The organism is Bradyrhizobium sp. cir1 (genome assembly GCF_014198245.1).
Classification (GTDB): Bacteria; Pseudomonadota; Alphaproteobacteria; order Rhizobiales; family Xanthobacteraceae; genus Bradyrhizobium.
On the sequence record NZ_JACIHE010000002.1, the window covers coordinates 554,820 to 664,999 of the forward strand.

At 65.0% G+C, this 110,180-nt stretch carries 112 protein-coding genes, 2 tRNA genes and 3 pseudogenes (2 of these 117 cut by a window edge); 62 read left to right on the plus strand and 55 right to left on the minus strand.

Features of this window, described 5'->3' with window-relative positions:
* Positions 1-1,344, minus strand: the 5' portion of a protein-coding gene (purB, locus tag GGD63_RS07115) for an adenylosuccinate lyase (protein ID WP_183240318.1). It extends 99 nt beyond the left edge of the window; only the first 1,344 of its 1,443 coding nucleotides appear in the window; the start codon lies at positions 1,342-1,344; its stop codon lies off the left edge, out of view.
* Between the two features lie 131 nt (positions 1,345-1,475).
* On the minus strand, positions 1,476-2,288 hold the full coding sequence (locus GGD63_RS07120) for an oxaloacetate decarboxylase (protein WP_183240320.1): 813 nt from the start codon (positions 2,286-2,288) through the stop codon (positions 1,476-1,478).
* 108 nt (positions 2,289-2,396) lie between these two features.
* Between GGD63_RS07120 and GGD63_RS07125 the strand changes: the two genes are divergently transcribed.
* A complete protein-coding gene (locus GGD63_RS07125; RefSeq protein WP_183240322.1) occupies positions 2,397-3,371 on the plus strand; it encodes a LysR family transcriptional regulator in 975 nt (324 codons plus the stop codon).
* A gap of 5 nt (positions 3,372-3,376) precedes the next feature.
* Here the strand turns inward: GGD63_RS07125 and GGD63_RS07130 are convergent, their stop codons facing one another.
* Positions 3,377-3,700, minus strand: coding sequence for a DUF1476 domain-containing protein (locus tag GGD63_RS07130; protein ID WP_183240324.1), 324 nt, complete (start codon positions 3,698-3,700; stop codon positions 3,377-3,379).
* A 331-nt stretch (positions 3,701-4,031) separates the two neighbouring features.
* On the opposite strand from GGD63_RS07130, the gene purC reads away from it, so the two are divergent.
* Both purC and purS read left to right on the plus strand, forming a co-directional pair.
* Positions 4,032-4,799, plus strand: a complete 768-nt coding sequence (purC, locus tag GGD63_RS07135; RefSeq protein ID WP_008974302.1) for a phosphoribosylaminoimidazolesuccinocarboxamide synthase — start codon at positions 4,032-4,034, stop codon at positions 4,797-4,799.
* A gap of 14 nt (positions 4,800-4,813) precedes the next feature.
* On the plus strand, positions 4,814-5,056 hold the full coding sequence (purS, locus tag GGD63_RS07140; RefSeq protein WP_063682443.1) for a phosphoribosylformylglycinamidine synthase subunit PurS: 243 nt from the start codon (positions 4,814-4,816) through the stop codon (positions 5,054-5,056).
* A gap of 10 nt (positions 5,057-5,066) precedes the next feature.
* Here the strand turns inward: purS and GGD63_RS07145 are convergent, their stop codons facing one another.
* On the minus strand, positions 5,067-6,083 hold the full coding sequence (locus GGD63_RS07145; protein WP_183240326.1) for a magnesium and cobalt transport protein CorA: 1,017 nt from the start codon (positions 6,081-6,083) through the stop codon (positions 5,067-5,069).
* A gap of 167 nt (positions 6,084-6,250) precedes the next feature.
* On the opposite strand from GGD63_RS07145, the gene purQ reads away from it, so the two are divergent.
* From purQ to GGD63_RS07160, 3 genes are all read left to right on the plus strand, one after another.
* Positions 6,251-6,952 carry a phosphoribosylformylglycinamidine synthase subunit PurQ gene (gene purQ, locus GGD63_RS07150; RefSeq protein WP_183240328.1) on the plus strand — a complete coding sequence of 234 codons (702 nt, stop codon included), beginning with the start codon at positions 6,251-6,253 and terminating at the stop codon, positions 6,950-6,952.
* Positions 6,949-7,938, plus strand: coding sequence for a tripartite tricarboxylate transporter substrate binding protein BugD (locus GGD63_RS07155; RefSeq protein ID WP_183240329.1), 990 nt, complete (start codon positions 6,949-6,951; stop codon positions 7,936-7,938). The genes purQ and GGD63_RS07155 overlap by 4 nt, the downstream gene beginning before the upstream one ends.
* A 180-nt stretch (positions 7,939-8,118) precedes the next feature.
* Positions 8,119-8,856 (plus strand): tetratricopeptide repeat protein, encoded by a 738-nt coding sequence (locus GGD63_RS07160; RefSeq protein WP_183240331.1) that lies wholly within the window; start codon positions 8,119-8,121, stop codon positions 8,854-8,856.
* Between the two features lies 1 nt (position 8,857).
* Here the strand turns inward: GGD63_RS07160 and GGD63_RS07165 are convergent, their stop codons facing one another.
* Positions 8,858-9,823, minus strand: a complete 966-nt coding sequence (locus GGD63_RS07165) for a DMT family transporter (RefSeq protein ID WP_183240333.1) — start codon at positions 9,821-9,823, stop codon at positions 8,858-8,860.
* Between the two features lie 75 nt (positions 9,824-9,898).
* Positions 9,899-10,378 carry a PaaI family thioesterase gene (locus GGD63_RS07170; RefSeq protein WP_183240335.1) on the minus strand — a complete coding sequence of 160 codons (480 nt, stop codon included), beginning with the start codon at positions 10,376-10,378 and terminating at the stop codon, positions 9,899-9,901.
* Between the two features lie 183 nt (positions 10,379-10,561).
* Between GGD63_RS07170 and purL the strand changes: the two genes are divergently transcribed.
* Entirely contained in the window at positions 10,562-12,772 is a 2,211-nt protein-coding gene (gene purL / locus GGD63_RS07175; protein WP_183240336.1) for a phosphoribosylformylglycinamidine synthase subunit PurL, read from the plus strand.
* Between the two features lie 56 nt (positions 12,773-12,828).
* On the opposite strand, the gene GGD63_RS07180 is transcribed toward purL, so the two are convergent.
* The gene (locus tag GGD63_RS07180; RefSeq protein ID WP_183240338.1) at positions 12,829-14,019 is read right to left on the minus strand and encodes an acyltransferase; all 1,191 of its coding nucleotides are present in this window, start codon (positions 14,017-14,019) and stop codon (positions 12,829-12,831) included.
* A gap of 183 nt (positions 14,020-14,202) precedes the next feature.
* Here GGD63_RS07180 and GGD63_RS07185 point away from each other — a divergent pair, with 183 nt between their 5' ends.
* Positions 14,203-14,376: a DUF1328 domain-containing protein gene (locus tag GGD63_RS07185; RefSeq protein WP_183240340.1), complete on the plus strand. Its 174-nt coding sequence runs from the start codon at positions 14,203-14,205 to the stop codon at positions 14,374-14,376.
* A 31-nt stretch (positions 14,377-14,407) separates the two neighbouring features.
* Here the strand turns inward: GGD63_RS07185 and GGD63_RS07190 are convergent, their stop codons facing one another.
* Together GGD63_RS07190 and GGD63_RS07195 are read right to left on the minus strand one after the other, a co-directional pair.
* On the minus strand, positions 14,408-15,508 hold the full coding sequence (locus GGD63_RS07190) for an alpha/beta fold hydrolase (protein WP_183240341.1): 1,101 nt from the start codon (positions 15,506-15,508) through the stop codon (positions 14,408-14,410).
* A 63-nt stretch (positions 15,509-15,571) separates the two neighbouring features.
* Positions 15,572-15,931, minus strand: a complete 360-nt coding sequence (locus GGD63_RS07195) for a DUF427 domain-containing protein (protein ID WP_183240343.1) — start codon at positions 15,929-15,931, stop codon at positions 15,572-15,574.
* Positions 15,932-16,128: 197 nt separating this feature from the next.
* Here GGD63_RS07195 and GGD63_RS07200 point away from each other — a divergent pair, with 197 nt between their 5' ends.
* Both GGD63_RS07200 and GGD63_RS07205 read left to right on the plus strand, forming a co-directional pair.
* On the plus strand, positions 16,129-16,365 hold the full coding sequence (locus tag GGD63_RS07200) for a BolA family protein (protein ID WP_011088461.1): 237 nt from the start codon (positions 16,129-16,131) through the stop codon (positions 16,363-16,365).
* A 39-nt stretch (positions 16,366-16,404) separates the two neighbouring features.
* A complete protein-coding gene (locus GGD63_RS07205) occupies positions 16,405-17,589 on the plus strand; it encodes a low temperature requirement protein A (RefSeq protein ID WP_183240344.1) in 1,185 nt (394 codons plus the stop codon).
* Positions 17,590-17,792: 203 nt separating this feature from the next.
* On the opposite strand, the gene egtD is transcribed toward GGD63_RS07205, so the two are convergent.
* Positions 17,793-18,764 carry an L-histidine N(alpha)-methyltransferase gene (gene egtD / locus GGD63_RS07210; protein ID WP_183240346.1) on the minus strand — a complete coding sequence of 324 codons (972 nt, stop codon included), beginning with the start codon at positions 18,762-18,764 and terminating at the stop codon, positions 17,793-17,795.
* A gap of 51 nt (positions 18,765-18,815) precedes the next feature.
* On the minus strand, positions 18,816-20,114 hold the full coding sequence (gene egtB, locus GGD63_RS07215; protein WP_183240769.1) for an ergothioneine biosynthesis protein EgtB: 1,299 nt from the start codon (positions 20,112-20,114) through the stop codon (positions 18,816-18,818).
* Between the two features lie 250 nt (positions 20,115-20,364).
* Between egtB and grxD the strand changes: the two genes are divergently transcribed.
* Genes grxD through GGD63_RS07235 form a run of 4 tightly spaced genes read left to right on the plus strand, consistent with a single transcriptional unit; the run spans position 20,365 to position 23,844 of the window.
* A complete protein-coding gene (gene grxD, locus GGD63_RS07220; protein WP_018647423.1) occupies positions 20,365-20,691 on the plus strand; it encodes a Grx4 family monothiol glutaredoxin in 327 nt (108 codons plus the stop codon).
* A 4-nt stretch (positions 20,692-20,695) separates the two neighbouring features.
* Positions 20,696-21,247: an O-acetyl-ADP-ribose deacetylase gene (locus GGD63_RS07225; protein ID WP_183240348.1), complete on the plus strand. Its 552-nt coding sequence runs from the start codon at positions 20,696-20,698 to the stop codon at positions 21,245-21,247.
* 46 nt (positions 21,248-21,293) lie between these two features.
* Positions 21,294-22,580: a serine hydrolase gene (locus tag GGD63_RS07230; RefSeq protein ID WP_183240350.1), complete on the plus strand. Its 1,287-nt coding sequence runs from the start codon at positions 21,294-21,296 to the stop codon at positions 22,578-22,580.
* 1 nt (position 22,581) lies between these two features.
* Positions 22,582-23,844, plus strand: a complete 1,263-nt coding sequence (locus tag GGD63_RS07235) for a serine hydrolase (RefSeq protein ID WP_183240351.1) — start codon at positions 22,582-22,584, stop codon at positions 23,842-23,844.
* A 104-nt stretch (positions 23,845-23,948) separates the two neighbouring features.
* Here the strand turns inward: GGD63_RS07235 and GGD63_RS07240 are convergent, their stop codons facing one another.
* The 5 genes from GGD63_RS07240 to murI form a co-directional block, all read right to left on the minus strand.
* A complete protein-coding gene (locus GGD63_RS07240; RefSeq protein ID WP_183240353.1) occupies positions 23,949-25,016 on the minus strand; it encodes a low specificity L-threonine aldolase in 1,068 nt (355 codons plus the stop codon).
* Positions 25,017-25,104: 88 nt separating this feature from the next.
* Positions 25,105-25,722 (minus strand): 30S ribosomal protein S4, encoded by a 618-nt coding sequence (gene rpsD / locus GGD63_RS07245; protein WP_080140385.1) that lies wholly within the window; start codon positions 25,720-25,722, stop codon positions 25,105-25,107.
* Between the two features lie 200 nt (positions 25,723-25,922).
* Positions 25,923-26,690: an acyltransferase gene (locus GGD63_RS07250; protein WP_183240355.1), complete on the minus strand. Its 768-nt coding sequence runs from the start codon at positions 26,688-26,690 to the stop codon at positions 25,923-25,925.
* Positions 26,691-26,899: 209 nt separating this feature from the next.
* Positions 26,900-27,673 (minus strand): HpcH/HpaI aldolase/citrate lyase family protein, encoded by a 774-nt coding sequence (locus GGD63_RS07255; protein WP_183240356.1) that lies wholly within the window; start codon positions 27,671-27,673, stop codon positions 26,900-26,902.
* A gap of 61 nt (positions 27,674-27,734) precedes the next feature.
* Entirely contained in the window at positions 27,735-28,526 is a 792-nt protein-coding gene (gene murI / locus GGD63_RS07260; protein WP_183240358.1) for a glutamate racemase, read from the minus strand.
* A 173-nt stretch (positions 28,527-28,699) separates the two neighbouring features.
* Between murI and GGD63_RS07265 the strand changes: the two genes are divergently transcribed.
* The gene (locus GGD63_RS07265; protein ID WP_183240360.1) at positions 28,700-29,341 is read left to right on the plus strand and encodes a glutathione S-transferase family protein; all 642 of its coding nucleotides are present in this window, start codon (positions 28,700-28,702) and stop codon (positions 29,339-29,341) included.
* 7 nt (positions 29,342-29,348) lie between these two features.
* Here GGD63_RS07265 and GGD63_RS07270 read toward each other — a convergent pair whose 3' ends face one another.
* Together GGD63_RS07270 and GGD63_RS07275 are read right to left on the minus strand one after the other, a co-directional pair.
* The gene (locus GGD63_RS07270; RefSeq protein WP_183240361.1) at positions 29,349-30,155 is read right to left on the minus strand and encodes a Crp/Fnr family transcriptional regulator; all 807 of its coding nucleotides are present in this window, start codon (positions 30,153-30,155) and stop codon (positions 29,349-29,351) included.
* A gap of 242 nt (positions 30,156-30,397) precedes the next feature.
* Positions 30,398-31,495 carry a SecDF P1 head subdomain-containing protein gene (locus GGD63_RS07275; protein ID WP_183240363.1) on the minus strand — a complete coding sequence of 366 codons (1,098 nt, stop codon included), beginning with the start codon at positions 31,493-31,495 and terminating at the stop codon, positions 30,398-30,400.
* Between the two features lie 199 nt (positions 31,496-31,694).
* Here GGD63_RS07275 and GGD63_RS07280 point away from each other — a divergent pair, with 199 nt between their 5' ends.
* The 3 genes from GGD63_RS07280 to GGD63_RS07290 all read left to right on the plus strand — a co-directional run bounded on the left by GGD63_RS07280 (position 31,695) and on the right by GGD63_RS07290 (position 34,406).
* Positions 31,695-32,039, plus strand: a complete 345-nt coding sequence (locus tag GGD63_RS07280) for a hypothetical protein (RefSeq protein WP_246785379.1) — start codon at positions 31,695-31,697, stop codon at positions 32,037-32,039.
* Between the two features lie 119 nt (positions 32,040-32,158).
* On the plus strand, positions 32,159-32,335 hold the full coding sequence (locus tag GGD63_RS07285; RefSeq protein ID WP_183240365.1) for a hypothetical protein: 177 nt from the start codon (positions 32,159-32,161) through the stop codon (positions 32,333-32,335).
* Between the two features lie 163 nt (positions 32,336-32,498).
* A complete protein-coding gene (locus GGD63_RS07290; RefSeq protein ID WP_183240367.1) occupies positions 32,499-34,406 on the plus strand; it encodes an acyl-CoA synthetase in 1,908 nt (635 codons plus the stop codon).
* A gap of 156 nt (positions 34,407-34,562) precedes the next feature.
* Here GGD63_RS07290 and GGD63_RS07295 read toward each other — a convergent pair whose 3' ends face one another.
* Positions 34,563-35,930 carry an ABC transporter substrate-binding protein gene (locus GGD63_RS07295; protein WP_183240368.1) on the minus strand — a complete coding sequence of 456 codons (1,368 nt, stop codon included), beginning with the start codon at positions 35,928-35,930 and terminating at the stop codon, positions 34,563-34,565.
* 211 nt (positions 35,931-36,141) lie between these two features.
* Here GGD63_RS07295 and GGD63_RS40075 point away from each other — a divergent pair.
* Positions 36,142-36,651, plus strand: a pseudogene (locus tag GGD63_RS40075) (CHASE3 domain-containing protein); the annotation flags it as partial.
* A gap of 48 nt (positions 36,652-36,699) precedes the next feature.
* Positions 36,700-37,995 (plus strand): annotated as a pseudogene (locus GGD63_RS07300) (sensor histidine kinase); the annotation flags it as partial.
* A gap of 55 nt (positions 37,996-38,050) precedes the next feature.
* Here GGD63_RS07300 and GGD63_RS07305 read toward each other — a convergent pair.
* On the minus strand, positions 38,051-39,220 hold the full coding sequence (locus GGD63_RS07305; protein WP_183240372.1) for a M20 aminoacylase family protein: 1,170 nt from the start codon (positions 39,218-39,220) through the stop codon (positions 38,051-38,053).
* A gap of 148 nt (positions 39,221-39,368) precedes the next feature.
* Complete coding sequence (gene purB / locus GGD63_RS07310; RefSeq protein ID WP_183240373.1) at positions 39,369-40,676, minus strand: adenylosuccinate lyase; 1,308 nt, start codon at positions 40,674-40,676, stop codon at positions 39,369-39,371.
* A gap of 562 nt (positions 40,677-41,238) precedes the next feature.
* Here purB (GGD63_RS07310) and GGD63_RS07315 point away from each other — a divergent pair.
* Complete coding sequence (locus tag GGD63_RS07315; RefSeq protein WP_183240375.1) at positions 41,239-41,826, plus strand: TetR family transcriptional regulator; 588 nt, start codon at positions 41,239-41,241, stop codon at positions 41,824-41,826.
* A 15-nt stretch (positions 41,827-41,841) separates the two neighbouring features.
* Here GGD63_RS07315 and GGD63_RS07320 read toward each other — a convergent pair whose 3' ends face one another.
* The 3 genes from GGD63_RS07320 to GGD63_RS07330 form a co-directional block, all read right to left on the minus strand.
* On the minus strand, positions 41,842-42,144 hold the full coding sequence (locus GGD63_RS07320; protein ID WP_183240377.1) for a hypothetical protein: 303 nt from the start codon (positions 42,142-42,144) through the stop codon (positions 41,842-41,844).
* 111 nt (positions 42,145-42,255) lie between these two features.
* Positions 42,256-42,909: a response regulator transcription factor gene (locus GGD63_RS07325; RefSeq protein WP_183240378.1), complete on the minus strand. Its 654-nt coding sequence runs from the start codon at positions 42,907-42,909 to the stop codon at positions 42,256-42,258.
* A gap of 7 nt (positions 42,910-42,916) precedes the next feature.
* Complete coding sequence (locus GGD63_RS07330; RefSeq protein WP_183240380.1) at positions 42,917-44,287, minus strand: sensor histidine kinase; 1,371 nt, start codon at positions 44,285-44,287, stop codon at positions 42,917-42,919.
* A gap of 197 nt (positions 44,288-44,484) precedes the next feature.
* Here GGD63_RS07330 and GGD63_RS07335 point away from each other — a divergent pair, with 197 nt between their 5' ends.
* The 5 genes from GGD63_RS07335 (at position 44,485) to GGD63_RS07355 (ending at position 48,831) form a co-directional block, all read left to right on the plus strand.
* The gene (locus GGD63_RS07335; RefSeq protein ID WP_183240382.1) at positions 44,485-45,270 is read left to right on the plus strand and encodes a MotA/TolQ/ExbB proton channel family protein; all 786 of its coding nucleotides are present in this window, start codon (positions 44,485-44,487) and stop codon (positions 45,268-45,270) included.
* Entirely contained in the window at positions 45,267-45,938 is a 672-nt protein-coding gene (locus tag GGD63_RS07340; protein ID WP_183240384.1) for a hypothetical protein, read from the plus strand. Before GGD63_RS07335 ends, GGD63_RS07340 begins: the two co-directional genes overlap by 4 nt.
* Entirely contained in the window at positions 45,931-46,536 is a 606-nt protein-coding gene (locus GGD63_RS07345) for a hypothetical protein (RefSeq protein WP_183240385.1), read from the plus strand. The genes GGD63_RS07340 and GGD63_RS07345 overlap by 8 nt, the downstream gene beginning before the upstream one ends.
* Before the next feature lie 117 nt (positions 46,537-46,653).
* Positions 46,654-47,394: a metallophosphoesterase gene (locus GGD63_RS07350; protein ID WP_183240387.1), complete on the plus strand. Its 741-nt coding sequence runs from the start codon at positions 46,654-46,656 to the stop codon at positions 47,392-47,394.
* Between the two features lie 6 nt (positions 47,395-47,400).
* A complete protein-coding gene (locus GGD63_RS07355; RefSeq protein WP_183240389.1) occupies positions 47,401-48,831 on the plus strand; it encodes a bifunctional serine/threonine-protein kinase/universal stress protein in 1,431 nt (476 codons plus the stop codon).
* 27 nt (positions 48,832-48,858) lie between these two features.
* Here the strand turns inward: GGD63_RS07355 and GGD63_RS40080 are convergent, their stop codons facing one another.
* The 3 genes from GGD63_RS40080 to rpe form a co-directional block, all read right to left on the minus strand.
* Positions 48,859-49,242, minus strand: coding sequence for a hypothetical protein (locus GGD63_RS40080; RefSeq protein ID WP_246785380.1), 384 nt, complete (start codon positions 49,240-49,242; stop codon positions 48,859-48,861).
* A 5-nt stretch (positions 49,243-49,247) separates the two neighbouring features.
* A complete protein-coding gene (locus tag GGD63_RS07365) occupies positions 49,248-49,388 on the minus strand; it encodes a hypothetical protein (RefSeq protein ID WP_183240390.1) in 141 nt (46 codons plus the stop codon).
* A gap of 151 nt (positions 49,389-49,539) precedes the next feature.
* Positions 49,540-50,241: a ribulose-phosphate 3-epimerase gene (rpe, locus tag GGD63_RS07370; protein ID WP_183240392.1), complete on the minus strand. Its 702-nt coding sequence runs from the start codon at positions 50,239-50,241 to the stop codon at positions 49,540-49,542.
* Positions 50,242-50,495: 254 nt separating this feature from the next.
* On the opposite strand from rpe, the gene GGD63_RS07375 reads away from it, so the two are divergent.
* Positions 50,496-51,275, plus strand: a complete 780-nt coding sequence (locus GGD63_RS07375) for an EF-hand domain-containing protein (RefSeq protein WP_183240394.1) — start codon at positions 50,496-50,498, stop codon at positions 51,273-51,275.
* A 50-nt stretch (positions 51,276-51,325) separates the two neighbouring features.
* Here the strand turns inward: GGD63_RS07375 and GGD63_RS07380 are convergent, their stop codons facing one another.
* Together GGD63_RS07380 and GGD63_RS07385 are read right to left on the minus strand one after the other, a co-directional pair.
* Positions 51,326-52,324, minus strand: coding sequence for a P1 family peptidase (locus tag GGD63_RS07380; RefSeq protein ID WP_183240396.1), 999 nt, complete (start codon positions 52,322-52,324; stop codon positions 51,326-51,328).
* 57 nt (positions 52,325-52,381) lie between these two features.
* Positions 52,382-55,207, minus strand: coding sequence for a PAS domain S-box protein (locus GGD63_RS07385; RefSeq protein WP_183240397.1), 2,826 nt, complete (start codon positions 55,205-55,207; stop codon positions 52,382-52,384).
* Between the two features lie 225 nt (positions 55,208-55,432).
* Between GGD63_RS07385 and GGD63_RS07390 the strand changes: the two genes are divergently transcribed.
* Positions 55,433-55,819 carry a response regulator gene (locus GGD63_RS07390; RefSeq protein ID WP_183240399.1) on the plus strand — a complete coding sequence of 129 codons (387 nt, stop codon included), beginning with the start codon at positions 55,433-55,435 and terminating at the stop codon, positions 55,817-55,819.
* Positions 55,820-55,899: 80 nt separating this feature from the next.
* Here the strand turns inward: GGD63_RS07390 and GGD63_RS07395 are convergent, their stop codons facing one another.
* The 5 genes from GGD63_RS07395 to GGD63_RS07415 form a co-directional block, all read right to left on the minus strand.
* Positions 55,900-57,018, minus strand: coding sequence for a branched-chain amino acid ABC transporter substrate-binding protein (locus GGD63_RS07395; protein WP_183240401.1), 1,119 nt, complete (start codon positions 57,016-57,018; stop codon positions 55,900-55,902).
* Between the two features lie 150 nt (positions 57,019-57,168).
* Positions 57,169-57,912: an ABC transporter ATP-binding protein gene (locus GGD63_RS07400; RefSeq protein WP_183240402.1), complete on the minus strand. Its 744-nt coding sequence runs from the start codon at positions 57,910-57,912 to the stop codon at positions 57,169-57,171.
* On the minus strand, positions 57,909-58,754 hold the full coding sequence (locus tag GGD63_RS07405) for an ABC transporter ATP-binding protein (RefSeq protein ID WP_183240404.1): 846 nt from the start codon (positions 58,752-58,754) through the stop codon (positions 57,909-57,911). The genes GGD63_RS07400 and GGD63_RS07405 overlap by 4 nt, the downstream gene beginning before the upstream one ends.
* Entirely contained in the window at positions 58,751-60,070 is a 1,320-nt protein-coding gene (livM, locus tag GGD63_RS07410) for a high-affinity branched-chain amino acid ABC transporter permease LivM (protein WP_312013103.1), read from the minus strand. Before livM ends, GGD63_RS07405 begins: the two co-directional genes overlap by 4 nt.
* A gap of 11 nt (positions 60,071-60,081) precedes the next feature.
* Positions 60,082-60,999 (minus strand): ABC transporter permease subunit, encoded by a 918-nt coding sequence (locus tag GGD63_RS07415; protein ID WP_183240405.1) that lies wholly within the window; start codon positions 60,997-60,999, stop codon positions 60,082-60,084.
* 280 nt (positions 61,000-61,279) lie between these two features.
* Between GGD63_RS07415 and GGD63_RS07420 the strand changes: the two genes are divergently transcribed.
* Entirely contained in the window at positions 61,280-61,450 is a 171-nt protein-coding gene (locus tag GGD63_RS07420; RefSeq protein WP_183240407.1) for a hypothetical protein, read from the plus strand.
* Between the two features lie 300 nt (positions 61,451-61,750).
* Complete coding sequence (locus GGD63_RS07425) at positions 61,751-62,305, plus strand: hypothetical protein (protein ID WP_183240408.1); 555 nt, start codon at positions 61,751-61,753, stop codon at positions 62,303-62,305.
* Here the strand turns inward: GGD63_RS07425 and GGD63_RS07430 are convergent.
* From GGD63_RS07430 to GGD63_RS07440, 3 genes are all read right to left on the minus strand, one after another.
* Positions 62,267-62,659: a carboxymuconolactone decarboxylase family protein gene (locus tag GGD63_RS07430; protein ID WP_024340834.1), complete on the minus strand. Its 393-nt coding sequence runs from the start codon at positions 62,657-62,659 to the stop codon at positions 62,267-62,269. The two genes, GGD63_RS07425 and GGD63_RS07430, sit on opposite strands and share 39 nt — an antisense overlap.
* A gap of 125 nt (positions 62,660-62,784) precedes the next feature.
* A complete protein-coding gene (gene pcaD, locus GGD63_RS07435) occupies positions 62,785-63,567 on the minus strand; it encodes a 3-oxoadipate enol-lactonase (RefSeq protein ID WP_183240410.1) in 783 nt (260 codons plus the stop codon).
* A 14-nt stretch (positions 63,568-63,581) separates the two neighbouring features.
* On the minus strand, positions 63,582-64,937 hold the full coding sequence (locus GGD63_RS07440; protein ID WP_183240411.1) for a 3-carboxy-cis,cis-muconate cycloisomerase: 1,356 nt from the start codon (positions 64,935-64,937) through the stop codon (positions 63,582-63,584).
* A 184-nt stretch (positions 64,938-65,121) separates the two neighbouring features.
* Between GGD63_RS07440 and GGD63_RS07445 the strand changes: the two genes are divergently transcribed.
* The 8 genes from GGD63_RS07445 to GGD63_RS07480 all read left to right on the plus strand — a co-directional run bounded on the left by GGD63_RS07445 (position 65,122) and on the right by GGD63_RS07480 (position 72,013).
* A complete protein-coding gene (locus GGD63_RS07445) occupies positions 65,122-65,568 on the plus strand; it encodes a carbon monoxide dehydrogenase subunit G (protein ID WP_183240413.1) in 447 nt (148 codons plus the stop codon).
* A gap of 149 nt (positions 65,569-65,717) precedes the next feature.
* Positions 65,718-66,203 (plus strand): (2Fe-2S)-binding protein, encoded by a 486-nt coding sequence (locus GGD63_RS07450; protein ID WP_183240415.1) that lies wholly within the window; start codon positions 65,718-65,720, stop codon positions 66,201-66,203.
* Between the two features lie 27 nt (positions 66,204-66,230).
* Positions 66,231-67,037 (plus strand): xanthine dehydrogenase family protein subunit M, encoded by an 807-nt coding sequence (locus GGD63_RS07455; RefSeq protein ID WP_183240417.1) that lies wholly within the window; start codon positions 66,231-66,233, stop codon positions 67,035-67,037.
* 61 nt (positions 67,038-67,098) lie between these two features.
* On the plus strand, positions 67,099-68,037 hold the full coding sequence (locus GGD63_RS07460) for a MoxR family ATPase (protein WP_183240418.1): 939 nt from the start codon (positions 67,099-67,101) through the stop codon (positions 68,035-68,037).
* Positions 68,038-68,172: 135 nt separating this feature from the next.
* The gene (locus tag GGD63_RS07465; protein WP_183240420.1) at positions 68,173-69,375 is read left to right on the plus strand and encodes a VWA domain-containing protein; all 1,203 of its coding nucleotides are present in this window, start codon (positions 68,173-68,175) and stop codon (positions 69,373-69,375) included.
* Positions 69,376-69,384: 9 nt separating this feature from the next.
* Entirely contained in the window at positions 69,385-69,708 is a 324-nt protein-coding gene (locus tag GGD63_RS07470) for an XdhC family protein (RefSeq protein WP_008564652.1), read from the plus strand.
* Between the two features lie 2 nt (positions 69,709-69,710).
* Positions 69,711-70,412 carry an XdhC family protein gene (locus GGD63_RS07475; protein WP_183240421.1) on the plus strand — a complete coding sequence of 234 codons (702 nt, stop codon included), beginning with the start codon at positions 69,711-69,713 and terminating at the stop codon, positions 70,410-70,412.
* Entirely contained in the window at positions 70,409-72,013 is a 1,605-nt protein-coding gene (locus GGD63_RS07480) for an NTP transferase domain-containing protein (protein ID WP_183240423.1), read from the plus strand. The genes GGD63_RS07475 and GGD63_RS07480 overlap by 4 nt, the downstream gene beginning before the upstream one ends.
* Positions 72,014-72,050: 37 nt before the next feature.
* On the opposite strand, the gene GGD63_RS07485 is transcribed toward GGD63_RS07480, so the two are convergent.
* From GGD63_RS07485 to GGD63_RS07505, 5 genes are all read right to left on the minus strand, one after another.
* Positions 72,051-72,746 carry an ABC transporter ATP-binding protein gene (locus tag GGD63_RS07485; protein WP_183240777.1) on the minus strand — a complete coding sequence of 232 codons (696 nt, stop codon included), beginning with the start codon at positions 72,744-72,746 and terminating at the stop codon, positions 72,051-72,053.
* Positions 72,747-72,751: 5 nt separating this feature from the next.
* Positions 72,752-73,504, minus strand: a complete 753-nt coding sequence (locus tag GGD63_RS07490) for an ABC transporter ATP-binding protein (RefSeq protein WP_183240424.1) — start codon at positions 73,502-73,504, stop codon at positions 72,752-72,754.
* Complete coding sequence (locus tag GGD63_RS07495) at positions 73,501-74,760, minus strand: branched-chain amino acid ABC transporter permease (RefSeq protein WP_183240426.1); 1,260 nt, start codon at positions 74,758-74,760, stop codon at positions 73,501-73,503. Before GGD63_RS07495 ends, GGD63_RS07490 begins: the two co-directional genes overlap by 4 nt.
* Positions 74,757-75,692, minus strand: coding sequence for a branched-chain amino acid ABC transporter permease (locus tag GGD63_RS07500; protein WP_183240428.1), 936 nt, complete (start codon positions 75,690-75,692; stop codon positions 74,757-74,759). Before GGD63_RS07500 ends, GGD63_RS07495 begins: the two co-directional genes overlap by 4 nt.
* A 123-nt stretch (positions 75,693-75,815) precedes the next feature.
* Entirely contained in the window at positions 75,816-77,048 is a 1,233-nt protein-coding gene (locus GGD63_RS07505) for a branched-chain amino acid ABC transporter substrate-binding protein (RefSeq protein ID WP_183240429.1), read from the minus strand.
* 310 nt (positions 77,049-77,358) lie between these two features.
* Between GGD63_RS07505 and GGD63_RS07510 the strand changes: the two genes are divergently transcribed.
* The 3 genes from GGD63_RS07510 (at position 77,359) to adhP (ending at position 79,457) form a co-directional block, all read left to right on the plus strand.
* Positions 77,359-77,748 (plus strand): DUF4189 domain-containing protein, encoded by a 390-nt coding sequence (locus tag GGD63_RS07510; protein WP_183240779.1) that lies wholly within the window; start codon positions 77,359-77,361, stop codon positions 77,746-77,748.
* A 128-nt stretch (positions 77,749-77,876) separates the two neighbouring features.
* Complete coding sequence (locus GGD63_RS07515; protein ID WP_183240431.1) at positions 77,877-78,287, plus strand: DUF2000 family protein; 411 nt, start codon at positions 77,877-77,879, stop codon at positions 78,285-78,287.
* Positions 78,288-78,431: 144 nt separating this feature from the next.
* Complete coding sequence (gene adhP / locus GGD63_RS07520; RefSeq protein WP_183240433.1) at positions 78,432-79,457, plus strand: alcohol dehydrogenase AdhP; 1,026 nt, start codon at positions 78,432-78,434, stop codon at positions 79,455-79,457.
* Between the two features lie 61 nt (positions 79,458-79,518).
* Here adhP and GGD63_RS07525 read toward each other — a convergent pair whose 3' ends face one another.
* The 3 genes from GGD63_RS07525 to GGD63_RS07535 are packed head-to-tail and all read right to left on the minus strand — an operon-like array spanning position 79,519 to position 80,738.
* Positions 79,519-79,932 carry a GFA family protein gene (locus tag GGD63_RS07525; protein ID WP_183240434.1) on the minus strand — a complete coding sequence of 138 codons (414 nt, stop codon included), beginning with the start codon at positions 79,930-79,932 and terminating at the stop codon, positions 79,519-79,521.
* A gap of 12 nt (positions 79,933-79,944) precedes the next feature.
* Complete coding sequence (locus tag GGD63_RS07530; RefSeq protein WP_183240436.1) at positions 79,945-80,406, minus strand: SRPBCC domain-containing protein; 462 nt, start codon at positions 80,404-80,406, stop codon at positions 79,945-79,947.
* Positions 80,403-80,738, minus strand: coding sequence for a helix-turn-helix transcriptional regulator (locus GGD63_RS07535; protein WP_183240781.1), 336 nt, complete (start codon positions 80,736-80,738; stop codon positions 80,403-80,405). The genes GGD63_RS07530 and GGD63_RS07535 overlap by 4 nt, the downstream gene beginning before the upstream one ends.
* 98 nt (positions 80,739-80,836) lie before the next feature.
* On the opposite strand from GGD63_RS07535, the gene GGD63_RS07540 reads away from it, so the two are divergent.
* From GGD63_RS07540 to GGD63_RS07580, 9 genes are all read left to right on the plus strand, one after another.
* The gene (locus GGD63_RS07540; protein WP_183240438.1) at positions 80,837-81,532 is read left to right on the plus strand and encodes a TetR/AcrR family transcriptional regulator; all 696 of its coding nucleotides are present in this window, start codon (positions 80,837-80,839) and stop codon (positions 81,530-81,532) included.
* On the plus strand, positions 81,529-82,317 hold the full coding sequence (locus GGD63_RS07545) for an HlyD family secretion protein (protein WP_183240439.1): 789 nt from the start codon (positions 81,529-81,531) through the stop codon (positions 82,315-82,317). The genes GGD63_RS07540 and GGD63_RS07545 overlap by 4 nt, the downstream gene beginning before the upstream one ends.
* Positions 82,314-83,243, plus strand: a complete 930-nt coding sequence (locus tag GGD63_RS07550) for an ABC transporter ATP-binding protein (RefSeq protein ID WP_183240441.1) — start codon at positions 82,314-82,316, stop codon at positions 83,241-83,243. Before GGD63_RS07545 ends, GGD63_RS07550 begins: the two co-directional genes overlap by 4 nt.
* Positions 83,240-84,403: an ABC transporter permease gene (locus GGD63_RS07555; protein ID WP_183240443.1), complete on the plus strand. Its 1,164-nt coding sequence runs from the start codon at positions 83,240-83,242 to the stop codon at positions 84,401-84,403. Before GGD63_RS07550 ends, GGD63_RS07555 begins: the two co-directional genes overlap by 4 nt.
* A gap of 109 nt (positions 84,404-84,512) precedes the next feature.
* Positions 84,513-85,820: an adenylate/guanylate cyclase domain-containing protein gene (locus GGD63_RS07560; RefSeq protein ID WP_183240782.1), complete on the plus strand. Its 1,308-nt coding sequence runs from the start codon at positions 84,513-84,515 to the stop codon at positions 85,818-85,820.
* A 143-nt stretch (positions 85,821-85,963) separates the two neighbouring features.
* Positions 85,964-86,695, plus strand: coding sequence for a GntR family transcriptional regulator (locus GGD63_RS07565; protein WP_183240444.1), 732 nt, complete (start codon positions 85,964-85,966; stop codon positions 86,693-86,695).
* 49 nt (positions 86,696-86,744) lie between these two features.
* Positions 86,745-87,986: an MFS transporter gene (locus GGD63_RS07570; protein ID WP_183240446.1), complete on the plus strand. Its 1,242-nt coding sequence runs from the start codon at positions 86,745-86,747 to the stop codon at positions 87,984-87,986.
* A 22-nt stretch (positions 87,987-88,008) separates the two neighbouring features.
* On the plus strand, positions 88,009-88,902 hold the full coding sequence (locus GGD63_RS07575; RefSeq protein WP_183240447.1) for an amidohydrolase: 894 nt from the start codon (positions 88,009-88,011) through the stop codon (positions 88,900-88,902).
* A 122-nt stretch (positions 88,903-89,024) separates the two neighbouring features.
* On the plus strand, positions 89,025-89,939 hold the full coding sequence (locus tag GGD63_RS07580) for a PhzF family phenazine biosynthesis protein (RefSeq protein WP_183240449.1): 915 nt from the start codon (positions 89,025-89,027) through the stop codon (positions 89,937-89,939).
* Between the two features lie 124 nt (positions 89,940-90,063).
* On the opposite strand, the gene GGD63_RS07585 is transcribed toward GGD63_RS07580, so the two are convergent.
* Positions 90,064-90,525 (minus strand): DUF488 family protein, encoded by a 462-nt coding sequence (locus GGD63_RS07585; RefSeq protein ID WP_183240451.1) that lies wholly within the window; start codon positions 90,523-90,525, stop codon positions 90,064-90,066.
* Positions 90,526-90,534: 9 nt separating this feature from the next.
* The gene (locus tag GGD63_RS07590) at positions 90,535-91,371 is read right to left on the minus strand and encodes a DUF72 domain-containing protein (protein ID WP_183240452.1); all 837 of its coding nucleotides are present in this window, start codon (positions 91,369-91,371) and stop codon (positions 90,535-90,537) included.
* Between the two features lie 104 nt (positions 91,372-91,475).
* On the opposite strand from GGD63_RS07590, the gene GGD63_RS07595 reads away from it, so the two are divergent.
* The 4 genes from GGD63_RS07595 (at position 91,476) to GGD63_RS07610 (ending at position 95,047) form a co-directional block, all read left to right on the plus strand.
* On the plus strand, positions 91,476-91,871 hold the full coding sequence (locus GGD63_RS07595; RefSeq protein ID WP_183240454.1) for a hypothetical protein: 396 nt from the start codon (positions 91,476-91,478) through the stop codon (positions 91,869-91,871).
* A 90-nt stretch (positions 91,872-91,961) separates the two neighbouring features.
* Entirely contained in the window at positions 91,962-92,165 is a 204-nt protein-coding gene (locus tag GGD63_RS07600; protein ID WP_183240456.1) for a hypothetical protein, read from the plus strand.
* A gap of 239 nt (positions 92,166-92,404) precedes the next feature.
* Positions 92,405-93,538 carry a glycosyltransferase family 2 protein gene (locus GGD63_RS07605; protein WP_183240457.1) on the plus strand — a complete coding sequence of 378 codons (1,134 nt, stop codon included), beginning with the start codon at positions 92,405-92,407 and terminating at the stop codon, positions 93,536-93,538.
* 6 nt (positions 93,539-93,544) lie between these two features.
* Complete coding sequence (locus tag GGD63_RS07610; RefSeq protein WP_183240459.1) at positions 93,545-95,047, plus strand: glycosyltransferase family 39 protein; 1,503 nt, start codon at positions 93,545-93,547, stop codon at positions 95,045-95,047.
* A 77-nt stretch (positions 95,048-95,124) separates the two neighbouring features.
* Here the strand turns inward: GGD63_RS07610 and GGD63_RS07615 are convergent, their stop codons facing one another.
* Together GGD63_RS07615 and GGD63_RS07620 are read right to left on the minus strand one after the other, a co-directional pair.
* A complete protein-coding gene (locus GGD63_RS07615) occupies positions 95,125-97,011 on the minus strand; it encodes a CHASE2 domain-containing protein (protein ID WP_183240460.1) in 1,887 nt (628 codons plus the stop codon).
* 74 nt (positions 97,012-97,085) lie between these two features.
* Complete coding sequence (locus GGD63_RS07620; protein ID WP_183240462.1) at positions 97,086-97,607, minus strand: FecR domain-containing protein; 522 nt, start codon at positions 97,605-97,607, stop codon at positions 97,086-97,088.
* A 654-nt stretch (positions 97,608-98,261) separates the two neighbouring features.
* Here GGD63_RS07620 and GGD63_RS07625 point away from each other — a divergent pair.
* Positions 98,262-99,350, plus strand: a complete 1,089-nt coding sequence (locus tag GGD63_RS07625) for a DUF2778 domain-containing protein (protein WP_183240464.1) — start codon at positions 98,262-98,264, stop codon at positions 99,348-99,350.
* A 7-nt stretch (positions 99,351-99,357) separates the two neighbouring features.
* On the opposite strand, the gene GGD63_RS07630 is transcribed toward GGD63_RS07625, so the two are convergent.
* Both GGD63_RS07630 and GGD63_RS07635 read right to left on the minus strand, forming a co-directional pair.
* A complete protein-coding gene (locus tag GGD63_RS07630) occupies positions 99,358-99,987 on the minus strand; it encodes a glutathione binding-like protein (RefSeq protein ID WP_183240465.1) in 630 nt (209 codons plus the stop codon).
* A 12-nt stretch (positions 99,988-99,999) separates the two neighbouring features.
* A complete protein-coding gene (locus GGD63_RS07635) occupies positions 100,000-100,596 on the minus strand; it encodes a cysteine hydrolase family protein (RefSeq protein ID WP_246785381.1) in 597 nt (198 codons plus the stop codon).
* Between the two features lie 128 nt (positions 100,597-100,724).
* Here GGD63_RS07635 and GGD63_RS07640 point away from each other — a divergent pair, with 128 nt between their 5' ends.
* The 5 genes from GGD63_RS07640 to lepB all read left to right on the plus strand — a co-directional run bounded on the left by GGD63_RS07640 (position 100,725) and on the right by lepB (position 104,287).
* Positions 100,725-101,558: a LysR family transcriptional regulator gene (locus tag GGD63_RS07640; protein WP_183240469.1), complete on the plus strand. Its 834-nt coding sequence runs from the start codon at positions 100,725-100,727 to the stop codon at positions 101,556-101,558.
* A 188-nt stretch (positions 101,559-101,746) separates the two neighbouring features.
* Positions 101,747-101,819: transfer RNA gene (locus GGD63_RS07645), tRNA-Phe, on the plus strand.
* 4 nt (positions 101,820-101,823) lie between these two features.
* Positions 101,824-101,887: transfer RNA gene (locus GGD63_RS07650), tRNA-Ile, on the plus strand.
* A 337-nt stretch (positions 101,888-102,224) separates the two neighbouring features.
* On the plus strand, positions 102,225-103,388 hold the full coding sequence (locus GGD63_RS07655; RefSeq protein ID WP_183240471.1) for a slipin family protein: 1,164 nt from the start codon (positions 102,225-102,227) through the stop codon (positions 103,386-103,388).
* 152 nt (positions 103,389-103,540) lie between these two features.
* Positions 103,541-104,287, plus strand: a complete 747-nt coding sequence (lepB, locus tag GGD63_RS07660; protein WP_183240472.1) for a signal peptidase I — start codon at positions 103,541-103,543, stop codon at positions 104,285-104,287.
* Positions 104,288-104,349: 62 nt separating this feature from the next.
* Here the strand turns inward: lepB and GGD63_RS07665 are convergent.
* The 3 genes and pseudogenes from GGD63_RS07665 to GGD63_RS07675 form a co-directional block, all read right to left on the minus strand.
* Positions 104,350-104,633 (minus strand): annotated as a pseudogene (locus GGD63_RS07665) (GIY-YIG nuclease family protein).
* A 149-nt stretch (positions 104,634-104,782) separates the two neighbouring features.
* Positions 104,783-106,423 (minus strand): chaperonin GroEL, encoded by a 1,641-nt coding sequence (gene groL / locus GGD63_RS07670; protein WP_183240474.1) that lies wholly within the window; start codon positions 106,421-106,423, stop codon positions 104,783-104,785.
* A gap of 46 nt (positions 106,424-106,469) precedes the next feature.
* The gene (locus GGD63_RS07675) at positions 106,470-106,784 is read right to left on the minus strand and encodes a co-chaperone GroES (RefSeq protein WP_014494241.1); all 315 of its coding nucleotides are present in this window, start codon (positions 106,782-106,784) and stop codon (positions 106,470-106,472) included.
* 400 nt (positions 106,785-107,184) lie between these two features.
* Here GGD63_RS07675 and GGD63_RS07680 point away from each other — a divergent pair, with 400 nt between their 5' ends.
* Complete coding sequence (locus GGD63_RS07680; RefSeq protein ID WP_063682543.1) at positions 107,185-107,472, plus strand: usg protein; 288 nt, start codon at positions 107,185-107,187, stop codon at positions 107,470-107,472.
* A 122-nt stretch (positions 107,473-107,594) separates the two neighbouring features.
* On the opposite strand, the gene GGD63_RS07685 is transcribed toward GGD63_RS07680, so the two are convergent.
* Positions 107,595-109,721 (minus strand): tetratricopeptide repeat protein, encoded by a 2,127-nt coding sequence (locus GGD63_RS07685; protein WP_183240476.1) that lies wholly within the window; start codon positions 109,719-109,721, stop codon positions 107,595-107,597.
* A 212-nt stretch (positions 109,722-109,933) separates the two neighbouring features.
* On the opposite strand from GGD63_RS07685, the gene GGD63_RS07690 reads away from it, so the two are divergent.
* Positions 109,934-110,180: the beginning of a cupin domain-containing protein gene (locus GGD63_RS07690; protein ID WP_183240478.1), read on the plus strand. The gene runs 281 nt beyond the window's last position; 247 of the gene's 528 nt are visible here — the first part of the coding sequence; it begins with the start codon at positions 109,934-109,936; its stop codon lies beyond the right edge, outside the window.

Consider the following 110,180-nt stretch of genomic DNA (forward strand, 5'->3'; position numbering starts at 1 on the left):
GCCGGAATTGGCGCGACCATGATCGAGCACGCGCTGCAGTTCGGCCTCGCTCATGGCGAGACGCTGGTCGGCGGCGAGCCGCTGTAACAGGTCGTTCTGCACGATCTTGCCGGTGCGGAGGTCGCGAATGGCCGCGACCGCATGTTCCTTGATCGCCTCATGCGCGCCTTCACGGCCGGCGCCTTTCTTCACCGCTTCCATCATCACCGTGGTGGTCAGCAGGAAGGGCAGATAGCGGTTGAGCTCGGTCGCAACGACGGCGTCGAAAATTTCCATCTGGTCGAGCACCGAGAGCAGCGTCTCGAGCAGGCCGTCCATGGCGAGGAAGGTGTCGGGCAGCATCACGCGGCGGACCACGGAGCAGGAGACGTCGCCTTCGTTCCACTGATCGCCGGCAAGACCCGCGGCCATCGCGAGATAGCCCTTCAGCACCACATGAAAGCCGTTGATGCGCTCGCAGGAGCGGCTGTTCATCTTGTGCGGCATCGCGGACGAGCCGACCTGGCCCTTGGCAAAACCTTCACTGGCGAGCTCATGGCCCGCCATCAGGCGCAACGTCTTGGCGAAGCTGCCCGGACCGCTGGCGAGATCGACGAGCACGCTGACGGCGCGGAAGTCGAGGCTGCGCGGATAGACCTGGCCGACGGCATCGAAACTTCTGGGCAGGCCGAGATGGACGAGGATACGTTGTTCGAGCGCGCGGGCCGTGCCGGCATCGCCGTTGAACAGGGTGATCTGGTCGAGCCGCGTGCCGACCGCGCCCTTCAGGCCGCGCGCGGGATAGGTGTTCAGCACATTGACGAGGCTCTGATGCGCCAGCAGCATCTCCTCGCCGAACATGGCGATGCGCTTGCCGAGCGTCGTGACCTGCGCGGCCACGTTGTGCGTGCGCGCCGTGAACGGCATGTCGCGCAGCTGCTTTGCGTGTTTCGCAAAACGCATCAGCGCGGCGATGCTCTTGGTCTCGATCAGCTGCAGGCCGCGGTAGACCTGGAGCTGCTCCACGTTCTCGGTGAGGTCGCGGCTGGTCATGCCCTTGTGCAGGTGCTCGTGACCGGCAAGATCGCAGAACTCCTCGATACGCGCCTTCACGTCGTGGCGCGTAATGCGCTCGCGGCGCATGATGGACTCGAGGTTAACCCGGTCCTTCACCCGCTCGTAAGCCTCGATCACGCCATCCGGCACGGGAATGCCGAGATCGCGCTGACCTTTCAGCACGGCGATCCAATAGTCGCGTTCGAGGCGAACCTTGCCTTCGCCGCTCCAGATGGCGCGCATGGCGGGCGAGGCATAGCGTTCGGCAAGGACGTTCGAGATATGATCTTGGGTCTTATCCTGGGACATGCCGCTCATTTGGCATTGCCGGAGGCCGACTACAAGTCGCGAGCCGGCCCCGGGGCGCCAGCATGGCACATCCGTCCACATTCCCTGCCGGACCTAGGCGGCGCGGCTGTTCCGCGCCGGCCGGGGGGCGATCAGCCAAACGCTGCCCGCACCTCCTTGATCGGCGCCATTTCGCGGACATAGGTAAACGCGCCCCGATCCTTCATCTCACGCGCGCTCTTCAGGAAGGCGGCCAGCGCATAGCGCGACATGGCGCCGCCGACGCTGATGCGCTTGACGCCGGCCGCCGACAATTGCGCGAGCGTCAGCGTCGGATCGGCAAAACCCATCACGAGATTGAACGGCTTTCCGATCGAGGCGACGATCGTCCTGATGGTCTCGATGTCGTGGACCCCCGGCGAATACAGCACGTCGGCGCCGGCGGCCTCGAAGGCCTGCAGCCGCCGGATCGTATCGTCGAGATCGTTGGTGCCCTTCAGCAGGTTCTCGGCGCGGGCCGTCAGCGTGAATGGGAAGGGGAGCGCACGTGCCGCCTCGACGGCGGCCTGCACGCGTTCGACCGCGAGCTGGAAATCGTAGATCGGCTTGCGCGGATCGCCGGTAAAATCCTCGATCGAGCCGCCGACGCAGCCGGCCTCCGCCGCGCGCGTGATGGCCCTCGCCGCGGTCTTCGGATCGTCGGCGCCACAGTTCTCGAGGTCGGCATTGACGGGAAGATCGGTCGCCCCGGCGATGATCCGGCAGTTTTCAAGGATGGCATCGAGGCTGACGGTCGTGCTGCCGAGGGTGTTGGCAAGGCCAAGGCTCGTCGTCGCCAGCGCTTCGAACCCCATCGACGCCAGCAGTTTTGCGGTGCCGGCATCCCAGGGATTCGGGATGATGAAGGCGCCGGGGCGCTGATGCAGTTCGCGAAATCGTGCTGCCTTGTCGGCCTGGGTGCGCATGGGGGCTCCTGTCGGTCTCTTGTCGCGCAGCAGCGATAGGATGGTTTCGCCCATCAGACAAATTTGTTATTTCTTTCAATATCATCAGCTTTTTGCATGAGGTCCGGCATGGACAGCGACGCGCTGAACACGTTCCTGGTGGTGCACCGGCGCGGCGGCATCTCGAATGCCGCGAAATTCCTGCATCGCTCGCAGCCGGCGATTTCGCGCCGCATTGCCCTGCTGGAGCAGGAGCTCGGCGTGACTCTGTTCGAGAGGATCGCGGGCCGCACGCGGCTCAGCGATGCCGGGCGCGTGCTGATCCCCTATGCCGAGCGCGCTGTCGCGGCTGCGCAGGACGCCGAACAGGCGATACGCGCGCTGACCAAGCAGAATTCGGGGCCGGTTTCGCTGGCCGTGACCGGCACGCTCGCCGACGGCCGCCTGTCGGGCATCATGAAGCGATTTGCCGCGGAAAATCCCGCCGTCGCGCTCGCCTTGCGGACCGCGACCAGCGCGGAGGTCTCTGATCTCATCCGGCGCGGCGAGGCCACGATCGGCCTGCGTTACAACACCGACCGCGCCGGCGATCTCGCCTGCGAGCTGGTGCTGAGCGAAGCGTTGCAGGTGGTCTGCGCGTCCGATCATCCGCTTGCCGGCAAGCGCGTGAAGCGGCTTGCCGAGCTTCGCGGCGAGCGCTGGATCGCGTTCCCTGAGACGCGCGGTCGCCGCGAGATCGCGGCGGCTCACGTGTTCGCGCTGTTCCTGGCGCAAGGCCTCGCGGACGTGGAGTGGACGGCGGTGGACAGCCTCACCGCACAGAAGCGGCTCGTGGAGGCGGGCTTTGGCCTTGCGCTATTGGCGCAGAGCCACGTGGCGGAGGAGCTGCATGCGGGAGCGATCTCGACGATCACCGTCGGAGATCTCGCCGCGGAGCAGCACATCGTCCTTGTGACTCGTCGCGGCGGCTTCCTGAGTGCTGCCGCTCAGCGCCTGCTGGAGACCATTCGCCGCGACTACGCCACGGCCGACGTCTCAAAGATCCGGGGTAGCCGAAAAAGTTCGCTGGCGCGCAGCGACCTTGCGCGCCGGCGTCGGGCCTGAACGTACTATTTCCCAGCCTTCACCTCGGCGGCCGCGACCGCGAGCAGCTCGCTCATCTTGGCGCGAATCGCCTGTTCGGTAACGGCGACGCTCTTGGCGGCGAAATCGGTCGTGATCTTGCGCAGGACGTCGGCATCGCCGGCCTCCTCGAAATCGGCCGCGACGACCTCCTTGGCGTAGGCGGTGGCGGCTTCGCCTGATATGCCGAGCTTTTCGGCCGCCCACAGCCCGAGCAGCCGGTTGCGGCGGGCCACCGCCTTGAATTTCTGTTCCTCGTCGAGGGCGAATTTCTTCTCGAAGCCTTCCTCGCGCTTGTTAATCTCGCTCATGCCTTTTCCAATTCCCTGCTGACTGGACCCGGCGGCCCTCGTTGCGGGAGCCCCGGCGCATGCCTAGATAAGGAGCACGAATCGGCAAGACAACGAGCCGTTAAGCCGCAGGCAAGACGGTATAAGTTGGTGCCGGACGGCCGGATCGATTGTGCTCGGACAGCCAATCGGATAGGTTGCCTAAAGGTTTGGTTCCCGTTCTGTTTCCATGGTGTTTCCTTGGGTTATGGATGGGTTCCGAGCCGTTCACGGCAGCTCCGCTGTGGGTCGTAATCCTAGTCAACCGGAGCACACCAAATTCATGGATTTCAACAAAACACGGTACATCCCAATGAGCCGTCGGCGTCGCATTTATGAAGGCAAGGCAAAGGTTCTCTACGAAGGCCCGGAGCCCGGTACCCTGATCCAGCACTTCAAGGACGACGCCACCGCGTTCAATGCGAAAAAGCATCAGGTGATCGAGGGCAAGGGTGTCCTCAACAACCGGATCTCGGAGTACCTGTTTCAGCACCTCAACGACATCGGGGTGCCGACCCATTTCATCCGCCGCCTCAACATGCGCGAGCAGTTGATTCGCGAGGTCGAGATCGTGCCGCTGGAAGTGGTGGTGCGGAACGTCGCCGCCGGCTCGCTGTCCCAGCGCCTCGGCATCGAGGAGGGCACTCAGCTGCCGCGCTCGATCATCGAATTCTATTACAAGAACGACCAGCTCAACGACCCCATGGTGTCGGAAGAGCACATCACCGCCTTCGGCTGGGCAACGCCCCAGGAGATCGACGACATCATGGCGCTCGCCATTCGCGTCAACGACTTCCTCACCGGCCTCTTCCTCGGCATCGGCATCCGTCTCGTCGATTTCAAGATGGAATGCGGCCGCCTGTTCGAGAACGAGATGATGCGGATCATCGTCGCCGACGAGATCTCGCCGGACAGCTGCCGTCTGTGGGACATCAAGTCGAACGAGAAGCTCGACAAGGACCGCTTCCGCAGGGATCTCGGCGGCCTGCTCGAGGCCTATACCGAAGTTGCAAAGCGCCTCGGCATCCTCATGGAGAACGAGCGTCCGGCGGGCTCCGGCCCGGTGCTGGTGAAGAGCTGAGAGGGATTATCGACGTGAAGGCACGTGTCACCGTTACCCTGAAGACGGGCATCCTCGATCCCCAGGGCAAGGCCATCGAAGGCGCGCTGAAGTCGCTCGGCGTCGACGGCGTCGCCAGCGTCCGCCAGGGCAAGGTGTTCGATATCGAACTCGCCGGTGCAGACAAGGCCAAGGCGGAAGCCGCGCTGAAGGAAGCCGCCGACAAGCTGCTGGCGAACACCGTGATCGAGAACTATCGGGTCGAGCTGATCGGGTGAGCAGGATGGCTCACAGCCATCCCACCCGCCGAAAGCGCCAATAGAGCGCGCCGCATGCCGCCAGCATCACGCCGAGCAGCATGTAGTAGCCGTATTCCCACTCCAGCTCCGGCATGTGCTTGAAGTTCATGCCGTAGATGCCCGCGAGCGCAGTGGGGATGGCGATGATCGCCAGCCATGAGGCGAGCTTCTTGGAGACCGCCGTCTCCTGCGCCTGGCCGACCAGCAGACTTGCCTCGAAGGCGAAGGCCAGCACCTCGCGCATGGAGTCGATGCGCTCCTGGATGTTTCTGACGTGGTCGGTGACGTCGCGGAACAGCGGCTGCATGGCCTGCCGCACCATCGACAGCTCATCATGCTCCAGACGGCGGCACACCTCCACCAGCGGGCCGATCGCGTTGCGGAGCCGCAGCAGATCACGGCGTAGCGTGTAGAGACGCTCGATCTGCGTCCTGGTGATCGCGTGCGCGAGCACGTAGTCTTCGATGCCCTCGACCTCCTCGTGGATGCTCTCGAGCACGGGCGAGTAATTGTCGACGATGAAATCGAGGATCGCGTAGAGGATATAGTCCTCGCCGCGGGCAAGCGCCCGCGGGCAGCTCTCGCAGCGCTCGCGCACCGCCGTGTAGGAGGTCGATGCGCCGTGGCGGACGGTCACGAGATAGCCGTCGCCGACGAAGATATGCGTCTCGCCGAAAGCGATCCGCCCCTCGATCAATTGTGCGGTGCGCGCCACGATGAACAGGGCCTCGCCATATTGCTCGATCTTGGGCCGCTGATGGGCGTGGTTGGCGTCCTCGATCGCGAGGTCGTGCAGGTCAAACTGCTTCTGCACCGCGCCGAGCAGCGCCATGTCCGGCTCGTGCAGCCCGATCCAGACCACGTGGCCGGGCTTGGCTCGCCAGCTCGAGGCTTCGCTGATGGCGATGTTGGCGACGCGCCTTCCGTCGACATAGGCGCCGGCAGCGACGACGCCCTCGGCGGACACCGGCTCGGAGGGGGATACGGGACGCGACGGGACGTTCATGGCTTCAATCCCGGGCAAGGTCGTCGGGCGAAAGTGCCGTGGCTATGGCCTGTGTACAAGGCCGCCCGGCGAGGCTAGCACTGGTAAATTCCCCGTCAAATGGCTATGTCTCCTGACGAATTGGCCCTTCGGCCAGCCCGATTCCCGTCACCGTCGGAACCTCTGCCATGAAAGCCGCCATCCTCGTCTTTCCCGGAATCAACCGTGAGCGCGACATGGCGCGCGCATTGAGGCTGATCTCCGGCAGCGAGCCGGCGATGGTCTGGCACGCCGAGACCTCGCTGCCATCAGGCACCGATCTCGTGGTCGTGCCCGGCGGTTTCTCCTATGGCGATTACCTGCGCTGCGGCGCAATTGCCGCGCGTGCGCCGGTGATGGATGCGGTGCGCGATTATGCGGGCAAGGGCGGGCTCGTGCTCGGCGTCTGCAACGGCTTCCAGATCCTCTGCGAATCCGGCCTCCTGCCGGGCGTGTTGATGCGCAATGCGCGGCTGAAATTCATCTGCCGCGACGTGCATCTGCGCGTCGAGCGCTCCGACACCCCGTTCACCCGCGGTTACAATGCCGGCCAGGTGATCCGCGTGCCGGTCGCCCATGGCGAGGGCAACTACGAGGCGGACGAGGAAACCATCAAGCGGCTCGAAGGCGAGGGGCGGGTGCTCTATCGCTACTGCTCCGCCGACGGCGTGGTCGACGAAGCCGCCAACATCAACGGCGCTGCGCATTCGATCGCCGGCATCGTCAACGACAAAGGCAACGTGCTCGGCATGATGCCGCATCCCGAAAATCATGTCGAAGACATCATGGGCTGCACCGACGGTCGCGGCCTGTTCGCCGGCCTCGCCCAGCATCTGGAAAAGGCCGCGTGATCCCGTTCGTGGTGAAGCGCGCTCTCGCCGCGATCGCGGCGCTGGCGTTCGCAACATTTTCGCTTGCGACTGCCGCATTCGCGCAGGATTATCCCAAGCGTCCGATCACCATGATCGTGCCGTTCGCGGCGGGCGGCACCTCGGATGTGATCGCGCGCACCGTCGCCGAGCAGATGGGTATCGCGCTCGGCCAGACCATCGTGATCGAGAACGTTGCGGGCGCCGGCGGCTCGACCGCGCTGGCGCGCGCCTCCCGCGCCGAGCCTGACGGCTACACGATTGCGATCGGCAATGCCGGCACCAATGCGGCGACCTACACGATCTATCCAAAACTGCCGTTCACGCCTGATTCCTTCGTGCCGATCGCGATGGTGGCGAAGACGTTCGGCATCATCGCCGTGCGCAAGGATTTTCCGGCGAAGGACCTGAAAGAGTTCATCGCCTATGCCAAGGCCAATCCGGGCAAGATCAATCTCGGCCATGCCGGCGTCGGCTCATCGAACTATCTGATCTGCAAGAGCTTCGTCACCGCCGCCGGGATCGATGCGACGCTGGTCGGCTATCGCGGCGCAGCGCCCGCGCTGACGGACGCCGTCGGCAGCCAGATCGACGGCGTCTGCGATGCGGCGGCTTCCGTCTCGCAGTCGATCAACGAGAAGCTGGTGAGGGGGATCGTGGTCGGCTCGACCGTGCGGCTTGCGACGCTGCCCGAGCTGCCGACATCGACCGAAGCCGGCCTGCCTGAGTTCGAGGCGCAGGGCTGGAACGGCCTGTTCGCGCCGAAAGGCACGCCGCCGGCCGTCATCGCCAAGCTGAATGCGGCGGCGCGCACCGCGGTCGAGACCGACGCGGTGAAGAAGCGTCTTGCCGACCTCTCCACCGTCGCCCCCGACGACAACGAGCACACGCCGGAGCTGCTGCAGCAGCTCGTGACGCGCGACGTCGAGAAGTACCGGAAGATGCTGGCGGACGACGCCAAGCAGTAGCCGCTTCTGGCTGCGATCTCGTGAACCTGCGTTGCGTTCGAGACGACTGACTCCTCGTCGCCATCTGCGCGTGCGCTCTGTGCCGCTGATTTCTGCGAAGACTGGCAACTCCAGGTTGTTCAGTCGCGCCAGTTGCGATATCAGGAAGCGTGCGCTGTCGTTGTGCCGCGTGGATGTCACATGCCCGTTGCCCTGGTCGTTCTGCTGCTCGATCTCACGCTGATCTACCACGCCTCGCGGACCGGGCGGCTGCGGCCCTGGGCCTTCATCATCCTGCTGGTGCCGATGATGGGCGCGCTCGCCTATATCGCGGTCGAGCTCATTCCCGAATGGTTTTCCAGCCCCGGTGCCCGGCAGGCGCGCCAGCGGGTCGCCAACCGGCTCGATCCGGAGAAGCGCTATCGCGAGCTGTCGGACCGGCTGGCTGACGCCGACACCATCGCCAACCGCGCGGCGCTGGCGGAAGAGTGTGCGAATATCGGCCGGTTCGGCGAAGCGGAAGCGCACTATGATCACATCCTGAAGCTGCCGATGGGCCACGATCCGGCCTATGCGTTTCGCAAGGCGCAGGCCGAGTTTTCCGCCAAGCGTCCGTCCGACGCACTGGCGACACTGGACGATCTCCAGAAGCAATGGCCGGATTTCGATTCCGCCGATGCGCATCTCTTGTATGCCCGCGCGCTCGCCGAGGTCGGCCGGCTCGACGAGGCCCTGGAGGAATATCACGCTCTCGCCGGCTATTTCCCCGGCGCCGAGGCGCGGGTGCGCTACGGCATGCTGCTGCAGACGGTCGGCCGCACCGCCGAGGCGCGCATGGTCTTCAACGAACTGCTGATCCAGATGCGCCGCGCGCCGAAATATCTGCGCAAGGCGCAGGCCGAATGGCTCTCGATCGCGGAGAAGCAGCTGTCGACCTGAGCTAGCGCAGCTTCAGCCGCTCCGCCGGCACCGTCATCGCGGCGACGCCCGCCATCACCAGCAGCAGGCCCAGCGCCAGATTCGACGGCACGCTCTCGCCGAGCAGCACCACCGAAAGACCGACGCCGATCGGGATGCGCAGATAGCCTTGCGCGTTGGTGGTCAGCGTGCCGAGCCGGCCGAGGCAGACGTAGAACAGCATCAGGCCCAATGCGCTGGAGACGATGCCCATGACGATGGTGGCGACGATCGCCGTCGGCGTCGGATGCAGTGTCCAGGGCTGGTCGATGACCAGCGAAGGCGGAAGCAGCACGAGACCACCGAACAAGAGCGAGCCGGCCGCCACCACCATCGGGTCGTACTCGGAGAGCCGCAAGCCGAAGATCGTCGCGCAGGCGAAGGAGATGGTGGCGAGCAGGATCGCGATTTCCGCAACAATCTGGCCGCCGAAGCTATGGAGAGCATCAAGCCCCACGATGGCGACGGTGCCGGCAAGTCCGAGGATCGCGCCTGCGAGCTTCAGCAGCGTCGCCGGCTCGTGCCGTGTGATCAGCGAGGTGATCAGGAAGGCGAAGATCGGCGTGGTCGAAGCCAGCACCACCGTGTTCGAGGCCGGCACGTATTGCTGCGACCAGGTGATGATCAGGAATGGGAAGGTCGAATTGATCAATTGCTGGGTCGCGAACAGCTTCCAGGCCTTCGCGTCGGTGGGAATCCTGGTGCCGCGCATCCACAGGATCGCGAACAGGAAGGCAGCCGCGATCAGCGAGCGTGCCGAGATGAAGGTGATGGGCGGGATGGTGTCCAGCGCCAGCTTGGCCAGCGGATAGGTCGAGCTCCAGCAGCAGGCCAGCGCGAGCAACAGCGCGTAGTCGCGCCAGTTGCGTGCGCCGGTGGCGGCCATGGATGGCAGCGGCGATGATGCGGAGGCCACTGCGCGGCCCCTCGGCGATGTGCTCTGCGGCACCTTGTTTCTGCTCCCCGGCGCGAACGCGCTTGCCGCAACTCTGGGCGAGGGGACGGCAAAAGGGAAGGCGCCGAGCTATGCGTTTGGCTGAGGGAGCGATTTCCACTTCGCCCGCTTGATCGTGCCGGAGAAGGTGAACAGAAGGCGCTCGCCGGCCATCATCTCGCCCCGCAGGAAGATCAGCGAGCCGCCGGCGCGGGTGACCTCGCCGGTGCACTCGATCAGCTCGCCCTCACGTCCCGCGTCGAGGAATTCGCAGCCGAAATTGACGGTCACGCCGCGGCCGTTCAGGGCGTGGCGGCCGATCGCGAACAGGCTGTAATCGGCGAAGGCCATGAAGCAGCCGCCATGGACGTTCCCCGAGCCGTTCAGGTGCTTCTTTTCGACCCGGAAGGCGCAGCGGACGCTGCCGTCGGCCTCCAGGCGGTGCCAGAAGGGGCCGATATGGTTCTCGAAGCTGTCGCGGATCCAGGTCTGCCAGCCCGCAAATTCGCCCTCGGTCGCGACATGCAGCTCGGGACGGGGCGAAGCGGCCGTTTTGGTCAATTCGTGCAAGGAAATGGGCCTTCAATTACGGGTGTTTTGCCCTTAAATCCGATCCGTCCGCGCCGTGCAATTCCTGTTCCCGCTGACCCTGCCTGCAAAACGTGGGACAGCGGGAAAATGCGCCATAAAGGGCTTTTCCAAGGCCCCCGATGTTCCTAAGAACGGCCAAACGCCGCCGAAAGCCCCGAATCCATGAAGAACGAACCCAAGATCACCCCCGAACTGGTTGCCGCCCACGGGCTCAAGCCCGACGAGTATGAGCGCATCCTGAAGCTGATCGGGCGGGAGCCGACCTTCACCGAGCTCGGCATCTTCTCGGCGATGTGGAACGAGCACTGCTCGTACAAGTCCTCGCGCATCCATCTGCGCGGACTGCCGACCAAGGCCCCCTGGGTGATCCAGGGCCCCGGCGAGAATGCCGGCGTGATCGACATCGGCGACGGCCAGGCCGTGGTCTTCAAGATGGAGAGCCACAACCATCCGAGCTACATCGAGCCCTACCAGGGCGCGACCACCGGCGTCGGCGGCATTTTGCGCGACGTCTTCACCATGGGCGCGCGGCCGATTGCCTGCCTCAATGCGTTGAGCTTCGGCGCGCCCGAGCATGCCAAGACCCGGCATCTCGTCTCCGGCGTCGTCGCCGGCGTCGGCGGCTACGGCAATTCCTTCGGCGTGCCGACGGTCGGCGGCCAGGTGCGCTTCCACACCCGCTACGACGGCAACATCCTCGTCAACGCGATGGCGGTGGGCCTCGCCGATGCCGACAAGATTTTCTATGCGGCCGCCTCCGGCGTGAACATGCCGATCGTCTATCTCGGCTCCAAGACGGGGCGCGACGGCATCCACGGCGCCTCGATGGCCTCGGCCGAGTTCGACGACAAGTCCGAGGAGAAGCGCCCGACCGTGCAGGTCGGCGATCCCTTCGCCGAGAAGCTGCTGCTGGAAGCCTGCCTCGAGATCATGGAGAAGGGCTGCGTCATCGCGATCCAGGACATGGGCGCGGCTGGCCTGACCTGCTCGGCGGTCGAGATGGGCGCCAAGGGCGACCTCGGTGTCGACCTCGATCTCGACGTGGTGCCGACCCGCGAGACTGGCATGAGCGCCTATGAGATGATGCTCTCGGAGAGCCAGGAGCGCATGCTCATGGTGCTCAAGCCCGAGAAGGAACAGGAAGCCGAGGCGATCTTCAGGAAATGGGGCCTCGACTTCGCCGTGGTCGGCTACACCACGCCGAGCAAGCGCTTCGTGGTCAAGCATGGCGGCGACGTCATGGCCGACCTTCCGATCAAGGAGCTCGGCGACGAGGCGCCGGTCTATGACCGCCCGCATGTTGCTTCCGCCACGCTGCCGGTCGTGCACGCGCGCGACGTGGTCGCGCCGATGGGCCTCGGCGCCGCGCTGGAGAAGCTGATCGGCACGCCCGATATGTGCAGCAAGCGCTGGGTCTGGGAGCAGTACGACCACGTCATCCTCGGCAACACCATGCAGCGCCCCGGCGGCGATGCCGCCGTGGTGCGCGTGCAGGATGGACCCAAGGGCCTTGCGCTGACCGTCGACGTCACGCCGCGCTATTGCGAGGCCGATCCGTTCGAGGGCGGCAAGCAGGCGGTGGCGGAAGCCTGGCGCAACATCACCGCGGTCGGCGGCAAGCCGCTCGCGATCACCGACAATCTCAATTTCGGCAACCCCGAGCGTCCCGAGATCATGGGCCAGTTCGTCGGCTGCTTGCAGGGCATCTCGGAAGCCTGCCGCACGCTCGATTTCCCGGTCGTTTCCGGCAACGTCTCGCTCTACAACGAGACCAACGGCCGCGCCATTTTGCCGACGCCCTCGATCGGCGGTGTCGGCCTGCTCGACGATTTCACCAAGTCTGCGTCATTGGCTTTCAAGGCCGAGGGCGAAGCGATCCTGCTGGTCGGCGAGACCCATGGCTGGCTCGGCCAGTCCGTTTACCTGCGCGACATCTGCGGTCGCGAGGAGGGCGCACCGCCGCCGGTCGATCTCGCCGCCGAGAAGCGCAACGGCGACTGCGTGCGCGGCATGATCCATGCGGGCACCGCGACCGCCGTGCACGACCTCTCGGATGGCGGTCTCCTGATTGCGCTCGCCGAGATGGCGATCGCGAGCGGCATCGGCGCAAAACTGCTGGCGGCGCCGACCGCGCTGGTGCCGCACGCCTACTGGTTCGGTGAGGACCAGGCGCGCTATCTCGTCACCGTGCCGGAAACCGAAGCCGGCCGCGTGCTCGCCAAGATGCGCGGCTGCGAGGTGCCTTGCGTGCGGATCGGCACCACCGGTGGCGATGCGATCGCGATCGCCGGCGAGGCGCCTGTTACGATCGAGAGCTTGCGCAAGTCGTTCGAGCACTGGCTGCCGGAGTATATGGGCGGCAAGGCGGCGTAAGGCGCCGCCGCAAACTCCGCGCCCCGGATGTCGCTTTGTTCATCCGGGCTGCTGGGTCACAGCACCTTCGTTGCCCCGGGGATCTGGCGCAAGGCGCGCGTTAGCGCCCAACTGAACGCGACTGTCAGCACGAACCCGATCGTGGCCTTGACGATCGCTGGCAGGTCATAGTCGAACAGCCAGTATTGCAGCCAAAGCGCGATCGGGTAGTGCACCAAAAACATGCCGTAGGCGTCCGCCTGCATCGGATCGAGTAGCTTGGCTGAGCCTGATTGTTTGAACCTCTGGAAGAAGGCCAGGATCAGGAACATGATGGCCACGCTGAAGACAGCGAAGCAGAGGGCATAGAGCCCCTCATACCAGTTCGGCAGCGGCGACGGATTTCCCAGTATTTCGCGCTTGATGAAGATCAGAACCCAGAGCAGGCAATACGGAACGATCGCCAAGACCATCCAGTCCCAGCTGACCTTCGCCATCCGGCCGTCTGCCGCGAGCAGGCCGCGATCCATATTCGCGACGCCAATGCCGGCACCGAAAAAGAAGTAGCTCGCATAGAGCATCACACGTCCGTGCTGCACCGAGAACGGCCCGAATTCGAACCAGTTGCTTGGTCCATAATACATCAGCCCGGGAACATAGAACGCCGCGGTGACGGCAAGCATGATAGCGAAGAACACTTCGGGCCGACGGCAGCCGTACAGCGAAAGGCGGTTGATCGGATCGAGCAGGGTGGGCGACAGCCGGTGCAATATGCAGGCTATCACGTCGAATCCGAACAGGACCCAGAGGAACCAGATCGGCCCGCTCGGCCACGGGCCCTTCGTGATCATATTCAACCAGTAGTCCGAAAAGCCGATCTCGGGATGGTGCCTGAGCGAGATGGCGTAATAGGCGAGCGGAATGATCGTGAATGCGCAGATCACGAATGGCAGGCCAAGCCGAAGCAGGCGATCTGCCAAATAGCTCCGCGCTCCCTTCCGGGCGATGCCAGACCAGGCGAACAGTCCCGACAGGAAGAAGAACATCGCCATGAAGAAACTGTCGGTGGCGAGCACGATCATGTCGAAGCCGAAGAAGTACTTCGGATCGGTATGACCGAAATAAGTGTAGGGGATCACCGCGTGGTGCAGCAGCACTACCAGGGTGAGGAAGGTGCGGGCGCGATCAAGCGACAGGTTGCGCGCCTTGGCTTTCGGCGCGGCGTGCGCCTCTGGGCCGATCGTCGCTGTATGTGACATCGTCGTCATGGTCGCCCCGATTGCGCTCCTGTCCCGGGGACGGACTGTGCCGCCCGGAACCGGATTCAGCAAGGGTTGTGTGGGCCGCACACGGGTCCTGAGACGATTAGGAACCAGTTCCGCGCAGCAAAGTTAGCGTTCGCGCAAAAGGGCTTGAGGGCCGCGTGCGCGGCACCAATTTCGGAGCTGGTGATGACGATCCTGAAATGGGCACTGATCTTCTTACTGGTCTCGATCGTGGCCGGCGTGTTCGGTTTTACCGGCATCTCGGCCGCCTCAGCCGATATCGCCCGCTTCCTGTTCTACGTCTTCGTCGTGATCTTCCTGGCGCTGCTGATACTGGGGCTGACCATCTTCAGGGCGTAGCGGGGAAGCCGCTCCTCCCAGGCGCAGGTCCTCAATTGCGAGCGAACGCCCTTACGCGGGCCAGCAACTCCGCCAGAAACTCATCGGGACGGTTGAACGGGAGAAAATGATCGCCGCCGCGAATCCAAACAAATTCCTTATGCGGTGCGGTGATCTGGCTGAAATATTGCTCGGCAGGTCCGCCGGGCGTCACACCATCCGCATCGCCGTCAATGAAGAACATGGGGATTGAAAATTCGAGCCCTATTGAGGCCGTGTCGTGCTGAACCATCGGACCATCCCGTCCGGTCAGATATTTGGTGGAGAAGGCGACGCCCTTGCGCCAATTGTACCAATCGAGCAGCGAGAAATCCGGCATGAATCGGGGCGGGATAGGGCCGGCCAGCTGGATGCGATCGACGGGAAGGGCCAAGGCGCGGCTCCACTTTTCGGCGATCAGGCGATTTTCCTCGCTCATGTTCGGCCGCGCAGCGATCGGCGCCAACTCCGCCAGCGCCTCGTTGTTGCTGGTCGACGCCGCCAGCGTTTGCAAGCGCGCAATCTTGAGCTCGAATGCCTTCTCGAAGGTCGTCCTGCCAACGACCTGGCCCGTGCCGACATAGGCCCAGAACAGATCGGGGCGTTGCTTCGCCATGTGAATTCCCAGGAATGAGCCCCAGGAGTGCCCGACCAGGACAATCCTGTCCTTGTGCAAATGCGCGCGCAGATATTCGGCCAGCTCGACGCCGTCCTGCGTCATTCGCTCCCACGTCATGGTTGGAGCGAGCGTGTCTCCAGCGGCACCATAAGTGCGGCCGGTACCGCGCTGGTCCCACTGCACAACAGTGAAATGCTTTTCCCAGGAGCGCCAGCCCGACGAGATGGGCAAGGTGGTGCCTCCGGGCCCGCCATGGACGAACAGAAGAACCGGGTTATCCCGATCCTCGCCGCGGATTTGAATCCATTGCTTGATGCCGCCGATATCGACGAACCCTCCCTCCTGCACCCCCTTGGGGGAGCGGATGGCGAGAGTTTCCGCAGCAAGATGTTGGCGATAGGCGCGAAACCCGAGCCCGACAGCGGTCACCGCAATGACGACGCCGGCTGCCCCGAGCAACGCGATTCCAATCAGTCTTCCGGCCTTGCGCGGCATTGATAGCAGCATCGACTGAGACGAAGTGATCCATGATCGCCCCGGCGTCGGAGCGCCGTGAACCTACCCCACTTCCTCGATCTTCACCTTGTCCGGATAGAAGGCGAGATGGCCGGTAATCTCGGTCATGGCGGGGAAGGGCGTCTCGTAGGTCCAGATCGCGTTGTCGAGCGTCCTGCCGTCAGCCTTGACGCTGTAATAGCTCGCGTCCCCCTTGTAGGGGCAATGGGTGACGCGGTCGGTGCGCTCCAGCAGCGCCATGTTGGCATCCTCCCGCGGCACATATTGCACCGCCGGATATTTCGCCTCCTTCAAGGTCAGCGCCTTGCTGGTCTCGGCGATCACGATGTCGCCCGCGGTGACGCGGACGCGCCGGGGGTTTTGGGTGATGGTGATGGGGTGGTCCGGCCCTGGAAGCTTCATGATTTCACACCTTTTCGATCAATCTGCCGCGCGCGGCACTTTGTCGTGCCTTTGTCCCGATGGGATCAGGGATATAGTGCCGGAAAGCGTGACGTAGAAGGCCGTTCACGCTAAGTTTGGCCCGCCGGTCCCGGGGACCCCGGCGAGCGATTCGATGACGAGGCTGCTTTGCAGCCGAGATAAGGAGCTAGACCCGAATGCCCATGGACGCCCACGATATCGAGGCGATGATCAAGGCAGCGATCCCCGATGCCGAGGTGACCATCCGTGACCTCGCCGGCGACGGCGATCACTATGCCGCGACCGTGATCTCGGAATCCTTCCGCGGCAAGTCCCGCGTCCAGCAGCACCAGATCGTCTATCAGTCCCTGCGCGGCCAGATGGGCGGCGTCCTGCATGCGCTGGCGCTGCAAACCGGGGTGCCGGGCACCTGACCTGACGAGCGCCTGATCCGAACGCGCCGGGGAACGACGATGGCTGCCGAGAATTCGCGCGGCGCGATGTTTCGCGTCATCCTGCCGAACCAGCCCAGCCGCGTCACCAACGCCGAGCTGTTCTTCGACCTCGTCTTCGTCTTTGCCGTCACGCAGGTGTCGCACACGCTGCTGCACCATTTCACGCCGCTTGGCGCGGTGCATGTCACCGTGTTGTTCCTCGCGGTGTGGTGGGTGTGGGTCTACACCGCGTGGGTCACCAACTGGCTCAATCCGGATCTGACGCCGGTCCGCATCCTGATCTTCTTGATGATGCTCGGTGGCCTCGTGCTGTCGACGACCATCCCGACCGCCTTCGAGGGGCGGGGCCTGTGGTTCGCCATCGCATACGCAGCCATGCAGGTCGGGCGCACCGCGTTCTGGCTGTTCGCGACCCCGCGCCATCGCACGGCAGTGCGGCACAACGCGATCCGCATCCTGACGTGGCTCTCGATCTCGGCGGTGTTGTGGATCGCAGGCGGTCTTTCCGAGGGAGAGACGCGGCTATGGCTGTGGATCGCGGCGGTCGCCTGGGAGTACGTCTCGCCGGCGGCGCGCTTCTGGGTCCCGAAGCTGGGCTTCTCGTCGGTCGAGGCCTGGGCGGTCGAGGGCAACCACATGGCCGAGCGCTGCTCCCTCTTCGTCATCATCGCGCTTGGCGAGGCCGTCGTGGTCAACGGCGCGACCTTTGCCGAACTGGAATGGACGTCGGCCAACATCCTCGCTTTCGTCTCGGCGCTGGTCGGCAGCATCGCGATGTGGTGGGTCTATTTCCACAAGGGCGCGGAGGCCGGCTCCGAGCGGATCTCGAAATCCACCGAATCCGGGCGGCTGGCGCGGCTCGCCTACACCTATCTGCACATGCCGATCGTCGCCGGCATCATCCTGACCGCGGTCTCGGACGAGCTGGTGCTGAAGCACCCGACCGGCCATTCCGACATCCGCACCATCGTGAGCACGATCGGCGGCCCCCTGGTGTTCCTGGTCGGCACCATCCTGTTCAAGCACGCGATCCGCGGCTTCCTCCAGCTCTCGCACGGCATTGGCATCATTCTGCTGTTGACGCTGTGGTGGTTCGCAGCCGATCTGTCGCCGCTCTGGCTGTCGGTCGCAACCAGCGTGATCATGATCGTCGTGGCGGTGTGGGAGTCGGTGTCGCTGGGATCGAAGGGCGAGGAGCATTGAACCGCGGAGCGGCCTGAGCAAGCGCCTCGTCCTTCGAGACGACCGCTTCCAGCGGTCTCCTCAGGATGAGGCTCATCAGCGTCGGTGCCCGTTGAAGCTGCCGCCGCACACTCCGTCCTCATCCCGAGGAGCCCGCCTAAAGCGGGTGTCTCGAAGGATGCGCCGCGGGAAAGCGCTTCTCAAATACCGGGAAGCGGGGAGGATTACTCTACGACCTCCAGCGCATGCACCGAGAACATCTTCGCCGCGTCCGTCCAGCTCTCCCGCACTCGCCAGCCGGCGCCGTGCGCCAGCGCGGCGAAGCGGTCGAGGCTGTACTTGTAGCTGTTCTCGGTGTGGATGCTCTCGCCGGGGCGGAACGAGAAGCTGGTGCCGAGCAGGCGCACGGTCTGGCTCTTCCTGCTGATCAGGTGCATCTCGATGCGGTGCCGCTCGCGATTGTAGATCGCGCGATGGGTGAAGGCGGACAGGTCGAAATTGCCGCCGAGCTCGCGGTTGATCCGCACCAGCACATTGAGGTTGAAGCGCGCAGTGACGCCGGCGGCATCGTTGTAGGCGTCGTGCAGCACGCGCTCGTCCTTCTCGAGGTCGGCGCCGATGATCATCTGTGCGCCCTGGCCGAGGATCTTGCGTGCGCTCTTCAGGAAGGCCTGTGCCTCATGCGGCTCGAAATTGCCGATGGTCGAGCCCGGGAAGAAGCCGACCTTGGGCATCGATGCCACCGCCCTGGGCAACTCGAACGGCGTGGTGAAATCGGCGGCGACCGGATAGATGCCGAGCGAGGGGAAGTCTCGCTTGAGCCCGTTCGCCTGCGCCGCCAGGAAATCGCCGGAGATGTCGACGGGCACATAGGCCGCGAACTTGCAGTGGCCCAGCAGCAGGCGGACCTTCGTGGTCGCGCCCGCCCCGAACTCGACCAGCGCCGCATGCTCGGGAATGATCTTCGCGATCTCGCTGCCGCGCTCCTTCAGGATCGATAGCTCGGTGCGCGTCGGATAATATTCCGGCAGGCGCGTGATCGCCTCGAACAATTCCGACCCGGTCGCATCGTAGAAATATTTCGGCGACAGCTTCTTCGGCTGCTGCGAGAGGTCCTCGATGGCCTCGCGGGCGAAGGCGGTGGTCTGCTCGTCGGGAAGATGGGCTTCGGCCAAAGCGCTGGCGTGCACATTCATGATACTCTCCTGAACGCGCTGTCCGGCGCGCATCTGTCGTCGGATGAAAGACTAGACGTAGTCGGCGAGCCGCAGTCCCGTGAACTGCCAGCGGTGGTGCGGATAGAAGAAGTTGCGATAGGTAATACGGCTGTGGTCTTCCGGAGTTGCAAGCGATGAGCCGCGCAGCACCAGCTGGTTGACCATGAACTTGCCGTTATACTCGCCGAGCGCGCCTTCGACGGCGCGATAGCCGGGGTAGGGCGAGTAGGAGCTGCGGGTCCACTGCCAGACGATGCCGAAGGCGTCGTTGAGCTGGCTGGTGCGAGCCGCAACCTCCCATTCCATCTCGGTCGGGAGATGCTTGCCGGCCCAGCGCGCGAACGCATCCGCCTCGTAATAGCTGACATGGCAGACCGGCGCGTCGGGATCGACCGGCTTGAGGCCGGCCAGCGTCATCACTTGCCATGCGCCGTCGACCTCGCGCCAATATCCCGGGGCCTGCCAGTCTTCCTTGCTGTCCGCGGCAAAGCCGTCCATCAGCCACAGCGTTGCCGTCCGGTAGCCGCCGTCGCGCATGAAGGCGAGCCATTCGGCATTGGTGACGAGATTGCGCGCGACCTTGACAGGGCCGACGAGGGCGCGATGGGCGGGCGTCTCGTTGTCGAAATGGAAGCTGTCATCGACATGGCCGACGGTGTGGATGCCTTCGTTGAGCGTCAGCCAGTCGTCGCCGGTACGCGTCGCCGCCGGGAAGCGCCAGTCCGGGTCGTAGGCCGGATAGACCGGGTTCTGTGCGAAGGCGTGCAGGATGTCGGTGAACATCAATTCCTGATGCTGCTGCTCGTGATTGAGCCCGACCTCGACCAGTGGTGCCAAGGCCAGAAGCTTGTCATCGCTCGCTTCGCGGAAGAATTTGACGACGGCCGCATCGACATATCCGCGGTAGGCGCCGACCTCGTCTGCGCTCGGACGGGTGATGTCGCCGCGATGGTTGCGGGCATGACGCGGCCCGGCGCTGACGTAATAGGAATTGAACAGGAAGGCGAAGTCGGGATGGAAGGGTCGGTAGCCAGGGGCGTGCTCGCCCAGCAGGAATTGCTCCCAGAACCAGGTGGTGTGGGCCCGGTGCCATTTCGCAGGGCTCGCATCAGGCATGGACTGGATCTGCTGGTCTTCGGGCGACAGCGGATCGGCCCGGCGTTCGGTCTCGTTGCGAACCGCGAGAAACGCCTCTTCCAGCCGCTGGGCGAGGCTGCCCTTCTCGGAGGACGGTGACGAAAGCGAGGGGGCGACCGAGGCGGAGGCTGGTTTCGTCACGTTTTTCTCCAGACAGGACAAGAGAACGTTGTTGGCGTTGCCCGGTTCCAAAACCAAGGTTCGTCCTAGATAGGGGCTCCGTTACGGTATGAAAGTCCTCCCCGGCGATGATATTCGTGGCATCATGCAATGGGCCGGCGCTGCCGGGGCCGGCCGCCCAGGGTCGGGATCGGGACCGTTCGCCGCCATTTTACTTTGGATGCACAACGGTTTGGGCTACATATATGGGCAGGTATCGGGTTAAATCGGCTGAGCCGGCCCGAAGCAATTGGTGAGGGCTCTGCCCCAGAAGGACACGGATATGAGCATCGCGGAATTCATCGACAACGAAGTGAAGTCGAACGACGTGGTTCTGTTCATGAAGGGGACGCCGCAATTTCCGCAGTGCGGTTTCTCCGGCCAGGTCGTCCAGATCCTCGACCATATCGGTGTCGGCTATAAGGGCCTCAACGTCCTCGAATCCGCCGAGCTGCGCAATGGCATCAAGGAATACTCGAACTGGCCGACCATCCCGCAGCTCTATGTGAAGGGCGAGTTCATCGGCGGCTGCGACATCGTCCGCGAGATGTTCCAGGCCGGCGAATTGCAGCAGCTCTTCTCCGAGAAGGGCGTCGTCGTCGCGGCCTAAAGGCATGACCGTGCTGTCGCGCCGGATTGGCGGCGCGGAGCTCGAGGTCGTCGTCGCCGATATCACCACACTGAGCGTTGACGCCATCGTCAACGCGGCAAACACGTCGCTCCTTGGCGGGGGCGGCGTGGATGGCGCGATCCATCGCGCGGCCGGGCCCGAGCTTGTCGCCGAGTGCCAGACGCTCGGGGGATGCCCGACCGGCGATGCCAGGATCACGAAGGGCTACCGTCTGCCCGCCCGCCATGTGATCCACGCGGTTGGTCCCGTCTGGTACGGCGGCACCCGCGGTGAGGCGGCGGCGCTTCGCTCCTGTTACCGCCGCGCGCTGGAGCTCTCCCAGGCCAATGGGCTGACTTCGCTGGCGTTCTCCGCGATCTCGACCGGCGTATATCGTTTCCCGGCCGACCACGCGGCCAAGATCGCGGTCCATGCGACCATCGAAGCCCTGCCGGCTGCGCCGCTGGTTGCCCACGTCATATTTTGTTGTTTCTCGGAGACAAGCGCCGCACTCCATTCGGACGTCTTGGCACGGTACAGCAGCCCTTGTGCCTGATGACGCGGTCAGTACACTCCTCCGGACCATGTTCCGGGGAGGGGATATGAATTTTCATTTTGGATTTCGCTCATTTGTTTACGGCGCATTGCTATCGCTCGGCGCGATGTCGCTGGCGCGCGCGGAGGGCACCTACGAGATTCCGGCGGGCGCGCATTTCAACCAGGACAAGCTCGCCAAGGTCGGTGAGTTCTTCAAGAACGAGGTCGCGACCGGCAAGATCGCCGGCGCAACCGTGCTGATCCAGCAGCACGGCAAGCCCGTCTACCACGAAGCCTTCGGCGTGCAGGACGTGGTCAGCAAAGCGCCGATCACGGACAAGACGATCTTCCGCCTGTTCTCGATGACCAAGGCGATCACGTCCGTCGTCGCGGTGCAGTTGATGGAGGACGGCAAGATCAAGCTCGATGATCCCGTCTCGAAATACATTCCGTCGTTCGCCAATGTGAAGGTCGGCGTCGAGAAGAAGGCCGAGGACGGTACCAAGTCGCTTGAGCTTGTGCCGCCCACGCGGCCGATGACAGTGCACGATTTGATGACGCACACCTCGGGCGTCACCTATGGCTTCTATGGCGACAGCCTGGTGCGCAAGGCCTATCGCGAGGCCAATATCTATGCCGGCGATTACGACCTCGCCGAGTTCGCCGAGCGCATCGCAAAGCTGCCGCTGCACAACCAGCCGGGCGCGCTCTGGCAGTACGGCCATTCCACCGATATCCTGGCGCGCGTGATGGAGATTGCGGCGGGCAAGCCGCTGATCGACATCATGCAGGAGAAGCTGCTCACTCCGCTCGGCATGGTCGACACCGGCTTCTTCGTCACCGACCCCGAGAAGCAGAAGCTGCTGGCGCAGCCGGTGCCGAATGACGCCGATTTCCGCGTCGGCCGCATCAACGATCCGACAGTCGCGAAGAAGATCATGTTCGCCAGCGGCGGCATGGTCACGACCATGGCGGACTACAAGCGCTTTGCGCAGATGCTGCTCAATGGCGGCAGTCTCGACGGCAAGACCATCCTCAAGCCCGAGACGTTCAAGCTGATGGTGACCGATCAGATCGGCCCGAGCTCCGGCGTCGACCGCGATTACTTCTACTTTCCCGGCGACGGCTTCGGTTTCGGCCTCGGGCTGGCTGTCCGCACCGATCCCGGCAACGCAAAACCACCGCCGCCCGGTGATCTCGGCGAACTGAAGTGGGACGGTGCGTCCGGCTGCTATTTCGTGATCGATCCCAAGCAGGACATGTTCTTCGTGCTGCTGGAGCAGACCCCGAGCGAGCGCCAGCGCGTGCAGCGGACGCTGAAGCTGATGGTCTATGAAGCCATGGAGAACTGACATGGGCGGGCGCCGCGCGCTGATCGCGGCGCTCGTTCTTCTGTTTGCCGCCATCGGTGCCAAGGCAGGCGCCGAGGAACGCCCCGCCCGCAATTTTTCGCCGGAGGGACTGGCGAAGGTCTCCGACTACATCAGGAACGAGGTCGCGACCGGCAAGATCCCCGGGGCCGTCCTGCTGCTCCAGCAGCACGGCAGGCCGGTCTATTACGAGAATTTCGGCGTTCGCGACGTCGCGACCGGCATCCCGATGAGCCCGGACACCATCTTCCGCCTCTATTCGATGTCCAAGCCCGTCACTTCAGTCATGGCGATGATGCTGGTCGAGGAGGGCAAGCTCGCGCTCGACGATCCCGTCGCGAAATTCATTCCGGCTTTTGCCGGTATGAAGGTCGGCGTCGAGACGAAGGCCGGGGACGGCATGATTGCGCTGGCGCTGGCGCCGCAGGCGCGTCCAGTCACGATCGAAGACCTCCTGCGCCACACCTCCGGGCTGCCTTACGGCTTTTCCGGCGGCGGGCCGGTGCGCGAGCTCTATGCTGCGGCCAACCTCTTCAACAGCGATCTTTCCAACGCCGATTTCGTCGCGAAGCTCACCACGCTGCCGCTTGCCGAGCAGCCGGGCACGCTGTGGGACTACGGCTTCTCCACCGACGTGCTCGGCCGCATCGTGGAAGTGATCTCGGGCAAGACGCTGCTCCAGTTCGAGAAGGAGCGGCTGCTCGATCCGCTCGGCATGAGCGAGACGGCGTTCTACGTCGCCGATCCCGCCAAATTTCCGCGCATTGCCGAGCCGATGCCGGAGGATCGCAACATCAATCCAACGACGCCGGTCCGCGACATCAGGCGGCCAGCGAAATGGGAGTCAGGTGGCGCCGGCATGGTGGGCACGATCGGCGACTACGCCCGCTTCGCGCAGATGCTGCTGAATGGCGGCACCTATGAGGGCCGCCGCTATCTCAAGCCGGAGACCATCGCGCTGATGGCGTCGGATCATTGCGGCCCGGAGACCAGAATCACGCGCGATCAGAACTATCATCCGGGCGGCAGCTCCGGCTTCGGCCTCGGCTTCGCGGTGCGCACCTCGGTGCCGCCGGGCACATCATGGCCGCTCGGCGAATACCGCTGGGACGGCGTCGGCGGCACCTTCTTCTTCATCGATCCCGAGGACGATTTGTTCGGCATCTTCATGGCGCAGACCCCCTCGCAGCGCGGCCGGATTCAATTGGCGCTGAAGACGCTGATCTATCAGGCGATGGGGCGGTGAAGCGCGGGCGGCGCTGCTTTCGTAGCCCGGATGAGCGAAGCGACATCCGGGTTCTTTGCGAGAGAGGTCCCAGGTATCGCTGCGCTCACCCGGGCTACGGGACTTTACGCCCCGCGCACGATCTCGCGCACGTAGCCGATCGTCTCCTCGACTTGGGCCGCATTGACGTCGAGATGGATGCAGGCGCGGATGCGGCCGTCCATCATCGCCAGCGTCACGCCGCGCTGGCGCAGCGCTGCCACCATCTTGTCGCCGGGAATGCCGGTGCCGTCGGGCTTGAAGAACACCAGGTTGGTCTCGGGCTCCTGCACCTCGATGCCTGCGATCTGCGACAGGCCGCGGGCGAGCGCGCGCGCATTGGCATGGTCGTCGGCAAGGCGCTCGACGTGATGGTCGAGCGCGTAGATGCAGGCGGCGGCGCAGATGCCGGCCTGCCGCATCGAGCCGCCGAGCCGCTGCTTCCACTGCCAGACCGCGTCGATGAAGGCGCGGGAGCCTGCGAGCACGCCGCCGATCGGCGCGCCGAGGCCCTTGGAGAAGTCGATCCAGGCCGAGTCCCAGCCCGCGGTCATGTCGCGCGGGGAGATGCCGCTGGCGACGGTGGCGTTGAGCAGGCGCGCGCCGTCCATGTGGGTGACGAGACCGTGCTGCCTGGCGATCGCGACGATCTCGTCTAGCGCCGCCTTCTTCCAGATCGTGCCGCCGCCGATATTGGCGGTCTGCTCGACGCTGACGACGGTCTGCGGCGGCTGGTAGCGCGTGCGCGGATGCAGCGCTTTCCGGAACGTCTCCGGCGTGAACTGGCCGTCGGGACCCTTGAGCTGGGTGACCTGGAAGCCGCCGATCGCAGCATGCGCGCCGCCTTCGCGGGCGATGATGTGCGCGGTCTCATGGGCCAGGATCTCGTCGCCGGGTCGGCAATGCACCAGCGTCGCGGTGACGTTGCACATCGTGCCCGAAGGCATGTAGACCGCAGCTTCCTTGCCGAGCAGATCCGCAACGCGCTCGCACAGCGCGTTCACGGTCGGATCGTCGCCGACCTGCTCGTCCCCGACCTCAGCCCGAGCCATCGCCTCGCGCATCCCCGCCGTCGGCCTGGTCTGCGTGTCCGACAGCAGATTGATGCGCACCGGCGGCGCCTTGGGATCGATCGGGGGAGGGGTGTAGAGCATGAGACGGCTCCTAAAGCATTGCGGCCACTGAAGTGTGGCTCTTAAGCAAAAAGGCCCCGGCGAACCGGGGCCTTTCGATATTCAGATCTTAGCGCGAATAGAATTCGACGACCAGATGCGGCTCCATCTGCACCGGGAACGGCACGTCGGAGAGGCCGGGGATGCGCGTGTACTTCGCGGTCATCTTGCCGTGGTCGACTTCGAGATAGTCGGGGGTGTCGCGCTCGGGGAGCTGGCTGGCTTCGAGCACGTGGGCAAGCTGCTTGGAGGCTTCCTTGACCTCGATCACGTCGCCCACCTTGAGCTGGTAGCTCGAGATGTTGACCTTGCGGCCGTTCACCTTGATGTGGCCGTGGTTGATGAACTGGCGCGCGGCGAAGATCGTCGAGACGAACTTGGCGCGGTACACGACCGCGTCGAGACGGCGCTCGAGGAGGCCGATCAGGTTCTCGCCGGTGTCACCCTTGAGGCGGCTCGCCTCGACATAGATGCCGTGGAACTGACGCTCGGAGATGTTGGCGTAGTAGCCCTTCAGCTTCTGCTTGGCGCGCAGCTGCACGCCGAAGTCGGAGAGCTTGCCCTTGCGGCGCTGGCCGTGCTGGCCGGGGCCGTATTCCCTGCGGTTCACGGGGCTCTTCGGGCGGCCCCAGATGTTCTGGCCCATACGGCGATCGATCTTGTACTTCGCCTCACTGCGCTTAGTCATCGCGTCCTCTTCGGTTGCATGGTTTGAGGAAACGCGCCCTCCTGTGTGACGGGCTAGGCCCGGCACCGACAGATCCGATCCCCAAAGCTTCAAGGGACAGGACCACGGGTCGCGAAACGCTTCGCGGGCCGAAATCGGCCCGCGAGCAGGCGGCTTTTAGGGGAGTTTGGGGTTCGCTGTCAATGCGAATGGCCTCGGAATCAGGTCCCGACCGCCCGGATCGCCTTTGGGCCGGCGGCCTGTAATTCGGCAGCGATTTCAGTGTTCAGGACCTGTTCCAGCCGGGTCAGGACCCGCGCGATGGGGGCTGCGTCGGTGACCCGGTGATCCCAGCGGATCACGACATGGATGGTCTGGTCGGGCTCGACCACCCCATAACTGACGATGAAGGGGCCCGGCGTGACCGGATGGAGCTCGCCGCCGCCATAGGCGGCCACCGAGCTCACCGCAAAGCTGCCGAACCAGTTGCCGCGCTGCCGGCCGAAGTTCAGCCCGATCGCCCAGGACAGCCGCCGCAGCGGCAGCGGCAGGCGGGTCGCCCGCATGATCTTGCGGAACATCGGGACGTCCGCGATCGGGGCCGTCTTGGCGCGCCGGATCTCGGCGTCGACCTGGGCCAGCGGCAGAGCCTCCGGGGCCGCTATACGCTGCGGCAGCACGCATTCCTCGCCGTCCTCGACCCTGGCAATGGCCACCGTCGCCACGCTCTTCGGCAGCTCGTAGAGGGTCGGCCGGGGCCATTTGGCATAGACGGTGCGCAGGACCGGCTCGTCCCTGGCCACGAGGGCGAAAGCCTTGACGACCATCGCCGCCCAGCCCGCGGGCGCCAGCGCGTCGGCGCGGGCCTCCAGCAGGGGGCCAATATGGAGCGAACGGGACAATGAAACGAACGGCACGTCCATCGACGCGCGCATGAGGTCGCAAATCAGGCGACGCGGCAGCGAAATGGTCTTTGGCGTCCCGCGCATCGCTCTTTCCGTTCCCGCGGATGAAAATATGGGCAGCGAGCGGGGTTCCCGCTCGCCGCCTGCTCTAGCACGAACCAACCCGCTTGGGGTCGGTCGGTTCGCCGCATCAGGGCATCGCCAGCAACCCGGTCCTCACGTAGACAAATAAATTAATGATTTTCAATGGTTTGTCCTGCCGCAGGGTCCCGGCAAGGTGGTAATCGGTCTGTTTAGCGCCTGATCCCGTCGAACGCCGCCATGATGCCGCGCTGGAACAGCGACCAGTCGAAGCCGAGCGCGATCGCGCGGTAGCCGCGGTCGATCAGGGCGTTGGCCTGGTCGGCAGTGCGCGCCACACCGCCGATCGGCACGCCGCTCTTGAGGATGCCGGCTTCGGCGCGGGTGACCAACTCCAACAGCTCCGGATCGTCCATCTGGCCGCGCTTGTTGATGGAGGTGGCGAGATCGCCGGGGCCGATGACGGCGACGTCGATGCCGGGCGTTGCCATGATCTCGTCGATGCGGTTGACGGCCTCGACATGCTCGATGGTGACCATGCAGATCATCTCGTCGTCTGCAGATGCCATGTAATCCGGCATCGACTGGCCCCAGCGGAACGGGGCGTGGAAGGGACCCCAGAGCCGATCGCCGCGCGGCGGGTAGCGCACGCTGCGCACCGCCTTCTCGGCCTCGTCGCGATTGGTGATCATCGGGAAGTTGATGCCGAAGGCGCCGATGTCCATCGGCGCTTTCGCAAGCCACGGCTCGTTCGCCGCGATCCGCACCAGGGGCGTGCACGGCGTGCCCGTCGTCGCGGCGATCATCGCATGCGCTTCGGTGAGGCCGATCGGTCCGTGCTCGAGATCGACGATGATCCAGTCGAGCGAGCGCGCCATGATCTGCACCAGCTGCACGCTCGGGATGGTCGCGATCGCGCCGAAGGCGGGGCGGCCCTCGCTCCACAATTGGCGGAGGCGATTGAGCGGCTTTGCGGGGACCGACATGTGATGACCTGCGGAGAGATGACGACGGCGGAGCCTAGCAGCGCGTCGTCAATGCGGAAAGTCAGGCCAGCGCGCGGCCGCCGAAGAACGGCGTCAGCGTGGCGCCGAGGCCATGCACGCGGTTCGACGTGAAAATCATCTCGGCGCCGGACTGCGCGATGGCGCAGGTCGGCGCGCCCAGCAGGTCCGAGACGCGGCGGGCGATCGCCGGCGCCGGGTCGATCCAGTCGACCGGCCAGGGCGCGAGCTTCTTCAAGCGGTCGAGCAGCAACGGATAATGTGTGCAGGCGAGCACCACGGTGTCGGTGCGCGCGCCCGCTTCCTCGCCGACGAAGCAGGGGGCGAGCTCGGCGCGGATGGCGTCATCGCTGATCGGATGGCCGCTAAGCTCGGCTTCAGCCAGCGCGGCCAGCTCGGGCGAGCCGACCAGCGTCACCTCGCATCCTTGCGCGAAATCGCGGATCAGCGCCTTGGTGTATTCGCGCTTCACCGTGCCCTTGGTGCCGAGCACCGAGACGCGGCGGGTCTTCGACTGGGCGCAGGCCGGCTTGATCGCCGGCACCGTGCCGACGAAGGGCAGGGAATAAGCGGCGCGCAGGTGAGATAGGACCAGGGTTGAGGCCGTGTTGCAGGCGATGACGGCGAGGTCGGGATCGTGGCTGCCGATCAGTTCACCCATCAGCGGCACGACGCGGGCGATGATCTCGTCCTCGCTGTGATGGCCGTAGGGGAAGAAGGCGTCGTCGGCGACGTAGACGTAATGCGCATCCGGGCGCGCGGCCACGACCTCACGGAGCACCGTGAGCCCGCCAAGGCCGGAATCGAATACCAGGATCGTCGGGGAATTGGTCACATCACTACCCTAGCCCGCCATGGTTACCATTCGGTTTTTAGGGCGATTTTGCGGCGGGGTTGCCTGGGGCCGGTATCTGGAAGGGTTGAATGCGGGGGGGCATGTCCGCAAAATTCCGGGAAGTCCGCCATCACGAAGTATGACGCGGCGTCACAGTGCTCGCAGGAGGCCTCATGCTCACCGTCCATCATCTCGGCAAGTCGCAGTCCGAGCGCATCGTCTGGCTGTGCGAAGAGCTCGAAATCCCTTACGCGCTGAAGCGCTACGCCCGCGATCCCGTCACCATGCTGGCGCCGCCCGACTACAAGGCGCTGCACCCGATCGGGGCGGCGCCCGTCATCACCGATGGCGATCTCGTGCTCGCCGAATCCGGTGCCATCGTCGACTACATCATGGCGAAGTACGGCAGCGGCCGTCTCGTGCTTGGTCCTGACGATCCTGATTTCGCGCAGTTCCTGTACTGGTTTCACTTCGCCAACGGCACGCTGCAAGCCGGCATGGGCCGGCTGATGATCCTGAACCGCCTCAAGCTCGCCGAGGACAATCCGATGCTGGCCGCGACCAAAGGGCGTGTCGACCGCGCCTTCGATCTGATCGATGCGCGCGTTCGCGATGCCGAATATCTGGCGGGCAAGACCTTCACCACCGCCGACATCATGACGGGCTTCTCGCTCACCACGATGCGTTACTTCCAGCCTTATGACCTCTCGCGCTGCCCGAACGTGGTCAAATATCTCGGCCGCGTCAGTGCACGGGCGGCCTATCGGCGTGCGATGGAGAAGGGCGATCCGGGCATGGCGCTGCTCTTGAGCTGACCGCCGGTCATGCGATCCTGTTGGTGGTGGTCGCCCGCGCCGTCGCCAGCTGCTTCTGCAGGCGATCGATGTTTTGCAGCAGGCGCTGGCTGGTCAGCACCAGGAAATAATAGCCGAACTGCGGATCCTGGAAGTAGATCTCGAGCAGCCGGTCATAGGTGATCGTCAGCACCTGTCCGTCCTCGATGCATTCGATCGTTCCGGTGCGGCGGTTGTCCGGCGTCAGGAAGCCGAGCTCGCCCATCAGCGCGCCCGGCAGGATCTCGACGTTGATCTCCTTGACCAGGAATTTGCCGGTGACGGTGAGGAGCATCTCCTTGGCCGGGTCGCCCAGCTTGAACAGCGTGTCGCCGCGGCGATATTTGCGCTCGGTCATGAACGGCTTGAGCCATTCGATCGACATGTCGCCTTCGGCGGCATGGCGCGCTTTCTTGACCAGCTTGAGCATCTGCCGCAGGCGCAAGCCGTTGATCGGAAGCAGCAGAAGATAGAGCAGGAAGGTCGAGACATTGGCCGAGAGCGCACCGAACGCGGCGAAGAACACGCAGCCGATCATGTTCGCGACGCGCAGGGGCACCATGGTCCGCATCAAGAGGGTGGCGACGAAGAAGCCGGCGCCGACCGTCGCGAACAGATTGGCCAGCGTGATGTTCTGGACAAAGATGTCCAGCAGCCGGTCGAAGATCGCGTCGTAGGTGACGTTGTTCGGATCGAGACCCATCTGGACCAGGATCTTCGCGATCCTGAGATTGTCCGTAGCCGCGTCGAGGATGCGGTCGAGGATCGAGGAAATGTCTGCATTGCCGGACGGCATGGTACTCACCCCGCGTAAGGCCTTCAGTCCTGCTCGGTATTCGTATAGCCGAATGACGACCGCTTGAATGAAGCCTTCGGCCGTCATGCCGCAAGAGGCAAATTTAGCCTGATCGGGCGTTTCGGCAATTGCCCGTTGGTTGCGCGTATGGCTGCGGCGCGCCCGTGATTCGCGGCGCCGGGTTCGGGTTTGGGCGTCGTGGACGGACCTGGGCGCCCGGGCGAAGCGGGGCGACTTTCGCCTCAGGGCTTGGCGGCGGGTTGGACCACCTGCTGTTCGAGCAGGCCAAGGTGCCCCGGCAGGGACCCGGCGCGCAGCAACATGGCGACGCTGCTTGCTTCCTCCAGGGTGAAATTGCCTGAGATCTGGCCGGAGCCACCGGTGATGGGCTCGCGGATCACCGGTGCGGAAATCACTCTGTCGTCGAGCACGATGGCGAAGGGCTTTCCGATGTTCTCTTCGGTGATGTGGGCGAAACGCCGCGCGCCGCGTCCGTTGAAGCGGAACGAGGCGATCGGTTCGTTCGTGCTGCTCGCGAACCCCGGGCCCGCATAGCTGATGTCGTTCCCGTCGAGCGCGCTGTCCTTGGCAACGAGATAAGGGCGCTTGTCCTTGAAGCCGAGCAGGACTTCCGTTCCCGCGGGTGGTGTGCCGGACTGCGCCTGTTCCGCCGGCATCGAGATGTCGATCAGGCGGAAGCTGACCTTGACCTTCGCGGCGAAGATCGCGGTGACGCGCTCGGGCTCCATCATCCCCGGGACGAAGATGCGGATGCGGTCGGTGCCATCAGGCTGGGCGCTGGCGAGCTTGATGCCGGCATCCTTGAGGCGCTGCTCGATCATGGCGATGGAATCCTCGACGAGGTCGTGCAGCGCTGCTGCGGATGCGGCGTCAGTCGGCTTGAGCCTGACAAGCCCGTCGCCGCCGTCGGTCACGGCGAGGGCATGCGCGGGCAGCCCCTCCGCGGCCGCCGCGAGCTTCCGCTTCAGCTCTTCGCGGCCCTTGGCGTCCGCAACCTTCACCTCGACGCCACCGTCGCGGATCGCAAGGCCCGAGAAGGCGATCTTGCCCTCGCGCAGGGTCTTGTAGACGTCATCGCGGAGGTCCGTCACGGCGCTCTCGCGCAAGCCATCGGCGTCCACTTTGTAGACGATGCGCGAGCCGCCCAGCTTCTCCATCTTGTCGCCGATGGAGGACGCGATCTTGGCGCGCATCTTCTCGAGCTGGCTGTCCGCGGCGAGCGCGGTGCGGGGCAGGGCGGTCGCCGATGCCAAAATCACCGATGTCATGGCGACCGCACGGATCAGCGGCGTGATGCGGTCTCGCAGGGGCGTGGTCATGGTGTCCTCGCGTCTTGCGGCATGGCGTCCGGCGAAGCCGCTGCGAATTGGTCCGACTGTCGCGCGAGGAGGTTCATTTCGTTCGATTATACTCAGAGAAAATATAACTGTAACAATGTCTTAGTTCCGTAACCGGGATACGAATTTGCGTAACCGGGATACGTATGATATCCAAATGGTCCGCGGAACGAGGTGGACGGTGATCCCAGCGAACAAGCGCGTCAGGAAATATCGCAGCCAGGGTGGTGCGGCCGACCTCGTGCGCGTCGAAGTTCTGATTCCGCCGGCTGCACGCAATGAAGTCCTGGCGCTCGCCTCGCGCATGCGCGCGGAGCACCGGCTGACCAAGGAGCTGCAATCGCTGCTCGACAATGCACTCCGTCTCTATGGGCCGCGCATTCTCGACAATATCGATCTCGATCGTCTTCCCGATCTGCGGTCCCGCGCCGCGGTCGCCGCGCGCGCCATGATCGAGCGCGGTGATGCGCGAGCTTTTGCGATGGGCAGGAAGATGCTCGACCGCGTCAACGCCACGGAGAACTGAGATGGCTCACAGCAAACTGCAGAGCTGAGACTTCTCGCCAAGAATCGCTCCGACAGCAGCTATCTTGCCGGCGGCCTGATGCTCAACAGGGACTGGGAGCGACGATCGACAGCTATGTGATGGCCGCGCCGCCGGAATTGACTGGCATACTTGCAGTGAGCAAGGCGGGCGTGCCGATCGAGATCACGGCGGCAAATCGTGCCGACGCAGTCATGCGCAAGGCCACCGCGGAGCCAGAGGTGATGCCTCTGCCTGCCGATTTCAACGCGGTCGGCTGGGCGCCGGATCGCTCCTAGGCCCAGACGGCGTATTGCCGCGAGCGGCCCGTCGCCTTCGGCCATGGACGAACGCCAAATCATCCCTCATTGTGTTCCCGCTCGGCCGGCCATCGGTCGGGTCTCGCCAAACCAAAATGTCACAAGACAGGGGGCGGGGAAATCTGAGGGAGGACGAAATTCCATGGCGGGCATCCATGCGCTCGATCGGCTGATCGGCAATGACTATCCGGACCTTTTGACCGACGATGAGGTCCGGGCCTTCGAGCAGGTCCCTTACGCGGACCGCGTCGCCGCCGAGAGCACCTATGACGCCATCAAGCTCGGGGCGGCGCGCAATCCCGACGGCGCGGCGATCCAGTTCCTGCAGAATGCCGATCCCTCCGACACGCCGGTCGTGGTCACCTACCGCGACTTCATTGCGCGCGTCACGCAAGCCGCCAACATGTTTCACGCGCTCGGCGCTGAGAAGGGCGATGTCATCAGCTTCATGCTGCCGCTGGTGCCCGATGCCTTCGTGACGCTGTTCGGTGCCGAAGCTGCCGGCATCGCCAATCCCGTCAATCCGCTGCTGGAGCCGCACCAGATCGCGGAGATCCTGGAAGCTGCGAACACCAAGATCCTGGTGGCGCTCGGGCCGATGCCCGGCACCGACATCTGGCAGAAGGTCGAGCAGATCCGTCCGCAGCTCAAGCACCTCAAGGCGATCGTTCAGGTGTTCGGCGGCGGCGATCCAGACAAGGGCATCTTCGCTTTTGGCGACCTGATCAAGCAGCAGCCGTCGGACCGGCTTGTCAGCGGGCGCAAGATTCTCGGCAGTGACATCGCCGCCTATTTCCACACTGGCGGCACCACCGGCACGCCGAAGCTGGTGCGGCATACCCATGCCAACCAAGTCTATCAGGCCTGGGCGCTCAATCTGCTGTTGAAGGGCAAGCCCGGCGCCAATCTCTTGTTCGGTATGCCGCTGTTCCATGTCGGGGGATCACTGACACAGGTACTGACGACACTGTCGGCCGGCGGCTCGCTGGTCGTGCTGTCACCGAGCGGCTGGCGCAATGCGAATTCGGTGAAGAACATCTGGAAATTGGTCGAGCGCTATAGGCCCGAGGCGCTGTCGAGCGTGCCGACGGTGCTGGCTGCGGCGCTTGCCGTGCCTCCTGATAATGCGGACATCTCCAGCCTCAAATACGCCGCCGGCGGCGGCTCGGCGATCCCCGTCGCCGTGGGCTCGGCGATCCAGGACAAGCTCAAACTGCCGGTGGTCGAGGTCTACGGCATGACCGAGACGTCGAGCGTGCACACGCTCGCCTATCCGGGTCGGCCGATCCGGCTCGGTTCGGTCGGACTTCCCATGCCTTACGCGCGCGTGCGCATCGTGCAACTCGACGCCGAAGGCCGCCTGATCCGCGACTGCAAGCCGGACGAGATCGGCGTCGTCATCATGGCCGGGCCCGGCGTGTTCGGCGGCTATCTCAACGACGAGCACAACAAGGGCGCCTTCGTCGACGAGGTCTGGGTCAATTCCGGCGACCTCGGCCGGCTGGACACCGACGGCTATCTCTGGATCACCGGCCGCGCCAAGGACCTCGTGATCCGCGGCGGCCACAACATCGATCCGGCGCCGATCGAGGAGATCATGTTCCGTCATCCCGCCGTGGGCTTCGCCGCAGTGGTCGGCCAGCCCGACGCCTACGCGGGTGAACTGCCCGTGGGCTACGTGCAGCTGAAACCGGGCGCCAGCGTCGCGCCGGGCGAACTGGAGACGTGGGTGCGCGAGCGCACGCCGGAGCGCGCGGCTGTGCCCGTGCAAGTGATTCCGATCGATCCGATGCCGGTGACGGGCGTCGGCAAGGTGTTCAAGCCGCAGCTGCGCTGGGACGCCGCCGAGCGCGTGTTCACCAAGGTGCTGGCGCCGCTTAGGGAGCGTGGCATCGACTGCAAGGTGAAGGTCGGTGCCCACGGCAGCCACGGCTCGATCGCCACCGTGACGCTCGCGGGCTTGCCGGCGGACCAGCGCGAGGTCGTCGCAGGCGAGGTGCATATGCTGCTCGCCCCGTTCGTGATACGGCACGAGGTGGTGCAGGTATAGGCGAGGGCGCAGAACGCGGGGCTTGTCGCGAGGCTTGCATGCCTCGCCGCATTCCTCCAAACCCGATGCCTCAAGATCAGGAATGAGCGCCGCGCAAGGCTGAGTTGGCGACTTGTCCGCCGAAGTCAGCTCTTCCGATTGGGTGACGCTTCGCCGCTACCCGCGGATCGCCGCATTGGCCTGCGCGGCCGCACCGGTCATGGCGTCCTTTGCCGATTTCTCGCCGTTGACCACTTCATTGACGCCGATCATGAAGGCATCCATGACCGGTCTCGATTGCGGATGGAAGAGGATCGCCTTGGCGCGGTCGACATCGGCATTTTGCAAATTGGTCAGCGCCGCCTCGGCGGCTTGCGAGCCGAATGCCTTCTTGAAGCCCTCGCTGGACCACGCCGACACGCGTGTCGTGGCCAGCCCTGCTGCGGCAGTCTGCAGCGATGTCGGCTTGCTTGTTGCCCAGAGCAGGAACAGGAAAGCTGCCCGCTTGTTTCGTGATTTTGCATTGATGCAGGCCTGCCAGTGCGACATGAAGGGCACGGGGGTGCGACCAGGGACATGCGGGAAGACCGCAAACTGGGCCTGCTTCGCGACGCGACTCCTGGCCGGATTGGAGATGTCGGTCGCGAAATTGCTGCTGTCGATCGCGATTGCAGTCCGTCCCTGCAGGAAGTCGTCCAGCACGTGGTACCATTCATAGCTGCCGACGCCGCCAGGCCCGGCCTGGCTGAGCAGGCGTCCGTACATCTCGACGGCCGCAATCGCTTCGGGGCTTGCGAAAACGGCCTTGTTGTCCTTGACCATGGCGCCGCCGTAGGAGAACACGAAGCCCATGGCCGGCGGCGAGGAATTGCCGCTGGCCTGCGCCCGCATAGCGATCCCCGACATCTCGCTGGACTTGAGCGCCTTGGCAGTCACAAGCAGCTCTTCGAACGTCTGCGGGATCGCCAGGTTCTTGGCGGCCAGCGCGTCCCCGTTGACGAACATGGTCATCGCTTCGGAGGTGATCGGTATGGCGTAGCGTTCGCCGTCAGACCACAGCGGGAAGGCCCGAGCCGTCTTGAGCAGATCGCTCTCGTCATACCAGCCGAGATCGGTCAGCGATCTGTTGGAATAATATCCGTTCAATGGCTCGAGCCATCCTCCCGAGATGCCCTGGCCGTAGGTCGTGAACATGAAGACGTCAGGCGTCGCGCTGCCGCGGGCGAGTCTGATCGCCAAGGCGCCGAGGTATGTGGTTTCGAGTTGGAAATCGATGGTGACGTTGATGCCGGTGAGTCTGGTGAACTCCGGCAGCAGCGGCGTGATCGCATTCGACCAGGGATGGATCGCTCCCGCAAGGGTAATGGTCTGTCCCGCAAACTGCTTCCAATCGATGTTCGCATTGGCGTACGTCGCGGCGCGATCCTCGGCGAAGCTCCACCGCGGCAGCGCGGCCAGTGTCGGCAGGACTGCACCCGCCGCCCCCAATCCCCTAACGAAGCTGCGACGGCTGATCGGAATTCGACCGCTCTGTGCGTACGCCATGCTGGCTCTCCCTGCGACGGGCAATCATTCGCAACGCGAGCCATACCGGTGATGTCGCGGCCCTCGCGCGGCGACTGACGGCCAAACCGGTGCAACCTTGGGGGCGCGAATGTCGGGTTTCCGCCCCACCTAACCATGCTATTATTCTATCATGCTGTGGCGTCGACACCAGAAGACGCGCGGTCACACCAGCATCGAAGACCCAAGGCCAATGTCAGTCCCTGCTCTGGTCCCGTCTTTGCGATGGCTGGCTCGTCCGCTGATCGTGGCGATCGTGGCGCTTCTGACGCTGTTCGCCGCGACCGGGTTTCTCGGCCTGCAATATCGGCAGGAGCGGCAGGCAGCCCATAACCTGCTTGGGCATAGCCGCCAGGTGCTCGAAACACTCGATCGGTTGCGTGCGATCACCGCCGAGCTGGAGACCGAGCGGCGCGGGTATCTAATGACCCTCGACCCCACCTATCTCAAAGCCTACGGCGTCTCCGACGAAGGTGTGCGGCGCGAGGCGCAGGCGCTGCAGGCGCTGGTCGCGGACGATCCGCTGCAGAGTCTGCGCGCGCAACATCTGGCGTTGACCGTTTCGGCAAAACTGCGCGAGATCGACGAGATGGTGAAGACCGCCGGCACGTCCGGGCAGGCGGCGCTGGCGATGATCCGCAGCATGGATGAGATCCGCTCGCAAATCGATCAGATGGTGGATCACGAGCGCTTTCGGCTCGCCGACCGGGAGACGCATGCCGAAGAATTCGAGCAGCGCTGGAGCTGGCTGATTGCCGGCGCCGTTGTCCTCGTCGTCGCGCTGGCGGGAGCGGCGTTGGCGCTCGCGCGGCTCGAAGCGAAGCGGCGGAGACAGGCGACCGAAGAGAACATTCAACTGCAGAGCGATCTTGCAGCGCGAGATATCAAGATCCGGCGTCTCTTCGACTCCAACATCATCGGCATCATCATCTGGGAAGTCGAGGGGCGTATTCTCGAGGCCAATGACGCATTCCTGCGCATCGTTGGATATGACCGGGACGATCTCGCCTCAGGGCGCCTGCATCGATACGACCTCACGCCACCGGAATGGCGCGACCGCGACGTACAAACCGTGGCGGAATTGAAGCGGGTCGGGACGGCCCTGCCATTCGAGAAGGAGTATGTGCGGAAGGATGGAAGCCGGGTCTCCGTGCTGATTGGCGGGACGATGTTTGCACCAGGTGGAGATCAAGGGGTCGGCTTTGTCCTCGATCTGACGCCTCTCAAGCGGGCAGAGGCCGAAGCTCGCGAGCACGAGCGGCTCTACCGCGAAGCCCTGATGGAGCTCGCGCACGCAAATCGCGTCACCACGATGGGGCAGCTCACGGCTTCGATTGCCCATGAGGTCAACCAGCCGATCGCCGCAATCGTGGCGAACGCCGAAGCGGGGTTGAATTGGCTGGAGGCCCAACCGCCAAATCTGGAGCGGGTTCGACAGACGTTCGGCTGGATCACCAGCGATGGCACTCGAGCCGGCGACATCATCGGCCGGATCCGGGCGCTGATAAGGAAAGCGCCGCCGCAAAAGGACGATATGGACATCAACCAGGCGGTGCTCGAGGTCATCGCGCTGACCCGCAGCGAGGCGTTCAAGAACGGCGTCTCGGTACGAACGCAACTGGCCGAAGGCTTGCCGACCATTCAGGCAGATCGGGTTCAGCTTCAGCAAGTGGTACTCAACCTGATTGTCAACGCGATCGAGGCGATGGCCGCGGTGGGCGAGGGGGAACGCGAGTTGCTGATCAGCACCGAACGGGATGTATCGAACGGCGTGCACGTTACCTTGCGGGATTCCGGTCCGGGACTGGATCCGAAGACTGTCGAGTGCCTGTTCGAGGCCTTCTACACCACCAAGCCGACAGGCATGGGGATGGGTCTCGCCATCTGCCGCTCGATCATCGAGGCGCATGGCGGACAGATGTGGGCCGGCGCAAACGAGCCCAGGGGCGCCGTCTTTCAGTTCACCCTGCCTCTCGCCTCGGACGAGGCCACGTCTCGCCTGGTGAAGGCGGACGAGCCAACGGGCCTGCGCTCTGCGGCCGGCTGAACGGGGGCCGCGTAACCTGTTCTTTTGGGCTACGCGGCTGTAAATGCTGCCCCAGCTACGCCGGCATCCGCGTCTCGATCATGCGCACCCAGAACGAGGCGCCGTGGCCGAGGATGTTGTCGTTGAAGACATAGGCCGGGTGGTGGCACTCGTTGCCGTCGCCCATGCCGACCAGCACCATTGCGCCGGGACGCGCTTCCAGCATGAACGAAAAGTCCTCGGCGCCCATCATCGGGATGAACTTGTCGTTGACGCGCTCGGCGCCAACGATGTCGCGGGCGACGTCGGCGGCAAGGTCGGCCTCGCGCGCATGGTTCATCGTCACCGGATACATCCGCGTGTACTTGGTCTCGGCCGAACCGCCATAGGCGCGGGCGATGCTGTCGGCGACTTCGCCGATGCGGCGCTCGACGAGATCGCGCACTTCAGGATCGAGCGTGCGCACGGTGCCGGCGAGCTCGGCGACTTCAGGGATGATGTTGAAGGCGGTGCCGGAGTGAAATTGGGTGATCGAGATGACGGCTGATTTCAGCGGATCGACATTGCGCGCGACGATCGATTGCAGCGCGTTGACGATCTGCGAGCCGATCAGGACGCTGTCGACCGATTTGTGCGGACCCGCGCCGGCATGGCCACCCTTGCCGTAGACCGTGATCTGGATGTTGTCGGAGGAGGCGAGCATCGCGCCGGGCGTGGTGGCGAAATGGCCTTCGGGCAGCCCCGGCATGTTGTGCATGCCGTAGACCTCCTGGATGTTCCAGCGCGTCATCAGCCCGTCGTCCACCATCGCCTTGCCGCCGCCGCCACCTTCCTCGGCGGGCTGGAAGATCATGATCGCGGTGCCGTCGAAATTGCGCGTCTCGGCGAGATATTTGGCGGCGCCCAGCAGCATCGCGGTGTGGCCGTCATGGCCGCAGGCGTGCATCTTGCCGGGGACCTTGGAGGCGTAGGGCACGCCCGAGGTTTCCATGATCGGCAGCGCGTCCATGTCGGCGCGCAGGCCAATGGTCTTGCCGGAGGCCGACTTGCGGCCGCGGATCACGCCGACCACGCCGGTGCGGCCGATGCCCGTCACCACCTCGTCGCAGCCGAATTCGCGCAAGCGATCGGCGACGATGCCGGCGGTGCGGTGGACTTCATAGAGCAGCTCCGGGTTCTCGTGGAAATCATGGCGCCAGGCGGCCATTTCGTCGGAGAGGGCGGCGATGCGGTTGACGATGGGCATGGGAGGGTCCGTTTCTTGTGGGGTCTCTTGTCATTCCGGGACGATGCGCAGCATCGGACTATGGTGCGCAATTGCGCACCTGAGAATCTGGAGATTGTAGCGCGAGATTCCGGGTTCACGCTTCGCGTGCCCCGGAATGACGGGAAGTTCAGCTCTCCCCGAACACGCGCCTGAAGATCGTATCGACGTGCTTGAGGTGATAGCCGAGGTCGAATTGCTCCTCGATCTCGGCGTCGGTGAGATATTTCTTCACCTCAGTGTCCTTCTTCAGGAGCTGGAGGAAGTCGCCATCGCCGCGCCAGACCGGCATGGCGTTGCGCTGCACCAGCTTGTAGGCGTCCTCGCGGCTCGCGCCCTTCTGCGTCAACGCCAGCAGCACGCGCTGGGAGTGGACGAGGCCGCCGAGGCGGTCGAGGTTCTTCTGCATGTTGGCGGGGTAGACCAGGAGCTTGTCGATCAGGCCGGCGAGGCGCACCAGCGCGAAGTCGAGCGTGACGGTCGCGTCCGGGCCCATCATACGCTCGGCCGAGGAGTGCGAGATGTCGCGCTCGTGCCAGAGCACGACGTTCTCCAGCGCCGGCGTCACATAGGCGCGCACCATGCGGGAGAGGCCGGTGAGGTTCTCCGATAGCACCGGGTTGCGCTTGTGCGGCATCGCGGAGGAGCCCTTCTGCCCTTCGGAGAAGAACTCTTCGGCCTCCAGCACCTCGGTGCGCTGCATGTGCCGGATCTCCACCGCGATGCGCTCGATCGAGGAGGCGATCACGCCGAGCGTCGAGAAATACATCGCGTGACGGTCGCGCGGGATCACCTGGGTCGAGATCGGCTCCGGCACGAGGCCCATGGCCTTGGCGACATGCTCTTCGACGCGGGGATCGATCTGCGCAAAGGTGCCGACGGCGCCCGAGATGGCGCAGGTCGCGACCTCTTTCCGTGCCGCGATCAGGCGCTCCTTGGCCCGCGTGAACTCGGCATAGGCATAGGCGAGCTTGAGGCCGAAGGTGACGGGCTCGGCATGGATGCCGTGGCTGCGGCCGATGGTCGGCGTCATCTTGTGCTCGAAGGCGCGCTTCTTCAGCGCAGCCAGCACCTTGTCGAGGTCGGCGAGCAGGAGGTCGGCGGCGCGGGTGAGCTGGACGTTGAGGCAGGTGTCGAGCACGTCGGAGGAGGTCATGCCCTGGTGCACGAAGCGCGCCTCGGGGCCGACGATCTCGGCGAGGTGGGTGAGGAAGGCGATGACGTCGTGCTTGGTCTCGCGCTCGATCTCGTCGATGCGGGCGACGTCGAAGGTGGCGTCCTTGGCCTTGGCCCAGACCGTTTTGGCGGCTTCCTTGGGAATGGTCCCGAGCTCGGCGAGGGCGTCCGCCGCATGCGCCTCGATCTCGAACCAGATCTTGAACCGGGTCTGCGGCTCCCAGATCGAGGCCATTTCGGGACGGGTATAGCGGGGGATCATCTGACGGCTCCAGGAGGTGGGCGGGCGACCGCAAGGGGGCTGCGACCTGCCAAAATGCTTTTTACGCCGTGATTTAACAGAGCGGGCAGGGCGAAACAAACGGTCTGGGCCCCGGGAGCGAGGGATCGCCGAGCCATCCACCGGACCGGCCAGCGGGGGGTGGCGACGCCCGGCCGCAAATATTAACTGTCAATCACGGATCATTGACTGACAGATATTGAAATCTGTCAGCGAGACGTGTATATCCGTTCTCGGACGCTCCGATTGGGCGTCCCGCGGCTATCCTGCCAAGGGAGCCTGAGGTCCGAAAAACCAGCGGATCGAGGGACGAAATTAAGCAGTGGGGGCCGTGGACGAATGGAGACTTGAGACAATGACGACCGAAATCCTCAATTTCACCGGCGCGATTGGGCATTGGCTCAATTTGCTGGTGGCGCGCCAGATCGCGGCGCAGGCTGCAAAACTGCCTCATTAAGGCGAGAGCTTTCCGAAACGACCGGTGAGGGCGCTTCGGAAGCAGCCCTGTCGCCGGATGAACCCTGAACGGGAACAAGGTGCTGGCATGAATGAAGCCGTTATCCTGACGCCGGAGCGGATCCTCGAAGTCACCGAGGACGTCTTGCGGCGCTACGGACTTGCCAAGGCCACCGTGGTCGACGTTGCCCGTGCGCTCGATGTGAGCCACGGCAGCGTCTATCGCCATTTCCCGAGCAAGGCCTCGCTGCGCGAGGCCGTTGCCAAACGCTGGCTGGACCGCATCGATGCGCCGCTGCTGGCGATCGCGAAAGAGCAGGGCCCGGCGCCCGACAGGCTCGACCGCTGGCTGCGCACACTGTTCGCAGCCAAGCGTTCGCGTGTGCTCGACGACCCCGAGATGTTCGAAACTTATCTGACCCTGGCGCGTGAGGCCTGTGCCGCCGTCAAATGTCACAAGGACACCATGATCGACCAGATCGCGGCGATCCTGACCGATGGCGTGAGCCAGGGCGTGTTCGCCGTGGACGACATCAAGGCGACCGCGCGCGCGATCTTCGATGCAACCGTCCGCTTCCACCACCCGGCGCATGCCGACGAATGGAAGGACGCAGACCTGCCGGCGCGTGTCGATGCGACGCTCGCGCTGGTGCTGCGCGGGTTGAAGGCCGCCTAGAACGCGACGCCTGACTTATCCTCTTGCCTTGTGAAGAAGCGCGCTCTCGCGAACGGAGGGCGAGGCGGTTGGGTGCCTGCGCGGGTGAAACGCGCCGTCGGCCGGTACGACCGGCGGGCTCTCCGGATAGGTGTTGACCGCGATCTCGACGACATCCTTTGACCGCTTTCGAAGGCGGTAGAATGTCAGCTCCTGATCGAGCATGGGGCAGCGGAAGTGGATGACGGCCGTATCGGGCAGGCGGCAAAGTTCGTCGATGAGCTCGCCTACGGTAATGATCGGGGGGTGGTCGACTGCCTTGTGATGAGCCTTACTCATGGCGATTTACTCCTCCACTCCGGTCCTAACTGGAGCTGGATAGCCTCCGTTCCATCCCGCCCGGCAGATTCAAGATCCTCAGGTGGTGTGGGGGAAGCGGCAGCCCCGCTGCTAGATCTTCGTCAGCCCGCACGTTGCGGCCAGCCGCACCAGTTGCGCGTCCGTGCGCGCGCCGGTCTTGGTTTTGATGAGGTAATGATAATTCTGCACGGTTTTCACACTCAAATTGAGATGCGTCGCGATCTCTTCGGTGGTGGCGCCGCCGGCGAACTGGCGCAGGATCTCGATCTCGCGCTCGCCCAGCTGGTCCAGCACCGAGCCGGTCGGCGACAGGCTGTCCTCGGCGAGAATGTGCGCGATGTCGTCGCTCATGGCGCGCTCGCCGCGGGCGATGCTGCGGATTGCGTTCACGACCGCGGACGGCTCGCTGCTCTTGGTGACGAAGCCGGAGGCGCCGGCGCTGAAGGCTGACTTCACCAGCACGGCCTCATTGTGCATGGTGAAGACGAGAATACGCGCCCGCGGGCTGCGGGCGCGGATGTTGCGGATGGCCTCCAGCCCGCTGGCGCCGGGCATCGAGATATCCAGCACGACGACGTCAGGGTCGTGCGCCTTGAAGGCGCCGTAGGCATCCGCGGCGTTGTCGGCTTCGGCCACGACATGCAGATCGCCCTGGCTCTCCAGCACGCGTCGGTAGCCTTGTCGGACGATCGGATGGTCGTCGACCAGCAGAACGGAGATGCCTGTTGCCGCGACATCGTTCATGTCGGCCTCACGCGGCGAGCGGGATGGTGGCGGCGACGCTCAGGCCGCGGGTTGCGGGCAGGATCGACAGCGATCCGCCGGCTGCCGCGACGCGCTCGCGGATTCCGGTGAGGCCGAAGCCGGCCGACTGCGCGACGCGCGCGGCATCGCCGCCGCCGTCGTCCTCGACACGGATCAAGAGCGCATCGTCCTCGCCCGCGCGCCGCTCGACGCGCAACGAGATCTCGCGCGCCGCGCTGTGACGCAGCGCGTTGGTCAGGCATTCCTGCGCGACGCGGTAGGCGGTGGTGGCGGCCGGGCCGCTGATGTCAGTGAGATCGCCCCTGAGGTCGAGCTGGATCGTCGGCCGCGCCGTACTGTGCGAGCGCCAGCTGTCGACGAGATTGACGAGGCTGGCCTCGAGCCCGAGCTCCTCCGGCAGCGGATTGCGCAGCCGCTTGAGCGCATCGCGCAGCGAGGCCATCAGATGATGCGTGGCCTGCGAGATCATGCGCGCGTCCTGCGCGATGCCGTTGTCCTTGTTCTGCTTCGCGCTCGCCGTCTCGATGGTGTTGGCGAAGGCGAGGATGGCGGAAAGGTTCTGCCCGAACTCGTCGTGCAGCTCGCGGGCGAGCGCGCGGCGCTCGTCGTCGCGGATCTCGATCAGGCGTCGCGTCAGCGCCGCGCGCTGTTCGGTGGCTTCCTCCAGTCGGCCGCCGAGCTCGCCGACGGCGCCCCCAATCATCGCCAGCTCCATCGAGCGGAAGCGCGGCAGTTTCGTGCGGTACTGTCCGCACGCCATGCGCTGAAGAGCGGTGACGATCGCGCGCGCCGGCGCCAGCGCGTGCGCAATGGCGAGCGAGGCGAGCAGGGCGATCGCCGCTGCCATCAACAGCGCGACATCGATGACGTTGAGGATGTATTCCCAGGCGAGCGAGATCGCGGCAGCCGCATCGGGCGTCGCAACCACCGTGCCGGCGGCTGCGGCGCGCGGACTGACGGGCCGCACCACCTCGGCATGGCTGCCGAGGAAGGTCGGCACGATGGCGGCGAACCAGCGCGGCGGGGTCTTACCCAGCCCTTCGCTCTGGCCGCAGAGCGGCTTCTCGAATGCGGTCGCCGGCTGGAACTCGACGCAGACGCCGGGCGAGATCAGCTTCATCGTCTCCAGCGTGCGCCATTCCGGAACCGGCAGCAAGTGCTCGCGCGCTCTGCTGCTGCGCAACAACAGCTCGTGCCAGTACAGCGCCTGGAGCGCCTGCGCGACCCGCTGCGCCGAGGCCGCGGTCGCCCGGTCAACGCTGCGATAGGCATCGAACGTGGCCCATACCGTCGCGGCGCCCAGGCACAGCGCCACGATGAGGAGCAGACGGGCAACAAGCTGAAGCACGAGGCGCATGCGATCACCCCCGACGTTTGATAGGATCAGCCTAACAACGCCGCCGCGCCTTGCCAATTGCGGGGTATGGCAGGATTGCAGCTCGGGCAAATTTCCCAAGCCGGATTGGGCATGGGTCTTTGGACCGGGCGCGGCGGCTTTGATCTAATCGGGATGGAATCTTTGCAGCCCATCGTTGCGGGCAGGAGCGGTGCAGCATGACTTCGATGACGATTGGACCGATCGCTGGGTCTGCTGCCGACCCGTCCGAGCGCAGTGCGCTTCTGTTCTGGATGATCTTCACGGGGCTGTCGATCTTCGCCGTCGTGCTGCTGTGGCGCTTCGGTCTGATCCACCTGATGCTGACCTCGGACCGCACCTACATTTCGAGCGTGATCGCGGTGCTTTACATCGTCACCTGCGGCCATTGCTTCCTGCGCACGCGGGCGATCGCACGCGAGGGGGCGGCGGCGCGGCGTTGCCGGGCGGCGCTCGCGGCGCCTGACGGCGGCAGGGTGCTCGATGCGCGTGCGACGTCGCTGCCGCGCGGTCTGGTGCGCGATCACATCGAGAGCCTGGTGACGAAGGCTGCGGCGCAGGATTACCGCCCCGTGAATCAGACGCTGCTGTTGCGAACGCTGGCCGATCGCCTGCGCGGCTCCAACGGGTTCGGCGCCTTCGTCTCGGACACGCTGATGAAGCTCGGCCTGCTCGGCACCATCATCGGCTTCATCATCATGCTGGCGCCGATCGCGGGGCTGGATGCCGCCGACAAGGTCGCGATGCGCTCCTCGATGGGCTTGATGAGCGACGGCATGGCGGTCGCGATGTACACGACGCTGGCCGGCCTCGTCGGCTCGATCCTGGTCCGCATCCAGTACTACATGCTGGATGCCGCGACCCAGCGGGTGTTCTCGGATGCGGTGGTGCTGACCGAGACCTATGTGACGCCGGTGCTGGAGCGCAAGAGCTCTGGAATCAAGGGCGCCGGAACGCCGTCATGATGGATGATTTCGGCCTCTATCCGCGCGAGGAGCCGTTCGATCCGCTCGGCGTGATGCTGTTCAAGGCGCTCCAGGTGATCGCCTTCCTGTTCTTCCTCGCGCTGCTCGCGGTGTCCCCGGATGCCAAGGACGGCAAGATCGACTCCAAGGCCGAGTTCATGATCACGCTGGACTGGCCGGACAACCACCCCGACGATCTCGACCTGTTCGTGCAGGATCCCGCCGGCAACATCGCCTGGTATCGCCACCGCGAGGCCGGCTTCCTCACGCTCGACCGCGACGACCGCGGCGGGGCCAACGACTTCATCATGGTCGCCGGCAAGAAGATTGCTTCCCCGATCCGCGAGGAGATCGTCACGGTGCGCGGCATCCTCGCCGGCGAATACACGGTGAATGTCTCGCATTTCGTCGCCACCACCGGCGAGCCTGTGACGGCCAATGTGAAGGTGCAGAAGCTCAATCCGACCGCACAGGTGATCTTCGACAACAAGTTCACGCTCGACCACACCGGCGACGAGAAGACCGCGGTGCGATTCCGCATCGATGCGGAAGGCAAGGTCGTCAACGTCGATCAGCGGCCGAAATCGCTGCTGGAGACCTTCCGCAGCAGCTGGCGCAACGGCGCCGATGTCGATCCGAAGACCCGGGTGAGGGTGCGCCGTGAATAATCTGCAGACGGTCATCGTGACGCTGTCGGTCGCTTACGCCGTCATCGGCGCGCTGCTGCTGGTGGTGCTGGTCTATGCACGGCTGCACTGGTCGCTGAAGGCGGTCGCGGTGATCGTGACCAGCGCCTTCTATGTCGTCAGCTTCACCGAGATGCGCGGGCTGCTCGGCTGGGCCAGCGCCGACCGGCTGCCGGCCACCTTCAAGCTGCTGAAGGCCCGCATCGTCGAGCCGCATTCGCTGGAGGGCGATCCCGGCTCGATCTACCTCTGGGTCGAGGCGCTGGATGAGGACAATCGCCCGAGCGGCATCCCGCGCGCCTTTCGTGTGCCCTACAATGACCGACTGGCCGACAAGACCCATGCCGCGGAGAACGAGATCGCGGCCGGACATCCGCAGGGCGGGCGCGCGGCCGATTTCGGCGGCGGCGACGGCAGCCTGATCGACATGGTCCGGGAATATGTGACGCCGAAGACCATTCTGGAGACCAGCGGCGGCGATTCCTCCACCGGCGAGTTCAATGCCCCGCCCGCCGGTGCCCAAGGCGCGGTGTTCACCCCGATTCCGCCGCCCCGGATGCCGCCGAAGGACGAGCAATAGGCCTTTCACCATCACCGCAGGGCTGCACTGGTAAACGGCCCAGCGCTGGCGCATCTTCTTGACCTCCCTCAATTTGGCCTTATCGGCCTCCAATAAGAATTTGAGGGTGGAGGGTGCGTGCTTCTCGCTGTCTTCTCGGATATCCACGGCAACCGGCAGGCGTTCGAGGCCTGCCTGAAGCTTGCCCGCGCCAAGGGGGCGGAGCGGTTCGTCCTGCTCGGCGACTTCGTCGGCTATGGCGCCGATCCGGAATGGGTGGTGGATACGGCGATGGAGCTGGTCGCGCAGGGGGCCGTCGCTGTGCGCGGCAATCACGACCAGGCGGTCAATTCCTCGACTGAGACCATGAACGCCGAGGCGCAGATCGCGATCGAATGGACCCGCGGCCGGCTCGACGCCGCGCAGCGGCGATTCCTGGCCGAATTGCCGATGCTGGTGGAGGACGGCGACCGCCTGTTCGTGCATTCGGAGGCCTCCAGTCCGCAGCGCTGGCATTACGTTCGCTCGACGGCGGATGCCGCCAAGAGCCTGATCTCGACGCCCGCCCATGTCACCTTTTGTGGCCACATCCACCGTCCGGCGCTCTATTCGATGTCGGTGACGGCGAAGATGTCGAGCCTCGTGCCCAAGACCGACGTCTCGGTGCCGCTGCTGCGCGGACGGCAATGGCTGGCCGTGCTCGGCTCGGTCGGCCAGCCCCGCGACGGCGATCCGTCCGCGGCCTTCGTGCTGTTCGACACGGTGTCGTGCCAGATCACCTATTGCCGGGCGCCCTATGATATCGAGACGGCCGCGAGCCGGATCCGCGAGAATGGCCTGCCGCATTGGCTCGCCGACCGGCTGTCGCAGGGGCGCTAGAGGCCGATGCCGAAACCCCTGGTCAGATCAGGCGCGGTGATCGACGGCTATACCATCGGCGAATGCGTCCATGCCGGCGGCATGGCGACGCTGTGGACCGTCACCCATCCCGGCATCGACGTGCCGCTGCTGATGAAGATTCCGCGGGTGTCGGAGGGCGAGGATCCCGCCGCGATCGTCTCCTTCGAGATGGAGATGATGATCCTGCCGCGGCTGGCGGGGCCGCACGTGCCCACCTGTTTCGGCACAGGCGATTTCGCGCACCAGGCCTATGTCGTGATCGAGCGCATCTCCGGGACCACGCTCTACAAGCGGCTGCCCGACCTGCCGCTGCCGTACGACGAGGCGCGGCAGCTCGTTGCGAAGATCGCGACCGCGCTCGCGGACCTGCACCGGCAGAACGTGATCCATCACGACATCAAGCCGAGCAGCATCATGTTCCGCGATAGCGGCGAGGCGGTGCTGATCGATTACGGCCTGTCGCACCACAACCATCTGCCTGATCTCCTGCAGGAGGAATTCCGCCTGCCTTACGGCACCGCGCCCTACATGGCGCCGGAACGGCTGCTGGGCGTGCGCGACGATCCGCGCAGCGACCTGTTTTCGCTCGGCGTGCTGCTCTATTTCTTCACCACCGGCGAGCGCCCGTTCGGCGAGGGCGAGACGCTGCGCGCGATGCGGCGCCGGCTGTGGCGCGATCCGCATCCGCCGCGCGCGCTACGCGCCGACTATCCGCCCTGGCTCCAGGAGGTGGTGCTGCGGTGTCTGGAGATCGAGCCGGTGTGGCGCTATCCGACGGCATCCCAGCTCGCTTTCGATCTCGCTCATCCCGACCAGGTCAAGCGCACCGCAAGGTCAGAGCGGCTGAAGCGCGATCCGCTCAGCGTCGCCTGGCGGCGGCGCTTTAACCAGGGCGTCATGGCGCCGCGCGCGAAATCGGATGTCGCCGCCCAGATCGCATCGAGCCCCATCTTGGCGGTCGCGCTCGACACGGTGGAGGGCGCGCCGGAGCTGAACGAGGCGCTGCGCATCACCACCGAGCGCATTCTCGCCACGCTGCCCTCGGCGCGGCTTGCCTGCGTCAACGTCCTGAAGCTGAACCGCATCGCAATCGACCGTACCCTGGACGAGCAGGGCTCCAACAAGCATATCGACCGCCTGGTGGCGCTCCGGCATTGGGCGACGCCGCTGAAGCTCGACGAAAGCCGGCTGACGGTTCACGTGCTGGAGGCCGTCGATCCCGCGGCGGCGCTCTTGGAATTCGCTGAGGTCAACCAGATCGACCACGTCATCATCGGCGCGCGGCAGAGCTCGTTCCGTCGCACGCTGCTCGGCAGCGTCTCGGCCAAGGTGGCCTCGGAAGCGGCCTGCACCGTCACCGTGGTGCGGCCGCCGCGGATGGCGGGAGATGCAGAGCCCGGCGAGGCGGCAGGATAGGCCGCGCCTGGTGTTTCGAGGGTGGGATCAGGCCGCGTGGGCGGTGTGGCCGGAGCGCTTGCGGCGGATGGGCCAGGAGAATTGCGGGCCGGGCTCGCCATGGTCCGCGCTGCCGCCAAAATACTGGATGATCTCGCGGCAGGGCTCGCAATTAAACAGGTTACGCGACGCGGATGCCTTGGTCATTTCCTTCAGGCAGTTCGGGCAATGCGGTTTCATGGGATCGTTCCGAAAAAGGAGATCGTCAGTGGTGGCGCTGAGATCCAGGTCCGAATTGTCGAGCCGGGCACCGTCGTCCGGCGTGCCGTCAGTGCGTTCGAACCGACCGAAGAAATAGTCGAGGTTCGGATGCGGGCGCCGCGGAATCCGGCACCTGCGTTTCGTCTGGCGCTTCACGAGGACCGTCTGCATGGGCGTCAGGCCCGGTAGCGGTCGCGGCGGATGTAGCGGGCCGAACGTGCCGGGGCCTCGACCGGTCCGGCCGATGGGCCAAACACGACAAACGCACTGAAACCAATCCACAACGCCACGCCAGTCCAAACCAGGGTCGTCGTCATGATGTGCTCCCGTCAAAAGCCGGCGGGAATCACTTGCAGTGATTTGCACGAATCAGTGAAGCCCGGATGAGTACGGGTGGAAGTTGCAATTTTAGGCATTGCGCGCCGCAGCGCCCGTACAAACTCAGATTTGCGGGCGCCCGCGCCGCCGTCAGATCGCCTCGCCGCGCGCCCCGAGCGCCGCGTTGCGGATCGCAGCGATGTTGGTCTTGTAGGCGTCCTGCGTGCCGCCCCTGAACACGGAGGTGCCGGCGACGAAGGCATTGGCGCCGGCAGCTGCCAGCGGGCCTGCGACGTCGGGGCCGACGCCGCCGTCGACCTCGATGTCGATCGGACGGCCCGCCGTCATCGCGCGGATGTCGCGGATCTTGCTGATCGCGGAAGGAATGAAGGCCTGGCCGCCGAAGCCCGGATTGACCGACATCACCAGCACGAGATCGACAAGGTCGAGGACGTATTCGAGCGCGCTGATGGGCGTTGCCGGGTTGAGCGAGACACCGGCCTTCTTGCCGAGTGCGCGGATGGCCTGGAGCGAGCGGTGCAGATGGGGACCGGCCTCCGCATGCACGGTGATGTGGTCGCAGCCGGCCTTCGCGAAGGCCTCGAGAAAGGGATCGCAGGGCGAGATCATCAGATGCGCGTCGAAGATCTTCTTGGTGTGCGGGCGCATCGCCTTGATGACGTCGGGGCCGTAGGAGATGTTGGGAACGAAATGCCCGTCCATCACGTCGAGATGGATCCAGTCGGCACCGGCGGCGTCCACCGCGCGCACCTCCTCGCCGAGCCTGGAGAAATCCGAGGCCAGGATCGAGGGCGCGATGGCCAGGGGGCGGGGGGTAAAGGCTTGGGTCATGGCGCTGTTTCCCGTGGCGGCCGGACGACGAATGGGCCTCGCCTAACATGGGCCTCCCTGGCGGGCAATGCAGGAGAGGCGCGCTTCCTGTGGGCGGAAATTTCTGCCGTCTGCGGCATGAATTGCCGGAGTTCCCGCGACCTGCGCAGCGTGGTGGATGCGGATTTCATTGAGCTTTTTGCGCTGGCACGACGCTTGCTGACTTCACCTGCAGAACATTGGCCGCGGCATGCCGCATCGGTTGGAGTTGTGCAATGTTGTTCGCCCTTGGTGCCGTATCGACTGCGCTCGACGCGATCCAGTCGCTGACGAACTCGAAATCGTCGTCGTCGACGCAGAAGACGGGATCCGCGCAGAGCGCGCCGACCAATCCGTTCGCGATCGACAACGGCAGCAGCGCGACCAGTGGGACGACCTCGTCGGTCAATGCAGGCAAATATCCGCAGATCTCGCCGGAGACCATGAACGCGCTGTTCGCCGCGCAAAGCCAGTCCTCGGACGGCACCGGCAGCGCGACCAGCTCGACTGCGTCGAGCTCGACGAGCCGGCAGGCGGCGCTCAAGGACCTGTTCTCGCAGATCGATGCCGACGGTGACGGCAGCATCACCAAGTCGGAATTCGAGGACGCGCTCGGTGCCGGCGGCACCAACCTGGCGCAGGCCGATGACGTGTTCTCGAAGCTGGATTCGAATTCGGACGGCAGCGTCAGCCTGGATGAGATGTCGAAGGCGTTGAAGAGTGGTCACAGCGGCCACCATGCCCATGGCGCGGACGGTGCCTCCGGCAGCGGCTCGGATTCCTCGTCGTCGTCGAGCGGCGGATCGACCTCGACCACGACGACCAATGCCGACGGCTCGACCACCACCACGGTCACCTACGCCGACGGCTTCAAGATGTCGACCACGGTGCCGGGCGCCTCCAGGTCCTCCGCCAATTCGGCCTACGATCTGTTCGCGCAGTTGATGCAGCGGCAAGGCGGGCAGGGCCAGGGCGCCTCGGCAACTGCCGGCTCGTCCATGTCGATGAGCGTGTGATTTTTTACCTCGTCCCGCTTGCGGGGCGAGGGAGTGCACCAACGTCGCGGCTATCTGCCGAACCGATCCCTCCACGCCGGTTGCGCGCCGGGGAACGGCAGCGCCGCCGCGCTGTAGACGCCGCGGGCGATCGCGCGCGCGACCACATTGGCTGCGACCGTGCCGAGCTCGGTGAGGCCGGCCAGCGGCTCGATCGGCTTCTCGCCGGTCGCAGCCGCAAACAGCACGTCGCCGTCGGTCGGTGCGTGCACCGGATAGATCGCGCGGGCAAAGCCGGTGTGCGCGATCATCGCCAGCCGCTTGGCCTGGGGTTTGGTCAGCACCGCGTCGGTGACGATGGCGCCGATGGTGGTGTTTTCGCGCGCGGTCGCCGCGGGACCGCCCTTGATGCGCATGCGCAGCATGCCCTCGGTAAACTTGTCGGGCAGGCCGCGTCCGCCGAATTCGCCGCCCACCTCGAACGGCGCCGCCCAGAACCACGGCCCGTCGCCGACGGTGACACTGCCGACCGCGTTGACGGCGACGATCGCCGCGACCTTGACGCCGTCGGGCGTCACGGCCGAGGCAGAGCCGAGCCCGCCCTTGAACGTCGCCGTGGTGGCACCGAGGCCCGCGCCGGCGCTGCCGAGCGCGAAGTCCGTGCCGGCCGCGGCCGCCGCGGCGTAGCCGAGGTCGCGATAGGGCGAGAAGCGTCCCCAGGCCTTGTCGCCGCCATTGAGGAGGTCGAACAGGATCGCGCCCGGCACGATCGGGATCAGCGCTTCGCGAACCCGGTGGCCGCGCCCCTGTTCGGCGAGCCAGGCCTGCACGCCGCCGCCGGTATCGAGGCCAAAGGCGGAGCCGCCCGACAGCGCGATCGCGTCGACGCGCTCGACGGTGTTGGCGAGATCGAGCAGCGCGTCCTCGCGCGTGCCGGGGCCGCCGCCGCGGACGTCGATCGCCGCGACCGCGGGCTGGTCGAAAATGATCGCGGTCGTGCCGGAGGCGACTTTGGCATCCTCGGCATGGCCGACGCGGACGCCGGCGATGTCGGTCAGCAGATTCTTCAAGGTGGCCTCGCGCTCTGAAGGAGTTCGTCTTTGCGATAGCGCAGGGATGCCGCAGGCTCAACTGGCGAGCGCGGTCCTGAGCATCTTGGCAAGCTCGGACTTGCGGTAGGGCTTTGCCAGCAGCAGCACGCCGGAATCGAGCCTGCCGTGATGGACGATGGCATTCTCGGTGTAGCCCGAGGTGAACAGCGTCTTGAGGTCGGGGCGGCGGCGGGCGGCCTCGTCGGCGAGCTGGCGGCCGTTCATGGCGCCCGGCATGATGATGTCGGTGAAGAGCAGGTCGATGTTCTTGTCGGCATCGATGATGGTGAGGGCTTCGGCCGCATTGGCGGCCTCTAGCGCGGCATAGCCGAGGCTCCTGACCTGAGTCACCACATATTGCCGCACCAAGGCGTCGTCCTCGACGATCAGGATCTTCTCGTCGCCGCCGGTAATGGGAACGTTCTGCAGCGCCTCGAATTCGGTCTCCTGCATGCCGGTCGAGCGCGGCAGATAGATCTTCACGCTCGTGCCGTGGCCTTCCTCGCTGTAGATCTTGATGTGTCCGCCGGTCTGCTTGACGAAGCCGAACACCATGCTGAGCCCGAGACCGGTGCCCTTGCCGACCTCCTTCGTCGTGAAGAACGGGTCGAACACCCGATCGATCAGACCGGCCGGAATACCGCTGCCGGTGTCGCTGACCGCGATCATCACGTAATTGCCGGCGGTGACGTCGGGGTTCATGCTGGCATAGCCGTCGTCGAGGAAGACGTTGCGGGTCTCCAGCACCAGGGTGCCGCCATCGGGCATGGCATCGCGCGCGTTCAGCGCCAGATTGAGGATCGCGGTGGAGAGCTGGCCCGGATCGACCAGCGTCGGCCAGGCATCCTCGGTGAGCTGCGGCATGATGGTGATCTGCTCGCCGAGCGTCGGATGCAGGAGCTTGGCGGCCTCGAGCGCCAGCGCATTGACGTCGATCTCGCGCGGCTGGAGCGGCTGCTTGCGGGCAAAGGCGAGCAGATGCTTGGTCAGTTGCGCGCCGCGTTCGGCGGCATCGTCGATCAGCTTGGTGATGGCGGCAAGCTCGGGGCGGTCGGCCACGGCATCCGCCAGGATGCCGATCGTGCCGGTGATGACGGTCAGCACGTTGTTGAAGTCGTGGGCGACGCCGCCGGTGAGCTGGCCGATCGAGTCCATCTTCTGGACCTGCCTGAGCTGGGCCTCGGCAGCCTGCTTCTCGGTGAGGTCGCGGCCGATGAAGAAATGGCGTTTCACGGGCGCGGACCAGGTGCCCATCCAGTTCAGCGTGACCTCGTGACCGTCGCGGTGGTAGTAGCGCGCCTCGAAGCTGCGCTTGACCGCGCCGCGCCGCGCCGCGCGCATCTCGCCCCGGGTCTTTTCGAGGTCGTCAGGGTGGATGAATTCGATCGCGCTGTGCCCGACCATGTCCTCGGGGCTGAAGCCGAGGATGGTCTTCACGCTGGGGCTGACCTGGATGAAATTGCCAAAGCCGTCGGTGACCAGGATCAGGTCCTGCGAGGTCTCGAAGATGCGCTGGCGCTCCTCGATCTCCCGATTGAGAGCCATCTCGGCTCGCTTCCGCTCCGTCACGTCGCGGGCCACCTTGGACGCGCCGATGATCTTGCCGTCGCTTGATCGCAGCGGGACCTGGCTCAGCACCACGTCAATCGGTTGACCGTTCTTGTGCAGCCGCACCGCCTCCAACTGGTCGATGACCTCGCCATTGCGGGTGCGCGCCAGGTTCTCGGCGATGTCTTCACGCTGGTCGTCCGGCATGATGATGTCGATGGAGCGGCCGACCGCCTCGCTTGCGGAGTAGCCGAAGACGCGCTCGGCCGCGTGGTTCCAGGTCGTGATCGTGCCGTCGAGCGACTTGGTGATGATGGCGTCGTTGGAGGATTCGACGACGGCGGTGAACAGCCGCTCGCGCTCGGCGTGATAGTCGCGCTCGGCGTCCGATCGGCGTTTCAATGCGCCGACCATGCCCGCGGTCTGGGCCTGGAGGCGGACGTTCTCGATCAGGAGCACCGCGAGCACGAATGTCGCCGAGCAGAGGCCATAGAGGCGGCCGACATAGAAGCCGAGATCGAAGCGCGCGACGTTCACGATCGCCGAGAGCGCGATGTCGAACAGCCAGGCGCACATCACGACCATGAGCCAGATGTCGATCACGGAATGCGGCTTGCGAAACCACAGCGAGACGAGTGCAGCAAAGCTCAGCGACCACACGAAGGACACGACGCCGATCATGGTCGGCGTGTAGCTGCCGTCGCGCAGCAGGACCGGGAGCAGGTCGTGCTGGGCGGTGACGATCCAGGCGAAGACGGCCATGGCGGCGATGACGCCGAACACGATGGTGCAGATCGCGCCGGCGGTCGTGCCGCGAATCCTGGCGCCGCCATCGGCCTCCTTCAACCAGGCATAGCCCAGCACGCAGAGCGGGAAGCCGGCGTGCCAGATCATGTAGAGCCAGACCGTGGTCTGCCGGCCCGCGCCGAAAAGCCCGGTCGGGGTGAACAGGCCGGGGAAGGTGAGGGCATGGACCACCGCGGCGGCGGCGGTGAACAGGTAGCCGGTCGCGAGCCACAGCAGCGCGCGGGTCCGCAAGACCGAAAACTGCGACAGCAGCAGCACCGCGGTGATGACGTCGCTGACGGCAAGGGCGGACTGATAGCTCGCGACAAAGGCTGGAACGGGCAGGAGCGGGACACCTGCGAAGGGGACGGCCAGCGCGAACAGGATCGCGGACACGCCGACAATCGCCAATGCGGCGGTGCGGTCGGTCGAGGTGGCCGGCAGGGTCGAAAGGAATGTGCTTCGGTCGATCGTTGCGGGCACGTCCACCTCTCGCAGACCGGTCTTCGCCATCGTCATCGACGTCATTCGGATAGCCGTGGGCCAGCTTTATGGTAGCGGGTTATAGGCTCGTAGCCTGTATCGTTTGTGGTCGCGATTCAACCGAAGGTTACAGCTTACTTAATCTTGGTGGGACCACGGAATAGGGGCCGGGTAAGATGCGCTTTACTGGGCGGTGTCATAATGCCCTTCCGCCGTCGTGGGTTCCAGGTTTGAATCATTCGATTTGATCTCATCCGGGAGTTGTTCCCTATGCCCCGCGTTCTCATCATCGACGACCAGAAGGACGTCCGCGCGATGGTCGCGATCGTTCTCCGGGTCAATCGTTTCGAGGTCGTGGAGGCCGAAAGCGGCGCGGCCGGGCTGAAAGCCTTCGCGGAAAGCCCGTGTGACGCGGCAATCGTCGATATCTTCCTTGGCGACACCAGCGGCGTCGACGTCATCGCCAGCCTGCGCGAGCTTGCGCCGGGACTCCCCGTCATTGCGGTGTCCGGGATGACGGCGCTGGATTTCCTGGACCAGGCGCCTCACCTCGCCAATGTGGCCTGCCTGCAGAAGCCGTTTCGGCCGAACGACCTCCTGCAGGCGCTGCGGAAGGCCCAGGCCGACGCGGGCGGGGAGCTGCCCGCAGCCGTCTGACTGTGGTGCAAGAAGAAACGCCCCGGGGTAAGCCGGGGCGTGGTGAGGGTTGGATGGCAGCCTGAGGCCCGGCAAGCGCGTTAGGTGCCGTTGCCCTTGATCTCGGCGTAGCTGCCCTTGGCATCCCACTTGTAGACGACGTAATCGATCTGCTTGATGTCGCCCTTGGCGTCATACTCGATCGGGCCGATCACGGTGTCCCACTTGCCGGCCTTCATCGCTTCCATGACCTTCTTGGCGTCGGTGGTGCCCGCCTTCTTGGCCGCCTGCGACCACACCTGCATCGCCGCATAGGTGTAGAGCGTATAGCCTTCGGGGTCGATGTTCTTGGCCTTGAAGGCATCGACGATCTTCTTGGCGGTCGGCTTGTTGCGCGGATCGGGGCCGAAGGTGAACAGGGTGCCTTCGCCGGCGGGGCCGGTGATGGAGGCGTACTCCTTGTCGGCGAGCGCGTCGCCGGCCATCAGCACCGTCTTGAGGCCCTGGTCGCGCATCTGGCGCAGGATCAGGCCGCTCTCCTGATGGTAGCCGCCGACATAGACGAGGTCGATGTTGTCGCGCTTCAGGCGCGAGACGATCGCGTTGAAGTCCTTGTCGCCCTTGTTATAGGACTCGTACATCTTCTCGGTGATGCCGGCCTTGTTGAGCGCCTTCTTGGTCTCGTCCGCAAGACCCTTGCCGTAGGTGGTCTTGTCGTTGAGAATCGCGATGTTCTTGCCCTTGAAGTTCTTGGCGATGTACTGCGCCGCGATCAGGCCCTGCTGATCGTCACGGCCGCAGACGCGCGCCACGTTCCAGAGCTTGCGCTCGGTGAAGAGCGGGTTGGTCGAGGCCGGGGTGATCTGAAGGACGTTGCCGTCCGCGTAGGCCTCGGAGGCGGGGATCGACGACGACGAGCAATAGTGCCCGGCGACGAAGGGCATCTTGGCGCCGGCGATCTTCTCGGCGATCGAGCGTGCCTGCTTCGGGTCGCAGGCATCGTCCTCGACGGAGAGCGCAAGCTTCTTGCCGTTGACGCCGCCGGCGGCGTTGATATCGGCCACCGCCATCTCGGCGCCGTTCTTCATCTGGCGGCCGAAGGCGGATTCGCCGCCGGTCATCGGGCCTGCGACTGCGATGGTGACATCCTGCGCGAATGCCGCGCTCGACAGCGCGATCGACGCGCCGAATGCCAGACCGATGAGCTTCAGTGATTTCATGAGATACCTCGCGGGTGGTCGCCTGTGGAAGTCGCCGGGCATGCCCGGTCCAAACCGGTGCCATTCTTGAATGAAATCGAGGAGAAGTCACCGGCAAAATACGGGCATTGGCGGAGATATCTCGCCACATTGCGCTGCATAAGGCGGCGCTCAGCCGTGCCGACCGCCTTCCAGATAGGCGGCGCGAATCTCAGGGCGCTGCAGCAACTCGGCGCCGGTCCCGGCCAGCGTGATCAGGCCATTGACCATGACATAGCCGCGGTGGGCGAGCTTGAGCGCATGGTTGGCGTTCTGCTCGACGATCAGGACGGTCAGGCCGTCCTGCCGGTTCAGGGTGCGGATCGCGTCGAAGATCTGGCGGGCGATCAGCGGCGCGAGCCCGAGCGAGGGCTCGTCGAGCAGGAGCAGGCGGGGACGGCTCATCAAGGCACGGCCGATCGCCAGCATCTGCTGCTCGCCGCCGGACAGGGTTCCGCCGCGCTGGGCGTAGCGTTCCTTCAGCCGTGGAAACAGCGTGAAGACACGCTGGAGCGTCGCCTCGCGCTCCGCCTCGGTGCATCCCGTGGCATCGGCCCCCATCTGGAGGTTTTCCGCCACGCTCATGCGCGGGAAGATGCGGCGGCCCTCCGGCGATTGCGCGATGCGCAAATGCGCGATCTCATGGGTCGGGACGTCGGTGATGTCGCGGCCTTCGTACAGGATCTGGCCGGCGCGGGCCCGCGGCTTGCCGAAGATCGTCATCATCAGCGTCGACTTGCCGGCGCCGTTGGCGCCGATCAGCGCCACGATCTCGCCGGCATTGATCTCGACGTCGACGCCCTTCAGCGCCTCGATCTTGCCGTAGGCGGCGCGCAGGGACCGGATCGCGAGCAGGGGAGTGGGGGCCGCCGTCACGTCCCGCCCTCCATCACGGCCGCGGCCTCATCCTCGTCGGTGCCGAGATAGGCGGCGATCACCTTGGGATCGTCGCGGACCTCGCGCGGCGTGCCTTGCGCGATCTTCACCCCGTGGTCCATCACCACGATGTGGTCGGAGATCTCCATCACCACCGACATGTCGTGCTCGATCAGCAGGATCGAGGTGCCGAGCTCGTTGCGGATCGAGAGCAGCAGCTCGCTCAAGGCGGCGCTCTCCCGCGCATTGAGGCCGGCGGCGGGCTCGTCCAGGCACAGCAGCGCAGGCTCGGTGCACATCGCCCGCGCGATCTCGAGCCGGCGCTGGTCGCCATAGGCGAGGTTGCCGGCGGCGTCGTCGGCGCGGTCGAGCAGGTTGACGCGCCTCAGCCAGTCGGTGGCGAGATCGATCGCGTGCTTCTCGGCGTCCCGGTACACGGGCGCGCCGACGAGGCCGAGCAGGGTGAAGCCGGAGGCGCGCATCAAGGCGTTGTGCTGCGCCACCATCAGGTTCTCCAGCGCGGTCATGCCGGGAAACAGGCGGATGTTCTGGAAGGTGCGCGCGACCTTGGCCTGCTTGGCGATGCGGAAATCGTTCAGCCGCTCCAGCGCGATGACCCGGCCGTCGTCATGGGCGAGGCGGATGGTGCCGCCGCTCGGCTTGTAGAAGCCGGTGATGCAGTTGAACACGGTGGTCTTGCCGGCGCCGTTCGGCCCGATCAGCGCGGTGATCTTCTTCCGCTCGGCGGCGAAGGAGAGGTCCTGCACGGCGACGATGCCGCCGAAGCGCATGGTCAGCCGGTCGACGCCAAGAATCTTATCGCTAGTCTTGTCGCCGCTCATCCGTGCCCTTCCTTGACGAGGTCGGAGGAGATCGCCTGCGCCTTGGTCAGATACACGGTCGGGGCACGATGGCCGATCAGGCCGCGCGGTCGCCATATCATGATCAGCACCATGGCCATGCCGAACACCAGCATGCGATAGGTCTCAAGCCCGCGGAACAGCTCGAAGCCGCCGATCATGGCGAGTGCGGCGAGCGCGACGCCGAGCTGCGAGCCCATGCCGCCGAGCACGACGATGGCGAGCACCAGCGCCGATTCCTGGAAGGTGAAGGATTCCGGGCTGATGAAGCCCTGCCGGGTGGCGAAGAACGCCCCCGCAAAGCCGCCGAACATGGCACCGGTCGCGAACGCGGTGAGCTTCGTCGTCGTGGTGTTGATGCCGAGCGCGCGGCAGGCGACCTCGTCCTCGCGTAGCGCCTCCCAGGCGCGGCCGATCGGCAGGCGGCGCAGGCGGATCGTCACCCAGTTGGTGAGCAGCGCCAGCGCCAGGATCACGTAGAACAGGAAGACGATGCGGTGGGTCGACGAGTACTCGATGCCGAGTTTTGCTGCTAACCCGTCATCACTGTTGTCGAGCGGAATGCCGAAGAAGGTGGGACGGGGAATGCCGGAGACGCCGTTGGGACCACCGGTCAGGCTCTGCCAATTGATGATGACGAGGCGGATGATCTCGCCGAAGGCCAGCGTCACGATGGCGAGGTAGTCGCCGCGCAGCCGCAGCACGGGAAAGCCGAGCAGCACGCCCCAGAACGCGGCGAGGATGCCGGCGAGCGGCAGGCAGATCCAGAACGACCAGCCGAAATTGGTGGCGAGCAGGCCGTAGGAATAGGCGCCCACCGCATAGAAGGCGACATAGCCGAGATCGAGCAGGCCGGCGAGGCCGACCACGACGTTCAATCCCCAGCCCAGCATGACATAGGTGAGCACGAGGATGGCGAGGTCGAGGATGTAGCGCTGGTTATAGAAGATGACAGGCACCAGCAGGGTGAAGATCAGCAGCGCGGGCGCGAGATAGCGGCCGACGAACGACAGGCCGCTTTGCACCGCCGGCGGCACCAGCTTCTCGGTTCCGGTCGGGCCGATCCATTGCCTGAGCAGCTCGATCACGATCGAGCCGCCGAACACGGCTGCGACGAGGGAAGCGAGCTCGCCAAAACGCGTCCAGTAGGTGAGCTGGCCGTCGGAGCCCGCCTCGGTGCGGATGCCGATCATCAGCGAGAACAGCACCAGCGCGATCGCAGCGTTGATGAAGGCGGTCTTGAGGAGGGCAGGGATGCCCGTTGCAGGTTTGGCTGTATTGATCGAGGGAGCCGTCACGCGCGCGACCGTCAGACTTTTTCGACTTCGGGACGGCCGAGCAGGCCGGTCGGCATGAAGATCAGCACGACGATCAGGATCGAAAACGCCGCGACGTCCTTGTATTCGACCGAGAAATAGGCCGACCAGAACGTCTCGATCAAGCCGATCGCAAGACCCCCGAGCATGGCACCCGGCAGCGAGCCGATGCCGCCGAGCACGGCGGCGGTGAACGCCTTGATGCCGGCGACGAAGCCCATGAAGAAGTCGACCAAGCCGTAATAGAGCAGGTACATCAGGCCGGCGACCGCGGCGAGCGCCGCGCCGATCACGAACGTCATGGAGATGGTGCGGTCGACGTCGACGCCGAGCAGCGCCGCCATGGTCTGGTCCTGCTCGCAGGCGCGCATGTCGCGCCCGAGCCGGGTGCGCGACACCAGCCAGGTGAAGATCGCCAGCAGCACGATGGTGGTGATGACCACCATGATCTGGATGTTGGAGAGCTGGATGACGAAGCCGTCCGTGCTCTCATGCAAGGTGTAACCTCCGGTGATGAAGGGCGGGATCGGCTTGACCCGGGCGCCCTGCGCCACCTGCGAATAATTTGTCAGCACGAAGGACATGCCGATCGCCGACAGCATCGGCGCGAGGCGGAAAGAATGGCGCAGCGGCCGGTAGGCGATCCGCTCGATGGTCCAGCCGTAGAGCGCGGTGATCGCCATCGACACCAGCAGCACGACGAGCAGGATCACGGGGATCGCGGTGAGGCCGAGCGAAACCAGGATCAGGAAGGTGATCAGGGCGATGAAGCCGCCGATCATGAAGACGTCGCCATGGGCGAAGTTGATCATGCCGACGATGCCGTAGACCATCGTGTAGCCGATCGCGATCAGGCCGTAGATGGAACCGAGCACGAGGCCGTTGATGAACTGCTGGGCGAAATAATCCATAGGCTGCCGTTACCAAACCTGACGTGGCTCAAAGGGAGCTCTTCGAGAGAGAGTGCTTGAGTTTCTTCTCGGGCCCCGGCAGCCCTTGAGCGTTCTGCTGGTTTTGTAACAGGAGGGAACTGGCCGCCGCAACAGCTCACGCCTCGGCAGAAGGTCTTGTACAGAGGTCATTTTTCGTTTCCGGGTTCCGCACCTGCGAGGAACCGGGTTCCCAGGGCAACCAAAGTCGGGGTCGGCCGTTATCACCGTTCTCTGACGTCCAACAAGGGAGTTTCCCCCGATGACGAAGCAGCAGAACCAGAATCCGGGTCAGCAGAGTCAGAACCCCGGCCAGCGCAACCCGCAGCAGCAGGGCGGCGGCCAGAAACCCGGACAGCAGCAGCAGGACCCGATGCGCCAGGGCGAGCGGCCAGGCCAGCAGCAGGGTGGCCAGCGCAGCCAGGACGAATAGTTTGGGAGCCCAGGGAGTGAAGGGAGGCCCCGCCACAAGGCGGGGCCTTTTTTCTTTTGAAGTACGATCCATCCACGCCGTCATTCCGGGGCGGCTCGAAGAGCCGAACTATGGTGCGCAATTGCGCACCTGAGAATCTCGAGATTCCGGGTTCAATGCTGCGCATTGCCCCGGAAGGACGGTGTGGGTCAGCCCAGTTAAGGTAAACGAAGGGTTTAAATTGCCGCCACAGTCTGATGCGAGTTAGCTCCCGGCAAAGCCTTCCCCTCGAAGGCGATGGCAGGCGAAGCGGGTAGCGGCATGTTCAGGAATTGGCGGATCGGTTCGGTCAATGGCGCGCTGCTGGCGGCCTATTTCATCCCGGCCTGGGCGCTGGTCGCCTTCAATATCTTTGTCGCACCGGTCCACGGCCTCTACGAGCGGCCAAGCGTCGCGGTGGCGCTGTTCCTCAGCGATCATCTCCAGATGGCGGGGATGGACACGGTGCGTGCCGCCTGGCTGCTGGCGCTGGGACGGCTGACCGTCGTGGCGTTCTTTGCGATCTACCTCGCGCTATTGTGCATTCCCCGGACCCGCAGGAACGGCGGCAGTGACGAGGCGCTCGCCATTGCGCTCGTGATCGGCAGCCTGATCTCGTTTGCCAGCATGGTCATGGCCTCGAAGGTCGGCGAGATGGCCGCCCTCCGCCTGCATGCCACCGAGCTTCTGCTGCTGCTGGGGGCCGCGATCGTCCTGGTGATCGAGCGGCCGGAGGCGCCACCCAAGGCCGTCGAGGCCGCCGCGCCGCCAAATCTTGAGCCGCTAGGTCTTGAGCCGCTAGGTCTTGAGCAGGCCGAGCTCCTGCACAATCGCTGAGGCTTCCTTGACGGCGTGGTTCGCCGCCGGCACGCCGCAATAGATCGCCTGCTGCAGCAGGATTTCCTTGATGTCATCGGGCGTGAAGCCGCCCTCGGCGAGCGCCGCGCGCACGTGCAGGCGGAATTCGTCCCATTGCCCGAGCGCGACCATGGTGCCGATCACGAGCACCCGCCGCGTGCGCTCGTCGAAATGCGGCCGCGTCCAGATCTCGCCCCAGGCGTAGCGCGTGATCAGGTCCTGGAAATCGGTGTTGAAGGCATTGCGGTTGGCAATCGACTTGTCGACCCAGGCATTGCCCAGCACCTTTCGGCGCACGTTCATGCCGGCATCGCGGCGCTTCTGGTCGTCCATGGTGTTTCTCCAGTGAGTCATTCCGGGGCCCTCGAAGAGGCGAACCCGGAATCTCGAGGTTGTGAATGCCGATCGAGATTCCGGGTTCGATGCTTTGCATCGCCCCGGAATGACGATGGGCGCGATCAGCGCTGCGTCAAGAAGCCCACCACCGCATCCGTGAACGCGTGCGGCTGCTCGACGTTGGAAATGTGCGCGGCGTCGATGATGGTCATGCTGGCGCCGGGAATGTTGGAGCGGATCAGTTCGGCCGCCGAGATCGGCGTCGCCATGTCGTGACGGCCGGCGATCACCAGCGTCGGGCTCTTGATCTTCTGCAGCAGCGCGCGCTGGTCGAGCGTCGACAGCGCCTCGCAGCAGGCGAGATAGCCTTCGACGGGCGAGGCCAGCAGCATCGCCTTCATCTTCGCAGTGACCTCGGGCTCGCGCTCGCGGAAATCGGCCGTCAGCCATCCCGCGATGACGGCATCGGCCACCGCCGCGATGCCACCCTTCTTCACCGCGTCGATGCGTTCCAGCCATTTGGTCGGTTCGGCATAATAGCAGGAGGTGTTGGCGAGGATCAGCTTGCCGAACCTTTCAGGCGCGTTGGCGCCCAGCCATTGCCCGACCATGCCGCCCATCGACAGGCCGCACCAATGCACCTTCTCGATGTTGAGGTCGTCGAGGATCGCGAGCACGTCGCGGCCGAACCGCTCCATCGTGTAGGGGCCGGGCGGAACGTTGGACTTGCCATGGCCGCGCCGGTCGTAGCGGATGACGCGGAACACCTGCGTCAGCGCCTTCATCTGCGGCTCCCACATCTGCAGCGTGCAGCCGAGCGAGTTGGAGAGCATCAGGGTCGGCCCGCCGTCGCGGCCCTCGACGGAGACGTTGAGCAGGCAACCGTCGGCATCGATCATGGGCATGCGGCGTCTCCGTTTTATTCGCGATCGAGGCTGTCGAGCAGGCGGTCGATCAAGGCTTGTGACGCCCCTTGATAGGCCATCGGCTCGAACAATGCCGCAATTTTTTCCGGCGTCAGATGCGCGGTGACTTGCGAATCGCCTGACAGCACCTCGCGCAGATGCTTCTTCTCGGCGACCGCGCGCTTGCTCGCGGCCTCGACGAGATGATGCGCATCGCTCTTGCCGATCTTGTCCGCCAGCGCGAAGGTGACGGCCTCGGCCATGATCAACCCGTGTGTCGCATCGAGATTGCTGCGCATCCGCGCGGCGTCGACGTCGAGGCCCTCGGCGATGTCGACGATGGCGGCGAGGGCACCGGAAGCGACCAGCATCAATTGCGGCAGCGTCGGCCATTCCGCGTGCCAGGGGCCGGCGCTGCGCTCATGGTCCTGCACCTGCGCGGCAAAAATCGTGGCGGCGAGCTGCGGCGCCATGGTGGCTGCGCCCAGCGCGCTCGCGGCTGCGACCGGGTTGCGCTTGTGCGGCATGGTCGATGAGCCGCCGCGCCCCTCGCCGGCAGGCTCGAAGGCTTCGCCGACATCAGTCTGCATCAGCAGCGAGACGTCGCGCGCGATCTTGCCGCAGCTGCCGGCCAAAATCGCGAAGCTTGAAGCAGCCTCCGCAATCCGGTCGCGATGGGTGTGCCAGGGCGCTTCCGGCAGCGGCAGGTCGATCTCCCTAGCCAATCTTTCCGCAACGACGAGCCCGTTGTCGCCGAGGGCGGCGAGCGTGCCGGCGGCGCCGCCGAATTGCAGTGCCAGGCCCTCGCGACGGAGCCGCCGCAGACGACAGCGGGCACGGGCGAGGCTTGACGCGTATTCCGCGGCCTTCAACCCGAACGGCATCGGTAGCGCATGCTGGAGCCAGGTCCGTGCCACCATGGCGGTGGTGCGATGGGCGCGGGCTAGCGCCGCAAAACCCTTGATGGCGCGGCTGAGGTCGGCATCGAGAGCGTCAATGCCGGCGCGCAGGGTAAGCATGGTCGCGGTGTCGATGACATCCTGGCTGGTCGCGCCCCAATGCACGTAGCGCGCAGCCTCCGCATCGGCTTTCGCGACATTGGCGGTCAGCGCCTTCACCAGCGGAATCGCGAGATTGCCGGATCGCGTCGCGGCATCGGCCAGGGCTGCAATGTCGAAGCAGGACGCCTTGCAGGCAGCTTCGATTGGCCCGACGGCGACCGCGGGAATCACGCCCGCGGCGGCCTCGGCCCGCGCCAGGGCTGCCTCGAAATCGAGCATGTTCTGCAAGGTCGACTGGTCGTCGCAGACGGCGCGCATGGCCGCGCTGGACAGCATCGGCGCGAGCAGGGGGGAGAGGGATGTGCTCATATCGTGCGGGACCTAACCATCATGGCCCGGCTCTGCCAATCCAAATCCGCTCGCGCAAGCTTTTTGCAGTTGCGAATATGCATTGCACGTGACCGGGGGTGCCCTTTCCTTTGCGGCTTCCGTGCGTTACTTGAGCAGCACTATAGTTACGCGATCCAGGTCCGAGATTCCGGGGAGGCAGCCCATGGCCATGACAATGAACGGCGAAGTCCAGCTCGCAGCGCCGCGCGAGGCCGTGTGGGAGAAGCTCAACGATCCCGAGGTGCTGAAGGCCTGCATCCCCGGCTGCGAGGAGCTGGAGAAGACCGAGGACGGTGGCTTCCGTGCAACCGCGAAAATGAAGGTCGGGCCGGTGTCGGCGCGCTTCAAGGGCAAGGTGATGCTCAGCGATCTCGACCCGCCGAACGGCTACAAGATCTCCGGCGAAGGCGAGGGCGGGGTGGCCGGCTTCGCCAAGGGCGGCGCAACCGTGAAGCTCGCGGAGAAGGACGGCGGCACGCTGCTCGCCTACGACGTCGAGGCGCAGATCGGCGGCAAGTTGGCGCAGCTCGGCCAGCGTCTGATCAATGGCGCCGCGAAGAAGCTGGCCGACGAGTTTTTCGCGAACTTCGCCAAAGCTGTACAGGGCTAGCGGTACAGGGCTGAAACCTATCGCCTTTCGGCATGGCGCCTTGCGTCCGGGGTGATGTTGCCCCAGGGGACAATGGCCCATATGATGGGTTGGAATAATTATAAGAACCGCTTCGACGGGACCCGTTGGGGCGCTGATAGAGAGTGCTTATGGCAAAAATCTCCCTCATCGTGAACGGCAGTCCTGTCACGGCCAATGTCGATCCCCGCACGCTTCTGGTGCAGTTTCTGCGCGAGAATCTGCGCCTGACCGGCACCCATGTCGGCTGCGACACCTCGCAGTGCGGCGCCTGCGTCGTGCATCTCGATGGCAAGGCCGTGAAGTCCTGCACCACGCTTGCCGTGATGGCCGACGGTCACGAGGTCAAGACGATCGAGGGACTGGCCGCCGACGGCGCGCCGCTGCATCCGATGCAGGAAGCCTTCCGCGAGCACCATGGCCTGCAGTGCGGCTTCTGCACGCCGGGCATGATCATGACCGCGATCGACATCGTGCACCGCAAGGGCAACGAGCTCGACGATCACACCATCCGCGAGGAGCTGGAGGGCAATCTCTGCCGCTGCACCGGCTACCAGAACATCGTCGCCTCGATCTCCGCCGGCGCCAAGGCGATGGCGAAATCCGATCTCGCGTAACGCGCATCCCGCGATCAGGACATTCAGATGTACGAATTCAAATATCATCGCCCCGGCACCGTGCGCCAGGCGGCCAACCTCCTGGTGAAGAACGAGGACGCCAAGGTGATCGCCGGCGGCCACACGCTGATTCCCGTCATGAAGCAGCGCCTCGCCAGCCCGCCGCATCTGGTTGACCTCTCCCACATCGACGGGCTCAACGCGATCGAGTTGAAGGGGCGCTCGCTCGTGATCGGCGCCACCGCCAAGCACGCAGAGGTCGCGACCTCTGCGATCGTCGGTGAGGCGATCCCGGCGCTGGCGAGCCTTGCCGGCGGGATCGGCGATCCCGCCGTGCGCCACCGGGGCACGATCGGCGGCTCGCTCGCCAACAACGATCCGACCGCGGATTATCCTGCTGCGGTGCTCGCGCTGGGCGCCACCATCGTCACCAACAAGCGCCGCCTCAAGGCCGAGGAGTATTTCCAGGGCCTGTTCTCGACCGCGCTCGAAGCCGACGAGATCATCACCAAGGTGATGTTCCCGCTGCCGAAGAAGGCGGCCTACATCAAATTCCGCAACCAGGCCTCGCGCTACGCGCTGGTCGGCGTGTTCGTCGCGCGCCGTCCGTCGGACGTGCGGGTCGCCGTCACCGGCGCCGGGTCCGAAGGCGTGTTCCGTGTCACCGCATTCGAGGAAGCGCTGAAGAAACGCTTCTCCTCGAAGGTGCTGGATGGCATCGACGTGCCGGCGGAAGGCCTCAATAGCGACATCCACGGCAGCGCCGAATACCGCGCGCATCTCATCGGTGTGCTGACGCGGCGGGCGATCGATGCGGCCAACGCAAAGGAATAAGCGGGCCACCGACTGGCCCGATACCTGCCCCGTGTGAGGGCGCAAACGAGACTGGCCTTTCATGACTACAGCGGCCAATACTTCCGGTGCCAATACTTCAGCTGGATTGCCGGCATCGGTCGATGCGATGCTCGAACTCTTGACCTCGCGCGGCTATCTGGCCGAGCGGGCGCTGGCGACGGTGACCTACCTGTCGCTGCGCATGGGCAGGCCGCTGTTTCTGGAAGGCGAGGCCGGCGTCGGCAAGACCGAGATCGCAAAGGTGCTGTCGGCGGCACTGGGGCGGAAGCTGATCCGCCTGCAGTGCTATGAGGGCCTCGACGTCTCCTCGGCGGTCTACGAATGGAACAGCGCGGCGCAGATGATCGCGATCCGGATGGCGGAAGCCGCCGGCGACACCGATCGCGATCAGCTCTCGAGCGACATCTTCGCCGATCGCTACATGATCAAGCGGCCGCTGCTCCAGGCGCTGGAGCCCGACGTTGCCGGCCCGCCGGTGCTGCTGATCGACGAGCTCGATCGCGCCGACGAGGCGTTCGAAGCCTATCTGCTCGAGATCCTCAGTGACTTCCAGGTGACCATCCCCGAATTCGGCACCGTGAAGGCGCCGCATCCGCCGATCGTCATCATCACCTCCAATCGCACCCGCGAGATCCACGACGCGCTGAAGCGGCGCTGCCTCTATCACTGGGTCGATTATCCCGCCGCCGAGCGCGAGCTCGCGATCGTCAAGACGCGCGTGCCCGGCATCTCCGTAAAGCTGTCGCAGCAGGTCGTCCGCTTCGTGCAGGCGCTGCGCAACCAGGACTTCTACAAGTCGCCCGGTGTCGCCGAGACCATCGACTGGGCCACCGCGCTGTCGGAGCTCGACGCCCGCTCGCTGACGCCGCAAGTGGTCGGCGACACGCTGGGCGCGCTGCTCAAGTACCAGGACGACATCACCCGCATGCAGGGCGATGCCTTGCAGAAGGTGCTGAAGGAAGCGACGAGCGAGAATTGATCTCGCGTCAAATTGAGCTCGTCATTCCGGGGCGCGCGTAGCGCGAGCCCGGAATCCATAACCACGATCGGGAGTATGGATTCCGGGCTCGCGCCAAGGGGCGCGCCCCGGAATGACGGCTGAGAGTGTAGATCGATGGCCATCAACCACCTTGCCCCCGAGCAGACCGAGCAGTTCGCCGACAACATCGTCGGCTTCGCCCGCGCATTGCGCTCCGCCGGCATGCCGGTCGGGCCGGGCGCCGTCATCGATGCCATGAGCGCGCTGCAGGTGATCGACATCGGCAACCGCTCCGATGTCTTCACCACGCTGGAGGCGATCTTCGTCAAGCGCCATGAGCATGCGCTGATCTTCAAGCAGGCCTTCAACCTGTTCTTCCGCGCCTCGGAAGAATGGAAGCACATGCTGGATTCGGTGCCGCTGCCGGAGCAGGCCAAGAAGAAGCCGCAGGCCGGCGCCCGCCGCGTCCAGGAGGCGATGTCGCAGCCGCGCATGACCGAGACGCCGCAGCACCAGGAGCAGGATTTGCGCCTGTCGGTTTCCGACAAGGAGATCCTTCAGAAGAAGGATTTTGCGCAGATGAGCGCGGCGGAGATCACCGAGGCGCTTCATGCCGTCGAGCGGATGCACCTGCCGCAGGCCGAGCTCCTGACGCGCCGGCATCGGCCTGATGCGCGCGGCCTGCGCCTCGACCTGCGCCGCACGCTGCGCGCCTCTTTACGCACCGGCGGCGACATCATCGACATCCATCGCCTCGGGCGGATCGAGAAGCCGGCGCCGATCGTGGCGCTGCTCGATATCTCGGGCTCGATGAGCGAATACACCCGCCTGTTCCTGCATTTCCTGCATGCGATCACGGATGCGCGAAAACGCGTCTCGGTGTTCCTGTTCGGCACGCGCCTCACCAACGTCACCCGCGCGCTGCGCCAGCGCGATCCCGACGAGGCGCTGGCGAGCTGCTCGGCCTCGGTCGAGGACTGGGCCGGTGGCACACGGATCTCGGCCTCGCTGCACAACTTCAACAAATTGTGGGCGCGGCGGGTGCTGAGCCAGGGCGCCATCGTGCTTCTGATCTCCGACGGGCTGGAGCGGGAGGCCGATTCCAGGCTCGCCTTCGAGATGGACCGGTTGCACCGGTCCTGCCGGCGGCTGATCTGGCTCAATCCGCTGTTGCGGTTCGGCGGCTTCGAGGCCAAGGCCCAGGGCATCAAAATGATGCTTCCGCACGTTGACGAATTCCGGCCCGTGCATAATTTGAGTTCGATCCAGGAGCTGATCACGACGCTCTCCCGGCCGCTGCCGCCGCACCACCGCAGCCTGATCCGCTCCGCAGCTTGAGAGGCCACCATGCTCGATCGCGACGAGGACATTCTGAAGGCGGCGGAGGACTGGCAGAAGGCCGGCCGTGGCGTCGCGCTGGCGACCGTTGTCGAGACCTGGGGCTCGGCCCCGCGCCCGGCGGGCTCGAGCCTCGTCATCAATGACGAGGGCACGTTCCTGGGCTCGGTCTCCGGCGGCTGCGTCGAGGGCGCCGTGGTCACCGAGGCCATGGACGTGATCGAGAGCGGCAAGCCAAAAATGCTGGAGTTCGGCGTCGCCGACGAGACCGCCTGGAACGTCGGGCTGTCCTGTGGCGGCACCATCCGCGTCTTCGTCGAGAAGGTTGGCTAGCCGTGAAGCTCGCGATCCTGCACGAACTCAACGCCGAGCGCGCCGCGCGCCGGCCGGTGATCCTGGTCACCGACACCGAGACCGGCGAGCAGCGCCTGGTGAAGGCAGCGGATTTCGCCAAGGACCCGCTGCGCGCCGAATTGGACAAGCAGCTCCGCATGGGCAAGAGCGCCAATGTCGAGGCCGGCGGCAAGAAGCTGTTCCTCAACGTCTACGCGCCGACTGCAAAGCTCGTCATCGTCGGCGCGGTTCATATCAGCCAGGCCTTGGCGCCGCTGGCGCGCTCGCTCGGCTATGACGCCACCGTCGTCGATCCCCGCACGGCGTTTGCCAGCGCCGAGCGCTTCCCCGATATTCCATTGATCGCCGAATGGCCCGACACCGCGCTGCCGCCGCTCAATGTCGACGCCTATACGGCGTTCGTCGCGGTGACGCACGATCCCAAGATCGACGATCCCGCGTTGCTGCACGCCTTCGAGCGCAACTGCTTCTATATCGGCGCGCTCGGCTCGCGGAAGACGCATGCCAAGCGCGGTGACCGGTTGCGGGCGCAGGGCGCCAAGGAAAGCGACATCGCGCGCATCCACGCGCCGATTGGCCTCGCGATCGGCGCGGTCTCGCCGTCCGAGATCGCGGTGGCGATCATGGCCGAGATCACGGCTGTGCTCCGCCTGCCTCCCAAAGAAAAAGAAGAAGCGGCATGAAGTTCGGCCCGGCGAGCCCCAAGGATGCGATCGGCGGGGTGACCGTCCACACCCTGCGTCAGGGACCGCTGGTGCTGAAGAAGGGCACGACCATTGGACCTGCCGAGGTCGACGCGCTCACGCGCGCCGGCATCAAGGACATCGTCGTGGTGCGGATGGAGGCGGGCGACGTCTCCGAGGACGTCGCGGCCGCCAGCATTGCGCTTGCCGTCGGCGGCGAGGGCATCCATGTCGAGCGCGCCTTCACCGGCCGCGCCAATCTGTTCGCCGCGCAGCCGGGCGTGCTGGTGATCGACCGCGCCGCGGTCGACCGCATCAACAATATCGACGAGGCCATCACCTTTGCGACGCTCACCGCCTACAAGCCGGTGGTCGAGGGCGAGATGGTCGGCACCGTCAAGATCATCCCGTTCGGTGTCGCGGGCAGCTTGCGCGATGCCGCGGTGAAGGCCGCGGGCAAGGACGTGCTCAGAATCGCGCCTTACGTCATCAAGCGCGTCGGCGTGGTCTCGACGCTGCTGCCGGGCCTGTCCTCCAAGGTGGTCGACAAGACCCTGCGCGTCACCGCCGAGCGGCTCGCGCCGGCCGGCGCCAGCATCATCGCCGAGCGGCGGGTCCAGCACGACGAGCGCGCACTGTCGGCCGCGATCAAGGAATTGCTGGCGCTGGGCGCCGAGCTTGTCATCGTGTTCGGGGCGTCCGCGATCGCCGACCGCCGCGATGTCATCCCCGCGGCCGTCACCGGGATCGGCGGCGAGATCGAGCATTTCGGCATGCCGGTCGATCCCGGCAATCTGCTGCTGATTGCTCGCGCGGGCGATGTGCCGGTGCTGGGCGCGCCGGGCTGCGCGCGCTCGCCGGTCGAGAACGGTTTTGACTGGGTCTTGATGCGGCTCCTCGCCGGCATCAAGGTGACGCGGTCCGAGTTGATGGGCATGGGCGTCGGCGGCCTCTTGATGGAGATCGTGACGCGGCCGCAGCCGCGCGCACAGCCGGAGACCGAGGGCAACAGCCAGGTCGCGGCCATCGTGCTCGCGGCCGGCCGTTCCACCCGCATGGGTGGGCCGAACAAGCTGCTCGCCGAGCTCGACGGCAAGAAGCTGGTGCGGATCGCGACCGAGCAGGCGCTCGCCTCAAAAGCATCCGAGGTGATCGTCGTCACCGGCCATCAGACCGAGCTGGTCGAGCAGGCGCTGCAAGGCCTGAAGGTGCGCTTCGTCAAGAATCCGGATTTCGCCGGCGGCATCGCAAGCTCGGTGAAGGCCGGCATCGCCGCCGTGCCCGAGACCTGCGATGGCGCCCTGGTTTGCCTCGGCGACATGCCGCTGATCGACGCCGGCCTGATCGATCGCCTGATCGACAGTTTTGCGCCGGACCGCGGCAATCTCATCGTCGTGCCCGTCAGCGAAGGCCGCCGCGGCAATCCCGTGCTGTGGTCGCGCCGCTTCTTCAAGGAGTTGATGACGCTCGACGGCGACGTCGGCGCGCGGCATCTGATCGCCAAGCACACCGAGGCGGTCGCCGAGGTGCCGGTGGACGGCGAGAGCGCCTTCCTCGACATCGACACGCCGCAGGCGCTGGAGGCAGCAAGACAAGGGTGAGCCGGCGCCAAACGTTCCGCTCGCGGGCAGCGCAAGCTCAGACTTCCAGCCAATCCTGACGCACCCTGGCGTCGGAGTTGAACTCGGGCACGGTCCCCTCGAATACGATCCGGCCATGGCCCATCACGTAAAGGCGATGGCTGATCTTGAGCGCAATCGTCAACTTCTGTTCGACCAGAAGGATGGAAATGCCGCGTTCGGCGATCTCCCCGAGGAGCTTGCCCACGAGCTCGACCATCATCGGCGCAAGCCCTTCCGTCGGCTCATCGATCATGATGAGATCGGGATCGCCCATCAGGGTGCGGCACATGGTCAGCATCTGCTGCTCGCCGCCCGAAAGCACGCCCGCCATGGTGTCGGCGCGTTCCTCCAGCCGCGGGAAGACGTTGAACATGTCCTGCATCGACCAGCGGCCGGTCTGCTTGGCCCATTTCTGGCCGAGCATCAGGTTCTGGCGAACGGTCAGCGAGGGGAATATGTCGCGGTTCTCCGGGACGTAGCCGAGGCCGAGGCGGGCAATCTGGTGCGGCTTCAGCCCGACGATCTCCCGGCTCCTGAACCTGACCGATCCGACCGGCGGCACGTCGCCCATGATCGCCTTGATCGTGGTGGACCGTCCGACGCCGTTGCGTCCGAGCAGCGACACGATCTCCCCCATGCCAATGTGGAACGTCACGCCATCGAGGATATGGCTCTTGCCGTAATAGGCGTGCAGGTTCTCCACCTCGAGCAGCGCGGTCATGCGGGCGCCTCCTCTCCCAGGTAGGCCTCTCGCACCGCCCTGTTGGCGCGGATCGCCTGCGGCGTGTCGGAGGCGATGATCTGGCCGTAGACCAGCACGGAAATGCGGTCGGCGAGCCCGAACACCACGCTCATGTCGTGCTCGACCATGATCAGCGTGCGTCCCTCCGACACCCTCCGGATCAGCGCCACCGCCTGTTCGGTCTCGGCGTGGCTCATGCCCGCGGTCGGCTCGTCCAGCATGATGACGTCGGCGCCGCCTGCGATCGTGATCCCGATCTCGAGCGCGCGCTGCTCGGCATAGGCCAGCACGCCGGCCGGCACGCCGTGGCGCGAGGACAGGGCGATCATCTCCATGATCTCCTCGGCGCGCTCGTTGGCGTCCTTCAGGCGGTCGACAAAGCGCCAGAACGAATAGCGGTAGCCGAGCGACCACAGCACCGCGCAGCGGATGTTCTCGTAGACCGATAGCTTGGGAAAGATGTTGGTCACCTGGAAGCTGCGCGACAGGCCCCTGCGATTGATTTCATAAGGCGCCAGCTGCGTGACGTCTTCGCCCTTGAGCCGGATGGATCCCGAAGTCACCCTAAGTCGTCCGCTGATCAGGTGGAATAGCGTCGACTTGCCGGCGCCATTCGGTCCGATGATGGCGTGTCGCTCACCCTGATTGATGTCGAGCGTCACTCCTCGGATGATCTCGGTGGGCCCGAAACTCTTGCGCACGTCCGTGAGCGAGATGGCGGCGGTCATGCTGCGGCCTTTCCGCTGCTATCTGCTATGGCGAGGGCCCAGGCGTCTCCCACGCGCGGCAATAGCGCCCGCAGACCCAGCGCGCCGCCGATGAAGAGAACCAATGCGGACAGCCATGGCCCGATCTTCGCGCCGTTCATCGCGATCTTGAATACCGAGAGCGTCGGGCCCTCGCTCTGCGCCTCGACCAGCATGTGATGGGCCAGTTCGATGAACAGGATGCAGCCAAGTACGAGCGCCGCGAGGGGAACGGCGGTGAGCGCGTAGATGGGGACCAGCTTGAAGATGCGCCCGCCGCGCAGTAGCGGACGGTGCAAGGCAAGCCAGCCCGCAATTCCGCCTGGCGCGTACATGACGACGAGGATGAAGAGGAGTCCGAAATAGAGCATCCACGCCTTGGTGATGTCGGACAGCGATATCTGCAGGAAGGTAACGAGCACTGCGCCGATGATCGGGCCGACGAAATGGCCGATACCGCCGACGAAGGTCATCAGCAGGACCTGGCCCGAGGTGGCCGCGCCGACCGCCTGCGAGTTCATCAATTCGAAATTGATTGCGGCCAGGGAGCCAGCGACGCCCGCGAAAACGGCGGACAGCACAAAGGCCTGGAAGCGCACACGCTGGGTGGAATAGCCGATGAATTCGGCGCGCTCGGGATTATCGCGCACGGCGTTGCACATGCGGCCGAACGGCGTGCGCGTGATGGCGTACATCAGGATGATGCAGACAAGGCACCAGAAGGCGATGAGGTAGTACACCTGGATCTGCGGGCCGAACTTGTAGCCAAGGAACGGCGCGAGCTTGGCGCGGTTGGCCGCGATGCCTTCCTCGCCGCCGAAGAACGAGTGCAGGACGAGTGCGAAGGCCGCAACGAGCTCACCGAGGCCAAGCGAGATCATCGCGAACACCGTGCCGGCGCGGCGTGTCGACACGGCACCGAATATCAGCCCGAAGAACAGTCCCGCGGCCGCCCCGATCAGCGGCACTGCCGGCAGCGGGACGGGGAGTTTGTTGGCCGCAATCAGGTTCATGGCGTGGACGGCGCAAAACCCGGCAAGGCCATAATACACTGCATGTCCGAACGAGAGCAGCCCGGTCTGGCCGAGCAGCATGTTGTAGGACAGCGCGAAGATGATCATAACGCCCATCAGGCTCATCATGGTGAGCGCCACGCCCGAAGAAAACACGTAGGGCGCGACTGCGAGGCCCGCCGCCAGCGCGACGAAGGCGAGGAGGATACGGACGCCGCCCATCATGTTTCCCTGGTTCCGAACAATCCCCTGGGCCTGAAGATCAGAACCAGCACCAGGAGGAGATAGGGCAGGACCGGCGCGATCTGGGCCAGCGGCGTCCGGCCGAGCTCGCCGAACAGCGAGGCGGCGGAGGAGCCGATCGCGTCGGCAAGCGAAACGTTGATCGCGACCGCGAAGGTCTGGACCAGGCCGATCAGGAGTGAGGCGACAAAGGCGCCGCCGAGCGAGCCGAGGCCGCCCACGACGATCACCACGAACAGGATCGGCCCCAGCAGCGCCGCCATCGAGGGCTGCGTGACGAGCGCGGGTCCCGCGATGACGCCGGCAAGGCCGGCGAGGCCTGCGCCGACGCCGAAGACCATCATGAAGACCTGTGGAACGTTATGGCCGAGCATCGCGACCATGTTCGGATGCGTCAGCGCCGCCTGGATGATGAGTCCGACGCGGGTGCGCTTGAGGATGACCAGCAGGAATACGAACATCGCCACCGCCGTCGCCAGCATGAAGATGCGGTAGGCGGGATAGGTCGTGTCGAACAGGCGGAAGGCGACGAAATCAAGCGACGGCGGCACCCGATAGTCCACCGGCAGCTTGCCCCAGATCATGTTGACCAGTTCCTCGATCACGAAGGCGAGGCCGAAGGTGAATAGCAATTCGGCCACGTGGCCGAACCGGTGAACCCGTCGCAGGCCATAGCGCTCGATCAGGCCGCCAATGACGCCGACCAGCACCGGCGCGACGAGGAAACCCGGCCAGAAGCCGATGCGGCGGGAGATCTCGAAGCCGAAATAGGCTCCGATCATGTAGAAGCTGGCATGCGCGAAATTGAGCACGCCCATCATGGAGAAGATGAGCGTCAATCCGCTCGCCATCATGAACAGCAGCATGCCGTAGAGCACGCCGTTCAAGGTCGAGAATGTAATGAGTTCGAGCATTGGCAGTCCGAAAGGCCCCCGCCGGGGGAGGGGTACGCTGCCACACCGCAGCCGAGGTCGATTGTGGTCGACCTCGGTGAGTTTCGGCAAGGCAGCGCTGACGGTATTGTTCAGCGAGGAATGTTACGGGCGGTCCATCTTGCAGGTCGTCGGCACAGTGGTGTCGGCGGAGGCGATCTTGCCCTTCACCGTCCAGCCCCAGCCAGTGCCTTCCTCATCGAACGTCTGGCCAGCCTTCAGCGGGCCGAAGGAGCGGAGATACATGTCCTGGAAGAACTGGTGGTCGTCCTTGCGCATGGTGCCCTTGCCGCCGTCGAACACGTCGGCGGTCATGCCTTCCAGCTTGAGCGCGACAGCCTTCGGGTCGAGCGAGTTGGCTTCCTTGACCGCCTGGGCGAACATCCGGATCTCGTTGACGGCGCGCGGATACCAGATTCCGATGTTGTACTTCTTGCGGAATTCGGCCTCCTTGGCCTGGGCCGCCTCGATCGCGGTATTCGGATCGCCTTCCACGATGTCGTGGACTTTGTCGGCAAGGCCGGTCTGCTTGATAGCCGTCGGGCCACCTGCCCCGCCGGCATAATAGGTGTACCAGTTGGCCTGCAGGCCGGCATCCGCTGCGGCCTTGAGCAGCAGCGCCATGTCCTGACCCCAGTTGCCGGTGATGACCGAATCAGCCCCGGAAGCCTTGATCTTGGCGACGTAGGGCGAGAAGTCGGTGATTTTCAGCAGCGGATGCAACTCGTCCCCGACGATCTCAATGTCCGGCCGCTTGGCCTTGAGCATCTCGACCGCGAGCTTCCGCACGCCCTGACCGAACGAGTAGTCCTGGTTGATCAGGTAGACCTTTTTGACGCTCGGCTGGCCCTTCAGATAATTGGTCATCGCAGCCATTTTGATGCTGGAGGAGGCGTCCCAGCGGAAGTGCCAGAACGAGCACTTCTCGTTGGTCAGAGCATCGTCGACCGCGGCGTAGTTGAAGTAGAGCACCTCCTTGCCAGGATTGCGCTCGTTATACTTGGTCACGAAATCCGATAGCGCCGAGGCGACCGAGGATCCGTTGCCTTGCGTGATGTAGCGCGCGCCGGCATCGATGGCCTTCTGCGCCTGCACCACCGCTTCCTGCGGATTGGTCTTGTTGTCGAGCGGCAGGATTTCGAGCTTCTTGCCGAGCAATCCACCTTGGGCGTTGATCTGGTCGGCAAGCCACTGGTAGTGCTTCAGGCCGACTTCGCCGATGGATGCCCCACCGCCCGAGAGCGGGTCGATATAGGCGAGCTTCGCGGTTTCCTGGGCCGCGGCCGTACCGCACGTCAGACCCATCGCAACCGCTACCGTAACCGCAAATTTCTTCATGGTTGTTCTTCCTCCCGATTATTGGTTGGCCGTAATTGGAACGTTCGCGGCGGGCGAGTCAATCGTCTTGTGATCGGACCGATTCGCAATCGCGCTGATCCGTCGCAGCAGGCCCGTCCGATGCGGAGGTATTTGCAGCACTGCCGGCGTGCCACTTGTCAAGGCAACGGCGCGGAGACGGATGGCGGGGGACCGCGCGGGCGCGCCTTTACCCGCCTGTGGCTTGCACCTCCACTACAACCACCCGTTCACCAAGTGGAAACGTCCCGCGCTTAGATTAGCGTCCGCCTGCCTGGGGGAGGGGTTTTCCATGGCTTCGAATGTCGTCGCGCGCCGTTGCGCGATGTTTTTCTTTGCGCTGTCGGTCTGTGTTGCCGGTGCTCGCCATATCACGCATGCGCATGCCGCCGGCGCCTTTGCAGTCGGCAAATGCGGAGCCTATGGCCAGGCCTTTGACTACGGCGCCGAGCACGAAGCGCGCGCCGCCGCGCAGAAGCAGTGCAAGGGCGATTGCACGACCGTGACAATGAAGCGCGCCTGTGCGGCGATGTCGGTCGATATGACAAACCCCTGCGGCGCCTATGGTTATGCCGTCAAGCCGAAGATCTCCGCTTCGCTCAATGCCGCCACGCGCGAATGCTACAAATACGGCGGCAAGGAATGCGTGATCCGCGCCTGGGCCTGCGACGCGAAGGGGTGATTTTTGTATTGTCATTCCGGGGCGATGCGTAGCATCGAACTCCGGTGCGCAATTGCGCACCTGAGAATCTCGAGATTCCGGGTTCGGTCCTTTGGACCGCCCCGGAATGACAATTTGTGGAGACATGCATGCAGTTCGACACCAAGATCGCCGTCATGATCCGCACCGATCTTCAGGCCTGGCAGAAGCTCAACGTTGCGGCCTTTCTCACCAGCGGCATCGCGGCTGCATTTCCCGAATGCATCGGCGAGCCCTATGAGGACGCTTCAAGCACGAAATATCTCTCGCTGATTGGCCAGCCGATCCTGATCTACGGCGCCGATGGTCCCGCCTTGTCGCGCGCGCTCGACCGCGCGCTCAGCCGCAACGTCAAGCCCGCCGTCTACACCGAGGACATGTTCAAGACCACGCATGATGCCGCGAACCGCGAGGCGGTGAGGGCGGTGGTGCGCAACGATCTCAATCTCGTTGGTCTCGCTATTCGTGCCGAGCGCAAGGTGGTCGACAAGATCGTCGACGGCCTCAAGTTCCACAGCTGACGCGTCAGTCGCGCTTCGCCGCGTGTCATCGATATGTCACGATGGCGCGAGCGCTTTGCGTAAACTTTGTGCGGTTTGACTCCAATCAAAGGCGCATCGTCCGTCGCCGCTAGTCTGTTGCCGCAATTCAAACGGAGCAGACCCATGCCGACCATGAAAGCCGCGATCGTCAAACAATTCGGCAAGCCGCTGGTGATCGAGGACGTGCCGGTGCCGCAGCCCGGTCCCGGCGAAGTCCTGGTCAAGGTCAAGGCCTGCGGTGTCTGCCACACCGATCTGCACGCCGCCTCAGGCGACTGGCCGGTGAAGCCGGTTCCGCCCTTCATCCCCGGCCATGAAGCCGCCGGCATCGTCGCGGCGCTCGGGCCCGGCGTGAAGAACCTGAAGGTGGGCGATGCCGTCGGCGTCGCCTGGCTGCACGATGCCTGCATGTCGTGCGAATATTGCGAGACCGGCTGGGAGACGCTGTGCGAGCACCAGCACAACACCGGCTACAGCGTGAACGGCGGCTTCGCCGAATACGTCATCGCCTCGGCCGCCTTCGCGGCCAAGCTTCCGGCGACGATCGATTTTGCCGGCATCGCGCCGATCCTTTGCGCCGGCGTCACCACCTACAAGGGATTGAAGGAGACCGAGGCTAAGCCCGGCGAGTGGGTCGTGATCTCGGGTGTCGGCGGGCTCGGCCATGTCGCGGTCCAGTACGCCAAGGCGATGGGACTCAAGGTTGCGGCCGTCGACATCGCCGAGGACAAGCTCAAGCTCGCACGCGAGACTGGCGCCGATCTCGCCGTGAACGCGCTTGCAGCCGGCGCGGTGGACAAGGTGCTGGCGGTAACCGGCGGCGGAGCCCACGGCGTGCTGGTAACAGCGGTCTCGACTCCGGCATTCGCCCAGGCGCTGAAGATGGTCCGGCGGAAGGGCACCGTCAGCCTCGTTGGCCTGCCGCCGGGCGAATTCCCGACGCCGATCTTCGACGTCGTGCTCAAGCGTATCACGGTGCGCGGCTCCATCGTCGGCACCCGCCGCGACCTCGACGAAGCCATCGCATTCGCCACCGACGGCAAGGTCAAGGCCGAAGTGACGAAGGTGCCGCTCGCCGAGATCAACAACGTGTTCGACCGCATGAAGGCCGGCAAGATCGACGGCCGCATGGTGCTGGATTTTGGCTAAAGCGTTTTCGAGCGAAGTGGATACCGGTTCGCGTAAAGAAAACGCGTCAAAACAAGAATCTTTAGCCCGGCGGCATCCCTTCGAATTTCGGCAGGCTGGGGTCGAGATGATCCCAGCCATGTCCGCGCACGGCGTAGGTCACGGCCTGCGGCTTGTAGCGGGCCGGCTCGTCGAGGCTTGCGGCGCGGATAGTGAAGATGTCGGGCATTGCGGCGAAGGTCAGGTAGACAGGCACGCCGCACTGCGGACAGAAGCCGCGCGTTTTCACGTTGCCGCTGTCGCCGACCATATCCCAGTGCTTCGCCTCGCCGCTCAGTGTGACGCCGGCGCGCGCGAAGGTCGCGTAAGAGCCGTGGCCGCTGCCGCTTTCCCGCTGGCAGTCCCGGCACTGGCAGTGATTGCTGAACAGCGGTTCACCGATGATCGAATAGCGGATCGCACCGCAGGCGCAGCCGCCGGTATAAGTCTTGTCCATCGCGATATCTCCTCACTCTTCGCCGCTGATCTCGTCGAGCTGACGGACAACCTTCTTCCAGCCGCCGCTCATCACCGTGTAGGCCGACTCGTTCCTGGGCAGGACGAAGCCTGCATGAACCAGGCGGATCCGCGTGCCGGCCTCGACCGGGGTGAGGGACCACGTCACGATCGTGTCGAGCGGCGCGCCGTAGCCGGTGTTGCGCGCGTCGCCGCCCTTCCAGGCATAGACGAGGCGGCGGTTCGGCACGACCTCCAGAACCCGGCAATGGATCACGCCGTCCCAGTTGCCGCCCGGTTTGGTCTGGAACGTGAAGGTCTTGCCTTCGACGGCCTCGAAGCCGGTCGGCTGCATCAGCCAGCGCGCGATCAGCTGCGCGCTGGTCAGCGCCTTCCAGATCGTCTCGGCCGTGTGAGGGAAGACCTCGTCGATGACGATGTCTTTTGTTTCGGCTTGCAACGCGGCTGCATTCACGGATCGATCTCCTTCAAGAGGTCACGCAGGTTCTGGAAGCGCTCGCGCCAGAAGACGCCGTAATGATCCATCCAGGTCACCAGCGGTTCGAGTCCTTTAGGCGCGGCGCGGTAGTAGACGTTGCGGCCCTCGGCGCGCTCGGCGACGAGGCCGGCCTGCTTCAACGATTTCAGGTGCTGCGAGACGGCTCCTTGCGTGACGCCGCTGCCGCGCGTCAGCTCGGCGACGCTGATCTCCTTGCTCTCGAACACCCGCTCGAACACGGCGCGCCGCGTCGGATCGGCGAGGGCGCGCATCACCGTGGTGATGGGGTTTGGGGCGGCTTCAATCATATGGTTCAATTAGCGGTCGCTAATGCATTAGTCAACACTAATTCATTCGCTGGAATAGGGCTGTTGACTATGACTGACTAGTCAGTCATGTATCACAGATGACCAGGAAGCCGACCCAAACCGCCTTGCCGTCCGCAACCCGCGCCAGCGCGAAGGGCGCAGCGCCTGCTGGCAACGTGGAGGTGCCCGCCTCGAACCGCGCCACGCGCGCGGCGGAGCGACGTGCGGCAATCGTGGACGCCGCGATGGAGGAATTCATCGCCCGCGGCTTTGCCGCGACCAGGCTCGATGACATCGCCAAGCGCGCCGGCGTCGCCAAGGGCACGATCTACCTGCACTTTAGGGATAAGGAATCGATGTTCGAGGAGCTGGTGCGTATCGTCATCGTGCCTGTGGTGGCGCGGCTGACGGCGCTGCCGCCGCCGGCGGGCTCGGTGCGCGACCTGATCGAGGCTTTCGCCGGCAACTTCCTCAAGGAGGTGATCGGCACGCGGCGCGGCGATCTCGTGCGCCTGATCGTGGCGGAGGGGCCGCGCTTTCCCTCGGTCGCCGACTTCTACTACCGCGAGGTGGTCTCGCGCGGGATCGCCGCCATGCGCGCGCTGATCGAGCTCGGCATCACCCGCGGCGAGATCCGCGACAAGGAGCTCGCGCGCTATCCGCAGATCCTGGTCGCGCCCGCGATGATCGCGGTGATCTGGCAGAGCCTGTTTGCACGGCATGCGCCGCTCGACGCGCAGGACATGCTGCGCGTCCATCTTGATTTGATTTTTGGCGAACGGAGGACGACATGACGTCGTCGCGGGTATTTTCTGCATTTGCGTTGGCGCTCGTGCTCGCAACCGGCCTTGCTGCCTGCAATGAGAAGCGCGATCCCGGTTTCCAGGGCTGGGTCGAGGCCGACATGATCTATGTCAGCCCGGATGAAGCGGGCCGGGTGACGAAGCTGAGCGTGCGCGAGGGCGACGAGGTCAAGGTCGGCGATCAGCTCTATTCCGTCGACGACGACCTCCAGCTCGCCGACCTCAACCAGAACAAGGCGACGCTGGCGAATGCGCAGCAGACCTATGACCGTGCGGCCTCGCTGAACAAGACCGGGTCGGGCACGCAGGCCAATCTCGACTCTGCCGTGTCGTCCTTGCGGGTCGCAGAAGCGCGGGTGGCGACGTCGGAGACGCGGATGGCGCGGCGCAAGGGCTTTGCGCCCGTCGCCGGCACGATCCAGCAGATCTATTTCCGCGAGGGCGAGATGGTGGCGGCGCAGCGGCCGGTGCTCTCCATTATGCCGCCCGGCAACATGAAGCTGCGCTTCTTCGTGCCGGAGACCGAGCTGCCGAAGCTTGCGATCGGCGACACGGTGCGGATCGCCTGCGACAATTGCGCGGCCGATCTCACCGCGAAGATCTACTTCATCGCGACCTCGGCCGAATACACCCCGCCTGTCATCTACAGCCTCGAGGAGCGCAACAAGCTGGTCTATCTGATCCAGGCGCGGCCCTCGCGGCCCGATGCCCTGCGCGTGGGGCAGCCGATCAACGTCTACCTCAATCCCAAGACTCCAGTGGCGGACAAGCGATGAACGGCGGCAACGGCATCGCGATCGACGTCAAGGGCCTGACGAAGTCATTCGGCGGCCGCGAGGTCGTGCATGATCTGTCGATGCAGGTGAAGCGTGGTTCGATCTACGGCTTCCTCGGGCCCAACGGTTCGGGCAAGACCACCACCATCCGCATCCTCTGCGGCCTGCTCACACCCGACAGCGGCGAGGGCACCTGCCTCGGCTACGATATCCGGCGCGATGCCGAGAAGATCAAGCGCCAGGTCGGCTACATGACGCAGCGGTTCAGCCTGTACCAGGACCTGTCGGTGCGCGAGAATCTCGAATTCGTCGCGCGGCTCTATGGCCTCGCTGACGCCCGCGGCGCCGCGCGCGACATGATCAAGCGGCTCGGGCTCTCGGGGCGCGAGGAGCAGCTTGCGGGCGAACTCTCCGGCGGCTGGAAGCAGCGGCTGGCGCTGGGTGCCTGCACGCTGCCCAATCCGCAATTGCTGCTCCTGGACGAGCCGACCGCGGGCGTCGATCCCAAGGCGCGGCGCGATTTCTGGAACGAGATCCATGCACTCGCCGCCGACGGCCTCACCGTGCTGGTCTCGACCCATTACATGGACGAAGCCGAGCGTTGTCACGAGATCGCCTATATCGCCTACGGCCATCTGCTCGCGCACGGCACGGTGGAGGAGGTGATCGCGAAGTCGGCGCTGACGACCTATACCGTGACGGGCGAGTTGAACGGCCTCGCCGCCGAGCTCGCCGGCAAGCCCGGGGTCGACATGGTGGCCCCGTTCGGCACCTCGTTGCACGTCTCGGGTCGTGACGTCGCGGCACTCGAAGCCAGCATCGCGCCGTGGCGGGAGAAGAGCGGCCTGCACTGGCAGAAATCGGCGCCATCGCTGGAGGACGTCTTCATCGAGCTGATGGGCCGCTCCAGGGACAATTTCCAATGAGCACCATCCGTGCAACCGGCCCTGTGCGGGAGATCCGCGACCGCTTCGGCTTCTGGCGCCGTTCCTATGCCATGATGGCGAAGGAGTTCATTCAGCTTCGCCGGGACCGGGTCTCGTTCGCGATGATCGTGGCGATCCCGGTGATGCAGCTTCTCCTGTTCGGTTATGCCATCAACACCACGCCGCACCATCTGCCGAGCGCAGTGCTGCTGCAGGAGGAGTCTGATCTTGCCCGCTCGGTCCTGAAGGCGTTGGAGAATACCGCCTATTTCCGCTTCGTCTACGAAGTGCACGACGTCGACGATTTCGACAATCTGCTGAAGTCCGGCAAGGTCCTGTTCGGCGTCGAGATCCCGCGCGGCTTCGAGCGCGCGGTGCGGCGCGGCGACAAGCCGGCGCTGCTGGTCGCAGCCGATGCGACCGATCCGGTCGCGGCAAGCTCCGCACTCGGCTCGCTCGGGATGATCATGCAGACCGCGCTCCAGCACGATCTCTATATCGGCGATGCGCCGGCACTGCCGTTCGAGATCCGGGCGCATGCGCGCTATAATCCGGCTGCGGAATCGCGGCTCAACATCGTACCGGGACTGGTCGGCACCATCCTCACCATGACGATGCTGATCTTCACGGCGCTGTCGGTGACGCGCGAGATTGAACGCGGCACCATGGAGAGCCTGTTGTCGATGCCGATCAAGCCTGTCGAGGTGATGATCGGCAAGATCGTTCCCTACATCCTGGTCGGCTTCATCCAGGCTTTCCTGATCGTCAATATCGGAGTGTTCCTGTTTGGCGTGCCGGTGCTCGGCAATCTGCTCCTGCTTGCGGCACTCTCGACCCTGTTCATCGCCGCAAATCTCGCGATCGGCTACACGTTCTCCACCATCGCGCAGAATCAGCTGCAGGCCATACAGATGTCGTTCATGTTCTTCCTGCCGAGCATTCTCTTGTCCGGCTTCATGTTCCCGTTCGCGGGCATGCCGGCCTGGGCGCAATATGTCGGCGAATGCCTGCCGCTGACGCATTATCTGCGCATCGTCCGGGCCATCATGCTGAAGGGTGCCACCATGCCGAACCTGCGGTTTGATACGCTGGCGCTGGCCGCCCTGATGCTGATCGCCATGACCATCGCCGTGACGCGCTTCCGCCGCACGCTGGATTGAGGCAAACTGACCTCGATGTCATTCCGGCCGATGGGTTAGCATCGAACCCGGAATCTCGAGATTCCGGGTTCGCGACAGGGTCGCGCCCCCGGAATGACCAGGGGGAATGATGGTCCGGTTTGCGAGCAGGAAGTCGCGGCAGCACGCCGTGCTATCGGAGGACTTTGAGCGCGAGCTGACGAGGGAGGTGCTGCGCACCGAGCTGTTGCGGGTGCGGACACTGATCATCACCGGCTGTGTCATGGTCTTGTTCCTCACCTCGACCTACCTGATCGACCCTGCTCTCGTGAACCGGGTCTGGCGCGGGACGGAGGGCCTCGTCCGCGAATACATCCTTTTAGGAGGCTTCATCCTCTTCGAAGCCTGGGTTCACGGCCAGATCAGGCGAAACCTGAAGCTCGATCGCGACCTCCCGGTGATCAGGCGCTATGTCGGCGCCTTCATCGAAACGTCGCTGCCGACGATCATCCTGATCCTGCAGATCCGCAGCATGGGTGCTGGGCCCGCGCTCGGCTTCGTGCTGCCGCTGGTCTATTTCATCTTCGTCATTCTTTCGACGCTGCGGCTCGATTTCTGGCTGTCGACGTTCACGGGATTTGTGGCTGGAGCCCAGCTCCTGGCTGTCGCGCTGTATTACAACTCGGTGAACGACGCCGGCGAGCCGCTGATCTACTTCCACGTTGTGCGCAGCACCGTGATCCTGGTCTGCGGCGTGCTCGCAGGCTCCGTCGGCGCGCAGCTCCGCCGCCAGTTCGCCGCGAGCATCGCAGCCGCCACCGCGCGCGACCGCGTGACCAACCTGTTCGGCCAACACGTCTCGCCGCAAGTTGTGGAACGGCTGATGGCGGCAGGAACCAGCGCGGGCGGTGACGTCCGCCGCGTCGCGGTGATGTTCGTCGACTTCCGCGGCTTCACCGCCGGCGCGCAGTCGCGCACCCCGCAGGAGGTCGTCGACCGGCTCGACGGCGCCTTCGCGGTGCTGGTCGACATCCTCGACCGCCACGGCGGCATCGTGAACAAGTTTTTGGGCGACGGCTTTCTCGCGCTGTTCGGGGCGCCGCTGGAGGCATCCGACGCCGCGCACCGCGCGGTCGCCGCGGGCCGCGAGATGCTGACCGCGATGGACCACATCAACGCGGAGACGAGCTGGCCGCTCAGGATCGGCATCGGCATCCATTTCGGCGAGGTCGTCGCCGGCAATATCGGCTCGCCCCGGCGCAAGGAATACACGGTGATTGGCGACACCGTGAATTTTGCGTCGCGCCTGGAAGCCCTGAACAAGGATTTCGGCTCACAGCTGCTGATCTCCGCATCCGTGCGCGAGGCGCTGGGCGAAGACGGCAACGATGCCGTCGCGCTCGGCGAGGTCGAGGTGCGCGGCTACGAGCAGAAGGTGGCGGTGTTTCAGCTGGGGTAGACGTCTTCCGCTAGAGCTCGCGTGTCGTTGAACGCGTGGTGAAAAAGTCCGCCGACCGGCCTCACGCCTCGCGCGCTGTTCAATGATGTGAGGTATTTTGGTAGTGCTTGACTCCCATCTCATCTAGTCATCTATATGACTATATGAATCCAGCGCCGCTCGACGACCGCCTGCCACGCTACCAGCGCCTGCGCGACGATCTCGCCGCGCGGATCAACCGCAATGAGTGGCGGCCGGGCGAGCCGATCCCATCAGAGGCCGAGCTGGCTGCGTATTACGGCGTCGCCATCGGCACCGTGCGCAAGGCGATCGACCAGCTCGTCAGCGATAACGTGCTGGAGCGGCAGCAGGGCCGCGGCACCTTCGTGCGCCGCGCGCGCTTCAATTCCTCGCTGTTCCGCTTCTTCCGCTTCCAGTCCGAGAGCGGCGAGCGGCGCGTGCCGAAAAGCCGCACCATCCGCCGCAGAAGCGTGCCGGCGACGTCGGCGGTCGCATCCGCGCTGCGCATCCCCGTCGGCGAGCCCGTGATCAGCCTGTCGCGCCTGCGCCTGATCGACGACGTGCCGTTGCTCGCTGAGGAGATCTGGCTGCAGCAGTCGCGCTTCGCGCCGATCCTCGAGATCGACACCGCCGAGTTCGGCGACCTGCTGTATCCGCTCTACGAGGAGCGCTGCGGCGAGGTCGTGGTCTCCGCCGAGGAAATCCTGACCGTCGAGACCGCCAACGAGATGCAGGCGCGCCTGCTCAGGCTCGAGGCCCATGCGCCGCTGATCGTGATCGAGCGCCTCGCGCTCGACCTCGAGCGACGACCGATCGAATGGCGCAGGTCGCGCGGGCCGGCCGACCGCTTCCGGTATCACGCCGAGATCCGGTGAAGCGGCTCTTCAACGTCACCAAGCAATAACGAGTACAGGGGTAGGAAACATGTCGAACTGGTACAGCGAAAGCTCGCCGCTGGAGCGGCGCACGTTCTGGGCAAGCTTTGGCGGCTGGGCGCTGGATGCGCTCGACGTCCAGATGTTCGGCCTCGCCATCCCCGCGCTGATCGCGGCGTTCGGCATCAGCAAGGCCGATGCCGGTCTGCTCGGCTCGATCACACTGTTCTTCGGCGCCTTCGGAGGCTGGTTCGGCGGCGCGCTCGGCGATCGCTTCGGCCGCGTCAAGGCGCTGCAGATCACGGTGGCTACGTTTGCGCTCGCGACCTTCGCCTGCGCCTTCGCGATGACCTATACCCAGCTGCTGGTTCTGAAGGCGATCCAGGGTCTCGGCTTCGGCGCCGAATGGGCCTGCGGCGCGGTTCTGATGGCCGAGATCATCCGGCCCGAGCATCGCGGCAAGGCGCTTGGCTCGGTGCAGAGCGCCTGGGCCGTGGGCTGGGGCGCCGCCGTGCTGCTCTCGGCACTGGTCTTCACCTATGCGCCGGCCGACATGGCCTGGCGGCTCTTGTTCGCGCTCGGGCTGTTGCCCGCGCTGCTCATCATCTTCATCCGCCGCGGCTTGAAGGAGCCGCCGCGCGCCGTTGCAGCCGAGAAGACGCCGCTCTTCGCCACGCTCTCCGGCATCTTCCATCGCGACGTGCTGCGTTCGACTTTGATCGGCGGCCTGTTCGGCATCGGCGCCCATGGCGGCTATGCCGCGCTCACCACCTTCCTGCCGACCTATTTGCGCGAAGTGCGGCACCTGTCGGTGCTGGGCTCGAGCGGCTATCTCGCCGTCATCATCGTCGCCTTCTTCTGCGGCTGCGTGACGAGCGGCATCATCAGCGACCGCATCGGGCGCCGGGCTAACGTCGCCTTCTTCGCCACTGCCTGCATCGTCACGGTGCTGATCTACATCTTCGCGCCGCTGACGAATGGTCAGATGCTGGTGCTCGGCTTCCCGCTCGGCTTCTTCTCCGCCGGGATCCCGGCCAGCATGGCGGCGCTGTTCAGCGAGCTATATCCGGCCGGCGTGCGCGGCACCGGCGTCGGCTTCTGCTACAATTTCGGCCGCATCGTCTCCGCCGCGTTCCCGTTCCTGGTCGGGTTCCTCAGCGATCACATCGGACTTGGACCGGCGATCGGCATCGATGCGGCATTCGCCTATTCGCTGGTGCTGATCGCGGTGCTGCTGTTGCCCGAAACCCGCGGCAAGGTGTTTGAACAGACCGCGGCAACGCGCGCCTGACGACGGATGGGGAGCAAGCGCCATGACATTCGTCTCACGCGGCCTCACGCGCCGCCGGTTTGGCGCGGGTCTCGCGTCGCTCGTCACAGTGGCCGCGACCACAGCCAGGAGTGAGGCGGCCTTGCCGACGATCGATACCCATGCCCATGTCTTCCATCGCGGTCTCAAGCTCGCATCTGGCAGGCGTTATGCGCCTGACTACGATGCGCCGCTGGCGCTCTATCTGGAGCAGCTCGACCGCAACGGCATGACCCATGGCGTGCTGGTGCAGCCAAGCTTTCTCGGCACGGACAACTCCTACCTGGTCGAGTGCTTGAAGCAGGCGAATGGGCGCCTGCGCGGCATCGCCGTGGTCGATCCCTCGGTGTCCGTGGACGAGCTGCGCACGCTCGACCGTGCCGGCGTCGCCGGCATCCGCCTCAATCTGGTAGGCCAGCCCTTGCCCGATCTCGCGGCCGGCGAATGGAAGGCGCTGCTCGGGCACGTGAAAGCGATGGGCTGGCAGGTCGAGATCCAGCGCAACGCGGCCGATCTCGCCGCGCTTGCGCCGCGGCTGCTCGATCACGGCGTCACCCTCGTGCTCGATCACTACACGCTGCCCGATCCGAAGCTCGGCATCGCCGATCCCGGCTTCCAGTCGGTGCTGAAGCTGGGGGCGACGAAGAACGTCTGGGTCAAGATCTCGGCGCCGTATCGCAACGGCGCGGCCGGCGAGGAGTTTGCAAAGCAGGCCTATCCGCAGCTGTGCAGCGCCTACGGCCTCGATCGCCTGTTGTGGGGCAGCGACTGGCCGCACACGCAGTTCGAGGCGACCCAGACTTACGCGAAGAACCGGGAATTTCTCCATGCGCTGATCGCCGACAAGAGCGAGCGTGCGCAAGTGCTCGCCTCGCCACGTCAGCTCTTTCGCTTCTAAAAGCTCTTTCCGCGATTGCTCCGATTGCACTCAATTTTGGGGCATGACGAGCGATGTTTTCGGCTTGTAGACTGCCGCGCGATGCGGCCGGTTGTGGCCGCGACTTGCATGGGGAAGTGCAGATGCAGCGCCGCTACGTCACCGTCGACGTGTTCACCGACCGCGCCTTCGGCGGCAACCAGCTCGCCGTGGTGCTCGACGCCGGCGGACTCACGACGCAGCAGATGCAGGCGATCGCCACCGAATTCAACTATTCCGAGACGACCTTCGTACTGCCGCCGCGCGACAAGGCCAATGATGCCGAGGTGCGCATCTTCACGCCGGTCCGGGAGATGCCGTTCGCGGGCCATCCCAATGTCGGCACCTCCTTCGTGCTGGCGAGCCTTGCCAAGGAGCCGAAGCCGCGCCTGCTGTTCGAGGAGAAGGCGGGGCTGGTCTCGGTCGACATCGTGCGCGAGCAGGGCAGGGTGATCAGTACCGAGCTCACCGCGCCGCAGCCGCTGTCGCGGCTGGCGGAGGTTTCAGCCGCTGACGTTGCGGCCTGCATCTCCTTGACGGCTGATGACATCAGGACCGATCACCATGCGCCACAAGTCGTCGGCGTCGGAACGCCGTTCCTCGTGGCGGAGGTGCATTCGCGCGATGCGCTCAAGCGTGCCAGGCCCGACGCGGCTGCGTTCGGCAGGGTCCTGCCGCGCGACGACGCCCGCTCGGTGTGGTTCTACACGCGCGATGTGCCCGCGGCGGAGGCGCCTAGCGAGCGGCAGGCTCGGATGTTCATGCGCGGTGCCGGCGGCCTCGCCGAGGACCCCGCCACCGGCAGCGCGACAGTCGCAGCGGCGGCACTGTTCGCCGATCTCGATCCCACGCGCGAGGGCGAGTTGAAGCTCACGGTCGGCCAGGGCTTTGACATGGGCCGGCCGAGCTTGCTGCTGACGCGCGTGCGCAAGCAGGACGGCAAGATCGTCTCCGCCCATGTCGGCGGCAGTTGCGTGCAGATGATGGAGGGGACGTTTAGGTTGGCGGGGGAGGGGTGAGTCTCTCCACACGTCATTCCGGGGCGCGACGAAGTCGCGAGCCCGGAATCCATTCATCCACCATCCCTGCCGCTCGATGGATTCCGGGCTCGCGCCAAGAGGCGCGCCCCGGAATGACAGGCGGCTACACCTGCCGCCCCGCCAGATTCTTCACCGTCACTCCATCGCGCTCCTCGATGATCTCCGCGATCATCTGGCGGTGGCAGTGGGTGTGGTCGCGCTCGTAGCAGAGCAGGCACACCGGGCCTGCCTTCTTCACCAGCGCCGAGAGCACGTCCATCTCTTCTTTCGCCTGCGGCGTCTTCAGGTGCTTTGAGTAGATCTTCTCGAGCACGTCGTATTGCCCGCTGCGTGCGGCGAGGCGGCCTTCCTTGGGCGTGCCGAGTGCGGCGAGATGGATATAGGCGATGCCGCGTTCGTCGAGTCCTGCGGACAGCTGCTTCTTGGAAAAGCCCGGCCGGCGCGATGACGTCACCGCGCGCACGTCGACGACGAGCTTGACGCCGGCGTCTTCGAGCTCGTCCAGCACCGCCTTGGGCGGCGTCTGCTCATAGCCGATCGTGAAGAGCTTCTTCGCCTTTGCCATGAACCATCCTCAGCTCACCCGCGCGATCAGTTCCATGGCGCCGTGCGGTGCGCGCACCTTGCCCTCGTGGATGACATAGGCGAACACGTCGCGCGGCTCCTTCTTCGGCTTTGCCTTGTCAATCTTCGGCAGGTCGTCGGGTTCACCGCCCGAAGCCCAATCCTTGAAGCGCTCAGCCCAGGCATCGAGCTGCTTCGGCGGATAGCAGGTCTTGATCTCGTCATTGCCCTTCTGCAGCCGCGCATAGACGAAATCGCCGGCAACGTCGGCGATGGCCGGATATTTGCCGTGCTCGGCGAACACCACCGGCGTCTCGAATTCGCGGATCAGCGCGACGAAGTCCGGCGTGCAGAAGCTGTCGTGGCGGACCTCGACCACGTGGCGCAGCGCGCGCCCGTCGAGCTTGCGCGGCAGCAGCTCCAAGAACTTGCCGAAATCGGCGCCGTCGAACTTCTTGGTCGGCGCGAACTGCCACAGCACGGGACCGAGATGGTCGCCGAGTTCCAGCACGCCGGAATCATAGAACCGCTTGATGGAATCGCCGGCCTCGGCCAGCACGCGGCGATTGGTGGCAAAGCGCGGTCCCTTCACCGAGAACACGAAGCCATCGGGCACCTCGCTCGCCCATTTGCGAAAGCTCTCCGGCTTCTGCGAGCCGTAATAGGTGCCGTTGATCTCGATCGAGGTCAGCTTCGAGGCCGCATAGGACAGCTCCTTCGCCTGCGTCAGCTTCTCCGGATAGAACACGCCGCGCCAGGGCTCGAAGGTCCAGCCGCCGATGCCGATGAAGATGTTGCCGGATTTTTTGGACGCGGTTTTTGCTTTGGCCACGGAAGGATCTCGCATCGACGTGGAGGGGAGGCGGGCATCCTAATCAAACCGGTTGTGATTGGCCAGTTGCCGCGTCCCGTCTAAGCTCGCACAGATCATCTGCGCAGAAGGAGAACAAGATGCGGATGCTGATGGTGGGAGCGGCGCTCATGATGATGACATCTGCTGCCATGACGTCTGGCGCCATGACGTCAGGTGCCATGGCCGACGATGACGACGACAAGAACGCGCAGAAGCTCGCCATGCAGGGCCGCGACGATTACTGGCATTGCCTGGCGCGGGAATATTCGCGCGACTCTAATCAGGGCCTGTCGGAGCAGGATTTCGGCCGCTCGGTCGCGGGCGCCTGTCGGTCGGAGCGGCAATATTACCGGGTGGCCATGCTGGACTATCTCACCAGCCAATATCCGAACATCGATGCGGGCGCCCATCTCGCGACCGCGAACAGGGCGGTCGAGTCGGCGCAGAAGGACATTGTGACGGCCTTCGTCAAGCACAGGCCGCCGCAGAAATAGTCCGATTGACCACTGTGGTCCCGTGGCCCTTCCGGCGCCGCGTTCATCCGTGGTATCACTCGCCGCATCTGGAACAGGGATGCGGTTTCCATGTCGTCTGAGTCGGTGGGTGGCATTCTGGGCGCGATCGTCGCGGCGGTCGTGCTCGCAGTCGCCTTCGTCTTCGGGCCGATCGGCCAGTACGGCAAGCCCCCCAGGCCGGCCAAGGTCGAGCAGGCCCCTGCTGCGGCGCCCGCAGCCCCTGCCGCGCCCGCGCCGCGAGGACCGATCATCCGGGAAGTCCCCAACCAATAGGGCGCGAAATCGACCCTTTTGCCCCTTGCGAAGCGCCTTTGTCGTCCCCATTTAGGTTCTAACGGCGACGTTGAGCGAAAAACTCCGGCGCTGGGACGACCTTGGAATAGCTTGGGCCTGCGCCGGATGTACGCGCGGTCCGCCGTTCCGGGGTCGTTGGCATTTTAGGCCCCTTTTGGCCCGCCCCCTTGGAAACCCCGGCTTGGCAGCGCCGGACGCGGCGGATATACGCTGCCGTCATGAATGAAGCGATCAGACCGGGCTCCGACCATCCGCCGCAGGCTCAAGAGGGGCCGGAACTGTCGGTCATCGTCCCGACCTTCAACGAGCGCGACAATGTCACGGTGTTGTACCGGCGCCTGGAGGCGACGCTCGTCAACGTCGCCTGGGAAGTCGTGTTCGTCGACGACAATTCGCCCGACGGCACCTGGGACGTCGTGCGCGCGCTGGCGCAGCGCGACAGCCGCGTGCGCTGCGTCCGCCGCATCGGCCGCCGCGGCCTGTCGGGGGCCTGCATCGAGGGCATCCTGGCCTCCAGCGCGCCCTATGTGGCCGTGATCGACGCCGACCTCCAGCACGACGAGACGCAACTGCCGAAGATGCTGTTGCTGCTCGCCAGCGACCAGGCCGAGCTCGTGGTCGGCAGCCGCTATATCGAGGGCTACAAGAGCGAAGGTTTCAACAAGCAGCGCGCCGGCGCCAGCGCGCTGGCGACCGAGGTCGCCAGGAAGATGCTGCGGGTCGAGATCGCCGATCCCATGAGCGGCTTCTTCATGATCCGCCGCGACCGTTTCGAGCAGCTCGCGCCAAAACTGTCGGTGCACGGCTTCAAGATCCTGCTCGATGTCGTCGCGACCGCGCACGGCACCTTGCGGGCGGTTGAGATTCCCTACACCTTCGGCGCGCGCCAGCACGGCGAGAGCAAGCTCGATTCCATGGTCGCGCTCGATTTCCTCGGTCTGGTGCTGGCCAAGCTGACCAACGACATCGTCTCGCTGCGCTTCATCCTGTTCGCGATGGTCGGCGGCATCGGCCTCGTGGTGCATCTCGCCACGCTGTTCATCGCCCTTCAGCTGTTCAAGGCGCCGTTCGCGGAGGCGCAGGCTGCCGGCGCCATCGTGGCCATGACCAGCAACTTCATCCTCAACAACTTCCTCACCTATCGCGACCAGCGGCTGAAGGGCTTTGCGCTGCTGCGCGGCCTGATCGCCTTCTACATCGTGTGCAGCGTCGGCCTGCTCGCCAATGTCGGCGTCGCCTTCTCGGTCTACGACCAGGAGCCGATCTGGTGGCTGGCCGGCCTGGCCGGCGCGCTGATGGGCGTGGTGTGGAATTACGCGATGTCCGGACTGTTCGTCTGGCGCAAGAAATAGCTCACGATGGGCGGAGCTGACGCGCGGATCGTCCGTAACACCGCGCTGGTGATTTTCGCGCTGGTGGCGCTGCGGCTCGTCGCGGCCGCCTTCACGCCTATCACTTTCGACGAAGCCTATTACTGGATGTGGTCGAAGCACCTGGCCGGGGGTTATTACGACCACCCGCCGATGGTCGCCTATGTCATCCGCGCCGGCACCATGATCGCCGGCGACACCGAGCTCGGCGGCCGCCTGGTCTCGATCCTGCTCGCGCTGCCGATGAGCTATGCGATCTACCGCTCCGCGGCGATCCTGTTCGGCGGGGCGCGCGTCGCGGCGACCAGCGCCATCCTGCTCAACGTGACGCTGCTGGCCTCGGTCGGCACGCTGATCGTGACGCCCGATGCGCCGCTGCTGGTCGCCTCCAGCTTCGTGCTGTTCTTCCTCGCCAAGGTGCTGGAGACCGGGCGTGGCGTCTGGTGGCTTGCGGTCGGCGCCGCGGTCGGCGCGGCGCTGCTGTCGAAATACACCGCAATGTTCTTTGGCGCCGCCATCCTGATCTGGCTCGCGTCCGTGCCGAAGCTCAGGCGCTGGTTTCTTTCGCCCTGGCCTTATCTCGGCGGCCTCGTTGCGCTGGCGCTGTTCTCGCCGGTGATTTTCTGGAACGCGGACCACCAATGGGTCTCGTTCGCAAAGCAGCTCGGCCGCGCCAGGATCGAGGACTTCCGTCCCGTCTTCATTGCCGAGCTGATCCCGACCCAGATCGCGTTCGCGACCCCGCTGGTCTTCATCCTCGGCGCGATGGGCCTGCATGCGCTGACCTGGCACCGGGCCGGCGCACTGGCTTCGCGCGTGCTGATCGAGACGATGTTCTGGACCATCGTCGCCTATTTCGTCTGGCATTCGCTGCATGCCCGCGTCGAGGCCAACTGGTTTGCGCCGGTCTATCCGCCCTTCGTCATCGCGGCCGCGGCCGCCGCCAACCTCGTGCAGTGGAAGCCGCGCCAGCGGCGCCTGGCGGACTTCTGCCTGCGCTGGGCCGCGCCCGTGGGCATAGTGATGTTTGCAGCGCTGATCGTGCAGGCCAACACCGGCTGGCTGTCGGGCTATCGCCGCGACGCAACCGTGCGCAGCGTCGGCGTTGGCTGGCGCGAGCTCGCCGCACAAATCGAAGCCGAGCGCGCGCGCAATGGTGCGACCTGCGTGCTCGCGCCGGATTACGGCACCACGGGCTGGCTCGCCTTCTACCTGCCGCGCGGCACCTGCGTGGTGCAGCAGAACCAGCGCATCCGCTGGGTCAACATGCCCGAGCCCGATCCCAAGCTGCTCGCCGGCAAGCTGCTCTATGTCGACGAGCTGCGCGCAGGCGGCCATCCCGCGCTCGACGAGCTCTTTGCGAAGGTGACGCAAATCGCGCAATTGCAGCGCAAGCGCGGCCCGCTCGTGGTCGAGACCTACGGCATCGATCTGCTCGAAGACGCCAGGGGCGACGTGCTCGACCGCTCGCCGCCGCCGGAAGCGCGGTAGCAGGCCGCGCTGCCTCCACATCGTCGTCCCGGCTAGGCCGGGACGACATCGAGTTTTGGGCGCAGAGCGGTGGCGATTCAGCCGGATATCTCTGCTTGGGTGGCCGCCGCGCCCGGCTTGCTCTCGTCGCGCCAGAACCAGACGGCGACCGTGCCGGAGCGGCCGCGGACCTGCGTGCGCAGCGGGCCTTTCAACGTGCTGTCGGGGGCGCCGAGGTAGTCGGCCGCATCCAGCAGCGTATCGCTCAGCGCGAGGCACGCGCCGTTCTGGGCCGCGACCTCCATCAGCCGGTTCGCGACATTGACGGTGTCGCCCGTCGCTGTGATGTGCTGATGGCTGCCGCCGAGGCGCGAGGCGACGATGGGGCCGCAATGGGCGCCGATCTTGAAGCCGAGCTGATCCCCGACTGCGGGCGGCAGCGAAGCGATCCAGCGGTCGACGCTGCGATGCAGCTCGATGGCGCATTTGAGCGCGCGCGCCGCATCGTCAGGCATCGCGCCGGGCAGGCCGAACAGGATCATGGCGCCGTCGCCGAGGAAGCCGGTGACGATGCCGCCGCACGCGGTCGCCGCCTGATCGACTCGCGCGTGAAACGCATTCAGGATGTCCCGCAACGCGTCGGGATCGGTCCGTTCGCTGAGCGCGGTGAAGCCCGAGAGATCGATGAAGACGACGGCCGCGTCCTGCCGCACCGGCTTGGCCAGGAAATCGGGATCGCGCGCCAGCCATTCCTGCACCGCCGGCGCCTGGAACTGCGCCAGCGACCTGCTCTTGGCAGTGAGATATTGGGCCTTGCGGCCTCCCGCCCACAGCTGCACGCCGGCAAAGACCGCAACCGGCGGGACCGTTGCTGCGAGCGTGGTCGCGGCGTTGAGCCAGACGCCGTGCGTGAAGGCGAACAAATTGAGCCCGGCCCAGGCGATCATTACCACGGCGGCCGCCATGATGCCGAGCGCGCTGCGCCGCCAGGCGAGCAGCCCCACCAGCAGCACCGGCAGCAGGATCGCGGTGAGCGCGTCGGCAACATGAACCTTGTGGTCGCGCACGATGCCGTCGCCGGCGACGAGATGCGTGATCGCAGTAGAGATCACCTCGACGCCGGGCATGAGGGAATCGAACGGCGTCGGATAGAAGTCGCCGCCGCCGGCGACCGAGGCGCCGATCACCACGATGCGGTTCTCGATCGCCGCGCGATTGAGCGTGCCGTCGAAGATGCTCTGTGCGCTCACGGTGCGGATGGTGCGGCGCGGGCCGTAATAAGTGATCGGCAGCGCGAAGTCGCTGTCGGTCGGCACCGCGCGGTCGCCCAGCATGAGACGGTCCGGCGCGATCGTCAGCGGCTTGTCGAGCGCGCGGGTTGCGACGCGCAAGGGGAATGACAGCTCGACCTTGTCGTGGGTCCGAAACAGCATCGGCACCGAAAGCGGCGAGCCCGATTGCCCGGTGGCGACGTTGACGACGCCGACCTCGGCATGGTCGGCAAACGCCGGCAGCGGCAGCAGGAAGCGTTCGGCTTGCGGCAGGACGGCGAGGGGGCCCTGGCTGCTTGGGGCCACGGTCTCGCTGGCGCTCGGGAAGATCGCCGCGGCAGCAAGCACCATGGGACCGGTGGCAAGTGTGTTGGCCAGCGTGGCATCGCCGATCGCGGCGCTGCGGTCGACCAGCAAGAGGTCGATGGCGATGACTTTCGGCTTGAACTGCACGATGGTGTCGACGACGCGGGCGAGATCGGCGCGCGGCAGCGGATAGCTGCCGCCGCGTTTGACGACGGTGTCGTCGATCGCGACGATGGTCACGAGATCGGGCGGCGCCTGCACGCCGCGGACCTGCGTCCGCCAATCCGTCAGCGTCGCCTCGAGGCGGTCGAGAAAGCGCAGATGACCGTTGGCGTGGGCCGCATAGATGCCGGCACCCCACAGCGCGGTGAGGACGAGGGCCACCAGAATCTGAACGCGTCTAGTCATTACGTGATGCAATCTTGTTGTCGCCCGGGCCTTGCTGCGCGCGCCTCAATTGTCGGAGCCTTGTTGACCCAGCCCTATTGACCGAGTCTCGCCATCAGCGCATCGACGCGCGGCTGGCCCCAGGTCTTGACGGTCAACGGGCCGGTCGCCTCGACATCGACGCCTTCGCCCCGTCCGAGCACGACGCCGCGTCCGCCGCTCCTGCGGGAGACGCCGACACGGCCGTCGGCGACGAAGACCGCGGTCTTGGCCTCTGCGACATCGACGGCCCATTTCGTGCCGCGTACCGCGGCGATCGCCCGCGGTGTCAGCACCTTGAAAGGATTTCCGCCGGGCTTCCTGGGCACATCGACGAGCAGCGCCTTGCTGCTCAACTCCACGGAGTCAATATGTCCGTCGCGGTTGGCGTCCTTAAGTTCAAATCTGGCGCCATTCTCCGCAACAATCGTGATGCCGTTGTCGCAGCGCCAGGTCTGTGTTCCGGCTGCGGAGGGTGACGGCGTGCACCCCACACTCGCCGGCTGGGCAGCCGCGTATCCCATCAACAACGACGTCCACGCCAGTGCAATGAATCCGGCGCGTGCGATCCCTTTCATGCCAGCCTCCGTTAGCGTGCTCGGCACAGTTCAAGGCGATGCTGATACGGTACCGTATCACACGCAGAGGCTGCTGAATAGTGCCGCTTCTCGCAGCTATTTTCTCGCTGCGGCATTTTCCAGTCAGGTGCGATCAACTTTCAGTCAGGGCGCCGTGCCGCGTGAGCAACCGACCCTTCTCCCTCGCCCCGTTCTTACGGGGAGAGGCGAAGGCGGAGCCGGACACACCAGCCTCGCGCAATGCTTCCTCGCTATCTTCCGGGTATTGAAGACCACGAAAATGACTTGGTTGGATGCGCCTAGAGAGGTGGCCGTAAGACGTCCGCTGATCGCTCGATCCAGCCGAGAATTATGGTTAACAAACGCGACTAAGTCCGTAGTTCTGCGGGCTTTTTTCTCAGAATGAGACAGCGTTAACGAGTTGCCCCACATCTGCCCGAACTTAATCCGCATTTAACTAAAAGTCGCCTTAATGACGCTCCGACCCTCTGCGAGATGCTGTTCCCGGATCGTGACCAGCGGCACTTTGAAGGGGGACTGAGTGACACCGTCCTGGACGCAAGGCGAATGAGTACGAGTATCGCTGCGCAGAGTAACGCGGCACGGAAGTCCAAAAATCCTGGCAAGAATTCTCTTCGGAAGCCTTCCCGGAAAATGACGACCACCAATTGGCTTGGCGCCGCGGCGATCGGCTGCGTCGTGATGGGCGCCGGCTGGACCATCCACAGCAACATCTTTGGCGCGAGCGTCTATCCGACCGTCGGCAGCATTGGCTACGACGAGCCGGTGATCAAGCGCGCGCCCAGGGTGGTGCTGCGCGAGGCCAGCGAGGCCATCAACGAGACCTTTGCCCTGCTGCCCGACCGCCTCCAGGTCGCGGCACCGATCTCCCGCGAGATGTTCAACGAGCGCTTTGCCGCGGCCGCGACGCAGGGCGTGCCGTCGAATGCGGCGAGCGCCGCGCCCGCGACCCAGGTTGCGGCAGCCAAAGACGCCCCGAAGCAGAGCGTGATCGCCAAGGTTGCGGAAGCGCTGAAGCCGGCGGCCAAGAACACTGACAAGACCACCGACAAGACTGCGGACAAGGCCAAGCGTGCGCCCGAGGGCCAGATGCAGCTCGCCTCGGCCGACCCGGCCGAGATCGTGCCGGCGCCCGAGGCAAAACCAAAGTCCTTCGCCGACCGCGCCAAGGCCGCGGTGATGTCGATCACCGGGCCGCGCCAGTCGATGGTGGAAAAGCTCTGGGGCAAGCGTGAGCCGTCCGGCGGACTTTTGGCCTATGCCTCGGCCGATGCCAGCGTGACGTCAGCCATCGCGCCGAAGGAACAGAATCCCATGCTCGGCGGCGCGCCGCCCTATGAGCGCGACACGGCGGTCTACGACATCACCGCCAAGACGGTGTATCTGCCCGACGGCACCAGGCTCGAGGCGCATTCCGGCCTCGGCTCCAACCTCGACGATCCACGCTCGCAGCGCACCCGCATGCGCGGCGTGACGCCGCCGCACATCTATACGCTGAAGCCGCGCGAGGCGTTGTTCCACGGCGTGCCGGCACTGCGCCTGACCCCGGTAGGCGGCGAGAGCGCGATCTATGGCCGCGACGGCCTGCTCGCGCACACCTTCATGCTCGGGCCGAACGGCGATTCCAACGGCTGCGTGTCGTTCAGGGATTACTACGCATTCCTCGACGCCTACCGCAACAAGGGCATCCGCAAGCTCGCGGTGCTGGCGCGCGTGGAGTGATCCGCGTCTAGGCCGCCAAGGTCTTGCGCAGCGCCATCTCGGTTGCGATCGCTTCCTTCACGGTGGGCCGCGCCTGCATGCGTTCGAGATACGCCGATAGCGACGGCCACTGCGCGATGTCGACTCCTGCCGGACGGAGCAGCAGCAAGGCCCAGGCGAGATGGGCATCCGCGACGGTGAAGCTGTTGCCGACGAGGAATTCGCGGTTCGCAAGATGCGCTGATGGCACCGACAAGGTCTGCGGGATTCGTGCGCGCGGCTTGGCGAGCGAGCCGTCGTCCTTGTACCAGAAGGTCGGAAACAGGAACGCTTTGTGGATCTCGGCGCCGATGAAGCTCAGCCATTCCTGCAGGCGATAGCGATCGGGATCGCCGAACCGCGGCGCAAGTCCCGTTTCCGGTTTCAGATCGGCGATGTATTGCAGCACCGCCGCGCATTCGGTCAGCCGCTCGCCGTTCTCGAGCACGAGGACCGGCACCGCACCCTTCGGCGATACGGTGCGAAAGTCGCTGTCGTCGTCCGCGACCTGCTTGGTCCTGAGATGCACCAGATGATAGCGTGCGTCCAGGCCTGCTTCCATCAGCGCGATACGGCTCGCAAGCGAGCACGCCATCGGCGAGAAATAGAGTTGCAGCATCGCGTTGCTCCGTTATTTCAGTGCATCGCCGCGCGCGATGATGGCGAAGCGGTCGGATAGCTCGGCGAGTGCAACCTCATGGATGGTCCGAGCGTCCAGCGTGCCGCCGCGGCCGTCCGGCAGGTCGCGCGTGGCGCAGGAATCGGCGTCGATCGTCGTGCGAAAGCCGAGGTCGAGCGCGGCGCGCGCCGTCGAGCTGACGCACATATGCGTCATGAAGCCGGCCAGGACGATGTTCTTCCTGTCGGTTGCGGCAAGGCGTGCCTGCAAATCGGTGCCGGCAAACGCATTAGGCAACTCCTTCTCGATCACCAGTTCGCCGGCACGGGGCCTGAGCTCGGTGACGATGGCGCCGCGCTCGGCGTCGCGATCGAACAGGCTGCCGGCCTTGCCGCGATGGGCAATGTGGATGATCGCAGCTCCGCTCTCGCGCGCCCGTGCCAGCAGCGCAGCCGCCCGCGCGATCGCAGGTCTCGCGTCGGGCAAAGCGAGAGGACCTTCGAGATATTCGTTCTGGATATCGATCAGCACCAGCGCGGCGTCGGCAAGACGCGGTGGGTTGAGATCGGCACCGGCGAGCTGCAGCAGGGTCTTTGCGGTCGTCGTCATGGTCTTGAAAATCTCCGGGGCAAAAGGCTCGCCAAACATAGCCCCGGGAATGCCTGCCGATATGCAGGGATATTGCAGCGGGTAGCTGCGATATTGCAGGCCGCGCCCAGCCGGTATAACCTCGCGCAATGAATTGGGACGACCTGCGCATCATCGCTGCCGTCAGGGACGAGGGCACCTACGCGGGCGCCAGCGCGCGGCTGCGCATCGACGAGACGACGGTCGGGCGCAGGCTGTCGCGCATCGAGCGCGCGCTCGGTTTGCGTTTGTTCGAGGCCGCCGACGGCGTCCGCAGGCCGACGCGGAGTTGCGAGGCGGTGCTGGCGCATGTCGAGGCGATGGCCGCACATGCCGCCGAGATCGGTCGCCTCAGTGAGAGCCTGGAAGGTCCGGTGGGACGCCTGCGCATCGCCTCCACCAACACGGTCGCCGAGGAGGTGCTGTCGCCGCGCGCGAGCGACTTCCTGCGTGCCAATCCCGGCCTGACGCTGCAATTCCTCACCTCGAGCGAGAACGTCAAATTCTCGCGCTGGGAGGCCGATCTCGCCATCCGCCTGCGCAAACCCGACAAGGGCGACTTCGCGATCTCAAAGCTCGGCGATATCCGGATCTATTATTTCGAGCCTGATACGACCGAGGGCGAGTCGATGCTGTGCGCCTATCCGGACGAGCTCGGGGCCATTCCCGAGATGCAATTCCTGCGCACGAAGAATGCCCGCGCGCGCTGCGTCACCGACAACGTTCGCGTCATCCGTAATCTGATCCGCGCGCATCAGGCCGCCGGTGTGTTGCCGGAGTATGTTTGCGCGGACTTGCTCGGCGATCGCCGCCTGAGCGCCACGCTGCTGCCGAAGCGGCGCGACGTGTGGCTGCTGGTGCAAAACCACCTCAAGCGCGATCCGGCGACACGCGTGACGATCGACTGGGTGAGGGCGTGTTTCCAGGAGATGTCGCGCAGTTGACGCCACGTCGCGGTGTGACGACCGCGTCACAGTGCGCGAGCTGCGACGAAAAATCTTGAGCCTGCCCCTTGCAACCCGAACGTGCCTGGTCTATTAGCGCCGTCCTTCGCTAGGCCATGGGTTCGGGCTCTCTGAGATCCCGACTGGCGCGGGCCGGTCTCCGGTTTCGTGTTCCGCCGAATGAAGACGCAGGATGTGGCTCATGGAGAGCATCGGGCCAAAAGCTCGAAGGCATCGGTTCGATTCCGGTCTCTTGCTCCACGAAGGATAGCTCAGTGGTAGAGCAGGTGAATGATAATCATCGTGACGCGGGTTCGAATCCCGCTCCAGCGCTCCGTTTCAGCCTGAAAAGCTGATTCCTCTGAAGGGGACCGGACGCGCGCTTCAGTCGCAGTCCGGCCGTTTTGCCGCAAGGCTTTCCGTCCGAACCTAGACACTGTGAGACCGGCTTTGCGCCGCGGGTCGATACCGCTTGCGCTGATGCCGGGTGGCTCCGCACGGCCGCGCGACACTTCTCGCGCGATCGCGCGCGTGCGCCCGTCGTCAGGCAAGCTCAAGCCCCGGCCCGCCGATTTTTCAGGAAGCGTCGTCCGCGTCCTCAAATCCTTTGCAGACGAAACCTGTCGTCCGGCATCCGGCCGGGCGCAAACGAAGGAGGCGTGTGCCATGACTTCTGAAAAGACCTGGCATTTGCTGATGCTGAACGTGACGGTGAAGGATGGCGAGCGTGCGTTGCTCACGCGCAACGGGCAGCTCGTGCGCGTGCTCGCGCCCGGCAAGCACCGGCTGTTCGATCCCCTGCACGAGCTGAAGGCCGAGGTGCTCGACGTGGTCCGCAGCGAATTTCCCGCGGAGCGCTACGCGGTGCTGAAGGCCGCGCGGCCCGATCTTGCCGCCGAGCTGTTCGAGGCGGTCGAGACCAAGGCGGACGAGATCGCCATCGTCAGCCTCGACGGCCGGCCCGTGCATCTGATGACGCCTTGGCAGGCGCGCGTCTACTGGAAGGTCGCGACCCGCATCGATGTCGAGCGCATCGATGTGTCCGCTGATCCCAAGGTCAGCGCGCGGCATCTGGCCATGATCGAGCGCAACCGTTCGGCCGTGACGTCGGAGACGGTGGTCGAGAACCACGAGGCTGGCCTGCTCTATGTCGAGGGCCGGCTCACCGAGCGGCTCGCGCCCGGCCGGCACGCCTTCTGGACCGTTGGCCGCAAGATCGAGGTCAAGCGCCTCGACCTGCGGCCCCAGGCGGTCGAGATCACCGCGCAGGAGATGCTGACCAAGGATCGCATCGCGCTGCGGGTGACGCTGACGGCGTTCCGTAAGGTGGTCGATCCCGAGCGGACGGTTGCGACCGTGCCCGACGTGGATGCGTGGCTGTACCGCCTGGTGCAGTTCGCGATCCGCGAGGCGGTCGCGGGCCGGACGCTGGACGAGGTGCTGTCTGCGAAGGCGGCGCTGGATGCGGAGCTGCGCGACTATGTGCGTGCACGCGTCGCAGAGTCTGGCGTCGAGGTGACCGAGCTCGGCGTCAAGGACGTGATCCTGCCCGGCGAGATCCGGGAACTGGTGAACAAGGTGGTCGAGGCGGAGCGGGTCGCGAAGGCGAACCTGATCCGCCGGCAGGAGGAGACCGCGGCGACGCGTTCGCTCCTGAACACCGCCCGCCTGATGGAGGAGAACCCCCTGCTGCTGCGGCTCAAGGAGCTGGAGTCGCTGGAGCGGCTGGTCGAGAAGGTCGGCCGCATCGACCTCCATGCCGGCGACGGCCAGGGCCTCGACGCCCTCCTGACCCGGCTCGTGCGCCTGAAGGCGCCCGAGAGCGCATGAAACGGAAGGGCCGCCCACGGGCGGCCCTTCACATCTGCATCGCTTGCGGTGAACGCGATCCGCGCGACGCCCGACCAATTGGAGTTCGCTTGGGATTGCACGCGCGCGCAGGCTGCGTAATCTCATGATGACGATCTTGATCAGGCAGGCGCATGACCACTCTTGAGCAAACGATCCGCCCTGCGGCGCGATCCAGCGAATGGAAGGCGATTGTTGTCCTGATCCTGCTGATTCCGGTGCTGTGGTCGCCGCCGTTCCTGGTTCGCTTCTTCCTGTATCAGCCGTTCAACATCCCGTCCGGATCGATGACGCCGACGCTGGTCGTCGGCGACTATGTCTTCGCCGCAAAATATGCCTATGGCTATGGCCGCTATTCCTTCCCGTTCGCGCCGTCCTGGATCTCGGGCCGCATCCTCGCCGCCGACCCCGAATACGGCGACATCGTCGTGTTTCGCACGGCGAAGGACACCTCAGTCGATTACGTCAAGCGCGTGGTCGGTCTGCCCGGCGACCGCATCCAGATGCGGCGGGGCCAGCTCTTCCTCAATGACCGCCCGGTGACGCGCGTGGCGTTGAAGGAGGTGTTCGCAGGCAGCGCCTGCGGAGGTGATGACGAGGCGAAGGTCAAACGCTGGCGCGAGACGCTGCCGAGCGGCGCGTCCTATGTGACCTACGACTGCATCGACAACGGCTTCCTCGACAACACCAACGTCTTCACGGTGCCGCCGGGCCATTTCTTCGTGCTCGGCGACAACCGCGACAACTCCACCGACAGCCGGATGATGAGCGCGATGGGCTTCATCCCGATGGACAATCTGATCGGCAAGGTGACGCGGATATTCTGGTCACTCGATGAGAACGGCGATCCGCATGTGGAGCGGCTGGGCAAGGTTGAGTGAGGCGACGCCGTCATTCCGGGGCAGCGCGAAGCGCTGAGCCCGGAATCCATCAATCCGCAAGCTCAGCTCGCAATTTGTGGATATAGGTCGATCCACTGAGGATTCTTCTCCTCAATAAGCCGGACCTTCCATTCCCTTCGCCACTTCTTCAATTCCTTCTCGCGTGCGATGGCGGTGAGGGTCGTCGTAAATCTCGAACCAAACGAGCCTCGACAGAGTATCTTTTGCTGAAACCGGCGGCGACTTTGCTCTTATGTTCGTGGACACGGCGGACGATGTCATTCGTCACGCCGATGTAGAGCGTGCCGTATTTCTTGCTGGCGAGGAGGTAGACGTAATAGGCCATGAGCAAGCGGTGAAATGGATTCCGGGCTCGCGACTTCGTCGCGCCCCGGAATGACCGGTAATACTACTTTTGCGTGTAAAATACAAAAGCAAAAACCCCGGCATCGCTGCCGGGGTTTCGCGTTTCTCGACTTTGCCTAAACGGCTGGATCAGAAGTCCATGCCGCCCATGCCGCCGCCGGGGGGCATCGCCGGGCCGGCGCCGCCCTTCTTGGGCAGCTCGGCGACCATGGCTTCCGTGGTGATCAGCAGCGCGGCAACCGAGGCAGCGTTCTGGATCGCGGTACGGACCACCTTGGTCGGGTCGATGATGCCCTTCTTGACGAGGTCGGCATATTCGCCGGTCTGGGAGTCGAAGCCGTAATTGTAGGTCTTGTTCTCCAGGATCTTGCCGACGATCACCGAGCCGTCTTCACCGGCGTTGATCGCGATCTGGCGAGCGGGAGCCGACAGCGCCTTGCGCACGATCTCGACGCCGGTCTTCTGGTCGTCGTTCTTGGTGCGCAGGCCCTTGAGCTGCTCGGAAGCACGGAGCAGGGCGACGCCGCCGCCCGGGACGATGCCTTCCTCGACAGCCGCGCGGGTCGCATGCATCGCGTCATCAACGCGATCCTTGCGCTCCTTCACCTCGACCTCGGTCGCGCCGCCGACGCGGATCACCGCGACGCCGCCCGCGAGCTTGGCAAGACGCTCCTGGAGCTTCTCACGGTCGTAGTCCGAGGTGGTCTCCTCGATCTGCGCCTTGATCTGGGCCACACGCGCCTCGATGTCGGCCTTCTTGCCGGCGCCGTTGACGATCGTGGTGTTCTCCTTGTCGATCATCACCTTCTTGGCGCGACCGAGCATGTTGAGCGTGACGTTCTCGAGCTTGATGCCGAGATCTTCCGAGATCGCCTGGCCGCCGGTCAGGATCGCGATGTCCTGCAGCATGGCCTTGCGGCGATCGCCGAAGCCCGGAGCCTTGACGGCCGCGACCTTCAGGCCGCCGCGCAGGCGGTTCACGACCAGGGTTGCGAGGGCTTCGCCTTCGACGTCCTCGGCGACGATGACCAGCGGCTTGCCGGTCTGCACCACGGCCTCGAGCAGCGGCAGCAGCTCGTTCAGCGAGGAGAGCTTCTTCTCGTTGATGAGGATGTAGGCGTCGTCCATCTCAACGCGCATCTTGTCGGCGTTGGTGACGAAGTAGGGCGAGATGTAGCCGCGGTCGAACTGCATGCCCTCGACGACGTCGAGCTCGGTCTCGAGCGACTTGGCTTCCTCGACGGTGATGACACCCTCGTTGCCGACCTTCTTCATGGCATCGGAGAGGAACTTGCCGATCTCCGCGTCGCCGTTGGCCGAGATGGTGCCGACCTGGGCGATCTCCTCGTTCGAGGTGACCTTCTTGGAGTTCTTCTGGAGGTCCGCAACCACGGCTTCGACCGCGAGGTCGATACCGCGCTTGAGGTCCATCGGGTTCATGCCGGCGGCGACCGACTTGGCGCCTTCCTTCACGATCGCGGCCGCGAGCACGGTCGCGGTGGTGGTGCCGTCGCCGGCCGCGTCAGCGGACTTGGAGGCGACTTCGCGCACCATCTGTGCGCCCATGTTCTCGAACTTGTCCTCGAGCTCGATCTCCTTGGCGACGGTGACGCCGTCCTTGGTGATGCGGGGAGCGCCGAACGACTTGTCGAGCACGACGTTGCGGCCCTTCGGACCGAGCGTGACCTTCACCGCGTTGGCGAGAATGTCGACGCCGCGCAACATCTTGTCGCGCGCTTCAACCGAGAATTTGACTTCTTTGGCTGCCATCTGGAATTTTCCTTGAGGTGTTTGACGGGAGGGAGAGAGGGGGCTCTTAGGCCGCCTTCTTCTTGGAAGCGGGGACGTCGAGGACGCCCATGATGTCGCTTTCCTTCATGATCAAGAGATCGACGCCGTCGATCTTGACCTCGGTGCCGGACCACTTGCCGAACAGCACGCGGTCGCCGACCTTGAGGTCGATCGGGATCAGCTTGCCGGCCTCGTCGCGGCCACCGGGGCCGACGGCGACGACTTCGCCCTGGGAGGGCTTTTCCTTGGCAGTGTCGGGAATGATGATGCCGCCAGCGGTCTTCTCTTCTGCGTCGATGCGCTTGACCACGACGCGGTCGTGAAGCGGACGGAATTTCATGCAGTCCTCCTAAGTAGTTGCACGATATGGGAATTTTTGGGCGTTAGCAGTCTGTGCCCGCGAGTGCTAGCACAGGCGAGGCTGAAATAGGACAGGAATTTTGCGGGGGCAAGAGCTTCTAGCAGAAAAATCAGCACCCGGAAGGCCGGACTGCCAGAATCTCTTTTCCATCGTTAACCAGCCTCGGAGGCCTCTTCGAGGCCCCTTGGGAGGCCGTATTAGCACGGAGTCATGTCTGCTGCTAACGCATTGAATTTCAACAGCTTGTTAAACTTTTGGGCTTGAGATGGGTTGTCAGTTTGCGTCACATTTCTCTCATGTGAGCGCATCTCCACCGGGTGGCTCGTAAGCAGCGTACCGGAAAGCCGCCCCTGAATGCGCTCCTGCAAAGGAGGTTGGCATGGGACTGCGGGTTGGGGGCGTTTCCGAGGACTTCCGGAAACAGATGCTGGGCTACGGGCTGACGACGGCACAAATTCTCTACCGGATGCCGGATCATCCCTCGCTGCTCCAGACCTATGTCTGGCAGAACTACGACATGTTCCCGAAATTCCCGGCGCTGACGGATTTCCTCGCCTTCTGGCAAGAGAAGCTCGAGGGCCCTCTCTTCTCGGTGACGGTCGCGCATTCCAAGCTGATCAAGCCCGCGGAGCTCCGCGCCGTCGACGGCGTGTTCCGGCTGCATTGAAGCGAGCACCGGTCTCGTAGGGTAGGCAAAGGCGCGCACGCGCCGTGCCCACCATCTCTCAGCGATCGCATCTGACAATGGTGGGCACGCTCCGCTTTGCCCACCATTGTACGAACACGCGATCAGACGCCACCGCTGCAATAGCGCTTCCACATCGCGCGATAGGCCTCGTCCACCGCTTGCGCGTAGGCGACCGGGTTGCAGGCGGCCGCAGCCCTGACCTGCCCGGGCAGCTCGCTGCGCAATTTGTCGAGGTCGCCGAGCTCAGCCGCACGGCTCACCGCGATGTCGACATAGGCCTCCTCGCTGTCCGTCACCCAGTCCGGCAGGCCGAGCGCGGTGAGAATGGAGCCGGCGGCACGGCTGGGCAGGCTGTTCCCGAGCTTCGCCACCACGGGCACGCCCATCTGCAAGGCTTCCAATGTGCTGACGCCGCCATTCTGCGGGAATGGGTCGAGGGCGATATCGACGCGATTGAACGCTGCCAGATGATCGACTCGCAAGGTGGTGCCGAGCAGTTCGACGCGTTCGGCCGGCACGCCACAAGTCGCAAGCCGTGCCAGCAGATTGTCGCGGACCAGTTGATCGTCCAGCGCAACATCCTTGATCAGCAGTCGTGATCCCGGCACCCGATCGAGAATCCTGGACCAAGCCTGCGCGGCCTGGTCCGAAATCTTGCTGATGCGGTTGAAGACACCGAATGTGACGAAGCCGTTCGAGATCGCCGGCGTTGACGCCCGGGCAAGCTCGAGCGGCAGCGGCTCCAGTGTCACGAAGCACGGCAGATCGACGACAGTTTCCGCAAACAGATGCCGGACCGCGGGAGGAATCGCGACCGGGTCCGAGAACAGATAATCGATCGTCGGCAGCCCGGTGCCGGTGCCGTGACCCCAGCCATGGGCCTGGATCGGCGCCGGCTTGCGCGCAAACACGCTGAGGCGGTTTCCTTTGGTATGGCCGGACAGATCGATCAGGATATCGATGCCATCGGCGCGGATCTGATCGGCGAGGCGATCGTCGCTCCATTGCGAGGCGTCGCGCCAGCGATCGGCGATCTTTTGAAATTCGGCGGTCGCCGGATCCACTTTCGACGAACAGGAGTAGCACACGATCTCGAACTGTTCCCGGTCATGGTATTGCAGGACCGGCTTGAAGATGAACGCGGCCGAATGCGCGTTGAAGTCCGCTGAGACATAGCCAAGCACCAGACGGCGATCCGGATCGCGGCTGTTGTCGTACGGTCCCGCCGCTTCTGAAGCGAACGTCGTGCCGATCCGCTCCCACCAGACCTGCCGTGCTTGCTGATGCTGCTCAACGCTGGCATCCGCCGCGAAATCGAGCGTGAATATCTTGGTGGAGATCGCGCCCGGGAAGTTGGGCTCGATCTCGAGGGTTCTGTCGTAACTGGCCAGAGCTTCGTCGATCCGCCCAAGTGCGGAGAGACAAACGCCCCGCACCAGGTGAGCTTGAGCAGCATCGGGATCGAGCGCGATGGCTTTCTCGCTATCGTGCAGTGCTTCGGCGATTTGCTGGATCTGGAGCCAGACATTGGCGCGCCCGAGCCATCCGTTCATGTCGTCGGGCGCCAGGGCGATTGCCCGGTTGCAATCCGCCATGGCTTCGTCAAATCGCAGAAGCTCCTGCAATACGATGGCGCGGTTCGCCAGCGCCGAGGCATAGTTGGGCTTGATCGATAGCGCGCGATTCAGGCTTGCGATGGCCTCGTCATAATTGCGCAGACGGCAGAGCACCCAACCCCGGCCGTTGTGGGCTTCGGCAAGGTTTCCGTCGATTGCGAGCGCCTTGTCGTAGCACTCGAGCGCTTGCTGAAGATTGAGGGTCACGCTCGCGTTGCCGAGATTGGACAGGGCTACGGCGAAGTTGGGGCGCAAGGCGAGGGCCCTTCGATAGCTCTCGCGAGCCTCATCGTGACGTCGTAGCTTGTTCAGCGCGACGCCTCGGCTCATGTGAGCATCGGCAGATTGCGGATCCACGGCAACCGCCCGGCTCAGCAGAATTTCGGCCTGCTGATAGTTCTTGGCATCCGACTCCAATGAGCCGAGCATATGCAGCGCGATGAACTGGTTGGGCTCGAGCTGCAGGACCTGTCGATAGCCAGCCCGGGCGTCGGGGAGAAGCCCTTGCTTGTGCAACTGGAGGGCCAGCCCGAGCAATGGCAGCACTTCGGCCTGCTGCCGCTTCCGAAGCCGGGCATTGTGGAATGCACGCTGACCTACGCTGTTGCTCATGAATCAATCCCCCAGAATCTCCCGGCGAGACTAAATCGGCGCGGGAACGAATACGAGACGACGGCCACCAGCCACGACAGCTTGGGACAAGCTTCGACGCGATGGGGCCGCGCGTGCCCGAGCCCCGCGATTGCTGCCTGGTCCAGGACTGGCTAATCTGCCTTCGGGTTGCACCCGTCCGGCGGGCGCGGCTCAGATCAGGGAGGCAGACAATGGCCAGGCAAAAGGCATCAAGACCCGCAGCGAAGACCGCGGTGAAGAAGCGGAGTGGCGCCAAGGCAGCGGCACGGTCCTCGGCACGCAAGGCGGTGAAGGCAAAGGCGCGCACAGCCGCACCGAAGAAGCCCGCACGTCCCAGGCAGCGTATCGCGATCAGCCATCACCGCGAAGAAGACTTCAAGGCCGACGGCCTGCGTGCTTATGCGAAGTACCGCGACCTCGGTATTGCCGACGCAACCC

Excerpts from the sequence above, each read along its gene's own strand:
- GGD63_RS07120 (WP_183240320.1), bottom strand. The coding sequence starts at position 2,288 with ATGCGCACCCAGGCCGACAAGGCAGCACGATTTCGCGAACTGCATCAG.
- GGD63_RS07125 (WP_183240322.1), top strand. The coding sequence starts at position 2,397 with ATGGACAGCGACGCGCTGAACACGTTCCTGGTGGTGCACCGGCGCGGC.
- GGD63_RS07130 (WP_183240324.1), bottom strand. The coding sequence starts at position 3,700 with ATGAGCGAGATTAACAAGCGCGAGGAAGGCTTCGAGAAGAAATTCGCC.
- purC (WP_008974302.1), top strand. The coding sequence starts at position 4,032 with ATGAGCCGTCGGCGTCGCATTTATGAAGGCAAGGCAAAGGTTCTCTAC.
- GGD63_RS07145 (WP_183240326.1), bottom strand. The coding sequence starts at position 6,083 with ATGAACGTCCCGTCGCGTCCCGTATCCCCCTCCGAGCCGGTGTCCGCC.
- purQ (WP_183240328.1), top strand. The coding sequence starts at position 6,251 with ATGAAAGCCGCCATCCTCGTCTTTCCCGGAATCAACCGTGAGCGCGAC.
- GGD63_RS07160 (WP_183240331.1), top strand. The coding sequence starts at position 8,119 with ATGCCCGTTGCCCTGGTCGTTCTGCTGCTCGATCTCACGCTGATCTAC.
- purL (WP_183240336.1), top strand. The coding sequence starts at position 10,562 with ATGAAGAACGAACCCAAGATCACCCCCGAACTGGTTGCCGCCCACGGG.
- GGD63_RS07180 (WP_183240338.1), bottom strand. The coding sequence starts at position 14,019 with ATGACGACGATGTCACATACAGCGACGATCGGCCCAGAGGCGCACGCC.
- GGD63_RS07185 (WP_183240340.1), top strand. The coding sequence starts at position 14,203 with ATGACGATCCTGAAATGGGCACTGATCTTCTTACTGGTCTCGATCGTG.
- GGD63_RS07190 (WP_183240341.1), bottom strand. The coding sequence starts at position 15,508 with ATGCCGCGCAAGGCCGGAAGACTGATTGGAATCGCGTTGCTCGGGGCA.
- GGD63_RS07195 (WP_183240343.1), bottom strand. The coding sequence starts at position 15,931 with ATGAAGCTTCCAGGGCCGGACCACCCCATCACCATCACCCAAAACCCC.
- GGD63_RS07200 (WP_011088461.1), top strand. The coding sequence starts at position 16,129 with ATGCCCATGGACGCCCACGATATCGAGGCGATGATCAAGGCAGCGATC.
- GGD63_RS07205 (WP_183240344.1), top strand. The coding sequence starts at position 16,405 with ATGGCTGCCGAGAATTCGCGCGGCGCGATGTTTCGCGTCATCCTGCCG.
- egtD (WP_183240346.1), bottom strand. The coding sequence starts at position 18,764 with ATGAATGTGCACGCCAGCGCTTTGGCCGAAGCCCATCTTCCCGACGAG.
- grxD (WP_018647423.1), top strand. The coding sequence starts at position 20,365 with ATGAGCATCGCGGAATTCATCGACAACGAAGTGAAGTCGAACGACGTG.
- GGD63_RS07225 (WP_183240348.1), top strand. The coding sequence starts at position 20,696 with ATGACCGTGCTGTCGCGCCGGATTGGCGGCGCGGAGCTCGAGGTCGTC.
- GGD63_RS07230 (WP_183240350.1), top strand. The coding sequence starts at position 21,294 with ATGAATTTTCATTTTGGATTTCGCTCATTTGTTTACGGCGCATTGCTA.
- GGD63_RS07235 (WP_183240351.1), top strand. The coding sequence starts at position 22,582 with ATGGGCGGGCGCCGCGCGCTGATCGCGGCGCTCGTTCTTCTGTTTGCC.
- GGD63_RS07240 (WP_183240353.1), bottom strand. The coding sequence starts at position 25,016 with ATGCTCTACACCCCTCCCCCGATCGATCCCAAGGCGCCGCCGGTGCGC.
- rpsD (WP_080140385.1), bottom strand. The coding sequence starts at position 25,722 with ATGACTAAGCGCAGTGAGGCGAAGTACAAGATCGATCGCCGTATGGGC.
- GGD63_RS07250 (WP_183240355.1), bottom strand. The coding sequence starts at position 26,690 with ATGCGCGGGACGCCAAAGACCATTTCGCTGCCGCGTCGCCTGATTTGC.
- GGD63_RS07255 (WP_183240356.1), bottom strand. The coding sequence starts at position 27,673 with ATGTCGGTCCCCGCAAAGCCGCTCAATCGCCTCCGCCAATTGTGGAGC.
- GGD63_RS07265 (WP_183240360.1), top strand. The coding sequence starts at position 28,700 with ATGCTCACCGTCCATCATCTCGGCAAGTCGCAGTCCGAGCGCATCGTC.
- GGD63_RS07270 (WP_183240361.1), bottom strand. The coding sequence starts at position 30,155 with ATGCCGTCCGGCAATGCAGACATTTCCTCGATCCTCGACCGCATCCTC.
- GGD63_RS07275 (WP_183240363.1), bottom strand. The coding sequence starts at position 31,495 with ATGACCACGCCCCTGCGAGACCGCATCACGCCGCTGATCCGTGCGGTC.
- GGD63_RS07285 (WP_183240365.1), top strand. The coding sequence starts at position 32,159 with ATGGCCGCGCCGCCGGAATTGACTGGCATACTTGCAGTGAGCAAGGCG.
- GGD63_RS07290 (WP_183240367.1), top strand. The coding sequence starts at position 32,499 with ATGGCGGGCATCCATGCGCTCGATCGGCTGATCGGCAATGACTATCCG.
- GGD63_RS07295 (WP_183240368.1), bottom strand. The coding sequence starts at position 35,930 with ATGGCGTACGCACAGAGCGGTCGAATTCCGATCAGCCGTCGCAGCTTC.
- GGD63_RS07305 (WP_183240372.1), bottom strand. The coding sequence starts at position 39,220 with ATGCCCATCGTCAACCGCATCGCCGCCCTCTCCGACGAAATGGCCGCC.
- purB (WP_183240373.1), bottom strand. The coding sequence starts at position 40,676 with ATGATCCCCCGCTATACCCGTCCCGAAATGGCCTCGATCTGGGAGCCG.
- GGD63_RS07315 (WP_183240375.1), top strand. The coding sequence starts at position 41,239 with ATGAATGAAGCCGTTATCCTGACGCCGGAGCGGATCCTCGAAGTCACC.
- GGD63_RS07320 (WP_183240377.1), bottom strand. The coding sequence starts at position 42,144 with ATGAGTAAGGCTCATCACAAGGCAGTCGACCACCCCCCGATCATTACC.
- GGD63_RS07325 (WP_183240378.1), bottom strand. The coding sequence starts at position 42,909 with ATGAACGATGTCGCGGCAACAGGCATCTCCGTTCTGCTGGTCGACGAC.
- GGD63_RS07330 (WP_183240380.1), bottom strand. The coding sequence starts at position 44,287 with ATGCGCCTCGTGCTTCAGCTTGTTGCCCGTCTGCTCCTCATCGTGGCG.
- GGD63_RS07335 (WP_183240382.1), top strand. The coding sequence starts at position 44,485 with ATGACTTCGATGACGATTGGACCGATCGCTGGGTCTGCTGCCGACCCG.
- GGD63_RS07340 (WP_183240384.1), top strand. The coding sequence starts at position 45,267 with ATGATGGATGATTTCGGCCTCTATCCGCGCGAGGAGCCGTTCGATCCG.
- GGD63_RS07355 (WP_183240389.1), top strand. The coding sequence starts at position 47,401 with ATGCCGAAACCCCTGGTCAGATCAGGCGCGGTGATCGACGGCTATACC.
- GGD63_RS40080 (WP_246785380.1), bottom strand. The coding sequence starts at position 49,242 with ATGCAGACGGTCCTCGTGAAGCGCCAGACGAAACGCAGGTGCCGGATT.
- GGD63_RS07365 (WP_183240390.1), bottom strand. The coding sequence starts at position 49,388 with ATGACGACGACCCTGGTTTGGACTGGCGTGGCGTTGTGGATTGGTTTC.
- rpe (WP_183240392.1), bottom strand. The coding sequence starts at position 50,241 with ATGACCCAAGCCTTTACCCCCCGCCCCCTGGCCATCGCGCCCTCGATC.
- GGD63_RS07375 (WP_183240394.1), top strand. The coding sequence starts at position 50,496 with ATGTTGTTCGCCCTTGGTGCCGTATCGACTGCGCTCGACGCGATCCAG.
- GGD63_RS07385 (WP_183240397.1), bottom strand. The coding sequence starts at position 55,207 with ATGACGTCGATGACGATGGCGAAGACCGGTCTGCGAGAGGTGGACGTG.
- GGD63_RS07390 (WP_183240399.1), top strand. The coding sequence starts at position 55,433 with ATGCCCCGCGTTCTCATCATCGACGACCAGAAGGACGTCCGCGCGATG.
- GGD63_RS07395 (WP_183240401.1), bottom strand. The coding sequence starts at position 57,018 with ATGAAATCACTGAAGCTCATCGGTCTGGCATTCGGCGCGTCGATCGCG.
- GGD63_RS07405 (WP_183240404.1), bottom strand. The coding sequence starts at position 58,754 with ATGAGCGGCGACAAGACTAGCGATAAGATTCTTGGCGTCGACCGGCTG.
- GGD63_RS07415 (WP_183240405.1), bottom strand. The coding sequence starts at position 60,999 with ATGGATTATTTCGCCCAGCAGTTCATCAACGGCCTCGTGCTCGGTTCC.
- GGD63_RS07420 (WP_183240407.1), top strand. The coding sequence starts at position 61,280 with ATGACGAAGCAGCAGAACCAGAATCCGGGTCAGCAGAGTCAGAACCCC.
- GGD63_RS07425 (WP_183240408.1), top strand. The coding sequence starts at position 61,751 with ATGTTCAGGAATTGGCGGATCGGTTCGGTCAATGGCGCGCTGCTGGCG.
- GGD63_RS07430 (WP_024340834.1), bottom strand. The coding sequence starts at position 62,659 with ATGGACGACCAGAAGCGCCGCGATGCCGGCATGAACGTGCGCCGAAAG.
- pcaD (WP_183240410.1), bottom strand. The coding sequence starts at position 63,567 with ATGCCCATGATCGATGCCGACGGTTGCCTGCTCAACGTCTCCGTCGAG.
- GGD63_RS07440 (WP_183240411.1), bottom strand. The coding sequence starts at position 64,937 with ATGAGCACATCCCTCTCCCCCCTGCTCGCGCCGATGCTGTCCAGCGCG.
- GGD63_RS07445 (WP_183240413.1), top strand. The coding sequence starts at position 65,122 with ATGGCCATGACAATGAACGGCGAAGTCCAGCTCGCAGCGCCGCGCGAG.
- GGD63_RS07450 (WP_183240415.1), top strand. The coding sequence starts at position 65,718 with ATGGCAAAAATCTCCCTCATCGTGAACGGCAGTCCTGTCACGGCCAAT.
- GGD63_RS07455 (WP_183240417.1), top strand. The coding sequence starts at position 66,231 with ATGTACGAATTCAAATATCATCGCCCCGGCACCGTGCGCCAGGCGGCC.
- GGD63_RS07460 (WP_183240418.1), top strand. The coding sequence starts at position 67,099 with ATGACTACAGCGGCCAATACTTCCGGTGCCAATACTTCAGCTGGATTG.
- GGD63_RS07465 (WP_183240420.1), top strand. The coding sequence starts at position 68,173 with ATGGCCATCAACCACCTTGCCCCCGAGCAGACCGAGCAGTTCGCCGAC.
- GGD63_RS07470 (WP_008564652.1), top strand. The coding sequence starts at position 69,385 with ATGCTCGATCGCGACGAGGACATTCTGAAGGCGGCGGAGGACTGGCAG.
- GGD63_RS07480 (WP_183240423.1), top strand. The coding sequence starts at position 70,409 with ATGAAGTTCGGCCCGGCGAGCCCCAAGGATGCGATCGGCGGGGTGACC.
- GGD63_RS07490 (WP_183240424.1), bottom strand. The coding sequence starts at position 73,504 with ATGACCGCCGCCATCTCGCTCACGGACGTGCGCAAGAGTTTCGGGCCC.
- GGD63_RS07495 (WP_183240426.1), bottom strand. The coding sequence starts at position 74,760 with ATGATGGGCGGCGTCCGTATCCTCCTCGCCTTCGTCGCGCTGGCGGCG.
- GGD63_RS07500 (WP_183240428.1), bottom strand. The coding sequence starts at position 75,692 with ATGCTCGAACTCATTACATTCTCGACCTTGAACGGCGTGCTCTACGGC.
- GGD63_RS07505 (WP_183240429.1), bottom strand. The coding sequence starts at position 77,048 with ATGAAGAAATTTGCGGTTACGGTAGCGGTTGCGATGGGTCTGACGTGC.
- GGD63_RS07510 (WP_183240779.1), top strand. The coding sequence starts at position 77,359 with ATGGCTTCGAATGTCGTCGCGCGCCGTTGCGCGATGTTTTTCTTTGCG.
- GGD63_RS07515 (WP_183240431.1), top strand. The coding sequence starts at position 77,877 with ATGCAGTTCGACACCAAGATCGCCGTCATGATCCGCACCGATCTTCAG.
- adhP (WP_183240433.1), top strand. The coding sequence starts at position 78,432 with ATGCCGACCATGAAAGCCGCGATCGTCAAACAATTCGGCAAGCCGCTG.
- GGD63_RS07525 (WP_183240434.1), bottom strand. The coding sequence starts at position 79,932 with ATGGACAAGACTTATACCGGCGGCTGCGCCTGCGGTGCGATCCGCTAT.
- GGD63_RS07535 (WP_183240781.1), bottom strand. The coding sequence starts at position 80,738 with ATGATTGAAGCCGCCCCAAACCCCATCACCACGGTGATGCGCGCCCTC.
- GGD63_RS07540 (WP_183240438.1), top strand. The coding sequence starts at position 80,837 with ATGACCAGGAAGCCGACCCAAACCGCCTTGCCGTCCGCAACCCGCGCC.
- GGD63_RS07545 (WP_183240439.1), top strand. The coding sequence starts at position 81,529 with ATGACGTCGTCGCGGGTATTTTCTGCATTTGCGTTGGCGCTCGTGCTC.
- GGD63_RS07550 (WP_183240441.1), top strand. The coding sequence starts at position 82,314 with ATGAACGGCGGCAACGGCATCGCGATCGACGTCAAGGGCCTGACGAAG.
- GGD63_RS07555 (WP_183240443.1), top strand. The coding sequence starts at position 83,240 with ATGAGCACCATCCGTGCAACCGGCCCTGTGCGGGAGATCCGCGACCGC.
- GGD63_RS07560 (WP_183240782.1), top strand. The coding sequence starts at position 84,513 with ATGGTCCGGTTTGCGAGCAGGAAGTCGCGGCAGCACGCCGTGCTATCG.
- GGD63_RS07565 (WP_183240444.1), top strand. The coding sequence starts at position 85,964 with ATGAATCCAGCGCCGCTCGACGACCGCCTGCCACGCTACCAGCGCCTG.
- GGD63_RS07570 (WP_183240446.1), top strand. The coding sequence starts at position 86,745 with ATGTCGAACTGGTACAGCGAAAGCTCGCCGCTGGAGCGGCGCACGTTC.
- GGD63_RS07575 (WP_183240447.1), top strand. The coding sequence starts at position 88,009 with ATGACATTCGTCTCACGCGGCCTCACGCGCCGCCGGTTTGGCGCGGGT.
- GGD63_RS07580 (WP_183240449.1), top strand. The coding sequence starts at position 89,025 with ATGCAGCGCCGCTACGTCACCGTCGACGTGTTCACCGACCGCGCCTTC.
- GGD63_RS07585 (WP_183240451.1), bottom strand. The coding sequence starts at position 90,525 with ATGGCAAAGGCGAAGAAGCTCTTCACGATCGGCTATGAGCAGACGCCG.
- GGD63_RS07590 (WP_183240452.1), bottom strand. The coding sequence starts at position 91,371 with ATGCGAGATCCTTCCGTGGCCAAAGCAAAAACCGCGTCCAAAAAATCC.
- GGD63_RS07595 (WP_183240454.1), top strand. The coding sequence starts at position 91,476 with ATGCGGATGCTGATGGTGGGAGCGGCGCTCATGATGATGACATCTGCT.
- GGD63_RS07600 (WP_183240456.1), top strand. The coding sequence starts at position 91,962 with ATGTCGTCTGAGTCGGTGGGTGGCATTCTGGGCGCGATCGTCGCGGCG.
- GGD63_RS07605 (WP_183240457.1), top strand. The coding sequence starts at position 92,405 with ATGAATGAAGCGATCAGACCGGGCTCCGACCATCCGCCGCAGGCTCAA.
- GGD63_RS07610 (WP_183240459.1), top strand. The coding sequence starts at position 93,545 with ATGGGCGGAGCTGACGCGCGGATCGTCCGTAACACCGCGCTGGTGATT.
- GGD63_RS07615 (WP_183240460.1), bottom strand. The coding sequence starts at position 97,011 with ATGACTAGACGCGTTCAGATTCTGGTGGCCCTCGTCCTCACCGCGCTG.
- GGD63_RS07620 (WP_183240462.1), bottom strand. The coding sequence starts at position 97,607 with ATGAAAGGGATCGCACGCGCCGGATTCATTGCACTGGCGTGGACGTCG.
- GGD63_RS07625 (WP_183240464.1), top strand. The coding sequence starts at position 98,262 with ATGACGACCACCAATTGGCTTGGCGCCGCGGCGATCGGCTGCGTCGTG.
- GGD63_RS07630 (WP_183240465.1), bottom strand. The coding sequence starts at position 99,987 with ATGCTGCAACTCTATTTCTCGCCGATGGCGTGCTCGCTTGCGAGCCGT.
- GGD63_RS07635 (WP_246785381.1), bottom strand. The coding sequence starts at position 100,596 with ATGACGACGACCGCAAAGACCCTGCTGCAGCTCGCCGGTGCCGATCTC.
- GGD63_RS07640 (WP_183240469.1), top strand. The coding sequence starts at position 100,725 with ATGAATTGGGACGACCTGCGCATCATCGCTGCCGTCAGGGACGAGGGC.
- GGD63_RS07655 (WP_183240471.1), top strand. The coding sequence starts at position 102,225 with ATGACTTCTGAAAAGACCTGGCATTTGCTGATGCTGAACGTGACGGTG.
- lepB (WP_183240472.1), top strand. The coding sequence starts at position 103,541 with ATGACCACTCTTGAGCAAACGATCCGCCCTGCGGCGCGATCCAGCGAA.
- groL (WP_183240474.1), bottom strand. The coding sequence starts at position 106,423 with ATGGCAGCCAAAGAAGTCAAATTCTCGGTTGAAGCGCGCGACAAGATG.
- GGD63_RS07675 (WP_014494241.1), bottom strand. The coding sequence starts at position 106,784 with ATGAAATTCCGTCCGCTTCACGACCGCGTCGTGGTCAAGCGCATCGAC.
- GGD63_RS07680 (WP_063682543.1), top strand. The coding sequence starts at position 107,185 with ATGGGACTGCGGGTTGGGGGCGTTTCCGAGGACTTCCGGAAACAGATG.
- GGD63_RS07685 (WP_183240476.1), bottom strand. The coding sequence starts at position 109,721 with ATGAGCAACAGCGTAGGTCAGCGTGCATTCCACAATGCCCGGCTTCGG.